Source organism: Streptomyces sp. NPDC021080 (assembly GCF_044333225.1).
Lineage (GTDB): Bacteria > Actinomycetota > Actinomycetes > Streptomycetales > Streptomycetaceae > Streptomyces.
This window is the reverse complement of sequence record NZ_JBIRQM010000001.1, coordinates 546,698-659,000: the sequence shown is the minus strand read 5'-3', so window position 1 is coordinate 659,000 and position 112,303 is coordinate 546,698. Positions and strand designations below refer to the sequence as shown.

The 112,303-nt window shown below is 71.8% G+C and carries 105 protein-coding genes (1 of these 105 only partly in view); 60 read left to right on the top strand and 45 right to left on the bottom strand.

The features are described from left to right. Positions 1-759 carry the 5' portion of a hypothetical protein gene (locus tag ACH4S8_RS02950; protein ID WP_398390287.1) on the bottom strand. It extends 15 nt beyond the left edge of the window, so the window shows 759 of its 774 coding nt (coding positions 1-759); it begins with the start codon at positions 757-759; its stop codon lies off the left edge, out of view. Further along, positions 756-1,376 (bottom strand): TetR/AcrR family transcriptional regulator, encoded by a 621-nt coding sequence (locus ACH4S8_RS02945; protein WP_398390285.1) that lies wholly within the window; start codon positions 1,374-1,376, stop codon positions 756-758. The genes ACH4S8_RS02950 and ACH4S8_RS02945 overlap by 4 nt, the downstream gene beginning before the upstream one ends. 253 nt (positions 1,377-1,629) lie before the next feature. On the opposite strand from ACH4S8_RS02945, the gene ACH4S8_RS02940 reads away from it, so the two are divergent. From ACH4S8_RS02940 to ACH4S8_RS02905, 8 genes are all read left to right on the top strand, one after another. Continuing rightward, positions 1,630-2,565 carry an ATP-binding cassette domain-containing protein gene (locus tag ACH4S8_RS02940; RefSeq protein ID WP_398390284.1) on the top strand — a complete coding sequence of 312 codons (936 nt, stop codon included), beginning with the start codon at positions 1,630-1,632 and terminating at the stop codon, positions 2,563-2,565. Continuing rightward, the gene (locus tag ACH4S8_RS02935) at positions 2,562-3,410 is read left to right on the top strand and encodes an ABC transporter permease (RefSeq protein WP_398390282.1); all 849 of its coding nucleotides are present in this window, start codon (positions 2,562-2,564) and stop codon (positions 3,408-3,410) included. Before ACH4S8_RS02940 ends, ACH4S8_RS02935 begins: the two co-directional genes overlap by 4 nt. 278 nt (positions 3,411-3,688) lie before the next feature. Continuing rightward, positions 3,689-5,047 carry a sensor histidine kinase gene (locus ACH4S8_RS02930; protein WP_398390280.1) on the top strand — a complete coding sequence of 453 codons (1,359 nt, stop codon included), beginning with the start codon at positions 3,689-3,691 and terminating at the stop codon, positions 5,045-5,047. After that, on the top strand, positions 5,044-5,721 hold the full coding sequence (locus ACH4S8_RS02925) for a response regulator (protein WP_398390277.1): 678 nt from the start codon (positions 5,044-5,046) through the stop codon (positions 5,719-5,721). Before ACH4S8_RS02930 ends, ACH4S8_RS02925 begins: the two co-directional genes overlap by 4 nt. Positions 5,722-5,842: 121 nt before the next feature. Continuing rightward, positions 5,843-6,271: an OsmC family protein gene (locus ACH4S8_RS02920; RefSeq protein ID WP_398390275.1), complete on the top strand. Its 429-nt coding sequence runs from the start codon at positions 5,843-5,845 to the stop codon at positions 6,269-6,271. Positions 6,272-6,384: 113 nt separating this feature from the next. Continuing rightward, positions 6,385-6,861: an ATP-binding protein gene (locus tag ACH4S8_RS02915; RefSeq protein ID WP_398390273.1), complete on the top strand. Its 477-nt coding sequence runs from the start codon at positions 6,385-6,387 to the stop codon at positions 6,859-6,861. A 189-nt stretch (positions 6,862-7,050) separates the two neighbouring features. Beyond that, positions 7,051-8,004, top strand: a complete 954-nt coding sequence (locus ACH4S8_RS02910; RefSeq protein ID WP_398390271.1) for a Ppx/GppA phosphatase family protein — start codon at positions 7,051-7,053, stop codon at positions 8,002-8,004. A gap of 362 nt (positions 8,005-8,366) precedes the next feature. Continuing rightward, complete coding sequence (locus ACH4S8_RS02905) at positions 8,367-8,642, top strand: hypothetical protein (protein ID WP_398390269.1); 276 nt, start codon at positions 8,367-8,369, stop codon at positions 8,640-8,642. 90 nt (positions 8,643-8,732) lie between these two features. Here ACH4S8_RS02905 and ACH4S8_RS02900 read toward each other — a convergent pair whose 3' ends face one another. The 4 genes from ACH4S8_RS02900 to ACH4S8_RS02885 form a co-directional block, all read right to left on the bottom strand. Further along, positions 8,733-11,276, bottom strand: coding sequence for a discoidin domain-containing protein (locus ACH4S8_RS02900; protein ID WP_398390267.1), 2,544 nt, complete (start codon positions 11,274-11,276; stop codon positions 8,733-8,735). Positions 11,277-11,681: 405 nt separating this feature from the next. Then, positions 11,682-14,027, bottom strand: a complete 2,346-nt coding sequence (locus ACH4S8_RS02895) for a M4 family metallopeptidase (protein ID WP_398390265.1) — start codon at positions 14,025-14,027, stop codon at positions 11,682-11,684. A 508-nt stretch (positions 14,028-14,535) separates the two neighbouring features. Continuing rightward, positions 14,536-16,047 carry an MFS transporter gene (locus ACH4S8_RS02890; protein WP_398390263.1) on the bottom strand — a complete coding sequence of 504 codons (1,512 nt, stop codon included), beginning with the start codon at positions 16,045-16,047 and terminating at the stop codon, positions 14,536-14,538. A gap of 328 nt (positions 16,048-16,375) precedes the next feature. Beyond that, a complete protein-coding gene (locus ACH4S8_RS02885) occupies positions 16,376-16,549 on the bottom strand; it encodes a CsbD family protein (RefSeq protein ID WP_376450574.1) in 174 nt (57 codons plus the stop codon). Positions 16,550-16,726: 177 nt separating this feature from the next. On the opposite strand from ACH4S8_RS02885, the gene ACH4S8_RS02880 reads away from it, so the two are divergent. The 3 genes from ACH4S8_RS02880 to ACH4S8_RS02870 all read left to right on the top strand — a co-directional run bounded on the left by ACH4S8_RS02880 (position 16,727) and on the right by ACH4S8_RS02870 (position 18,378). Continuing rightward, positions 16,727-17,320 carry a hypothetical protein gene (locus ACH4S8_RS02880; protein ID WP_398390260.1) on the top strand — a complete coding sequence of 198 codons (594 nt, stop codon included), beginning with the start codon at positions 16,727-16,729 and terminating at the stop codon, positions 17,318-17,320. Positions 17,321-17,830: 510 nt separating this feature from the next. After that, positions 17,831-18,007: a CsbD family protein gene (locus ACH4S8_RS02875; RefSeq protein ID WP_398390258.1), complete on the top strand. Its 177-nt coding sequence runs from the start codon at positions 17,831-17,833 to the stop codon at positions 18,005-18,007. Between the two features lie 2 nt (positions 18,008-18,009). Then, positions 18,010-18,378, top strand: a complete 369-nt coding sequence (locus ACH4S8_RS02870) for a low affinity iron permease family protein (protein ID WP_398390256.1) — start codon at positions 18,010-18,012, stop codon at positions 18,376-18,378. 21 nt (positions 18,379-18,399) lie between these two features. Here ACH4S8_RS02870 and ACH4S8_RS02865 read toward each other — a convergent pair whose 3' ends face one another. Together ACH4S8_RS02865 and ACH4S8_RS02860 are read right to left on the bottom strand one after the other, a co-directional pair. Further along, positions 18,400-19,443 (bottom strand): SRPBCC family protein, encoded by a 1,044-nt coding sequence (locus ACH4S8_RS02865; protein WP_398390254.1) that lies wholly within the window; start codon positions 19,441-19,443, stop codon positions 18,400-18,402. Positions 19,444-19,447: 4 nt separating this feature from the next. Beyond that, on the bottom strand, positions 19,448-20,449 hold the full coding sequence (locus tag ACH4S8_RS02860; protein WP_398390252.1) for a histone protein: 1,002 nt from the start codon (positions 20,447-20,449) through the stop codon (positions 19,448-19,450). A gap of 164 nt (positions 20,450-20,613) precedes the next feature. Here ACH4S8_RS02860 and ACH4S8_RS02855 point away from each other — a divergent pair, with 164 nt between their 5' ends. The 9 genes from ACH4S8_RS02855 to ACH4S8_RS02815 all read left to right on the top strand — a co-directional run bounded on the left by ACH4S8_RS02855 (position 20,614) and on the right by ACH4S8_RS02815 (position 26,292). Beyond that, positions 20,614-20,961, top strand: a complete 348-nt coding sequence (locus tag ACH4S8_RS02855) for a gas vesicle protein (protein WP_398390250.1) — start codon at positions 20,614-20,616, stop codon at positions 20,959-20,961. 29 nt (positions 20,962-20,990) lie between these two features. Beyond that, positions 20,991-21,479 carry a gas vesicle protein GvpJ gene (gvpJ, locus tag ACH4S8_RS02850; RefSeq protein WP_398390248.1) on the top strand — a complete coding sequence of 163 codons (489 nt, stop codon included), beginning with the start codon at positions 20,991-20,993 and terminating at the stop codon, positions 21,477-21,479. 3 nt (positions 21,480-21,482) lie between these two features. Next, positions 21,483-22,196, top strand: coding sequence for a GvpL/GvpF family gas vesicle protein (locus ACH4S8_RS02845; protein ID WP_398390246.1), 714 nt, complete (start codon positions 21,483-21,485; stop codon positions 22,194-22,196). A gap of 10 nt (positions 22,197-22,206) precedes the next feature. After that, the gene (locus ACH4S8_RS02840; RefSeq protein ID WP_398390245.1) at positions 22,207-22,458 is read left to right on the top strand and encodes a gas vesicle protein GvpG; all 252 of its coding nucleotides are present in this window, start codon (positions 22,207-22,209) and stop codon (positions 22,456-22,458) included. After that, complete coding sequence (locus ACH4S8_RS02835; protein WP_398390243.1) at positions 22,455-22,868, top strand: gas vesicle protein; 414 nt, start codon at positions 22,455-22,457, stop codon at positions 22,866-22,868. Before ACH4S8_RS02840 ends, ACH4S8_RS02835 begins: the two co-directional genes overlap by 4 nt. Beyond that, positions 22,849-23,730 carry a GvpL/GvpF family gas vesicle protein gene (locus tag ACH4S8_RS02830; RefSeq protein WP_398390241.1) on the top strand — a complete coding sequence of 294 codons (882 nt, stop codon included), beginning with the start codon at positions 22,849-22,851 and terminating at the stop codon, positions 23,728-23,730. Before ACH4S8_RS02835 ends, ACH4S8_RS02830 begins: the two co-directional genes overlap by 20 nt. After that, on the top strand, positions 23,727-23,966 hold the full coding sequence (gvpJ, locus tag ACH4S8_RS02825) for a gas vesicle protein GvpJ (protein WP_398390239.1): 240 nt from the start codon (positions 23,727-23,729) through the stop codon (positions 23,964-23,966). Before ACH4S8_RS02830 ends, gvpJ (ACH4S8_RS02825) begins: the two co-directional genes overlap by 4 nt. After that, a complete protein-coding gene (locus tag ACH4S8_RS02820) occupies positions 23,956-24,381 on the top strand; it encodes a gas vesicle protein K (RefSeq protein ID WP_398390237.1) in 426 nt (141 codons plus the stop codon). The genes gvpJ (ACH4S8_RS02825) and ACH4S8_RS02820 overlap by 11 nt, the downstream gene beginning before the upstream one ends. Positions 24,382-24,642: 261 nt before the next feature. Next, the gene (locus tag ACH4S8_RS02815; RefSeq protein WP_398390235.1) at positions 24,643-26,292 is read left to right on the top strand and encodes an alkaline phosphatase family protein; all 1,650 of its coding nucleotides are present in this window, start codon (positions 24,643-24,645) and stop codon (positions 26,290-26,292) included. 45 nt (positions 26,293-26,337) lie between these two features. On the opposite strand, the gene ACH4S8_RS02810 is transcribed toward ACH4S8_RS02815, so the two are convergent. From ACH4S8_RS02810 to ACH4S8_RS02785, 6 genes are all read right to left on the bottom strand, one after another. Then, positions 26,338-28,392, bottom strand: coding sequence for a beta-galactosidase (locus ACH4S8_RS02810; protein ID WP_398390233.1), 2,055 nt, complete (start codon positions 28,390-28,392; stop codon positions 26,338-26,340). After that, positions 28,389-29,714, bottom strand: coding sequence for a glycoside hydrolase family 36 protein (locus ACH4S8_RS02805; RefSeq protein ID WP_398390231.1), 1,326 nt, complete (start codon positions 29,712-29,714; stop codon positions 28,389-28,391). The genes ACH4S8_RS02810 and ACH4S8_RS02805 overlap by 4 nt, the downstream gene beginning before the upstream one ends. A 49-nt stretch (positions 29,715-29,763) precedes the next feature. Then, on the bottom strand, positions 29,764-30,660 hold the full coding sequence (locus tag ACH4S8_RS02800) for a carbohydrate ABC transporter permease (protein WP_398390229.1): 897 nt from the start codon (positions 30,658-30,660) through the stop codon (positions 29,764-29,766). Further along, entirely contained in the window at positions 30,657-31,637 is a 981-nt protein-coding gene (locus tag ACH4S8_RS02795; protein WP_398390707.1) for a carbohydrate ABC transporter permease, read from the bottom strand. The genes ACH4S8_RS02800 and ACH4S8_RS02795 overlap by 4 nt, the downstream gene beginning before the upstream one ends. An 8-nt stretch (positions 31,638-31,645) precedes the next feature. Next, the gene (locus ACH4S8_RS02790) at positions 31,646-32,956 is read right to left on the bottom strand and encodes an ABC transporter substrate-binding protein (RefSeq protein ID WP_398390227.1); all 1,311 of its coding nucleotides are present in this window, start codon (positions 32,954-32,956) and stop codon (positions 31,646-31,648) included. Positions 32,957-33,551: 595 nt separating this feature from the next. Then, positions 33,552-34,544 (bottom strand): LacI family DNA-binding transcriptional regulator, encoded by a 993-nt coding sequence (locus ACH4S8_RS02785; RefSeq protein WP_398390225.1) that lies wholly within the window; start codon positions 34,542-34,544, stop codon positions 33,552-33,554. A 359-nt stretch (positions 34,545-34,903) separates the two neighbouring features. Here ACH4S8_RS02785 and ACH4S8_RS02780 point away from each other — a divergent pair, with 359 nt between their 5' ends. Then, entirely contained in the window at positions 34,904-36,061 is a 1,158-nt protein-coding gene (locus tag ACH4S8_RS02780; protein ID WP_398390223.1) for a hypothetical protein, read from the top strand. A 59-nt stretch (positions 36,062-36,120) separates the two neighbouring features. Here ACH4S8_RS02780 and ACH4S8_RS02775 read toward each other — a convergent pair whose 3' ends face one another. The 6 genes from ACH4S8_RS02775 to ACH4S8_RS02750 all read right to left on the bottom strand — a co-directional run bounded on the left by ACH4S8_RS02775 (position 36,121) and on the right by ACH4S8_RS02750 (position 38,983). Then, positions 36,121-36,726, bottom strand: a complete 606-nt coding sequence (locus ACH4S8_RS02775) for a GPP34 family phosphoprotein (protein ID WP_398390221.1) — start codon at positions 36,724-36,726, stop codon at positions 36,121-36,123. A gap of 149 nt (positions 36,727-36,875) precedes the next feature. Further along, the gene (locus ACH4S8_RS02770; RefSeq protein WP_398390219.1) at positions 36,876-37,001 is read right to left on the bottom strand and encodes a hypothetical protein; all 126 of its coding nucleotides are present in this window, start codon (positions 36,999-37,001) and stop codon (positions 36,876-36,878) included. A 218-nt stretch (positions 37,002-37,219) separates the two neighbouring features. Then, positions 37,220-37,342, bottom strand: coding sequence for a type B 50S ribosomal protein L36 (gene ykgO / locus ACH4S8_RS02765; RefSeq protein ID WP_362156145.1), 123 nt, complete (start codon positions 37,340-37,342; stop codon positions 37,220-37,222). Positions 37,343-37,383: 41 nt separating this feature from the next. Continuing rightward, positions 37,384-37,644: a type B 50S ribosomal protein L31 gene (locus ACH4S8_RS02760; RefSeq protein WP_398390217.1), complete on the bottom strand. Its 261-nt coding sequence runs from the start codon at positions 37,642-37,644 to the stop codon at positions 37,384-37,386. Between the two features lie 94 nt (positions 37,645-37,738). Continuing rightward, positions 37,739-37,903, bottom strand: a complete 165-nt coding sequence (gene rpmG, locus ACH4S8_RS02755) for a 50S ribosomal protein L33 (protein WP_151467191.1) — start codon at positions 37,901-37,903, stop codon at positions 37,739-37,741. A 189-nt stretch (positions 37,904-38,092) separates the two neighbouring features. Further along, entirely contained in the window at positions 38,093-38,983 is an 891-nt protein-coding gene (locus ACH4S8_RS02750; protein WP_398390215.1) for a hypothetical protein, read from the bottom strand. Positions 38,984-39,093: 110 nt separating this feature from the next. On the opposite strand from ACH4S8_RS02750, the gene ACH4S8_RS02745 reads away from it, so the two are divergent. Continuing rightward, positions 39,094-39,786, top strand: a complete 693-nt coding sequence (locus ACH4S8_RS02745) for a GntR family transcriptional regulator (RefSeq protein ID WP_398390214.1) — start codon at positions 39,094-39,096, stop codon at positions 39,784-39,786. A 309-nt stretch (positions 39,787-40,095) separates the two neighbouring features. On the opposite strand, the gene ACH4S8_RS02740 is transcribed toward ACH4S8_RS02745, so the two are convergent. Together ACH4S8_RS02740 and ACH4S8_RS02735 are read right to left on the bottom strand one after the other, a co-directional pair. Beyond that, a complete protein-coding gene (locus tag ACH4S8_RS02740) occupies positions 40,096-40,833 on the bottom strand; it encodes a DUF4232 domain-containing protein (RefSeq protein ID WP_398390212.1) in 738 nt (245 codons plus the stop codon). Positions 40,834-41,056: 223 nt separating this feature from the next. Further along, complete coding sequence (locus ACH4S8_RS02735) at positions 41,057-41,944, bottom strand: hypothetical protein (protein WP_398390210.1); 888 nt, start codon at positions 41,942-41,944, stop codon at positions 41,057-41,059. 242 nt (positions 41,945-42,186) lie between these two features. Between ACH4S8_RS02735 and ACH4S8_RS02730 the strand changes: the two genes are divergently transcribed. From ACH4S8_RS02730 to ACH4S8_RS02710, 5 genes are all read left to right on the top strand, one after another. Then, positions 42,187-42,891 (top strand): response regulator transcription factor, encoded by a 705-nt coding sequence (locus tag ACH4S8_RS02730; RefSeq protein WP_398390208.1) that lies wholly within the window; start codon positions 42,187-42,189, stop codon positions 42,889-42,891. Beyond that, positions 42,888-44,378, top strand: coding sequence for a sensor histidine kinase (locus ACH4S8_RS02725; RefSeq protein WP_398390206.1), 1,491 nt, complete (start codon positions 42,888-42,890; stop codon positions 44,376-44,378). The genes ACH4S8_RS02730 and ACH4S8_RS02725 overlap by 4 nt, the downstream gene beginning before the upstream one ends. 47 nt (positions 44,379-44,425) lie before the next feature. Next, entirely contained in the window at positions 44,426-44,860 is a 435-nt protein-coding gene (locus ACH4S8_RS02720; protein WP_398390204.1) for a hypothetical protein, read from the top strand. Continuing rightward, a complete protein-coding gene (locus ACH4S8_RS02715) occupies positions 44,860-45,054 on the top strand; it encodes a hypothetical protein (RefSeq protein WP_398390202.1) in 195 nt (64 codons plus the stop codon). The genes ACH4S8_RS02720 and ACH4S8_RS02715 overlap by 1 nt, the downstream gene beginning before the upstream one ends. A 228-nt stretch (positions 45,055-45,282) precedes the next feature. Further along, positions 45,283-47,631, top strand: coding sequence for a SpoIIE family protein phosphatase (locus tag ACH4S8_RS02710; RefSeq protein ID WP_398390200.1), 2,349 nt, complete (start codon positions 45,283-45,285; stop codon positions 47,629-47,631). A gap of 72 nt (positions 47,632-47,703) precedes the next feature. Here the strand turns inward: ACH4S8_RS02710 and ACH4S8_RS02705 are convergent, their stop codons facing one another. Both ACH4S8_RS02705 and ACH4S8_RS02700 read right to left on the bottom strand, forming a co-directional pair. Continuing rightward, on the bottom strand, positions 47,704-48,945 hold the full coding sequence (locus ACH4S8_RS02705) for an NAD(P)/FAD-dependent oxidoreductase (RefSeq protein WP_398390199.1): 1,242 nt from the start codon (positions 48,943-48,945) through the stop codon (positions 47,704-47,706). A 407-nt stretch (positions 48,946-49,352) separates the two neighbouring features. Next, complete coding sequence (locus tag ACH4S8_RS02700) at positions 49,353-49,700, bottom strand: PRC-barrel domain containing protein (RefSeq protein WP_398390198.1); 348 nt, start codon at positions 49,698-49,700, stop codon at positions 49,353-49,355. 614 nt (positions 49,701-50,314) lie between these two features. Here ACH4S8_RS02700 and ACH4S8_RS02695 point away from each other — a divergent pair. From ACH4S8_RS02695 to ACH4S8_RS02655, 9 genes are all read left to right on the top strand, one after another. Further along, the gene (locus ACH4S8_RS02695) at positions 50,315-50,437 is read left to right on the top strand and encodes a hypothetical protein (RefSeq protein ID WP_398390197.1); all 123 of its coding nucleotides are present in this window, start codon (positions 50,315-50,317) and stop codon (positions 50,435-50,437) included. 85 nt (positions 50,438-50,522) lie between these two features. Then, a complete protein-coding gene (gene pelF / locus ACH4S8_RS02690) occupies positions 50,523-52,061 on the top strand; it encodes a GT4 family glycosyltransferase PelF (protein WP_398390196.1) in 1,539 nt (512 codons plus the stop codon). Further along, positions 52,058-53,434 carry a hypothetical protein gene (locus ACH4S8_RS02685; RefSeq protein ID WP_398390194.1) on the top strand — a complete coding sequence of 459 codons (1,377 nt, stop codon included), beginning with the start codon at positions 52,058-52,060 and terminating at the stop codon, positions 53,432-53,434. The genes pelF and ACH4S8_RS02685 overlap by 4 nt, the downstream gene beginning before the upstream one ends. Before the next feature lie 106 nt (positions 53,435-53,540). Further along, a complete protein-coding gene (locus ACH4S8_RS02680; RefSeq protein ID WP_398390192.1) occupies positions 53,541-54,542 on the top strand; it encodes an SDR family NAD(P)-dependent oxidoreductase in 1,002 nt (333 codons plus the stop codon). 33 nt (positions 54,543-54,575) lie between these two features. Beyond that, positions 54,576-55,289, top strand: a complete 714-nt coding sequence (locus tag ACH4S8_RS02675; protein ID WP_398390190.1) for a sugar phosphate nucleotidyltransferase — start codon at positions 54,576-54,578, stop codon at positions 55,287-55,289. Between the two features lie 7 nt (positions 55,290-55,296). Beyond that, positions 55,297-56,223, top strand: coding sequence for an NAD-dependent epimerase/dehydratase family protein (locus ACH4S8_RS02670; RefSeq protein WP_398390188.1), 927 nt, complete (start codon positions 55,297-55,299; stop codon positions 56,221-56,223). Beyond that, positions 56,220-56,882, top strand: a complete 663-nt coding sequence (locus ACH4S8_RS02665) for a spherulation-specific family 4 protein (RefSeq protein WP_398390186.1) — start codon at positions 56,220-56,222, stop codon at positions 56,880-56,882. Before ACH4S8_RS02670 ends, ACH4S8_RS02665 begins: the two co-directional genes overlap by 4 nt. A gap of 241 nt (positions 56,883-57,123) precedes the next feature. Then, positions 57,124-58,986 carry a M1 family aminopeptidase gene (locus ACH4S8_RS02660; protein WP_398390184.1) on the top strand — a complete coding sequence of 621 codons (1,863 nt, stop codon included), beginning with the start codon at positions 57,124-57,126 and terminating at the stop codon, positions 58,984-58,986. 176 nt (positions 58,987-59,162) lie between these two features. Then, positions 59,163-60,134 (top strand): alpha/beta hydrolase, encoded by a 972-nt coding sequence (locus tag ACH4S8_RS02655; protein ID WP_398390182.1) that lies wholly within the window; start codon positions 59,163-59,165, stop codon positions 60,132-60,134. A gap of 92 nt (positions 60,135-60,226) precedes the next feature. Here the strand turns inward: ACH4S8_RS02655 and ACH4S8_RS02650 are convergent, their stop codons facing one another. The 4 genes from ACH4S8_RS02650 to sthA form a co-directional block, all read right to left on the bottom strand. Then, positions 60,227-61,558 (bottom strand): VWA domain-containing protein, encoded by a 1,332-nt coding sequence (locus tag ACH4S8_RS02650; protein WP_398390180.1) that lies wholly within the window; start codon positions 61,556-61,558, stop codon positions 60,227-60,229. 71 nt (positions 61,559-61,629) lie between these two features. Continuing rightward, positions 61,630-62,487, bottom strand: a complete 858-nt coding sequence (locus ACH4S8_RS02645) for an AAA family ATPase (protein WP_398390705.1) — start codon at positions 62,485-62,487, stop codon at positions 61,630-61,632. A 209-nt stretch (positions 62,488-62,696) separates the two neighbouring features. Then, positions 62,697-63,638 (bottom strand): NADP-dependent oxidoreductase, encoded by a 942-nt coding sequence (locus ACH4S8_RS02640; protein ID WP_398390178.1) that lies wholly within the window; start codon positions 63,636-63,638, stop codon positions 62,697-62,699. A 285-nt stretch (positions 63,639-63,923) separates the two neighbouring features. Beyond that, complete coding sequence (gene sthA / locus ACH4S8_RS02635; RefSeq protein WP_398390176.1) at positions 63,924-65,327, bottom strand: Si-specific NAD(P)(+) transhydrogenase; 1,404 nt, start codon at positions 65,325-65,327, stop codon at positions 63,924-63,926. 310 nt (positions 65,328-65,637) lie between these two features. Between sthA and ACH4S8_RS02630 the strand changes: the two genes are divergently transcribed. Further along, on the top strand, positions 65,638-67,539 hold the full coding sequence (locus ACH4S8_RS02630; RefSeq protein WP_398390174.1) for an AMP-dependent synthetase/ligase: 1,902 nt from the start codon (positions 65,638-65,640) through the stop codon (positions 67,537-67,539). Positions 67,540-67,774: 235 nt separating this feature from the next. On the opposite strand, the gene ACH4S8_RS02625 is transcribed toward ACH4S8_RS02630, so the two are convergent. The 4 genes from ACH4S8_RS02625 to ACH4S8_RS02610 all read right to left on the bottom strand — a co-directional run bounded on the left by ACH4S8_RS02625 (position 67,775) and on the right by ACH4S8_RS02610 (position 72,150). Beyond that, positions 67,775-69,631, bottom strand: coding sequence for a sensor histidine kinase (locus ACH4S8_RS02625; RefSeq protein ID WP_398390172.1), 1,857 nt, complete (start codon positions 69,629-69,631; stop codon positions 67,775-67,777). Then, positions 69,628-70,326 (bottom strand): response regulator transcription factor, encoded by a 699-nt coding sequence (locus ACH4S8_RS02620; protein ID WP_398390170.1) that lies wholly within the window; start codon positions 70,324-70,326, stop codon positions 69,628-69,630. Before ACH4S8_RS02620 ends, ACH4S8_RS02625 begins: the two co-directional genes overlap by 4 nt. Before the next feature lie 167 nt (positions 70,327-70,493). Further along, positions 70,494-71,255 (bottom strand): L,D-transpeptidase family protein, encoded by a 762-nt coding sequence (locus tag ACH4S8_RS02615; RefSeq protein WP_398390168.1) that lies wholly within the window; start codon positions 71,253-71,255, stop codon positions 70,494-70,496. A 253-nt stretch (positions 71,256-71,508) separates the two neighbouring features. Beyond that, positions 71,509-72,150, bottom strand: a complete 642-nt coding sequence (locus tag ACH4S8_RS02610; protein ID WP_398390167.1) for a DUF6629 family protein — start codon at positions 72,148-72,150, stop codon at positions 71,509-71,511. A 237-nt stretch (positions 72,151-72,387) separates the two neighbouring features. Here ACH4S8_RS02610 and ACH4S8_RS02605 point away from each other — a divergent pair, with 237 nt between their 5' ends. The 9 genes from ACH4S8_RS02605 to ACH4S8_RS02565 all read left to right on the top strand — a co-directional run bounded on the left by ACH4S8_RS02605 (position 72,388) and on the right by ACH4S8_RS02565 (position 81,251). Continuing rightward, positions 72,388-72,639, top strand: coding sequence for a DUF4177 domain-containing protein (locus ACH4S8_RS02605; RefSeq protein WP_398390165.1), 252 nt, complete (start codon positions 72,388-72,390; stop codon positions 72,637-72,639). Positions 72,640-72,833: 194 nt separating this feature from the next. Then, positions 72,834-73,637 carry a VOC family protein gene (locus tag ACH4S8_RS02600; RefSeq protein ID WP_398390163.1) on the top strand — a complete coding sequence of 268 codons (804 nt, stop codon included), beginning with the start codon at positions 72,834-72,836 and terminating at the stop codon, positions 73,635-73,637. 161 nt (positions 73,638-73,798) lie between these two features. Continuing rightward, positions 73,799-74,251 carry a cyclic nucleotide-binding domain-containing protein gene (locus ACH4S8_RS02595; RefSeq protein ID WP_398390161.1) on the top strand — a complete coding sequence of 151 codons (453 nt, stop codon included), beginning with the start codon at positions 73,799-73,801 and terminating at the stop codon, positions 74,249-74,251. Positions 74,252-74,383: 132 nt separating this feature from the next. Continuing rightward, complete coding sequence (locus ACH4S8_RS02590) at positions 74,384-75,229, top strand: N-formylglutamate amidohydrolase (RefSeq protein WP_398390159.1); 846 nt, start codon at positions 74,384-74,386, stop codon at positions 75,227-75,229. A 277-nt stretch (positions 75,230-75,506) separates the two neighbouring features. After that, positions 75,507-76,331: an amidohydrolase family protein gene (locus tag ACH4S8_RS02585; RefSeq protein ID WP_398390157.1), complete on the top strand. Its 825-nt coding sequence runs from the start codon at positions 75,507-75,509 to the stop codon at positions 76,329-76,331. 48 nt (positions 76,332-76,379) lie between these two features. Next, complete coding sequence (locus tag ACH4S8_RS02580; protein ID WP_398390155.1) at positions 76,380-77,693, top strand: DUF4032 domain-containing protein; 1,314 nt, start codon at positions 76,380-76,382, stop codon at positions 77,691-77,693. Positions 77,694-77,788: 95 nt separating this feature from the next. Then, on the top strand, positions 77,789-79,465 hold the full coding sequence (locus ACH4S8_RS02575; RefSeq protein WP_398390153.1) for an FAD-dependent oxidoreductase: 1,677 nt from the start codon (positions 77,789-77,791) through the stop codon (positions 79,463-79,465). Beyond that, positions 79,462-80,904 carry an ATP-binding protein gene (locus tag ACH4S8_RS02570; RefSeq protein WP_398390151.1) on the top strand — a complete coding sequence of 481 codons (1,443 nt, stop codon included), beginning with the start codon at positions 79,462-79,464 and terminating at the stop codon, positions 80,902-80,904. The genes ACH4S8_RS02575 and ACH4S8_RS02570 overlap by 4 nt, the downstream gene beginning before the upstream one ends. Further along, a complete protein-coding gene (locus ACH4S8_RS02565) occupies positions 80,901-81,251 on the top strand; it encodes a UBP-type zinc finger domain-containing protein (protein WP_398390149.1) in 351 nt (116 codons plus the stop codon). The genes ACH4S8_RS02570 and ACH4S8_RS02565 overlap by 4 nt, the downstream gene beginning before the upstream one ends. Positions 81,252-81,291: 40 nt before the next feature. On the opposite strand, the gene ACH4S8_RS02560 is transcribed toward ACH4S8_RS02565, so the two are convergent. Continuing rightward, on the bottom strand, positions 81,292-81,783 hold the full coding sequence (locus ACH4S8_RS02560) for a VOC family protein (protein WP_398390147.1): 492 nt from the start codon (positions 81,781-81,783) through the stop codon (positions 81,292-81,294). A 137-nt stretch (positions 81,784-81,920) separates the two neighbouring features. Between ACH4S8_RS02560 and ACH4S8_RS02555 the strand changes: the two genes are divergently transcribed. Next, a complete protein-coding gene (locus ACH4S8_RS02555; protein ID WP_037617573.1) occupies positions 81,921-82,136 on the top strand; it encodes a hypothetical protein in 216 nt (71 codons plus the stop codon). Positions 82,137-82,149: 13 nt separating this feature from the next. On the opposite strand, the gene ACH4S8_RS02550 is transcribed toward ACH4S8_RS02555, so the two are convergent. Next, positions 82,150-82,617, bottom strand: a complete 468-nt coding sequence (locus ACH4S8_RS02550) for a hypothetical protein (protein WP_398390145.1) — start codon at positions 82,615-82,617, stop codon at positions 82,150-82,152. 109 nt (positions 82,618-82,726) lie between these two features. Next, on the bottom strand, positions 82,727-84,220 hold the full coding sequence (locus ACH4S8_RS02545) for a serine hydrolase domain-containing protein (protein WP_398390143.1): 1,494 nt from the start codon (positions 84,218-84,220) through the stop codon (positions 82,727-82,729). Between the two features lie 399 nt (positions 84,221-84,619). Between ACH4S8_RS02545 and ACH4S8_RS02540 the strand changes: the two genes are divergently transcribed. Continuing rightward, positions 84,620-86,254: a serine/threonine protein kinase gene (locus tag ACH4S8_RS02540; RefSeq protein ID WP_398390141.1), complete on the top strand. Its 1,635-nt coding sequence runs from the start codon at positions 84,620-84,622 to the stop codon at positions 86,252-86,254. 23 nt (positions 86,255-86,277) lie between these two features. Here the strand turns inward: ACH4S8_RS02540 and tgmB are convergent, their stop codons facing one another. Both tgmB and tgmA read right to left on the bottom strand, forming a co-directional pair. After that, complete coding sequence (gene tgmB / locus ACH4S8_RS02535; protein ID WP_398390139.1) at positions 86,278-87,231, bottom strand: ATP-grasp ribosomal peptide maturase; 954 nt, start codon at positions 87,229-87,231, stop codon at positions 86,278-86,280. A gap of 14 nt (positions 87,232-87,245) precedes the next feature. Beyond that, positions 87,246-87,437 (bottom strand): putative ATP-grasp-modified RiPP, encoded by a 192-nt coding sequence (gene tgmA, locus ACH4S8_RS02530; RefSeq protein WP_398390137.1) that lies wholly within the window; start codon positions 87,435-87,437, stop codon positions 87,246-87,248. A gap of 251 nt (positions 87,438-87,688) precedes the next feature. Here tgmA and ACH4S8_RS02525 point away from each other — a divergent pair, with 251 nt between their 5' ends. Continuing rightward, positions 87,689-88,717, top strand: a complete 1,029-nt coding sequence (locus ACH4S8_RS02525) for a hypothetical protein (protein ID WP_398390135.1) — start codon at positions 87,689-87,691, stop codon at positions 88,715-88,717. Positions 88,718-88,852: 135 nt separating this feature from the next. Next, positions 88,853-89,536, top strand: a complete 684-nt coding sequence (locus ACH4S8_RS02520) for a DUF2238 domain-containing protein (protein ID WP_398390133.1) — start codon at positions 88,853-88,855, stop codon at positions 89,534-89,536. Positions 89,537-89,601: 65 nt separating this feature from the next. Here the strand turns inward: ACH4S8_RS02520 and ACH4S8_RS02515 are convergent, their stop codons facing one another. Both ACH4S8_RS02515 and ACH4S8_RS02510 read right to left on the bottom strand, forming a co-directional pair. Further along, the gene (locus ACH4S8_RS02515) at positions 89,602-90,585 is read right to left on the bottom strand and encodes an aldo/keto reductase (protein WP_398390131.1); all 984 of its coding nucleotides are present in this window, start codon (positions 90,583-90,585) and stop codon (positions 89,602-89,604) included. A gap of 75 nt (positions 90,586-90,660) precedes the next feature. Beyond that, positions 90,661-91,614, bottom strand: a complete 954-nt coding sequence (locus ACH4S8_RS02510) for a DUF389 domain-containing protein (RefSeq protein ID WP_398390129.1) — start codon at positions 91,612-91,614, stop codon at positions 90,661-90,663. A gap of 236 nt (positions 91,615-91,850) precedes the next feature. On the opposite strand from ACH4S8_RS02510, the gene ACH4S8_RS02505 reads away from it, so the two are divergent. Continuing rightward, positions 91,851-93,674 (top strand): glycoside hydrolase family 15 protein, encoded by a 1,824-nt coding sequence (locus ACH4S8_RS02505; protein ID WP_398390704.1) that lies wholly within the window; start codon positions 91,851-91,853, stop codon positions 93,672-93,674. A gap of 48 nt (positions 93,675-93,722) precedes the next feature. Here ACH4S8_RS02505 and ACH4S8_RS02500 read toward each other — a convergent pair whose 3' ends face one another. After that, on the bottom strand, positions 93,723-94,157 hold the full coding sequence (locus tag ACH4S8_RS02500; protein ID WP_398390127.1) for a hypothetical protein: 435 nt from the start codon (positions 94,155-94,157) through the stop codon (positions 93,723-93,725). 125 nt (positions 94,158-94,282) lie between these two features. Then, positions 94,283-96,061: a cation:proton antiporter gene (locus ACH4S8_RS02495; protein ID WP_398390125.1), complete on the bottom strand. Its 1,779-nt coding sequence runs from the start codon at positions 96,059-96,061 to the stop codon at positions 94,283-94,285. A gap of 1,043 nt (positions 96,062-97,104) precedes the next feature. On the opposite strand from ACH4S8_RS02495, the gene ACH4S8_RS02490 reads away from it, so the two are divergent. After that, entirely contained in the window at positions 97,105-99,351 is a 2,247-nt protein-coding gene (locus tag ACH4S8_RS02490; RefSeq protein ID WP_398390123.1) for an RICIN domain-containing protein, read from the top strand. A gap of 32 nt (positions 99,352-99,383) precedes the next feature. Further along, positions 99,384-100,676 (top strand): ThuA domain-containing protein, encoded by a 1,293-nt coding sequence (locus tag ACH4S8_RS02485; RefSeq protein ID WP_398390121.1) that lies wholly within the window; start codon positions 99,384-99,386, stop codon positions 100,674-100,676. Positions 100,677-100,754: 78 nt separating this feature from the next. Here the strand turns inward: ACH4S8_RS02485 and ACH4S8_RS02480 are convergent, their stop codons facing one another. After that, positions 100,755-101,591 (bottom strand): DUF1206 domain-containing protein, encoded by an 837-nt coding sequence (locus ACH4S8_RS02480; protein WP_398390120.1) that lies wholly within the window; start codon positions 101,589-101,591, stop codon positions 100,755-100,757. Further along, entirely contained in the window at positions 101,588-101,986 is a 399-nt protein-coding gene (locus tag ACH4S8_RS02475) for a hypothetical protein (protein ID WP_398390118.1), read from the bottom strand. The genes ACH4S8_RS02480 and ACH4S8_RS02475 overlap by 4 nt, the downstream gene beginning before the upstream one ends. Before the next feature lie 195 nt (positions 101,987-102,181). Between ACH4S8_RS02475 and ACH4S8_RS02470 the strand changes: the two genes are divergently transcribed. The 6 genes from ACH4S8_RS02470 to ACH4S8_RS02445 all read left to right on the top strand — a co-directional run bounded on the left by ACH4S8_RS02470 (position 102,182) and on the right by ACH4S8_RS02445 (position 108,239). Continuing rightward, on the top strand, positions 102,182-103,105 hold the full coding sequence (locus tag ACH4S8_RS02470) for a MurR/RpiR family transcriptional regulator (RefSeq protein ID WP_398390116.1): 924 nt from the start codon (positions 102,182-102,184) through the stop codon (positions 103,103-103,105). Positions 103,106-103,479: 374 nt separating this feature from the next. Further along, positions 103,480-103,863, top strand: a complete 384-nt coding sequence (locus ACH4S8_RS02465) for a hypothetical protein (protein WP_398390115.1) — start codon at positions 103,480-103,482, stop codon at positions 103,861-103,863. Between the two features lie 50 nt (positions 103,864-103,913). Then, positions 103,914-104,810, top strand: coding sequence for an MBL fold metallo-hydrolase (locus ACH4S8_RS02460; protein ID WP_398390113.1), 897 nt, complete (start codon positions 103,914-103,916; stop codon positions 104,808-104,810). A gap of 99 nt (positions 104,811-104,909) precedes the next feature. Continuing rightward, the gene (locus ACH4S8_RS02455) at positions 104,910-105,254 is read left to right on the top strand and encodes a DUF1232 domain-containing protein (RefSeq protein ID WP_398390111.1); all 345 of its coding nucleotides are present in this window, start codon (positions 104,910-104,912) and stop codon (positions 105,252-105,254) included. 91 nt (positions 105,255-105,345) lie between these two features. Continuing rightward, a complete protein-coding gene (locus ACH4S8_RS02450) occupies positions 105,346-106,779 on the top strand; it encodes a CAP domain-containing protein (RefSeq protein ID WP_398390110.1) in 1,434 nt (477 codons plus the stop codon). Between the two features lie 209 nt (positions 106,780-106,988). Further along, on the top strand, positions 106,989-108,239 hold the full coding sequence (locus ACH4S8_RS02445; protein ID WP_398390109.1) for a serine hydrolase domain-containing protein: 1,251 nt from the start codon (positions 106,989-106,991) through the stop codon (positions 108,237-108,239). 24 nt (positions 108,240-108,263) lie between these two features. On the opposite strand, the gene ACH4S8_RS02440 is transcribed toward ACH4S8_RS02445, so the two are convergent. Further along, on the bottom strand, positions 108,264-110,609 hold the full coding sequence (locus tag ACH4S8_RS02440; protein WP_398390108.1) for a glycoside hydrolase family 65 protein: 2,346 nt from the start codon (positions 110,607-110,609) through the stop codon (positions 108,264-108,266). Further along, positions 110,606-111,343 carry an HAD family hydrolase gene (locus tag ACH4S8_RS02435; protein ID WP_398390106.1) on the bottom strand — a complete coding sequence of 246 codons (738 nt, stop codon included), beginning with the start codon at positions 111,341-111,343 and terminating at the stop codon, positions 110,606-110,608. The genes ACH4S8_RS02440 and ACH4S8_RS02435 overlap by 4 nt, the downstream gene beginning before the upstream one ends. A gap of 215 nt (positions 111,344-111,558) precedes the next feature. Between ACH4S8_RS02435 and ACH4S8_RS02430 the strand changes: the two genes are divergently transcribed. Further along, a complete protein-coding gene (locus tag ACH4S8_RS02430) occupies positions 111,559-112,254 on the top strand; it encodes a nucleoside/nucleotide kinase family protein (RefSeq protein WP_398390104.1) in 696 nt (231 codons plus the stop codon). Positions 112,255-112,303 lie beyond the last annotated feature (49 nt).

Genomic DNA, 112,303 nt, shown 5'->3' with positions numbered 1-112,303 from the left:
CCCCCGTCCGGAGACGCACGAGGACACCGCGCTCGCCGTCCGCGCCGCCTGCCGTGCACCGGTGGCCGCCACCTTGAAGTCCAGGACGAGACCGGCGGGTTCGGCGTGGGCGCCGACGAGCGCGGCACCTCGGGGAAGCTTCTGGATGTCGATGGTGCGCGGCTCCAGCTTGGCGGCGAGCCCTCCGGCGCCCGGCAGCGCGGAGAGCGCCGACACCGGCACCTCTCGGCCGAGGACCCGGACGCTCGCGGGGGTGATGGTGAGGCTGTGGGACGTGGTGGACAGCCTGGTGACCACGGTGACGGGCAGGCCGGATGCGCCCGCGGCGCCCGTGAGGGTGAGACGCGTGCCGTCCGTACCCGTCTTCAGCTCGCCCGCGCCCGCCCCGGCGCCGCCCCGCACACCGGCGCTCCGGTCCAGGGCGTCGTAGGCGATGGTGGCCGTGGCGGTTCCGCCCGAGGTGGCACCGCCGGTCGACACGTCCCGCAGGTGGACGTCGACGTCCATGTCGGTGCCCTGGCGGCGCACCCCCTCGGCGCTGACGTGGACGGCGCCGACCGTGCCGGTGAGTGCCTTGAGTCCGGCCAGGGTGTCGTCGAGGTCGACCCGGACCCCCTTGGTCGCGCCGAGACGGCACTCGGCGTTCTCCGCGACCCGGCCCCGCACCTTGTGCTCCACGACGAGGTCGGTGGTCACGGCTGCCGCGACCACGGCGGTCAGGCCTATGGCGGTGACGGCGTAACGACGGCGACGATTCACGAGGGAGTGGCTCCGATCATGGTCAGGAAGGTGAACGCCCGCGGGAGCAGACGGTCGGGTTCCACGGGGACTCCGGCCGTACGGCGGTCGCGGAGGGTGCGCAGGACGGCGCGCGCGGCCGACAGCGCGCAGTTGGCGATCACGGCGGCCTGCAGGTCTGCGTCCGGCGCGTCCGCCGGGAGGCGTTCCAGGACGAGTGCGGTCAGACGTGCCTCGAACTGCTGGAACTGCCGGGACAGGCCCTCGCGCGCCTGTTCGCGGATCTCGCCGAGCGGATGGGCGAGCGCGGTCAGGCTGCTGGAGGCGAAGTAGGAGACCGCGTCGGTGATGGCGCCGCAGGCCGCTTCCAGCGGGGTGTCGCCGTCCGGCCGGGCCAGGAACGCCTCCTCTATGCGCGCGAAGAGCTCGATCCCGTCCGGGAGGAGCAGGGCTTCCTTGCTGTCGAAGTAGCGGAAGAACGTCCGCTCCGACACGTTCGCCTCCGCGGCGATGTCGGCCACCGTCGTCTGCGCGAACCCGTGCTCCGCGAAGAGCCGTCCGGCGGCCTCGCGCAGCCCGCGCCGGGTCTCTTCCTTCTTCCGCTCGCGCAGGCCGGGCCCCTCGGTTCTCTCTGGCATGGTGCCACCCTCACCACGGGCGCCGGGTCTGTCAATTGTCAGCCCTGCCATTTCGCCGGAGGGTGCAGCCCCCGGCCCTCGGGTCCACCGGCCCCGGCCCCGTCATCCGAGCGCCGTAGCCGAGTGATACCGCGGTACTACGAGCCGCCCGGCAACCCGGCTCTCAGGTGCCACGGATCCCGGGCGATGGTCTCCTAGCGTTGAGGGTGAGCAGTCAGGTGGGGGGCCTGCCCCCGAAAGCAAGGGAACTTCGATGATCGAGGCACAACAGCTGACGAAGCGGTACGGGGAGAAGACGGCGGTGGACCAGCTGGACTTCGTCGTGAAGCCCGGCACCGTCACCGGCTTCCTGGGCCCGAACGGCGCAGGCAAGTCCACGACCATGCGCATGATCGTCGGACTGGACGCGCCGTCCGGCGGCAGCGTCACGGTCAACGGCAAGCACTACGCCCAGCACTCCGCCCCGCTCCAGGAGGTCGGCGCGCTGCTGGAGGCCAAGTCGATCCACCCGGGCCGCTCCGCCTTCGACCACCTCATGGCCCAGGCCTACACCCACGGCATTCCGCGCCGCCGGGTGGAGGAGGTCATCGAACTGACCGGCCTCCAGTCCGTGGCCAAGAAGCGCGCCGGCGCCTTCTCCCTCGGAATGGGCCAGCGTCTGGGCATCGCCGCGGCCCTCCTCGGCGACCCGGCCACCATCATGCTCGACGAACCGGTCAACGGACTGGACCCCGAGGGCGTGCTGTGGATCCGCAACCTGCTGACCGGGCTCGCGGCGGACGGCCGTACGGTCTTCGTCTCCTCGCACCTGATGAGCGAGATGGCGCTCGTCGCCGACCACCTGATCGTGGTCGGACGAGGGCGTCTGCTGGCGGACACCACCGTCCGGGAGCTGGTCCAGCAGGCCGGCGGTGACACCGTCACCGTGGCGACCGACCGGGCGGCGCGGCTGCGCGAGGTGCTGGCCGGCCCCGGCGTCGAGATCACCGGCGCGGCGGGTTCCGAGGAACTCCAGGTGACCGGCCTGTCCGCACGGGCGATCGGTCTCAAGGCGGCCGAGCACGGCATCCCGCTGTTCGAACTCAGCTCCCGGACCGTCTCGCTCGAGGAAGCGTTCATGGATCTCACCCGTGACGCCGTCGAGTACCACGCCACCGCCACCCTCGAGGCCCCCGGGAGGGCGGCATGAGTACCGTCACCGTCACCGACAGCCCCACGCCCGCGCCCGCACGAGCGGCACGTCCGGCGTACAAGGTCACCGGCCGCCGTGTGCTGCGCTCCGAGTGGGCGAAGCTGTGGTCCCTGCGCTCCACCTGGATCACTCTCGGCCTCGGACTGCTGTTCCTCGTCGCCTTCGGCGTGATCGCCGCCGCGCACTACAAGTCCGAGCTGAACTCCGGACGTCCCCTGCGCCGGGACGACGTCGCGGCCACCGCGCTCAGCCTCTCGGTGTTCGGTACGAACTTCGCGCAGCTGGCGCTCGGCGTGCTGGGCGTGCTGATCACCGCGGGCGAGTACTCGACCGGCATGATCCGCTCCACGCTGGCCGCCGTGCCGCGCCGGCTGCCGGTGCTGTGGTCCAAGGCCTCGGTGTTCGGGCTGGTCGCGCTGGTCGTCGCCACCGTCGGCGTCTTCGTCGCGTTCACGATCGACAGCGGGATCGTCTCGGGCACGCCCGCGGCCCTGACCATGTCCCACTCCGGCGTGGTCCGCAGCCTGCTGGGCGCGGGCCTCTACCTCGGTCTGGTCGGCGTGATCGGCACCGCCCTCGGCGCGCTGCTCCGCTCGGTCGCCGGCGGCATCTCGGTCCTGGTCGCCTCGCTGATGCTGGTGCCCGGCCTGATCTCGCTGCTGCCCAGCTCGTGGCAGGACAACATCAGTCCGTACCTGCCGAGCAACGCGGGCGAGTCGATGTTCGCCCTGACCCACGACTCGACCTCGCTGTCCCCCACCGCCGGGCTGGTCGTCTTCCTCGGCTGGACGGTGCTCGCGCTGGCGGGCGCCGCCTACCGCCTCGTCCGCACGGACGCCTGACCGCCGGACACCGGCTCCCGCTCCCCCCTCCGGATGCGTCCCGAGCGACGAGCCCCGACCGGCACGGCACGCCGCGGCACCCGACCGGATCACCCGGCCGGGTGCCGCGGCGTCCGGGCCCACGCACCCCGGTACGGACGCCGTGAAGGAGCCGGAGTGACACCCCGTGACGGAAAAGGGTGACGTCCGTACGAGGAGACGGAGAGGCGCGTACGAGGACGCGGCCGAACCCACAATGGACAGACAGGTGAGACCCATGAACGCGGACCGGTGACTCCATGAACATCGACGACACCACCCCGCGCGAGCCGGCGCAGGACCCGCCCTTCGGGGAGGCGGAACTGCCGTGGAACCACCCGCTGGCCCGTGCGCTGTCCCGTCTCGGCCGCCGGCTCAAGCAGGGCGACCGCAGGCGTCCGTGGATCCTCGACACGGCGGTGACGGCTGTCGTCGCGCTGATGTTCTGCATGCCGGACCTGGTGCACGACGGGGACGGCAGGCACCATCCGTTCGACACCGAGTTCACCCAGCTGTCCCTGCCGGTGACGCTCGCGCTGCAGGCCGGGCTGGTGCTGCCGCTGCTGTGGCGGCGCCGACGGCCCTTCCTCGCCTTCGGAGTGATCACCGCGGTGTTCATCGTCCAGCTGGCGCTGGGCGCCTGGCTGCGCGCCGACGTCGCCGTCCTGATCGCCCTGTACAGCCTGATCCTGCACGGAGAACTGCGTCGGCTGCCGCTGGCCTGCGCGGTCACGGCCGGGGCGATGGGACTGGTCGCCGTGCGCCTGCCGACCGGCGTGCACGTGCTCGACGCGCTGTTCTTCCTCTTCAGCACCATAACCGCGGCCGTCGCGCTCGGACTGGCGGTCCGGATCCGGCGCGGCCAGCTCGCCGTCCTGCGGGACCGCGCGATCCGGCTGGAGGTCGAACGCGACCAGCGCAGCAAACTGGCCGCCGCCGCCGAACGCACCCGTGTGGCCCGCGAGATGCACGACATCGTGGGGCACAACCTCTCCGTCATCATCACCCTCGCCGACGGCGGCGCGTACGCGAACGACCTCGCGCCGGAACGCGGAAAGCAGGCCCTGCTGCTCATCGGTGACACCGGACGGCAGGCGCTCGGCGAACTGCGCCGCATGCTCGGTGTCCTGCGCGAGCAGCCCCTGACTCCCAGCGCGCCCGAGCTCAGTCCCCAGCCGGGGATCGGGGACATCGACGCCCTGTGCGAGCGCATCCGGGCCGCCGGGCCGCGGGTCGTCCACCGCGGCGGCGGCGAACTGGGCACCCTGGACCGTGGTGTCCAACTGGCCGTGTACCGCATCGTCCAGGAGGCGCTCACCAACGCCCTCAAGCACGGGGGCCCCGAGACCCGCGTCGATCTCACGGTGGGCGTCGAGGGGACGCTGCTGCACATCGACGTCCACGACACCGGCCCGGGCACCGGCACGGTCCGCTCCCGGCCGCACGACGACGAAGGGCACGGGATCCCCGGTATGAGAGAACGCGCGGCCCTCTACGACGGGACGGTCGTCGCGGGGCCCGACCCCGACGGCGGATGGACTCTGCGGGCCACCCTCGACCTCACCCCTCCGGCCGGGACCGACCTCGCTCCGCCGGCCGTCACGGGCGGTGCGGCATGACCAGCGTGCTCATCGTCGACGACCAGCCGCTGCAGCGCCTCGGCTTCCGGATGCTCCTGGAGAGCACACCGGACACCGATGTCGTCGGCGAGGCGTCCCACGGCGCCGACGCCGTCCGCAGGGCCGCCGAACTCCGCCCGGACGTGATCCTCATGGACGTACGGATGCCCGGCATGGACGGCATCGAGGCCACCCGCCGGGTCGTGGCCTCCGGCGGCCGCTCCCGGGTGCTGATCCTGACCACGTTCGACCTGGACGAGTACGCCTACGCCGCACTGCGCGCGGGAGCCAGCGGATTCCTCCTCAAGGACGCCCATCCGGAGGAACTGCTCGCCGGAATCCGGGCGGTCGCGGCCGGCGACGCGGTGATCGCCCCCGCCCTGACCCGGCGTCTCCTGGACGCCTACGCCCGGCACCTCCCGCACGATCCGGCGGGCGGCAGGCCCCTGGACGACCCCCGTGTCAAGGCCCTCACCGAGCGCGAGTACGAGATCTTCGTCGCCATCGGCGAGGGCTGGAGCAACAGCGAGATCGCCGAGCGCCTGGTCGTGGCGGAGTCGACGGTCAAGACCCATGTCGGCCGCGTGCTGTCGAAGGTGGGCGTCCGCGACCGCGTCCAGGCGGTCATCCTCGCCTACGACCTCGGTGTCGTCCGCCCGAACCCGCCGGCCTGACCCGCGCTCCCCGGACCGCACGACCACCGCGTCGCCGTCGCGGCCCCGCGGCGCCCACGGGGTGTCCGCCGCGAGCGCGCACCCGAGGCGGGCGGCGCGGCGCGCCCTTAGGGTCGGCGGTATGACTGACGACAACCTGCGCCGCGTCACCGTCGAGCGGACCGGCACCGGGCACTTCACCGCGACGAACGCACGCGGCGGGACGATCGCCTTCGGGACGACCGGGGAGGACGAGTTCACCCCGGTCGAACTGCTGCTCGCCGCCATCGGGGGCTGCACCGCGGCCGATGTCGACGTCGCGACCGGCCGCCACGCGGAGCCCACGCGGTTCACGCTGACGGTGACCGGCGACAAGATCAGCGACGAGCAGGGGAACCGGATGACCGATCTCGCGGTCACCTTCTCCGTGGCGTTCCCGGACGGCGAAGGCGGCGACCGGGCCCGTGCCATCCTCCCCCGCGCCGTCAAGACCTCGCACGACCGGCTCTGCACGGTCAGCCGCACGATCGAGGCGGGTACCCCCGTCACCGTGACGGTCGCCGACGCCTGACCCCGCCGGGAGCCGGCGCCGGGCCCCGCGGACACGTGCGCGGCCGGGTGGAGTGAAGCCGGATTTCCGGGGCAGACGGCGAACGTCGAAGAGGTGGACGCGGGACGGATCGTATGGGCAAGACGGTGAGCGAAGCGGAACAGCAGGGACAGCGGGGTGCGCTGATCGAGGCATCGGTCGCGTACGACGGTGACTCCGCGTGCATCGCGCAGGCGCGGGCGTTCACCCGCGATTTCCTGACGCGGGTGCAGGCGGTCGCCGGACTGCCCGTCTCCGCGCGGGTGATGGGCACGGTCCCGCTGGTCGTCAGCGAACTGGTGACCAACGCGGTCAAGTACGCGGGCGGCCCCTGCCTGTTGTCGCTGGAGGTCGAGCAGGGCGCCGTCCGGGCGACCGTGTGGGATTCCGATCCGACCCTTCCGGTGGCGCGCGCCGCCGACGCGGGCCGCGTCGGCCAGCACGGGCTGGAGATCGTCATGGCCGTGTGCCACGCCTTCGAGGCGCGCCGGGAACCGGTCGGCAAACGGATCACCGCCGTGGTGACGCTGGCCGACACGCAGGACATCGGCATGAGCCACTCCGTCACCTGACGCCGCCCCCTCTCACCGCTGTGACAGCGGACACCCGGCAACATGCTCGAAGTCCCCTCCAGCCGCCGCCCGGCGCCGTCGTGACGCCCCGAAGGGTGCCTGACGAGCCGAAACGAAATCGTGTCGCGTCACCGGGGCCGCCGTGCGGGACAATGGTGAGTTCGCGGATTCCCTTCGACAGGAAAACGGGTGGTTAACACAGTGCGGCAGGCAGGTGTACTAGACGTCGGGTGTCACAGCGCTCTGCTCACCGTGGCGCGGCGCCGCGCCGGGGTAGCCATGGAGGAGGTGCTGTCCCGAAAGGTACGGCTCCAGTTGCACGAGACGCTGGACGCCACGGGACGGCTGGACAAGTCGGGCGTCCGCAGTGTGCAGCGGGCCGTGGCCGAAACACTCGCCGAGAACCACGGCGCCCTGCCGGAGGTGTACGCGTTCGCCACGTCGGTGATTCGCGACGCGCCCAACCGCGACGAGGTTCTCGCCCAGGTGGCCAGTGCCACCGGCACCCGGCTGCGGGTGCTGTCCGGTGAGGAGGAGGCCCGGCTGGCCTATGTGGCCGCACGCCACTGGGCGGGCGAGCGGGCCGGTTCGCTGCTGGTGCTCGACATCGGCGGCGGCACCGTGGAGGTCGCGTCCGGGACGTCCGGGCGGCCCCGGACGACGCACTCCCTGCCGCTGGGCGCGCGGACGGTCACCCGCGCCTGGAAGCTCGACGAGGCCGTGTCCTCGAAGCGGCGGCTCGCCGAGGTGCGCGACCATCTGAGCGGCCGTCTCGCCGAGGTGGACGGCCTGCCGCGCGCCGAGCCGGACGGGCGCGTGCTCGCCTGTTCCAAGACCTTCACCCAGCTGGCCCGCTACACCACCGCGGGCCGTGACCGCTCCCGGGCCCCGCAGCGGCTGACCCTCGACGAGGTACGGGCCGCGGTGGGCGTTCTGGCCGAGAACGGGCCCGCGGGCCGCGGCCGGCTCCCGGGCATCTCACGTCACCGGGCCGGACAGTCCCTGGCCGGGGCACTGGTCGCGGAAGCCCTGATGGAGGCCTGCCGGGCCACGAGTGTGGAGATCTCCCCCTGGTCCACCAGGGAGGGTCTGCTCCTGGAGCGCCTCGGCTCTTTGCGCGGCAAGCGTTCCACCGACCGCTGACGCGGACCGGTCACCAGCCCGTCGCGGGGCCGGGCCGTCCCCGTTCGCGCACCGCACGGGCATCCGTCAACGAGGTGGACAGCGAACCGTGTTCGAGGAGTACGGGGCCGGAGCACGGCTCCCGGCGACCGGTCGCGAGCGGCCCGGCACGCGGAGGCCGGGAACAAACCCGTACCTCTCGGCGCTGACGTGAACAGTCCGGCGGATGCCGGAGCGCGGGGTTCCACCCGGTGCGGTGGACCCACCGGCGGTTCTGCTCGTGGAAAGGCGTGAGAGAGATGACGGCGTCCGGACAGCGGCGGCCACGAGCGGCCGGGGCGGGCGAGTTGCCCCTGGTGACATCCTGTGGCCGCAGGATCTTCGTGAAGGAACTGACGCTGCCCACGCCGGGCCGGCCGATCGGCCGCGTGACGCTGGACGTGGGTCCCGACCAGGGCGACGAGCACGGGGTGTGGGCCTCTCTCACACCCGCCGAAGCACGTGAACTGGCCCGTCGCCTCCTCGCCCACGCCGCCGGGGTGGAACCGGCGGGACCGCCCGACCGGGAGACGCCCCGGGCTCACGACATGCCGCTCGACCCGCCTCCCGGAGAGGTGCGGGCCGCCACGGGCTCCCGCTCGGAACACCCCTCCGTCTGAACGCGCGGCCCGTGACGTGCGCGGGTGCCGGCGCTCCCCCGGACCAGGGTGGAGCACCGGCACCCGCGTGTCAGTCGGCGCCGTTCAGGATCACGGGAACTGAGTGACCTTGGACGGGACGGTGTCCGTGCCCGAGGTGGGCGCGCCGGTGTTGTTGACGACGTGGGCGTACTGTCCCTTGCCGCCCAGGGAGATCACCAGGATGTCGTGCAGCTTGACCCCGGTCTTCACCGGGACCTGGAAGCCGTGCGCCTGGACGATCGAGGAGTCCGTGGTGAAGTTGCAGTAGCTTCCCAGGCCCCATGCCTCGTGCGTGGAGACGGAGTCGGCGACCTTGTAGGCCGCGTATCCGACGATGCCGTCGTGGGTGACGGCGGCGGCGTTGGGCACGTCGTACGCCTTCTCGTTCTGGAAGAAGATCGTGCGCCCGTTCTCGCCGTTCCACAGCACGTCGTACTTGTTGAAGTGCTCGACGAACAGGCCGGTCGCCAGGACGTCGTCACCGTTGACCACGAGGCCGTAGTCGGCGCGGTTGGTGTCCCAGCCGACCCCGTCCCCGTGGTCGGCGCGCCACAGCCAGGTGTGGTCGATCACGACGTCGTCGCTGTTGACCACGACCGAGTTGGTGGCGAGACCGGGGCCCGCGCCGCCGATCCGCACGAACACGTCCTGCATGGTGGTGGGGTTGGCGGAGTGGTCGGCCGAGGAGCCCGACGGGCCGATCTGGAGCAGGGTGCCGGAGTTGGAGCGGCCCGCGTCGATCAGGAACCCGGCGAGCCTGACCCCGTCGACGTCGGCGACGTGCATGGCGTCGACGCCGTTGTCCGGGACGATCGTCGCGAGGCCGAGACCCAGGACGACGGTGTTGGCCCGGGTCACGTCGATCGTCCGGTCGAGGTGGTAGACACCCGGGGTGAACAGCAGGTTGAGGCCCTGGGCGAGCGCCGCGTTGATGGTCTCGGCGGTCGCGCCGGCCTTGACGACGTAGAACTGGTCGAGCGGGATGGACGTACCGGCCGTGTTGGGCCAGGAGACGCCGCGGGCGTTGGTGCGCTTGGAGGGCACGAACACCTTGTAGGTGCTGCCGTCCAGGTAGAGGTAGGGCTTCTCGCGGGAGACCGGGGTGGTGTCCAGGGTGGTGTACGGGCCGGAGTCGAAGTTCGTCGCCGGTGCTCCCTGGACGCCCGAGAAGGTCATGTTCCAGACGCCGTTGGTCCAGCCTCCGACCGAGCTGTCACGGGTGTACCACTGCTGCTGCGAGTACGGGCCGACCGTACCGTCGATCTTGGAGTCGGCGATGTAACCGCCGGAGGCCCAGCCGTAGCCGTTCGGGGCGAGGTTGAGGCCGCCCTGGACGTGGATGCGGCGGAAGGGCGCGGCCTGTGCCACGGCCCAGCGGTCGGTGCCGTTGGAGGGGGTGATCGACAGGTTCTCCGCCGAACGCCAGAAGTTCTGGGTGGCGTTGCCGTTGAACCAGCCCGCGTCCACGGTGATGTCACCGTTGATGTGGACGTCGTCGGGGTTCTGGCCGAGGCCCGAAACCGAGGTGTAGAAGCCGACCTGGGCGTTGATGTTGTTGTAGGTGCCGGGCTTCATCAGGAACTGGTAGCGGGCCGAGCCGAACTGGTTCGACTCCTGCTGGGCGAAGACCTGGTCGAACTTGCCCTGCAGATCGGGCGTCGAGGGGTCCACGACGATGACGTTGGGCCCGAGATCGCCGCCGCCCTGCACGGGCGGGACGCTGCTCCCCGTACCGGTGTGGACGGCGACCTCCCACAGTGAGTACCCGTACGCGGTGCCCCGGGTCGTCCCGTAGATCCGTACGTAGCGGCCCTTGCCGGAGACGTCGTAGGAGGCGGTGCCCCCGGTGCCGTCGGTGACGGACTTCAGGACGGTCCAGTTCTGGCCGTCCGTGGAGGACTGGATCTGGAAGGCCTTGCCGTACGCCGCCTCCCAGTTGAGGTCGACCCGGCACAGGTCGGTGGAGGCGCCCAGGTCGACCTGGACCCACTGCGGGTCGGAGAACGCGCTGGACCAGCGGGTTCCCGTGTTGCCGTCGAAGGCGGCCGAAGCGGCACTCGCCGCGTTCTCGGCGGAGGAGGCGGTGGCCGCCTTGCCCTGCGCCGCGTTGGCGGTGTCACAGGTCGTCGGCGTACCGGTGCCGCCGGTGCCGAAGACCTGGAACTCCCAGAGGGAGTAGCCGTACTGGGTGGCGCGGTGGACACCGTACATCCGGACGTAGCGGCCCTGGCCGGAGACGTCGAGGGTGTCGGTGCCGCCGTCGCCGCCGGTCACGGTCTTGATGTCGGTCCAGGTGCTGCCGTCCGGTGACGTCTGGACGCGGTAGTCGCTGCCGTACGCGGCCTCCCAGTTGAGGACGACCTTGGTGATCGTGGCCGAGGCTCCGAGGTCGACCTGGAGCCACTGGGTGTCCGTGGCGGCCGAGGACCATCGGGTGCCGGTGTCGCCGTCGACGGCGTAGGCGGCGGGGGTGCCGCCGTTCTCGTCCGAGGAGGACGTGGCCGTCTTGCCCTGGGACAGCGGGAGGTCGGCCGCGGCGGCCGGTCTCTGCAAGGGCAGGGTGATGAGCGCGGCCATTGCGGCCAGCGCGACACCCAGGGTTCTGAGTTTCATGCCGTGACTCCATGCGGGTGGGGTGACGAGCGGAGCGGACACACTTGTTGAGCAGCTGTGGACACAGCTGCTTACGGGGAGATGTCGGTGAACTGACTGCGCGGCTCGCTTAGTTCACGCTTTGATTTAAGTAATGAACCATCGAGGTGGCAAGCCCTGCGACGCGAGTTTCTTCAACTCGTGTGCGCTCGGCGCACGTTGACCGGCCGCTCCAAGGGGTGTGACCTGGACGGGAGTTGTCACGGACGGACGGAAGACCGTTCGGATCCGTCAAGGCTTGAACGCACGGCGGGGAACGGAGGGCATCGGAGCGCCCACGGCCCGTCACGAAGCGCGCAGACAGAAGCGCCCGTCCGGACCGTGACGGCGGTCCGGACGGGCGCGGGTCGTTCCTGGATCACCGGATCAGGGCGTGATCCTCCACTGCCGGATGTAACCGACGTCGATCGAGGCCAGGTCGCGGACGCGCAACTTCCAGGTGCCGTCGACCGGTTGTGCGGAGGCGTCGACGACGAAGGTCTGGTCCACGTTGTCGGCCGAGCCCCCGCTGCGGTTCAGCAGCGAGTACACCGTGCCGTCAGGGCCGACCAGATCCACCGTCAGATCACCGCGGTAGGTGTGGACGATGTCGACGTAGACCTCGGTGGTCGCCGAGGCGTTGCCGGGCCGGCCCGTGACGGTGATCGGCGACTCGACCGCCGGTCCCAGGTCGGGGATGTCCACCCGGGTGGTGTTGGCGTACACGTAGGCGATCCGCCAGTGGAAGGCCACCGACACGGTGGCGCCGGTGCTGTCGGTCACCGTGACCGTCGTGTCGCTGGTCCCGGTCGTGGTCGGGGTCCCGGAGATCAGCCCGGTGTCACCGATGGCCAGTCCGTCCGGCAGACCGGTGGCCGCATAGGTCAGGCTCGCGCCGGTGTTGGTGGTGTACGCGTCCAGTTGGAGGGAGACCTCCTGGCCGACCCCCGAGGTCTGGTCGGCGACCGGGGCGACGTTGACCCCCAGGGCGATGCGATCGCCCACGTTGATGCCCGCCCAGGCGTCGGCGACGGCGAGATAGGTGGGGCTGTACGCCCCGAAGAGATCGCCCGCGGCCCGCAGGGTCGCCGTCCGGGCGGCGTGGTAGTCGGTCGTCGAGGTCATGTACGTCGTCAGCGCGCGGTACCAGATCCGGGCGGCGTTCTCGATGCCGATGCCGGTCACCGGCAGGCCGTCATGGGTCGGACTGTCGTACGACACCCCGTTGACGGTCTTCGGACCGCTCCCCTCGGAGAGCAGGTAGAAGAAGTGGTTCGCCGGCCCCGAGGAGTAGTGGACGTCGAGGCCGCCCAGTGAGGAGTCCCAGTAGTCGCGGGATGACCCGTCCTTGGACGGCTTGTCCATGTAGCGCAGCGGTGTGCCGTTGCCGCGGATGTCGATCTTCTCGCCGACCAGGTAGTCGGGAACGTCGGCCGCGAGGTTCTCGTGGAACTCCACCGCCGCGGCGAAGATGTCCGAGGTCGCCTCGTTGAGACCGCCCGACTCTCCCGAGTAGGTGAGGCCCGCGGTGGCCGCGGTCACGCCGTGGCTCATCTCGTGGGCGGCGACGTCCAGGGCGGTCAGGGGGTGCGTGTTGCCCGCGCCGTCGCCGTAGGTCATGCAGAAGCAGCTGTCGGACCAGAAGGCGTTGACGTAGTTGTTGCCGTAGTGGGCCCGGCTGTAGGCGGCCACGCCGTCGTTGCGGATGCCGTTGCGGCCGAAGACGTCCTTGTAGTAGTCCCAGGTGGCCGCCGCTCCGTAGGCGACGTCGACACCGGCGGTCTGCCGGTCGCTCTGGGTGCCGTTGCCCCAGACATCGTTGTCGTCCGTATAGAGGGTCCCGGTGCCGGAGGTTCCCTGGTTGAGGTCGTAGGTGCGATGGCCCGCGCGGTCGCCGTCGACCAGTTGGTACGTCGATCCGGACGGCGTGGTGGAGAGCGGCACCGTGCCCACGTACTGGCCCGTACCGGTGCCCGTGTCGATCCCCTCGTACCGGGAGGCGGTCTTGCCGGAGGACGCGTCGGTGACGACGTGCAGCTCGCTCGGCGTGCCGTCGGGCCGGACCCCCTCGATCACCGATTCCCAGGCCAGGACCGGGCGGGTGCCCGCCGCCCACACGACGAGCCGCGGCGCCTTGCCGATCCCCGCCCGTCCGACGGCCGCCGCTCGTCCCACGGCGAGGGCCTTGGCCCCGGCGTCACCGGCGGAGATCCCCGGCTTGACGCTCGGCACGGTGACGGCGGCCCCGCTCGCCCCGGACACGGTGCTCCGGCCGCCGCTCAGGTGCACGACCAGATCACCGCCGAGGACCGGCAGTCCCGCGTAGGTGCGCTCGTAGCGCGTATGGGTCGTACCGTCCTCGTCCTCGGCGACGTCCTTGACGACGAGTCTCTCCCGGGCGCCGAGGCCGATCCGCCTCGCGGTGGCACCCGCCGCCGCTCCGGCACTCTTGACCAGGGCGGCGTGCCGGGCGGGCGTCAGCGGGACCGGGAGCGCACCGGGCCGGGGCTCGGCGGCGATCCGGGCACCGGCGGGAACCGCGTTGCCCGAGGCGGCGGCCTCCGTGACCGGCCTGGCGGTAACGAGGTCCACGGGGGCGGCGGAGGCGGAGCCCGGCCGGACGGCGAGGGCCAGTAACGAGCTCGCGGCGGTGAGGGCGAGGAGGGCGGCGCGTCGGCGGCGGGCGGAGGGGTGTTGTCGGCGGGCGGAGGGGTGTTGCCGGTTCAATGCCATCTCCTTCTGCGGGGGGTGACCCGGGTGGAGCCCCGGGCGTCCGGGACCGGCGGGGTGCGGCCGGGTCCCGGGGGTCGGAGGGGCGGCGGGCGGGAGCAGCGCGAAATGCCGCACGAAGGCGCTCGTGGAGCCGGTGGCGCGGGGATCGCGAGGGTGCGCGGCACGGGCGGGGCAGGGAGGGGTGCGCGAAGGACCGGAGGTGCGGCGCAGAGGCGGTGGTCCGGGGGGCCGGGAGGTTAGGGGGTGGTGCGGAGGCGAGGCCGGAGGGTGTGGCGGGTGGCGTGGAGGGGATGTGAACGAAACGTGAGCGTTCGACAGCAGAGTGACATCACCCTGATGGTCTTGTCATGAAGACGACAAGACATCGGCTTGAACTGACCACGGCCTGCTGCGGGTTCGCCCCTCCCCCGAATCCTTTTCGGCCGCTGTGGGTCTGCTGTGAAAGCGGCCGGACGGCCCGTGCGCCCCCTGCGCTCCTACAGCGTTCGGTCTTCGCGCGTCCGGCGGCTCAGGGCCGACGCGCGTGCGTGTGGTCGCGCGCCCGACCGGACGGGCGGCGTGGCGGACGGGTCTCGTGGTCGTGCAGCCAGTCGTGGACGGCGAGGGCGAGGGCGCAGAGGACGGCCACGATGCCGGAGCCGACGGCGATCGCCATGGCCGGGCGGAAGCCGTGCCGGTCCGTGCCGAGCACCACGTAGAACAGTCCGGGCAGCGCCGCGGTACCCACGGCGCCGCCCAGCCGCTGGGCCGTCTGCAGGGCACCGCCGGCCGCGCCCGCCATCCGCACCGGCACGTCCCGGAGCGTCATGGTGACGTTCGGCGAGATGACACAGCCGCTGCCCAGCCCGCCGGCGAACAGGGCGGGAGCCGCGTACCACAGGGCCCGGTCCCCCGGTGCGAGGCACAGGACCAGCACGGCACCGCCCAGCCCCAGGGCGACGGCGGCGAGACCGCAGACGGTCAGCAGCCGGCCCAGCCGCTCGACGAGCCGTCCGGCCACCACGGCCGCCGCGGCCGAACCGATGGCGAAGGACGTCACCGCGAGCCCCGAGCGCAGCGGGGAGTAACCCTCACCGTTCTGGAAGTACAGCGCGAACACCAGCCACACTCCGCCGAACCCCACGAAGTACAGGGCGCCGATGGCCGCTCCGGCGGCGTAGCCCCGCGTGCTCGTCACCAGGAGCGGATCCAGGAGCGGCCGGCCTCCGGCCGCGGTCAGCCGCCGCTCCCACCGGACGAACGCCACGAGGAGGCCGAGCCCCGCCGGGAAGAGCCACCACAGCCTGCGCACACCGCCCGACTCGGCCAGGATCAGGGGAAGCATCAGCGCCAGGACACCGCAGCCGAGCAGTGCGACGCCCCGCAGATCGAGCGGTTCCCGGCGCCGCGGAGCGGCCTTGGGCAGCAGGCGCAGGCCCAGCAGGAAGGCGACGGCTCCGACCGGCACGTTCACATAGAAGATCCAGCGCCAGCCCTGGGGGCCGTCGGCGAGCATCAGGATCAGGCCGCCGATGAGGGGGCCCACCGCGCTGGAGATGCCGACGGTCGCGCCGAAGAGCCCGAACGCCCGCCCCCGCTCGGCTCCCCGGAACATCTGCTGGATGAGGGCGGAGTTCTGCGGAGCCAGGCATCCCGCGGCCGTTCCCTGGGCGAGCCTGGCCACGACGAGGAGCGTGATGGTCGGCGCCGCGCCGGCCGCCGCGCTGCACAGGACGAAGGCGGCGAGGGCGAGCAGGAAGATCCGGCGTCGGCCGAGCGCGTCGCCCAGCCGTCCCGCTGTCACGAGAACCAGGGCGAAGGTGAGGGCGTAGCCGGAGACGACCCATTGGATCGACGGGGCGGAGGCGTGCAGGGCCCGCTGCATGGAGGGCAGCGCGACGGCGACGATGGTGACGTCGAGCAGGCTCATGAACCCGGCCGTCAGGGTGACCCACAGGGCGTGCCACCGCCGCGGATCGGCCCCCTCGGCCGGCCCCTGCGCAAGGTCCCCTCGTCCGTCTGCCTGCGCGTCCGCTTCCACGCCGGGGACTCCTCTCCGCCACCCCCATCATCGTCGGCCCGTGGGAGCGAGGGGCAAGTCGAGGTCCTGGGCGGCGGCACGAGCGTCGGAGCCGCCGCTCGACACGGGCTCCGGAGCCGCGCCGTACGTCTGCCCCGGCCACCGCACGGATCCCGGGGCAGGCGGAGGGGTTCCCGGGCTCCTGGTGGGCGCATGACCGTGGGGCCCGTTCCCCGGAACGGGCCCCACGTGGTCGGGCTCGGCGGCCGCGCCGACTCCCTGGAGCCGAACTGTCCGCCCTCTCGGCCATCAACCCTTCAGGCGTTCGCACATTCGTACGTTCAGACGTTCAGCCTTTGAAGACGTCCTTCGTCTTCTCCTTGGCCTGTCGTGCGTCACCCTTGGCCTTTTCGGCCCGGCCCTCGGCGGTCATCCGCTCGTTGCCGACGGCGCGCCCGGCCGCTTCCTTGGTCTTGCCCTTCGCCTGCTCCATCTTGGCCTTGGCCTTCTGCTCGCCACTCACGATGTCTCACGTCCCATCACGATCGGCTTCGAGTGTCGAGTGATCGAGTGACCGGTACGACCGGCTTCAAACGTGGAGATCGAGAACCGCCGCCCCGCCTTCGGTCACCCTCCGTGGTCGCGCGCGGTTCCGGCATGCCGGAACCGTTGGGCTGGGTGAGCCTGGAGACATGGGCCGATGACACTCGGATCCGTCCGGAGCGTCGTGCCCGTCTTGGGCAGCCAGAGCGAGGACGACGCCATGGGTGATGAGGTCTACCAGCCGGGAGGTCCCGACATCCGCGAGGACGAAGGCATCCTCGATCCGGAGGACACCCTCGAGTACCAGGGTTCGGACCCCTTCGACGAAGGGTGGTCGCCGCCCGAGCGCCCGCTCGCGGTGAACCATCGGGGCACCACCGCGCGTGAGCAGCGCGAGGGGGAGAGCCTGGACGAGAAGCTGGCCGAGGAACGGACGGATCCGGCCCTGCAGGAGTCCGACGAGGACGACGGCGAGGGCGGCCCGACGGAGGACGGAGCCGGACTTCCGGACGACGACGTGGGCGCCGAGGACCCCGAGGAACGCATCCTGGCCCTCGACGTGGGCGCCCATGAGGACGCCGAGCACGACATGATCGCCGAGCATGTCGGCGCCGACGACGGACCCGACCCCACGGACGAGGCGACCGGTCACCTGATCCCCGAGGACGACATGCCCGAACGGCTGGACGAAGGCCTGCGGCGCCCGCCGGAGGACGAGGTCCGCCGGCTGCGCTCGGAGACGGACACCTAGCTCTGGGGCTCACCCGGAGCGGTGACCGCGGGAACTCGGCGTGTTGCCGAACGCGTGCCCCACCGGCTCACGTTGACGGCCGGTCAGTCCTCACCGCGGACGATGTTCCACTCGGGGCCGCTGCGGTCCTGGCGGGCCGTTTCCCCGGCCCTCGCCGGAAGACAGGTCTGCGGGCCGGTCCGCCTCCCGCGGCGTGCCTTCGCCCATCCCGTCTCCGGTCGCGCAGTGCTCCTGGTGCCGATGTCCGTGGTCATGACTTCTTCTCGTCCCTTCGCCGGCCGGACCTGACTCCTCGTGTGGGGGGGCCGGTCCGGTCCGGCCTTCTCGTGGTTCCGGGCTGCCAGGATCGGGTCCCCCGCCGAGGCGGAGGGAAACCGGCCACACTCCGTGGAGTGGTTCGCGCGCCGGGACGGGCCGGTTTGCGGTGTCCTCCGCAAGGCCACACGGTGAGAAGGAAGTACCGCCGCGTCACGGCACGCCACGGCGCACACTCGAAGGACGGCGACGACCATGTTCCAGGACAACGCGAAGGCCAAGCAGATCAAAGGAAAGGTGAAGGAGACCGTCGGAAAGGCGCTGGGCAACACGTCGGTCCAAAGGGCGGGCCGTCGTGAACAGCTGCGCGGCAAGGCCCAGGAGATGACGGAGAAGGCCTCGGAACGCGTGCACAAGTGGACCAAACACTGACCATGGCTCTCCAGCATCCCGCCGACCGGGGTGGCGACGAACGCGGCAGGCTCGAGAGGCTCGCCGAGTCCGGGTCGAGGTTCACCAGCTCGCCCCTCTTCTTCGTACTGTGTGTCGCGCTGGTCTCGCTGACGGTCGCCGTTCACGTCGCCGGCCTGGCCGACAAGTGGCTCCTTCTCGCCGGCGACGCGATGACCGCGGTGACGCTGCTTCTCCTGGCACTGCTGAAGAACTCCGAGCTACGGTCGGAGCGAGCGATCCAGCGCAAGCTGGACGCCATCGCCTCGGCGCTGCTGGAAGCGCAGGAAGGCGCCCCCGGCAAGGCACACAAGGATCTGCGGAATGTGATCCGCATGGAGGACGAGACCTGACGGTCTTCGCAGGCTCGGCCCTCACTCCTCCTCGTCGTCGTAGTCCTCGTCCTCCTCCTCGTACTCCTCCGCCGCTTCGTCGTCCTCTTCCGGGGGCTCTTCCTCGTCTTCCGGGGGCTCTTCCTCGTCTTCCGGGGGCTCTTCCTCGTCTTCCGGGGGCTCCTCGTCGTCCTCTTCCAGAGGCTCCTCGTCCTCGTAGTCCTCCGCGCCTTCCTCCTCCTCGTCGGCGGAAGCGGCTTCCTCCTCTTCGAGTGCCTCGTCGTGGGTACGGACCACATCGCCACCGCGTATCTCGCCGCGCCAGCCCTCGGCCTCCTCGTCGGTGAGCGTGACGTAACGCTGGAAGTTCTTGAAGTCCAGCCGCAGGCGGCGGCCCTGGGCGCGCCAGAGATTGCCGGTCTTCTCGAAGAAGCCGGAGGGGTAGTACTCGACGACGAGCACGATGCGGGTCAGGTCCGGCGTGAGCTCGTGGAAACTGACACAGCCGCGTGTGCTTCCCTTGGCGCCTTCCGAGGTCCATTCGATGCGCTCGTCCGGGATCTGCTCCCGAACGGTCGCCTTCCAGCCCCGGGTGGACGGGCCGACCTTCACCTTCCAGTCGCTGCCGCCCTCGCCGTCCTGGGAGGCGCTGCGCACCCCCTTGGTGAAACTGCTGAACTTCTCGAACTGGCACCAGTGGTCGTAGGCCTTGCGGATCGGCACGCCGACGTCCAGCACTTCGATGATGTTCATGGTCTTGGTGCTGCCGGACTTGGCCTTGCCTCTCCCTCCTCCGCCGAAGGCTCCCTTCACCTTGTCCACGACGCTGTCCTTGGCGCTCTTGGCCTTTTCGGACACGATCGCCTTCAGCGGGGACTCCCCCTGCAGAATGCGGGATCCGGCTCCCAGCAGGGGGCCGCCGTTCTCGGCGGCGTCGAAGAGGTGGTCGGTCACATCGGCGACCTTGTCCCCGGCCTTGTCCACCAGGTGTTCCAGCTGGGCGCCGAGGAAATCGGTGAGCTCGTCGCGCAGTGCGTCCAGGCCCGAGAGCTCTGTGCTGTCCTTGTCACGCTGCTTGGTGGCCATGGCACTACCTCCGGCGTCCGGAAGCGGTCTTGGCCGTCCTGGACGAAGGCCTCTTCGTCGCGGTCTTCTTCGCGGGCGCCCTCTTGGCCGCGGTCTTCTTGGCCGGAGCGGTCTTCTTCGCGGCCGTCTTCTTCGCGGGTGCCCTCTTCGCTGGTGTCTTCTTCGCGGGCGCCCTCTTGGCTGCGGTCTTCTTGGCCGGAGCGGTCTTCTTCGCGGCCGTCTTCTTCGCCGGAGCGGTCTTCTTGGCCTGCCGATCCGCCGCCGGCCTTCCCGCCCCGGTCTTCCTGTCCGCCGTCCGCTTTGCCGGGGCCCGCTTCGCCGCAGGCCTCGTGCGCGCGTCACCCGCGTCCGAGGACGTGGACGTGCTCTTCCCGGCCCTCTTCGTGGCGGTCCTCCTCTCGGTCCCCTTTCGGTCGGTCCCCTTGCGGGACTCGGGTTCGGCCGCATGCTTTCCCGAGGCGCTTCCGGCGTTCCGGCGCTTCCTGCGCGGACGCTCGGTCTCCGGCGGCTCGTCCTCGTCCTCGTCCGGCTCCTCTTCTTCGGCTTCGTCCTCGGGTTCCTCGTCCTCCGGCTCGTCCTCCTCGTACTCTTCCTGGCCGGCGTCCCGCTCCGGCTCCTCGTCCTCGCCCCCGTCCTCCTCGTCGTACGCGTCCGGCCCGGAGTCGTCCTCGTCCTCCTCTCCCTCCTCGTCCGTCTCGCCGACGCGCAGCGTCCGTTCGTGGAGGGTGTCGGCCAGTTCGCCGAGGCGGCGGTCGGCCGCCGCCTTGAGAGCCTGCCGACCGGCGTCCATGAGTTCGCCCCGCACCTGGTCCTGGAGCTCGGCCACGCCCGGGACCGCGGAGAGCTTCTTCAGACCCTCGGTGGCCAACTGCTGCGGGTCGAGTGCGAATCTGCGGCCGGCGATATAGGTCGCCACGGTGAACGCCAGGCGGCCCTTCTTCGTACGGCCGAGCAGATAGCCTCCGGCCACGGCTGCGGCCAGAGCGAGTTTGGTCGTGTCATTCATGAACCTTTTCCCTTCGGACAGGCAGCCTCGCCGCCCCGAGGCCACCTGCTCGACGAGGCGGCCTCGGGGGAGGCCATCCGTATCTGACGCCTCAAGTACCCCTATATGATGAAAATGCACCCATCTATTGGAGTACGGCGCCAGTCCCGACGACCGGAGACACCATGGCCGCAGCAGAACCCGCCAAACGGCGACCGAGCGCCGGCCGCAGTACGGCGCGGCGGGCCGCCGGCGACGGCGCGGCCCCGTCCCGCTCCGGAGGTGCGGCACGGGCCATCCGCTCGGCGGTGGAACAACTCGGCTCACTGCTCGGCCGGGCCCCCGAGTCCGTTTCCGCGATCAAACCCACGGACGACGGTTGGGATGCGGATGTGGAGGTACTCGAGCTGGAGCGCGTCCCCGAGACCACCAGTGTCATGGCCACCTACCGAGTGACCCTGGACAAGGAGGGCGACCTGGTGGCCTACGAGAGGAAGCGCCGATACACGCGCGGACAAATCGACCGGCGCTGAGACATCACGGCCGGTGAAGGGAGGCACCCATGACTGTGGTGCCGCAGAGCAGCGGCGGTCTCGCCCGGGGCGGCGGCGGAAGCAGCAGCCTCTACGACGTTCTGGAACTCATTCTCGACCGCGGTCTCGTGATCGACGTCTTCATCCGGGTGTCCCTCGTGGGCATCGAGATCCTGAAGATCGATATACGCATCGTCGTGGCCAGCGTCGACACTTATCTGCGCTTCGCCGAGGCGTGCAACCGTCTCGACCTGGAATCCGGCAGGAAGGCACCGGCTCAGCTGACCGACATCGTCGGCGACACCGTGGAATCCGGTGCGCGGGGCAAGTCCAAGGGAGCCCTGAGCGGCGCCGCCGAGGCGGTCACCGACACGATCCGGGAGGTGACGGGCAAGCACGGCGACGACGAGGAGGACGAGGCGGAGGGAGAAGAGGAGGCGGAGACGGTGGAGCGAAAGCGGCGGCCGGCCCGGCGCTCCTCCCGGCGGGAGCGAAGCTCGTCCCGCGACGAGGAGTGAGCCATGGCGATATACATCTACTCGATCACCTTCAAGGACCATCCGCTGCGCCTCGACGGCCTGAAGGGAGTCGGCGCCTCCTCACCCCCGCTGCGCACGGTGACGGCTGGACCGCTCTGCGCGGTCGTGAGCGACGCGCCGGACGAACTGCGCCCCAAGCGCCGCGACATCGGCCGGCATCAGGAGGCCCAGCAGCGTCTTCTGACGGACGGCACCGTGCTGCCCCTCAGGTTCGGCTACACCGCGCCGGACGAGGACGCGGTCAGGGACGCGCTGGAGTCGCGCGCCGACGACTATGCCGATCGGCTGCGCCGGCTGGAGGGCTGCACCGAGTACAACCTGAAGGCCGCGCAGGACGAGGAGACGCTGCTACGGGAGATACTCACCGACTCGGAGACGGCCCGGCAGCTCAACGACGAGATCCGCGCCGGCACCGCGGCCCCCGACGCGCCGCTGCGGCTCGGCGAGCTGGTAGCCAACGAGACACGGGCCCGCCAGGAGGCACTGGCTTCGGGCGTGATCGAGGCGCTCCGCCCGTTCGCCCGGGAGATCGACTCCTCTCCGCCCGCCGGAACGGACTTCCTCAGCGTCTCGTTCCTGGTGAGCGCCGACCAGGACGAGCTCTTCCTCGCCACCGAGCTGAGTCTCGCGCACCAGATGGGCGAGGCGTTCACGTTCCGGCTCAACGGTCCGCTCCCTCCGTACAGCTTCAGCTGATGGAGACGTCATGGGACTGTTCACACAACTCGTCACGCTTCCCCTGGCGCCCGTGCGCGGAGTCGCCTGGGTGATGGACAGGGTCCTGGAGGCCGCGGAGGACGAGTACTACGACCCCGCGCCCATCCGGCTCCAACTCGCTGAACTGGAAAGGCAGTTGGAAGCCGGTGAGATCGACGAGGAGACGTTCGACGGGCTGGAGGACCAACTCCTGGACCGGCTGGATGAGATCAGGGTTCATGAACAGGGCGGCCTGTCGTGAGCGAACCTCTCTCCAACCGGCTGGGGGACTATCCGTCCCGCGCCGCGCCGGCGTACGCGCAGGGATCGTCCGCCAACCTGGCCGACATCCTGGAACGCGTCCTCGACAAGGGCATCGTCATCGCGGGTGACATCCGGATCAACCTCCTAGACATCGAACTGCTCACGGTCAAGATCCGGTTGCTGGTCGCCTCGGTCGACAAGGCCAGGGAGATGGGCATCGACTGGTGGGAACACGACCCCTCGTTGTCCTCACGGGCCCGGGACGACCGATCGCTGGCCGAGCAGAACCGCCGGCTGCGGGCCGAGTTGAACGCCCTGCGCCGGGACAGGGGCATCCCCGAGGTGGAGGCGGAACCGCGCGACACCACCCGCCGAAGAGCTGATCGCGATGACGACGAGTACGAGTGAACAGGTCACCTACGCGTACGCCGTGGCACGCGCGCACCCGGACCTGGCGCGGTCCTTGACCGAACTCGCGGGAGTGGCCGGTGCCCTGGTCCACCTGATCGCCGCGGACGGGAAGGAGGACGGCGGTGGGGACATCGTTCTTGTGGTGAGCCAGGTACCGGCCGCGGACTTCCGTGAGGAGGGACTCAGACGCCATCTGGAGGACCTGGACTGGCTGGAGGCGGTCGCGCGGGCGCACCACGCGGTCGTCGAGGCGGTCGCGGCCCGCACCCCGGCGCTGCCGCTGCGGCTGGCCACCGTCTACGTCGACGACGGCAGCGCCCGCGACATGCTGCGCTCCGCGGTGCGGCTGTTCGCCGAGCGTCTGGATCTCCTCGCCGACCAGGTCGAATGGGGAGTCAAGATCTACGTCGAGGCGACCGCGCCCGCCGACCAGGCCACGCGGGAATCCGCCCAGGCCGACCCAGAATCGGCCCCGGATTCCGCGCCGGCGGCGGACATCACGCCGGGACGTGCCTACCTCAACGCCCGAAGGCGGCAGCGCGGCGACCGGGACGCCGTCTACCGGGCGGCCGGGCGGGCGGCGGAGCGGGTCGGGGAGGTGGCACGCGCTTATGCGACCGACCGGGCGGCCCACCGGCCCCAGCAGGGCGTCCTGGCCGGTGACGCGGGAGAGAACGTGTTCAACGACGCCTTCCTGGTGCCCCGTGGACGCAGCGAGGCCTTCCGTGCCGAGGCCGCCCGTGCGGGTCACGGCCTGGCAGGGGTCCGCGTGGAGGTCACGGGCCCGTGGGTGCCGTACTCGTTCGCGATGCCCGAGGACGGCACGGACGACCGCGCCGTACGAGGTGGCGCGCCATGACCCGGTCCGGCGGTTCCGCCGCCGTGGAACCGCTGCCCGACCGTCAGGTCGCGCTCGTCGACCTGCTGGACCGGCTTCTCGCCGGAGGGGTGGTCCTGGTGGGTGACGTGGTGCTGTCCGTCGCCGACATCGATCTCGTACGGGTGTCGCTGCGCGCGCTGATCGTGTCCGTCAGCTCGGAGAACCCGTCGCCCTGGGACCGGCCCGATCCCCTGCGGGGCGGCCATGACAGCTGACGGCGACGGCACCTTGGGGCCCGCGGATCCCCTCGAAGAGGCGGCGGAGGCCGCGGCGCGGGCCTTCCGGCTGCTGCCGGCCGAGCCCGCGGACGGACCACGGCCGGGTGTGCGTGGCCGCTCCGTTGCCGGGCGGATCAACGCCGACCCCGACTCGGTCGAGCGCGACCTCCTGCGCCTGGTCCTGACGCTGGTCGAACTGCTGCGCCAGGTGATGGAACGGCAGGCGCTGCGCCGGGTCGACCAGGGCGATCTCAGCGAGGAGGACGAGGAACGGCTGGGAACGACGCTCATGGTCCTGCACGACCGGATGAGGGACCTGTGCGCGAGTCACGGGCTCACCCTCGAGGACCTCAACATCGACCTGGGACCGCTGGGTCCGCTGCTGCCACCGCCCGACCCACGGGTTCGGTGAGGGTTTCCGGGGCGGCAGGGCCACGAAGTGCCGTTCGGCGTACCGCCCTTGAGAGTCGCACGGCACCACCGGGAACACCGGCCGGATGGCTGCCCGCGTACGTGGCGACCGGTTCCGCGCTCCCGTCGACGGCCGATCGGACCCGCTTGGTGAAGTACCGACCGGTCATTCCGCATGCGTTCACACATGTGCCGTTTGCGGTACACGGGGCGCGACTCTGATGGCTCCGGCAATCGCACCCCGAACACCTGGGAGAACTCGATGTCCAGACGCCATGTCAGGTCCGCGGCCCTGCTCACCGCCGCCGGGGTGCTGACCGGGGCCACCCTCGCGCAGCCCGACGCCTTCGCCGCCTCCCACCGCCGGGACGACACCCGTCACGTGCTCCTCATCTCCGTCGACGGACTGCACCAGGCGGACCTGGAGCGGTACGTCTCCCTGCACCCGAAATCCGCGCTGGCGCGGCTCGTGGGCGGCGGTGTGGAGTACACCCACGCCAGGACCACCACCCCGTCCGACTCCTTCCCCGGCATGGTCGCCCAGGTGACCGGCGGCAGCCCGGGCACCACCGGCGTCTACTACGACGACACCTACGACTCCGCGCTGCTCCCGGCCGGAACCACGGCCTGCGCGGGCGTGAGGCCCGGCGCCGAGGTGGACCTCACGGAGGACCTGGACCGCAGGCCGGCCTCCCTGGACGCCGGCCAGGGCCTGACCGGTCTGCCGGACGGCATCCTGTCGATGACGGGCGACCCGGCGAGTCTGCTCGACACCTCGAAGCTGCCGGTCGACCCGCGGACCTGCCGGCCGCTCCCGCCGCACGCGTACCTCAGGGTGAACACCGTCTTCGAGGTGGCCCGCGCGGCGGGGCTGCGCACCGCGTGGTCGGACAAGCACCCGGCGTACGAGATCCTCGGCGGTCCCTCGGGCAGCGGGATCCAGGACCTGTTCACACCGGAGATCAACAGCGACGCCCTCGGCTACCCGGCCGGGAACGACTGGACGAAGGACAACCGGGCCACCGAGCAGTACGACGGCTACAAGGTGAAGGCCGTCCTCAACGAGATCGACGGCTACGACCACAGCGGCACCCACCGGGTCGGCACCCCGGCGGTCTTCGGGCTCAACTTCCAGTCCGTCTCCACCGCGCAGAAGCTGCCCGCCTCCGACGGTCTCAAGGGCGGCTACACCGCCGAGAACGTGCCCGGGCCGCTGCTGGAGAAGAACCTGGACTTCGTCGACGCCCGGGTCGGCGAACTGACGTCGGAGCTCGCCCGGCGCCATCTGGCCGGCAGCACCACGGTCGTCCTGTCCGCCAAGCACGGCCAGTCGCCGACCGACCCCGCCGCGCTCACCCGGATCGACGACGGTCCGCTGCTGGCCGGCCTCGACGCCGCGTGGAAGAAACTCCACCCCGCGGCCGGCAACCTGGTCGCGCACGCCGTGGACGACGACGCGATGCTGCTCTGGCTGACCGACCGCTCCCGGGCCGCCGCCGAGTTCGCCAAGGACTACCTGCTCACCCGGAGCGGCACCGGCACCGACATCGACGCGGCGCCCAAGTCCTTCACCCACGGCGGGCTCGCCAAGGTCTACGCCGGAAGTGCCGCGGCCCGCTACTTCCACGCCGCGGCCGGCGACACCCGCGTTCCCGACGTGTTCGGTCTCACGCAGTACGGGGTCGTCTACACCGGTGGGACCAAGAAGATCGCCGAGCACGGCGGCGCCCACGCCGACGACCTCGACGTGCCCCTGGTCGTGTCCGGCGCCTCGGTTCCGGGGGGTGTCCGCGACACGGCGGGGGTGCGGACCACGCAGATCGCGCCCACGATCCTGAGCCTGCTCGGCCTCGACCCCCGCTCCCTGGACGCCGTGCGCGAGGAGCACACCGCCGTACTGCCGCTCCACTGATCCGTTCGGCGGGGCGGGCGAAGACACGCCCCGCCGAACGGCGGTTCACCGGTTCGTCGCGTGCGGCTCCCGCACCACCGCGATCTCGCCGGGGTCGATCCTCACCGAGCCCGACAGGGGCTTTCCGGTGAGGAGTTCGGTGGCGTTCGGCGGGACGGGGATCTCCGCGCCCCGGCCCGCGTGGTCGATGAGGAACACGTAGTCGGCGTCCCGGCCCCGGCGGCGGACGCTCTCCACTCCCGGTGGGACGTCACCGGCGTCGGCGACCCCCGCCTCGGTGCGGATGCGGTCGAGCAGCGCGGAGAGGGTGTCCGGGTCGGGGAGGGTCGCCACGTACCAGGCCGTGCCCTGCCCCCGGGAGTTCCGTGTCACCGCCGGGACGCCGGCCAGGGGTCCGTCCGTGTACGCGGCGACCGCCTCGGCGCCGTTCAGCCGGACCCGTTCCGACCACAGGGTGGCCGTGGCGCCCGGGGGCACCCGGCCGGTCAGGCCGGCCGACTCGCCGGGCAGGAGCGGGAAGAGTTCGTCGCTGCGGATGCCGAGGGTGTCGCGGAACGCTCCCGGGTAACCGCCCAGCCGGATATGGCAGTTCTCGTCGACGGCGCCGCTGTGGAAGCCGATCGCGAGGGTGCCGCCGCGCTCGACGTGGCCGGCCAGGTTCGCCGCGCCCGTCTCGTCGACGAGGTAGAGGCTCGGGGCGAGGACCAGGCGGTAGGCCGTCAGGTCAGCGTCGGGGCGTACGAAGTCGACGGCCACGCCGGACCGCCACAGCGGCTCGTACCAGGCACGGACCAGGTCCTTGTACCGGAGGTCGGCACTCGGCTGGGAGGGCAGTTCCAGTGCCCAACGGGCGTTCCAGTCCCAGACGATGGCGACCTCGGCGGTGCCGGTGCTGCCGCGTACCTCGGCCAGGGCTTCGAGGTCGGCGCCGAGGCGGACCACGTCCTGCCAGATGCGGCTGTCCGTTCCCGCGTGCGGGAGCATCGCCGAGTGCCACTGTTCGGCGCCCGTCTTCGCGGCCCGCCACTGGAAGTAGGCGATGCCGTCGGCGCCGTGGGCCACGTGGGCGAGGGCGTTGCGGCGCATCTCGCCGGGGGCCTTGGCACGGTTGACGGGCTGCCAGTTCACGGCGCCGGTGGAGTGCTCCATGAGCAGCCAGGGACCGCCGGCCAGTGACCGTGTCAGGTCGCCACAGAGCGCGACGTCGATCTCGGAGGCCGGGTCGGCGGACATCAGGTAGTGGTCGTTGGAGACGATGTCGAGTTCCGGGGCCCACCGCCAGTAGTCGAGCGCGTCGAAGACGTCCATCACCATGAAGTTGGTGGTGGCCGGTGTCGACGGGGCGGCCGCGCGCAGGACGTCCCGTTCCGCCGTGTACAGCGACAGCAGTTCGTCGGAGCAGAAGCGGCGCCAGTCCAGCTGGTGCGTGGGGTTCGGGACGGCCCCGGTGGCGCGGGGCGGCAGGACCTCCTCCCAGTCGTAGTACCACTGGCTCCAGAACGTGGTGCCCCAGGCGTGGTTGAGGGCCGCGAGATCGTCGTCGTAGCGTTCGCGCAGCCAGCGGCGGAAGGACCGGGCGCTGGTGTCGCAGTAACAGGCGGCGTTGTGGCAGCCGTACTCGTTGTGGACGTGCCACATCACCACGGCCGGGTGGGCGGCGTAGCGTTCGGCGAGGGCCCCCGTGACGCGCAGGGCGGCCTCGCGGTAGACGGGGCTGCTCGGGCAGAAGGTCTGCCGGCTGCCGTAGGTCAGCGTCCGGCCGTCCCGGTCGACCGGGAGCGCTTCGGGGTGCGCGCGGAAGAACCAGGCGGGCGGTGCGGCGGTCGGGGTGGCGAGGTCGGCTGCGATGCCGTTCTCGTGGAGGAGGTCGAGGATCCGGTCCATGCGGGTGAAGTCGTAGGTGCCCTCGGCGGGCTCCATGAGGGCCCAGGAGAAGATGCCGACGCTCACCATGGTGACGCCGGCCTCGCGCATCAGGCGCATGTCCTCGGCCCAGGTCTCCTCGGGCCACTGTTCGGGGTTGTAGTCGCCGCCGTAGACGATGCCGGGGACGGACAGGGTGCGTTCGGCGGTTCGTCCGGGTGTCGTTCCGGAAGTCATGCGGCCCCTCCCGAGGACAGCAGGCGGCGGGTGGTGGCCACGCCCCACTCGTCGAGGGACAGCAGCCGGTCGCTGGAGGCCATCAGGCCGCCTGTGGCCTCGACATGGGCCGCCCAGCGCTCGCGGGTCTCCACGGCGGGGCGGGCCATCAGGCAGTCGGGATCGTTGATCCACAGGCGTCCGTGCTGCCATTGGCGGCCCTCGCCGGTGAACTCGGCCGCGTCCTGGCCGGGTTGGCTGTAGTCGCCGGCCTCGGGGCGCCGGTGCGGTGCCGTGTCGGGGCTGACCCGCATCGCGTCGAACAGGCCGATGGACGGGAGCACCGGCGCTCCGCAGCCGAGGAGGTAGGCGTCGGGGCCGATGGCCTCACGGATCAGGGCGATGCCGTCGCGGTAGGCGGTCGGCGCGTCGGCTCCGGAGTGCCGTACGCCCTCCAGCGCGCCCGCGTAGAGGAAGTCGGTCTTGAAGTAGTCGTATCCCTCGGCGCGCAGGGTGGTGAAGACGTCGGACAGATACGCCCGGGCCTCGGGGTGGGTGATGTCGAGGGTGAACAGGTCGTGGTCCCAGTTGTGGCCGGCGTGCAGGGGCGCGCCCTGCTCGTCGTGGACCAGCCAGTCCGGGTGCTGTGCGGCGAGTTCGCTGTGCGGCGCGACGAGGAACGGGGCGGTCCAGATGCCCGCGCGCCGGCCGCGCCCGCGGATGGCGTCGGCGAGGGCCGTGCGGGAGCGGAAGCGGCCGGAGAGGGTGAGCCAGTCGCCGAGCGCGCTCTGGTAGCCGTCGTCGATCTGGACGACGTCGACGGGGAGGTCGAGGGTGTCCATCGCGCGGAGGTTCTCGTGGATGTCGTCCTCGGTGACGGCGGTGAAGTACTCGTACCAGGAGCACCACACCGTGGGCGCGGGCCGCGGGGCGGGGAGCGCGAGGGCGTCGGCCCAGGCGGCGAGCGCGCCCTGGATGCCGTCGGGTCCCGCGTGGGAGGACTCCGTGACCGGGCCGTCGGCGCTGATCCCGGCACGGCCGTCCTGGACGGTCAGCCGGATCGAGGGGACCGGGCCGGCCGGGTCCGGTGCCGCCCACAGGCGGACCGGTGAGCCGTCGCCCGGGTCCAGCGCGAGCAGTCCCTCGCCCTGGAAGGCCGCGGGCGGCGCGGTGCGGCCGGGCCGGTAGCAGACGGTCGCCCAGTTGGCGTTCGTCGGGCGGTACGGGGTGGCGTCGAGGGCGTAGGAGCCGCTCGGGCTCCAGGACTGCCAGCCCTCCTCGTGGACCCGTGCGGTGCGCGGGTCCACGGGTACGGAGGCTACGGGGGTGAAGGCTTGGGGCACGTCGTTCTCTTTCACGTGGAGCCGCCTGAGAGTTTCGGGTGGTGTCGTCTCAGCTCTTGTTGGCGCCGAGGGTCAGCCCGCTGACGAACTGCCGCTGGAGCGCGAAGTACACGACGAGTGTGGGGATCGCGGTGAGCAGGGCGCCTGAGGCGACGAGGTTGGGGTCCGTGAAGTACTCGCCGGAGAGGTTGTTCAGGGCCGAGGTGATGGGCATGTTCTCGCCGGTCGAGATCAGGACGAGGGCCCAGAAGAAGTCGTTGTAGATCCAGATCGACAGCAGGGTCGCCAGGGCGGCCATCGCGGGCTTGCACAGCGGCAGGGTGATCTGCCAGTACAGCCGCCACACCGACGCCCCGTCCACGAGCGCGGCCTCGGTCAGCTCGTGCGGCAGCGAGCGCATGTAGTTGCTCAGCACGAACGCGCAGAACCCGGACTGGAACGCCACGTGGATCAGCACCAGGCCGAGCGCGGAGTCGTACAGCTTGCCGCTCGCCGTGATGCCCGGCAGGTCGGTGAGCAGGTACATCCGGTACAGCGGGGTGATGATGACCTGCTGCGGGAGCAGGTTGCCGGCCGTGAAGACCAGGAGCAGGGCGAGATTGAGGCGGAAGTCGAAGCGGCTGACGTAGAAGGCGACCATCGACGACAGGAACAGCGTGAGCAGCACGGCCGGCACCGCGATCAGCAGTGTGTTGACGAAGTAGTGCGTCATGTCCGACTGCTCGAACGCGTTCTTGAAGTTGTCGAAGTTCAGCGTGTCGGGCCAGGAGACATAGCCCTTGGCACTGGTCTCGCTGTACGGGCGCAGGGCCGAGAACATCGCCCACAGCAGCGGGGCGAGCCAGGCCAGGGCGGTACAGGCGAGGAACACGTGCAGCAGCACGCGGGCGGGGCGGACGGGTGCGCGCCGCCCCCGCCCGCCGGCCGCGAGGGTGGGGGCGCTCACGATCGCCGCTCCTTCCGGAAGGTGGCCACCAGATACGGGATGATCACGACGAGCGAGATGACCAGCAGGACCACCGCGATCGCGGAGCCGTAACCGATGCGGCTGGATTCGCCGATGATGTTGTTGGTCACCAGGATCGAGAGCAACTCGGTTCCCTGGGCGCCCTTGTTGAAGACGAAGACCAGGTCGAAGGCGCGCAGGGCCTCGATGATGGTGACGACCAGGACGACCGTGTTGGTGGGGCGCAGGGTCGGGAAGACGACGTGCTTGAACGTCTGCCACTCGCCCGCGCCGTCCAGTGAGGACGCCTCTCTGAGGGAGGGGTCGATTCCCTTGAGGCCGGCCAGGTAGAGGATCATCATGTAGCCGGTGTGGCGCCAGGAGGCCGCGACGAGGACGGCCCACAGGTTGAGCTTGGGGTCGCCGATCCAGTCGATGTAGTGACCCGGCTCGTTGGCGCCGATGAGGCTGTTGATGAGGCCCGTGTCCGGGTTGTAGACGAGCTGCCAGACGAAGCCGATGCAGGCCATCGAGATGACGACCGGCAGGAAGAACGCCGTCTGGTAGACGCGGCTGAAGCGGATGTTCTTGTCCAGCTGCACGGCGAGGAAGAGACCGAGCGGCGTCGGGATCAGGATGAGGACGACGAACCAGATGACGTTGTGCTGGACGGCGGGCCAGAACTGCGGGTTGTCGGCGAAGAGCTGACGGAAGTTCTGGAGGCCCACCCACTTGATCGAGTCGAACCCGATGCCGTCCCAGGTGGTGAAGGCGAGGGCGATGGAGGCGAAGGCGGTGACCCAGACCAGGGCCACGTGCAGGACCGTGGGCACGCCCGCCATGAGGGCGAGCGTGAACCGGTCACGGCGGGTCAGCAGGCGGCGGTGGCCCCGTGCGGCCCGCTTCGGCGCGGAGGCAGCGCCCGGAGACGGCACACCGGCCGCCTCCGGGGACTGCGTCGTGGTGTCGGTGGTCATGGTGTCGTTCACGCGGTCGCGAAGATCTGCTTCTTCTGGCGCTCGATCGAGGACAGCAGGCCGTCCACGCCCTTGGGGTTCTGGAGGAACTTCTGGAGTCCGGGCTGCATCACGGTCGCGGTGAAGTCCGGCCGGGAGTCGCGGTCCATGAACTGGGTCAGGGTCTTGGCGTTTCCGATCATGTCGAACGCCTTCTTCTGGAGCGGCGAGTACGCGGAGGTGTCGGCCTTGCTGGAGGCGGCCACCACGCTCGGGTCGCCCTTGAGGTAGAGCTCCTCGGCGGCCGGGCTGCCCATGTACTCGAGGAGCTTGAGGACGCCGGCGTGGTTCTTGGGGGCCTTGCTGACCATGAGGCCGTCGGTGGGGGCCTCCACGGTGTCCTGGCCGTACGCGGAGTTGATCTCCGGGAAGGGGAAGAAGTCGAGGTCGTCCAGGTCGTCCTTGTCGGTGAACTGCTGGGCCACGAAGGTGCCGAGGAGGTACATGCCGGCCTTCTTGGCCACCAGCGTCTGCGCGGCGTCCTGCCAGGTGCGGCCCATGAAGCCGTCCTGGTGGTACGGGAGGAGTTCGGCCCAGTGGTCGAAGACGGCCTTGACCTTGGCGTCGGTCCAGGAGGCCTTGCCCGCCATCAGCTGGACGTGGAAGTCGTAGCCGTTGAGACGGAAGTTGATCTGGTCGAACGTGCCCATCGCGGGCCAGGCGTCCTTGTCGCCGAAGGCGATCGGGACGAGCTTGTCCTTCTTCATCTGCTTGCACAGGGCGATGAGTTCGTCCCAGGTGGTGGGGACCTTGTAGCCGTGCTGCTGGAACACGCTCTTGCGGTAGAAGACCGCCCACGGGTACGTGGTCATCGGGACGAAGTAGTACTTGCCGTCCTCGCCCTTGCTGAGCTTCTTCATCGCCTCGGGGAAGTTGTCCCCGATCTTCGCCCACACGTCGTCGATCGGCGTCGCGAGCTTCTTGGCCGCGAAGAACTGCATGCGGTACCCGGCGAACCAGTTGAACACGTCGTCCGGCGTGCCCTGCAGATAGGAGTTGATCTGCCCCTGGAAGGTGTTGTGGTCCTTCGTGTTGACGTCGACCGTGATGCCGGACTGCTTCCTGAAGGCCGCGTAGACGTCGGCGAAGGCCTTCTTCGGCACGGCGTCGGACGCGTTGGAGCCGACCGTGACCGTCTTGGGGTCCGACGCCGCGCCGCTGCCGCCGCAGGCGCTCAGCAGGGGTATGCCCGCGCCGAGGGCGGCCGCGCCGCCTATTCCGCGGAGCAGGGTGCGACGGCTGGGCGTCGGGACGGACAGACCCGAGAGAGGAAGGTGCATGACGGCTCCTGAGGGCTGGGGTTCGGTCGGGTCGGACGGCGGGGAGGCCGGAAATCGATCAGAAACCAACTCGACCGAACAACGTGGGCGTAATGACAGCCTCATGTCGCCACCGCGTCAAGACCTCGCACCCGCCGTGCCCGAAACGTGACCGACACGTCACGGACCACCGGCGCCAGGAGTTCACGACCTCAACTGGCAACCGGGAAACGGGCGGACGCGATCGACACGAGCCACCCGACCCACCCTCCCGCCCGGCTCACGAACCGGCACAGGACGGGCCGTCCGGCCTTATTGACGCTGTTGGCTTTTGCGACGCGAATGACCAAAAGCAAACAGGCGCATGTTGATTTTGTTTGAAGGCAGCACAAATCAACTTGGGTGCCATTCCCTGTCGAATGCGACAGATCGATGGCGTTCCCGGGCAGCCCCGTCCCCGGTCGGGTCTGCGTCCGCCGCCCAGTCTCGCGCAGCGTAATCGATTACGCCACAGTCCCCCGACATCGATCCGGCAAAGCCGTGGAACGGAAACAGGCGTGGCGGGAGGGACGATCGCCGGCCCGGACTCCGGCTCAGGACCGGCGTCGAGGCGGTGTCAGACCGACGCGCGCGCCACGAAGACCGCGCCGACCCGCACGGTCCTGCGCCGCGTCCGGCCGTCGATCTGCTCCAGGAGGAGCCCGGCCGCGACACGGCCCACCTCGCGCGCCGGATAGCGGATGGTCGTCAGCCGCGGCCGGACGAGCGAGGCGAACTCGATGTCGTCGTGCCCCACCAGGGACACGTCACCGGGAATGTCGAGTCCGAGGCGCTCGGCCGTGTCCATCGCGCCGACGGCCGTGATGTCGTTGCCGCACAGCACGGCTTCGGGCCGGAGCTTCGCGCGCATCAGCCGTTCGAAGCCCTCCGCTCCCGCCTCCCGCGTGTGCTCGCCGTGGACGATGTGCTCCTCGGCGATACGCAGCCCCGCCTCGGCCGCGTGCCTCCGGACGCGTTCCAGGCGCGGATCGCCGCCCGCGGCGTCCAGCGGCCCGGCGATGACGCCGACGCGCCGCCGGCCGGTGGCCGCCACATGCGCCAGGGCCTCGCGGACCGCGCCGTCGGCGTCGGGAGTCACCAGATCGACGTCACCGAAGGGGACGTCCGCGCTGACCACGGCCGGGACCCCGGCGGTGCGCAGTACCTCGAAGGCGTCGGCGGCGAGCCGGAACGGCGTCATCACGACACCGGCGAACCTCTGGTGCACCGCCTCGTGCAGCAGCGCCTCCTCCTCGTCCCGCCGTGCTCCCGTACTGCTCACCAGCACGTGGTAGCCCCGGCCGCGCAGCTCGTCCTGGATCGAGCGGGCGAGCAGCGCGTAGAAGGGGTTGGCGATGTCCGGTACGACGAGGGCGACCATGGTGGACTTGCCCGTACGAAGGCTCCGGGCGACGGGGTTGAGGCTGAACCCGAGCTGCTCGATGGCCGATTCGACCGCCTTACGGGTCTCCTCCGTGACCGGACGCTTTCCGCTCAGCACGTACGAGACGGTGGCGGACGAGACTCCCGCGGCCCGCGCCACGTCGCTCATGGTCACCCGCTGCCGCATCCCGGTCCGCCCCTTCTCCGACCGCAACCCTACCGGCGCCCGCCCTCCGGCGAGGTTCCGGCCGGCCGCACCCCCTCCCGTGTCAGCGCAGGTCCGCGCCCCCGGGGCGCACGACACCCGTCGCCGCCGCCCCCGATGCGCGCGGGACCCCGTCCACGGAGGACGCCCGGACGAGCCGCCCCGCCGGTCGCGGCCCGCTCGAATCACCCGTTATGCCCCCAATACGGTCGACCGTCAACGAAACGTCCATAGTCACCCGATGGCGGAGGTCCGTGATTCCAGGGGGCCTCGCCTCCCGGCTCCCGGCCAAAGATGACCATACTGGGAGGGCACACCACACCCCACCAGCAAAGTGACTCATGCCGAAGTCCTCCACAGAGCGTCCCACCGCCCCGGAAACAGTCTGGCTGGCCGCCGGGCGCCACACGGGCCCCGCCCCGCAGAGCGCTCTCCGGGAGCACCTGCGGGAACTGAAGAACAGTGAAAGGATCCAGGACTTCCTGGAGAAGGAGAACGCCGCGACGCCGGACGGTCACGTCTTCGAGGCGCGCTGGTTCGTCGACGGCGACGTCACCGTGCGGGCGCGGCTCACCACCGACGCACGTGCGCACGTGGACGGCGAGCGGCGCTGGGAGCTGGCGGCCGAGGCGGAGCGGCCGTGGGATCCCGGGTGGACCTCTCCCGCCGCGCTGCTCTGGCCCGAGCGGAGCGACATCTCCTGGGACCGTGACGCCGCGGCCGGGCTGCTGCTCCAGGACATCAACCCGCTGCCGAAGGACGACGCGGCGCTGCGCCGGCTGCTCAAGGACATCGCCCGGCACAGCTGGAGCATCAACGTCGTCGTGCACGAGGCCATGACCCCCGACGCCGAGGGCCGCCTCCCGCTGACCCGGCTGCTGCCGCCCGCGCTGCGGCACCGCGTGGTGGAACACCGGGCCACGCCCGAGCAGTTCCACGCCGTCAACTGGGCGCTCGGCGACCTGGGGACGTCCGTGCCGCGGGGCGGGGCGGTGATCCTGTCCGGCAACCCCGCCCGGATCGGATTCGACGAGCAGGCGTTCAGGGTGCGCAGTGTCTTCCTCGACGGTTCCGAACCGAAGGAACTCCTCGACAAGATCGTGCAGTTCGCGGCGCTGCCGTGGCCGCTGCCGGACGACGCGGCGGCGGCTCTCACGGCGCTGCGCGAGGACTGGCAGTTGCTCACCATGGAGGAGGAACTCGCCCACGCGCGCGCCTTGGTGGCCTCGTACTCCGAAGCCCTCGACGCCATGACAAAGTCGCGCGATCTGTACCGCGAGGCGACCGAACTCGCCCACACGGCGCTCGCCGAGATGGCCGAGTACCGCGACGCGTCGTCCGCCGTGCGGAACTCGGCGCAGGGGCAGGACAAGCACCCTCTGGCGAAGACGCTCCAGCGCGTCACGGACTCGCTGCTGCCCCGGCGGGCGCAACGCGTCGACGCCCACCTCCAGGAAGCGCGTGAGAGCGAGCGGCGGGCGCGCGAGGCTTCCGAGTGACCTCGGGCGCGGGGGAGCGGCGTACGCGCCGCTCCCCCGCGCCGTCGGCACGGGTACCGTCAGGCACCGCGCCAGATGTTGGCGAACGCCGCGTTCTCGATGGCCCGGCGCTGGCGGACGGCTTCCAGTTCCATCACCGCGTCGTGCACGGCGACCAGCACGGTGGTCACCGCCTCGTCCTCGACCGAGGGGGTGTCCTCGGTCTGCTCGGCGGGGATCCCGACGACCTCGGCGAGCGCGGCGAGGACGGGCTCGTCGGCCGCCCAGCGATGCATCGCGCGGCTGCGGGCCGGTGAATCGACCAACTCCATGCGTTCGCCGCCGAACGGCAATCGGCTCCGTCGCTGCCGGGTGAGCTGGCCCGCCTGTTCGAGGTCGGTCTGATAGGCCGCCGCCAGATCGCGGCCTCTGCGCCAGAGCCAGTCCTCGACCCGCTCGTACGGGACCTGCCGCACGAGCGAGGACGCCGCCTCGCCCAGCAGACGGTCGTCCGTCGCCGGCTGTCTCGCCGGCGTCATCCTGTCACCGTCCAGGGTGATGACCTCGCCGGCGAGGAGATCGATCACCTCGGCTCCGGCGAGGGCGAGCGACAGGTCGCCCTGCCCCACAGAACGTTCCGGCTCCTTGTCCATCGTGATGATGAACAAGTCCCTGGCCGTGGTCACGAACGGCTCCCCTCGGAGTACCTCCCCCGGCGCGAACGTCCCGCACCGGATCCAGCGCATCCACCGCACCGCCCTCCGCGGGCGATCCGGTCGCCCGCGACGGAAGGGCACGTCACGGTCGTGATCGTAACTCCCGGTGGACCCGTGCGTCAGTGAGCCGCGGGCTCCGCGGGCCGGTCGAAGGCGTGCCGTGGCGTGATGATCTTCGTGATCGCGTCCCCGGACAGGGCGCTGGGCTCCGTCCCTTCGTGGTCGATGCCGGTGTTCAGCGGCACGACGGGGGTCGCCCGGTCCGGCGCGAGGCAGGCGGTCGGCGACTCGTACCCCGGTGGCGAGCCGTCGTGTCCGGCCCCGCCCTGGACGTCGAAGCGCCGAGGCCGTGGCCGGCGGCGGAGGGACGGCCCGAGGGCCGTGCACGCGGCCGGTCCGGCCGACGCGTGGTGCGCCCGCCGGACCGGATGTCCCGCGTCCGATGCGCCCGTCCGATGTGCCGTCAGCCCTGGCGGGCCTTCAGTCGCGGGTTCTTCTTGTTCACGACGAAGACCACGCCGTGCCTGCGGACCACCTGGGCCCCCGGCTTGGACTTCAGCGAGCGCAGTGACTTCCGTACTTTCATGACTCTGTCCTCCTCCTGCCGAACTCGGCGCGCTCCGGCGGTCAGTGCCGGTCCGACGCCGTGCGGCCGTAGCGGCGCTCGAAGCGCTCCACCCGGCCGGCGGTGTCCAGGACCCGTGAGGTCCCGGTGTGGAACGGATGGCTCGCCGACGAGATCTCCACGTCGACGACGGGATGGACGGCGCCGTCCTCCCACTCGATCGTCTTCGTGGAGTGCGCGGTGGATCGCGTCAGGAACGCGACGCCGGCGGCGCGGTCCCGGAAGACGACCGGACGGGATACGGGATGGATGTCGGGCCTCATGCGGTTCCTTCCTCGGTCACGGCAAGTACGTGCGCGGATACGACGGGTACGACGGGTACGACGGGCATCTGCGCCCGGTACGCCCGGCGTACGGTCAGCGCTCCTCCCGGAACGCGACGTGCCGGCCGGCCAGCGGGTCGTACTTGCGCAGGACGAGCCGGTCGGGGTCGTTCCCGCGGTTCTTGCGCGTCACATACGTGGCGCCGGTCCCGGCCGTCGACTTCAGCGTGACGACGGGACGCGCGGTGCTGCGTGCCATGAGCCCTCCTTCACCCACCATGCACGAGCCTTGACTCGCGCATGCCAATCAGTTACATGGTCTGCAACAGCGCACCGGGCGTTCGCATTCCCGAAGCGAGAACGGGTTCCGAGAACGGGTTCCAAGAACGGAACCGGGAGCGGCGGGCTCCGGCGGCCCGCGATCGATCTTGCTCACGCAAAGGACCGCTCATGCGGGATCGGACCGTCCGCGAACGGCCTGGAACGTCCCCGCCGCGGTGAACGCGTCGGCGATCGGCGCGACGAGCGAGGCGAGGCGGCGGGCACCCGCGTCGCCGATCGGCGCCCACAGCGCCGCGCAGTGCGCGTCCGTCTCCCCTTCGATGCGCTCGCGTGCCGCCCTGCCGGCGTCGGTGAGCACGGCGCGGGAGTCGAGCCAGCCGCGCGCGACGAGACGTGCCGTCGCCGCGCTCCACTCCTCGTCGTTCCACCGACGGGTCGCCCGCGCGAGAGCTGTCGGGAGGCGGCCGGTCGCGGTGTGCAGGACGAGGCAGTCGCACGGCCCGAGGCCGTTGTCGGCGAGTACGACGAGATGGGCGTCGCCGCGCCACTCGCGCGCCACCGTGATCTGCTGCCAGAGCGCGACGAGAGGATCGGGGGGAAGCGGGACCGAGGCGTTCGCGGCGGCCAGCACCTTGCCGGCGTAGTCGGCACCGGCGACGACCGGGTCGATCAGCGAGCGCGCCTCGGCGAGGTGGCCGTCCGTGAGATGTACGCCGACGCGCCGCATCGCCCGTCCGACGGCCAGGAAGCGGGCGGCCTGCCACCGCTCGGGCGGCGCGGCGTCCCACACGCCCGCCATGGCCCGCACCGCCCGCGGACTGAAGTTGTAGAAGGCCGCGAGCGTGACCTGCCACGGAACCGCGCCCATCGCGGCCGACCGGAAGGCCAGATACGCCTGCCCGCGGTCGGTCACGCCGAGCCCGGCCGCCTCCTCGGCGCCCTCGGGGGCGAGATAGACGAACAGGTGGGCGGCGCTGACGGCACGACTGACGTCAGCGACGGCGTTCAGGTCCATCGGGCCGTCGCCGGGGCGGATTAAGCGGTCATTGACGGACATAGCGGTTGTTCCCTTCCGGACGAGGACGTCCCCATCGGCTACTGAATCGACGATAACATCAATAATCGATTATCCAGAGGATCGTCTATCCGGTCGTCTACGATGGGCCCGTGACTCAGACGGCGCACCCCTCGACCCCGCCGGGGAAGCAGATGCTCTCCGAGCAGGTCTACGCACACCTGCGGGACGCGATCATGCGCGGGGACCACCCGCCCGGTACCCCCCTCAAGCCGCAGGATCTCGCCAAGGAGCAGGGCGTGAGCCTGGCCGTGGTGCGCGAGGCGCTCGTGCGGGTGGTCGGTGAGGGGCTCGCCGACCGGCTGCCCAACCGCGGTTTCGCCGTCCCGTCCTTCTCCGACCAGCGCTGGCAGGAGATCGCGGAAGCCCGCCGGACCGTCGAACCGGTCGTACTGCGCATGTCCATCGAGCGCGGCGACGTCGACTGGGAGGCCCGTGTGCGGGCCGCGCACCATCGTCTGGTTCGCACTCCGGCGTACGCGCCGGAGGAAGGCGAGTACTACACCGACGCCTGGGCCGAGGCGCACAGGGCCTTCCACCGCACGTTGCTGGAGGGGTGCGGAAACCGTGCGCTGCTCGAGACCTTCGACCGGTTGTGGACCGCGAGTGAGCTGGCCCGCCGTTGGTCGGCGCACCGCAACCCCGGCCGGGACGGCGCCGAGGAACACCGCAGGCTGGAGGAGGCGGCGCTGGCCCGCGACGCCGACACCGCAGCCGCGGTCCTGGTCCGGCACCTCACCTTGACCGCGGCCGCTCTGACCGACGATGCGGGCCAGGCCGGCTAGGCCCGCGCCGCAGCACGCCGCCTCCGGCCGCTCCAGGGGGCCGGGGCCGGGGCCGGAGCCGAGCTGGTCCCTGGGTCCCGTCCGGAGCCGGTCCCTAGGTCTGGGCCGGGAGGCGGTCCGGGTCATGGCCCGGGGAGCCGGGATCGAGCGCGGCCCGGTCCGCGCAGCCTGGGGACGGCTCCGCCGGGACACCCCCTTCCGCCGCCCTCGCCGCGCAGCGGTTCCGGGCCGTCGGCCGAGTCCCGCTCCCGGTGCGCCGGCGCCACCACCGGGCGGCCGTGGCCGACGGCGACGGCGCACCGGCGAGGGTCAGGACGGCTTCGTCGCGGTGACGGCGGTGACCGTCACCTTGTTGTCGCACTCGGCCAGCACACCGTCCTCGAGGGCGAGTTGGTTCGCTCCGCTGCCCGGCAGGCCCACCACCAGGGTCGGGTAGGAGACCGGAGTGGACCCGGACACGCAGTAGCCGTCGGCCTCGCCCTGGACCTGGACGAACGTCAGCTTGACCCAGGCCTTCGCGGCGGGCGCGAGTACCACCTTGGACGTGGGGCCCGCCTTGGTCACGGTCAGCGGGCGGTTCTTCTCGGGCGTGCCGTTGGCCGCCCCCGCCACGGTCGGATACCCCTGCAGGACACAGGCCGCACCGGACATGTTGGTGAACTCGACGATCGCGGCGCCGGTCCCGGTGCCCGGGGGCCGTACGGCGGCCTGGTACATGAAGGCCTTCAGGGACTCCGCGGCACAGGTCTTCGTCGTCGCGACGGGTGTCGCGGTGACGCCGCCCGAGCCCGAAGCCGGAGCCTTGGACGTGGGAGCACCCGTGGGCGCGGCCGAGGTTCCCGTCCCGCCGGAGGGCGTGGCGGGCTTCGAGGAGGCGGCGGACGACGCCGTCGGCTTCGTCGCCGTACCGCCCGACGGCGCGGCGGTGGAACCCGCGGTGTCCGAGCCCGGCTGGCACGCGGTCACGAGAAGTGCGGCCGCCGACATGCTCGCCATGGCCAGAGCGGCTCCGCGGGCACGCGACCCGAAGTGCATCCCGTACTGCATGAAGTCCCCCGATAGAGATGTTCAGGCGCCGGTCGTTCACCGGCACTCGTCGCTACAGATCGACGGACGGCGTGCCTGGTTCACCTGCGGACACGGCTGTGACATGACGGTGACGGGCCGGGGACCGATCACCGCGGGCCGCCGGTTCGCACGGCGGCCTCCATCCGTGTCCCCGGGCCCGCGACGGGTCGTGGTCCGCCGCGGGAAGGGGGCCGGAACGGTGTCACGAGGCGGTGCCGTCGAACGTGAACGTGAACGCGACCACGCCGTCGGTGGTGCTGCCCTCGGCGGTGAGCGACGCGCCGGAGCCGTCGAGGCGGCCCGTGAACGTCGTGCCGGCGGCCAGCGCGTGCGGGAAACCGCCGGGCATCTGGCCGAGGTCGGAGCGGCAGGCGACGAGGGGGCCGGGCCAGTTGAGCAGGTTCAGGACGACGGCTTCGCGGGCGTGCGGGTCGGTGAGCCTGGCGTTCAGCCGGCCGTCGGACCAGCCGATGTCCCAGTAGGTCAACAGGAGGTTCGGATCCCGGTAGTTGCCCGCCAGGTCCCGGCTGGAGACCGTGCTGACCGACGAGGACCAGAAGGAGACCGCGCCGGCCTGGGCGGGGTTGCCCGCCGCGAACAGCATCGAGAACGGGTTGCTCTCGCTCTGGTCGCCGCCGGTACGGGGCCTGTCCAGATGGAGCGTGGCGTTCATGGAGTAGGTCTGACTGCCCGCCTGACGCCGGGAGCCGTCGGTGGTGCAGTAGTCGTAGACGTGGACGGAGATGCGCGCGGTGCCGCTGTACGCCTTCCCCCACAGGGCCGACGCGCCCGAACCGCCGGCCTGCGCCGCTTCCCCGGAGGCGGCCGGTGTGGCCTCGACCGTGGCCGGTGTCGGCGTCGGCGTCGGCGTCGGTACATCGCTGACCGAGGGCGTCGGCGCGGACGCGGGCGGCGCGGATGTCGGCGCCGCGGACGCCAAGGTGCTCGCGGAGGCCGTGGCGGCGGCCGTCGGCGCGCCGCCGTTCCCGCACCCGGCCAGCGACGTGCACAAGAGGCCCGTGCAGACCCCCGCGACGAGCCGGCTCCGGACGATCGCGGGCACGCGTCGGCCCGCTGTCATGGTGGCCATGACACTCCCCTCCCCTGCACCGGGTCACCCCCCCCCCCCCCACGAGCACCCGGGCAAGGCGGGACACTACGCCGCAGACACACTTTCTTCACATGTCGCGAAGCGGTTCGTTACCGTACCGTGCCTGGCCAGAGCCTTACGAGGGTGGACCGCGGGCGTCCGCCGCGAGGCCGCTGGTGCACCATGGGCGACGAAACGGCCGGCCCGACCGGACCGTTCCTGCGAGTTGGTGGGGTGTGGTGATGGGCGCAGACCGGAGCCGGGTCCTCGTCGTCGACGACGACGCGGCGATACGACGGTCACTCGAACGCGGTCTGCGGCTCGGCGGTTTCACCGTGGACCTGGCCGACGGCGGCCGGCCCGCGCTGGACGTGGCCCGGCGGACACCGCCCGACGCGATCGTGCTGGACATCTCCATGCCCGGTCTCAGCGGCATCGACGTGTGCCGGGCGCTGCGCGAGGAGGACAACGACGTACCGGTCCTGATGCTCTCGGCGCTCGACGAGACCGCCGACCGGATCGCGGGACTGCAGGCCGGTGGTGACGACTACCTCGTCAAGCCGTTCGCCCTGCAGGAGTTGGTGCTCCGGCTCCAGGCGCTGCTGCGGCGCCGCCCGCCGAAGGACACCGACACCGTGCGGGTGGGCGGGCTGTCACTGGACCCCGCGGCGCGCACGGTCAGCCTGGACGGACGGCAACTGGAGCTGACCCGGCGGGAGTTCGAGCTGCTGCACGTCCTGGCACGCAACGCGGGCATCGTGCTCAGCCGTGATCGGCTCCTCGACCGGGTCTGGGGGTACGACTTCGATGTGCGCACCGACGCGGTGGACACGTTCGTGAGCTATCTGCGGCGCAAGCTGGAGGCCCCGGGCCGGGCCCGGATCATCCACACCGTGCGGGGCGTCGGATTCGTGCTGCGCGACGACGGACCGGAGGCCGGGCGATGAGGCTGTCCACCCGCATCGCCCTCGCCGTGGGGGCGAGCGTGCCGGTCCTGGTGCTGGCCACCGGCTGGCTGCTGCTGCGGCTGGTGGCGGCGGATCTGCACGACCAGCAGGACGCCCACCTGCGGCAGAGCGCGACGGCCGTGGCGAAGGACGCCCGCGGGCTGCTCCGGGCGAGTGCCGCGGACCGGTCGGCGGCGGTCGAACGAACCCGTGAGAGGCGGCTGTTCACCTCCGCTCTGGACGTCGGCATCCGGCTGGTGGGCCCGTCGGAGACGTTCACCGGCGGCCCGCAGCCGGGGCAGGGCGTGGCGCTCCCCGCGAGCGCGCCGGTGCCGGTCACGCTGCGGGCCGGCGGGGACTCCTGGCGGGTCCTGTCGACGCGGGTCTCCGGTACCCGTCCCGGAGTACGCGGCACCCTCTGGCTCTTCGCGCCCGACACCGCCGCGGACACCCAACTGCGCCTGGTGCGACGGCGCGTGGTGACGGTGGCGCTGCTGGCCGCACCGCTGTCGGGGCTGCTGGCCGCCGCGGTGGCCGGGCGCGCGAGCCGCCCGCTGCGACGGCTGCGGGACAGCGCGAGCGGCCTCGATCCGCGGACCAGCGCCGCCCGCCTCGACCACGCTCCGGCCCGGATCGCCGAGGTCGACGATCTGGCGCACGCCCTCCAGACGGTCCTCGGCCGCTACGACGAACAGGCCGCGCGGACGGAGGAGGCACTCGCCACCGCCCGTTCGTTCGCCTCGGCCGCCGCGCACGAACTGCGCACTCCGCTGATGAGCATGCAGACCAATCTGGAGATCCTCACCGAGCATCCGGCCCTTCCCGCTCCCGACCGCGACGAGGTGCTCGACGACCTGCGCCGTGAACACGCCCGGCTGCTCGGGCTGTTGGTCATGCTGCGCGAGCTCGGCCGCGGTGACCTGGTCGAGGCGGACGCCTTCGGCCCGGTGGACCTGGCGGACGTGGTGGAGGCGAGCGCCCGGGAGCAGCGGCGGCGCCATCCGCTCGCGCACATCGTGGCCGACTGTCCGCCGGGGCTGCGGGTCCACGGCTGGGAACCCGGACTGCGCACGGTCCTCGACAATCTGCTGACCAACGCGCTGGTGCACGGCGGATGCGCCGACGGACGCCCCGCGCACATCGATGTCACGGTGCGTGCGAGCGGCGACCACGCCGTCCTGTTCGTCGACGACCAGGGACCCGGTATCGCGCCCGAACGTCGTGCCGCGGTCTTCGAACGCTTCGAGCGGCGCCCGGACAGTCCGGGGTCGGGCCTCGGGCTCACCCTGGTCGCCCAGCAGATCGACCTGCACCGGGGCCGTGTCCGGGTCCTCGAACCGCCGTCCGGGGAGGGGACCCGGATCGAGGTCGTACTCCCCCTGACGGGCGGCGCGGACGACGTCGGGGCGACGCTCCCCCTGCAGCGCAACTGGGTGATCACGACCGCCGGTGCCCGGCCACAAGAATTCCACAAAGAGCACTCCTAGCGTGCCGGACGTGCGGGCAACCGCCCCGGAACGAAGAGGAGTTCAGCATGTCGAGCACATCGAGCACATCGAGGAAACCGGCGGCGTCAAAGACCCGGACGACCGTCGTCTCGCTGCTGGCGGTCGGCGCGCTGCTCGGCGCCGCGGGCGCCGCGTCGGCCGACGGCACCGGAACGCGGCCGTCGGGCGCGCCGACGGGCGACGGCGCGAAGGCGCTCTGCAAGCGCGCGCCGAAGATCGACCAGCGGATCGACCGCATCCTCGACCGGCTGAACGGGGACGTCTCGCAGCGCGGTTCGATCGCCCGGCTGGAACAGCGGGTCGCCAACGCCAAGTCCGCCGGGCACACGCAGATCGAGACGTATCTCAACAGCCGCCTCACCTTCAGGCGTTCGCTCGTCCCGACCCTGGAGGGCCGCCGGAAGGATCTGGCGGACGTCGAGAAGTGGTGCACGAGCCACGCCGACGGAGCCGGCTCCTGATGCGCGCGGGACGACCGGCGCTCGCCCTCGCCGTGACCGCGCTGCTCCTGACCGCCTGCGGCGGCCACGGTGACGCCGGGAACGCCCCCGCCTCCCCCGGCCCCGCCTCCACGGATGTCGCCCGTCTGCAGAAGCTGGTCGACGGCGCGGAGTCCGCGGCGAGTTCGGCCGAATCGGACATGGCCCACGACTGACGCCGTGGCGGGCGGCGACCGAGCGAGGCGCCCGGCGCGGCCGGGCCGCATCGCCTTGCGGCCCGGCCGCGCCGTAGAATGATGGTTTTGTGGACCATACGGAAGAAAGAAGAAAAGAGACACAAAGAAGACATGGCTCCCGACAGGGCCTCCTCCGGTGATTCAGCCGTCGAAGTCGTCCCACGACACGGGGGTGCCCAGCCGGACGCACAGCAGAGGTGATCGCCGGTGACTGCCGCCACTCCGCTGATGGTCGTCGACGGCGCGGGGGTCGTCGTCCGATGGAGCCGCAGAGCACGCGAGATCTGGCTGCGCTCGGACTCCGAGGCGGTGGGACGAACGGCCCTCGCCCTGGTCGCGCCCGACGTCGAGGGCCCTGGCGGCGCCTTCGGCCACGACGCGGAGCCCGGAGACGGGCCGCTGGTCATCCATGACGCCGGGGGAATGCCGGTCGACCTCAGGGTCCAGGTGGTGCCGCTGTCCGACGGCACCCTCGCCTGGGGCGTCTTCGAGGCGGGGGACGGCACCACCCCCGACGGGACCCGGACCACGGTGTTCGACATCCTGCGGGCCAACACGCACGAGGCGTTCTTCGTCCTCGACGCGGCGCTGCGCGTCCTCAGCGTCAACGAGGCCGCCGCCGCGCTGTCCGGCGTCACGGCGGAGCAGGCCCTGGACCGGCCGGTCGGCGAGGTGTGCCGTCCCTCCCGTCCGCGGGAGTTCGAGGACGTCCTGCGGACGGTCCTCACGGACGGCGTCTCCGTCACCGATCACGCCGTACGGCTCGACCCGGTGGACGCGTCGTCGCGCCAGCGGTTCGTGAACCTCTCGGCGTTCCCGCTCAGGAACGCGCGCGGCGTGGTCGTCTCCATGGACGAGGTCACGGAGTCCCTGCGGAGCGAGCGGCGGCTGAAGGCGCTCGGTTCGGTGCGCGAACGGGTGGGCCGGAGCCTGGACGTCGTGACGACCTGTCAGGAACTGGTGGACGTGCTGGTGCCCGGCTTCGCCGACATCGCGGTGGTCGAAGTGGTCGACGCCGTGGTGCGGGGCGAGGACCCGCCCCTCAGCCCCCTCGGACGCGGCATCCCGCTGCGCCGCGCGGCCTTCCGCATCGACGGACCCGCCGACAGGGCGCAGGCCCATCCCGTCGGTGACGTGCGGGCCGTCCCCACGCCGACGCCGTATTCACAGGTGCTCAGCGATCTCAAGCCACGAGCCGTCGTCCTGGACGGCAACACCCCCTGGCTGAAAGCGGATCCGGAGCGGGCCCGTGCCATCCGGGCCTCCGGCGCCCGCGTGCTGCTCACCACCCCGCTGACGCTGCGGGGCGCCGTACTCGGACTGCTGAGCCTCTATCGCGTACGACCGCACGACGCCTTCGACGAGAACGACCTCACCGTCGCCGAGGAACTGGCCGCGCACACCGCGCTGAGCCTCGACAACGCCCGCCGCTACACCCGTGAGCACACGATCGCGGCGGCGCTGCAACGCCATCTGCTGCCGCCGGAGCCCGCGTCGCGGACGGCCATGGAATTCGCGCCCCTGCACGTCCCGGCCGACGCGGGAGCGGGCACCTGGTACGACGCCTTCGGCCTGCCCGGGGCCCGTACCGCCCTGGCGATCGGGGAGGTCGGCGGAAGCGGCATCGACGCCGCGACAACCATGGGCCGGCTCCGGACGGTGATCCATTCGCTCGCGGCGCTCGACCTGGATCCCGACGAACTGCTCGCCCGCCTCAACGACGCGGTCGTACGGCTCGCCCACGAGCGGGCGGCCCTGCCGGACGGTGATCCACTGCGCCGGCATCCCCTGCGGGCCAGCTGTGTCTACGCGGTCCACGACCCGCTGCAGGAGACCTGCGTCATGGCCTCCGCGGGCCATCCCGCGCCCGTCGTGGCCCACCCGGGCGGTGTGGTGCACGTGCCGCAGATCCCGACGGGCCCCCTGCTGGGCAGCCGGGACGGGCCTCCCTTCGCCACCGCCTCCGTCCCCGTGCGGGACGGCAGCGTCCTCGCGCTGCGCACCACGGCGTTCCCGGTGCGCGAGGGTCCGGACGGCGACTCGACGGACCCGTTGCGTGTGGCGCTCACCCGGCTGGACCGTCCCCTCGGCGCCGTACGGGACGACGTCCTCTACCGGCTCCGCGACACGGCGGGCCGCCGCGACGTCCTCCTGCTGCTCGCCCGCACCCGGGCCTTTCCACCGGACCGGGTCGCCACCTGGTCCCTGGACTTCCTGCCCACGGCCGCCGCGACGGCACGGCACCACGCCCAGGACCGGCTCCGCGGGTGGCGGGTGGATGAAGAGACCGCCTTCGCCACCGAGTTGATCGTCAGCGAACTGGTGACCAACGCCCTGCGGTACGGAGCGGCGCCGATCCGGTTGCGGCTCATCAAGGACGCCACGCTCACCTGCGAGGTCAGCGACGCCGGCGGGGCGGCGCCGCGGCTGCGCCACGCCCGCACGGCCGACGAAGGCGGACGCGGCCTGTTCATCTGCGCGCAGCTCAGCCACAACTGGGGCATCCGCTACTCCGCGCAGGGCAAGACGATCTGGACGGAACAGACGCTTGTCTGAAGGGGGTACGGACCGCGGCCACCGTACGGACGGCGGCCACCCTACGGACCGCGGCCACCGTACGAACCGCGGCTACCGTGCCAGGTCGGCCGCGACCTCGCGTGCCGCGCGGGCGCCCGACGCCAGCGCACCCTGCACCGAGCCCGTGGCCCGGTGGTCCCCGCACGCATAGCGGCCCGGGGCGACGCGGGCGGTCCGGCTGAGCGGCTGCGGGGGCGGCATCGCGGGCAGGGCGTCGGGAACGGTACGGACCGTCAGCAGGTCCCAGTCCGTCGTACCGGTGCCGTACACCTCGGCGAGCGCGTCGCGCAGCCATGTCTCCCGGCCCTCCTGGTCGTGCCCGAGGACCGAGGTGGCGATCAGCGACATCCCGGGCGGGGCGTACCCGCGGACCACTTCGCTCAGGACGCAGGTGTTGAGGAATCGCCTTCTCGTGTCCGTCACCAGGACGGGTTCGGCCAGCGGCGACCGGGACGCGGCGTGGTAGTACGTCGTCACGACGCGGTAGGCCGGAAGGCCCAGCCCGGGCAGCAGCCGGGCGGCCGGGCCCGGTCCCGTGGCCACGACCACGGCCCGCGCGGCAAGTTCGCCTCCCCCGTCCGTCTCGACCCCGTCGTCCGTGAGCCGCGTGACCGGGCTGCCGAGACGCACGGCGTCCGGGGGCAGCGCCTCGGCCAGCAGGCGCGGCACCGCCCCGATGCCGGCGCCGGGCAGGCACAGGGTGCCGCGCAGCATGCTGCGCCAGATCAGATGGAACACCCGGCCGGAGGTCTCCAGCTGGTCCTCCAGGAAGACCCCGGACAGGAAGGGCCGGAAGAACCGCTCGACGAACTCCTCGGAGAACCCGGCCGCGGCCAGCGCGGTGCGTGTCGTACGGTCCTCGCCGCGCTTCAGCCATCCTGCGGGAGCGAGCATGTCCCGGCCGGACAGGGCGGCCAGCGCGAGGAGATCACGGGTTCCCGCGAGCCGCCCCGGGCGCAGGTCGCCCGGTCGCCTTCGGCCGCGGGTCGGATCCTCGAAGCGCAGCGGCCCGTCCTCGGTGTGGACGAGGACGCCGGGCGTGAAGGGCCGCAGCCGCAGATCGCGCAGGGCGAGCCGGTGCCGGACCTGCGGATAGGACGTGTTGAAGACCTGGAAGCCGCGGTCGACGACGAACCCCTCGTGCGCGTCGGAACGCATCCGGCCGCCGACCCCGTCCGAGGCCTCCAGGAGCCGGACCTCGAAGCCGTACCCGGCGAGATCGCGGGCACACGCCAGACCGGCGAGCCCGCCGCCGACGATCAGGACATCGGACGCACCGCGCTTCGCGGTCATGGGCACCATCCTCACAGCGGCCGGACCGTCCGCGCGCCGGCGGGCGCGCGGGGGCGGATCCGGGCACGGGCCGACGGCCCGGCGCCGTGACACGCGCCCTCCTGAACGGATCTTCCCGCCGGACCCGCCGGGCGGATGCGGGGCCACGCCGGTGGACCGGCCCGGACGTCCCGAACGCCGCGCCGCACGACGCGAGCCCCAGAGCCCGCAGAGCCCACAGAGGCTCCGGGACCCCGGGACCCCGGGACTCCGGGACTCCGGGTAGGAATAAGCCGGTACGTCCCGCTGTTCCCCTTGTTGTGACGCGGAGCGGCCTCCGCACACCAGGTAAGCGGCCCCGGCCGGTCTCCCCCGTCCGGCCGGGGTCCCCTGACGAACGGCGCCGATTTCCCCGGCGCCGTTCTCCGTCAGTGGCCCGAGCCGTAATGGCCGCCGAGCTGGTCGCGGTAGTGCGGGTCTCCGAGGTGCTTCTCCTCGTCGAATTCCGGCGCCGCCTTGATCTCGTCCTTGGTCCGGGCGACATGGACCGTCCTGTCCTCGTGGCTGATCGACGTGATCGTCCCGGCGGGCAGCAGGACCTCCTTGCCGAAGATCCACACGCCGGTGTCGACGACGATGTACTGGGAACCGACCTCGTCGGAGTGCTTGTCGACCTTCCCGATGTGCCCGTCGGCCGCCTCCACCCGGTAGCCGGAGAGATCGGCGTCGGGCGTGTGCCCGCTGGTCGGGCCGTAACCCCAGAGGTTCTCGTTCACGAAGAAGTCCTCCCACTCGTCCACGGATGCGCGCCGCGGTCCCGAAACGGACTCCCGGCGCGCCCTTCGGCGACCGGATGACGGTCGCCCTTTCCCCGGCGCGTCGTCCGCCGGAGATCGACGGGTGTCCCTTTCCCGGCCGTCGACACCCGCTCAGCGGAAATTCCTCACGCCCCCGCTCCCTGCGCGACCGTCCGGAACGAGCCGCCCACACAGGTTCTTCACGGATTCGGTTCGCGAGTGACTTGAAACCGACGATCCGGCCCGAAATTCGTTGCGGTCTGGACCAATGACATCCGAGCGCAGCGGATCATCACCCTCCGGATCCGGACCGCCCCGTGCGGGACAACCAGAGGAACGTTTCTCTCGGTAACGAATCAACCGCACACAGTGACAGGCGGACCTTCGTCGGGCCACCCGATGCTCACTCATTCGATGGACGCGCTTTTTCGTCATGTTGCACAGGAGGCGCACGAAAGCTCCACAGAGACACCACTATGTGACGTGACGAACGCGTGACGACCACGTCTGAGGGGGGCTGTGGCGTCGCGTCAGGGGGTGGCCGGCTCCATGGGAGCGGTACTCACCCCTGCCCGGGGAGGGGACTTCACCGCATGAAGCGGACCACGCACACGGCCGCGCCCGTACGAGGCGCGCCCATCGACCCGTCCGGCCCGAAGGGCACCCGTGGACCGGCGGGCATCACCGAGCGGGTCCTCCACAGCCCGGACGACTGAGCCGTACACCGACCGAAGGTCCCGGCCGCGCCCCGCGCGGCCGGGACGGGCCCGACCACCCCGACCTCGGCCGTGGAGCACATCCATGCACCCTCCCCGCGGCGCGCGCAGCCTCGGCTCGACGCGCGTCACCCTGCTCACCGAAGGCACCTACCCGCACAGTCACGGCGGCGTCAGTGTCTGGTGCGACCAACTCGTCGACGGCATGCCCGACGTCGACTTCGGCGTCATCGCCGTGACCGGCACCGGACGTGAACCGATCGTGTGGGACATCCCCGCACAGGTCGTGGACGTCGTCGCGGTCCCCATGTGGGGGCCCGCACCCGAAGGGCGGCCTCCGATCGGCCGCCGCCGCAGGCAACTCACCACCGCCTACGAGCAGTTCCTGACCGCTCTGCTCGACCCGTGCGCCGAGGACCTGTTCGCCGGCGCCCTGTACGCGATGGCGGGGGCCGCGGTGGACGGGACGCTGAGTCCCTTCCTGCGCGGCGACCGCGCGATCGGCGTCCTGGCCGGGGTGTGGAACCGGCCGGGGCTGGCCGTCCGCGAGGCCCGGCCCACCCTGCACGACGCCGTCACCGCGACCGCCCTGCTGGAGCACGCGCTGCGCCCGCTGACCGCACCGCTGCCCGAGCACGGGGTGGCGCACGCGGTCAGCGGCGGCGTCGCCGTACTGCCGGGCCTGGCCGCGCTCGAACGGCACGGCGTTCCCCTGCTGTTGACCGAGCACGGCGTCTATCTGCGCGAGCGCTATCTCGGCTACCGCACCGCCCCCTACCGCTGGCCGGTCAAGGCGCTCGTGCTGGGCTTCTTCCGGCTGCTCGCGGAGGAGACGTACCGGTGCGCGGCCCTGATCACCCCGGGCAACCGCTACAACCGGCTGTGGGAGGAACAGGGCGGTGCCGCACCCGAGTCGATCCGCACCGTCTACAACGGAGTGGACCCGGCCGTGTTCCCGCCGGCCGGTCCGGAGCCGCAACGGCCGACGCTGAGCTGGGCCGGACGCGTCGACCCGATCAAGGACCTGGAGACCCTGATCCGGGCGTTCGCTCTCGTGCGGGCACGACTCCCGGACGCGCGGCTCCGGTTGTTCGGCGGCACACCGCGCGGCGGCGAGGCCTACCGCGAACGCTGCGAGGCCCTGGCCGCCGAGCTGGGCCAGGCGGACGCGGTCACCTTCGAAGGACGCGTGGACGACATCAAGGACGCCTACGCGGCGGGCAACGTCGTGATGCTCTCCAGCATCAGCGAGGGCTTCCCGTTCACCCTGATCGAGGCCATGTCGTGCGGGCGGGCGACCGTGTCCACGGACGTGGGCGGGGTGCGCGAGGCCGTCGGCGACAGCGGTCTCGTCGTCCCGCCACGCGATCCGGGCGCCATGGCCGCCGCCGCGCTGGAACTGCTCGGCGACGCCGGGCGGCGCGCCTCGATGGGCCGGGCCGCCCGGCTGCGGGTCATCGAGGAGTTCACCCTGCGGCAGACCGTCGACACCTTCCGGACCATCTACCTGGAGCTGTCGGCGCTCGGCCGGATCGTCCCGGGCGTTCCCGCCGGGGCCGACGCCCCGCCCGCGGCACCGGGTGGCCGGACGGCAGCGTCCAGGCCGAGGAGCCTGGCCGGATGAGCGGACCCATGGCGCTGGACCCCGGCGGCACGGGGGACGACACCCTGTCCCTGCGGCTCGCCGACGGCCGTGGGCCCATCCGGTCCGCGCCCGGCCACGGCACGCTCCGGGACGCGGTCGACCGGCTCGCCGCCGAGCTCGCGGAATCCATCGGCCCGGCGGTCCACCCGTACGAGGTGGCGGCCCTGCTGGAGTCGGAGGGGCTGACCGCCGAGATCATCCAGGAGCGGTACGGACACCCGAGTCTCTTCTCGCTCGCCTCCGCGTTGTACGAGCGGGTGCCACGCACCTTCCCGGAGCCGCCGCGACCGGCCGACCCGTGGCGTCCGGACCATGTCCGCTGCGGGCTGCGCGGGGCGCTGTTCGCCCTTCCGGGCCTCGCCTATCTGCTGACCGGCCCGCTGTGGCACGCGGGCCGGGACCTCGATGTCCTGGTGGTGGCCGGCCTCGTCTCCTGGGCGTGGGGCCAGGCGCTCGGGCACCGTGCCCACCTGCGCATGGCCACGGGCCGCCGCGAGGCGGGCCGGACGCTGCTCAAGGGGGCACCGCTCGGCGCGCTCGCCGCGACGGCGTCGGGGGCGCTGACCGCCGGGTCCGGCACCGCGACCGGCGTCGCCGCAGCGCAGTCGGTGTATCTCGCGGCCGCCGGGGTGCTGCTCGTGCTGGGCGGGGAGCGGCTGCTGCTGGCCGCGCTCGCCCCGCTGGTCCTCGGCGCGGCGGCGCTGCCCTGGTGGGACCCCGGGACCGTGCCGCGCGTCGCCCTGCCGCTGCTGTCCGTGCTCGGCGCGGCCGCCGCGGCCGGCCGGTCGCTGCTGTCCGCGCTCGCCGCTCCCCCGGCCCCGGGCGGAGCCCGTCCGTCCCCGCTGCGGTCGCTGCCGTACGGCGTGTTCGGACTGTCCGCCGGGGTGCTGGTCCTGCTGGAGGGCCGGCAGCATCCGTACGCCGTGATCGTGCTGACGGTGAGCATGGGACCGGCGGAGTGGCTGCTGTACCGGTATCGCGGGATGTCGGTGGCGGCACTGCGGGTGACGGCGACCCCGGCGGCCTTCCTGCTGCGTTCGACCGGTGTCCTCGGGCTGTGCCTGCTCCTCTACGTGCTCCCGCTGCTGCCCGCGGCCCTGCTCACCGGCGCGGAGCCGGTCCCGCTGCTGCTGCTCGCGGCCACGCTGTGGACCGCGTTGCTGCTCCAGGCCTTCGGAGCCGCCTGGCAGCCGGCCGTCCTCTGTCTGGCGGCGGCCGGCGGTGCCGCCGCGACCATAGCCCTCGGGGCCCTGCCGGGCGCCGTCGCGTTGGCCCTGTTCTGCGGCGCGGCCTGCCTGTGTCTCACCGCCTGCGCCGTACGGCTGCTGGGGCGGCCGGCGCCGCACGCCTGAACCACCTCCCCCACCCCGCACAGCCCGTCCGGACGCGTCCGGAGCGTCGCCGTGCCTTCGTCCGCATCACCCATCACCTGAGCAACCAACCGGAAGGACCAACGAGTTGACCACCCAACCGCTCGCCGCCGTCACCGGGGCCGAGGGTTTCATCGGCTCCCACCTCACCGAGGCGCTGGTCGCCTCCGGACACCGGGTGAGGGCCATGGCGCAGTACAACTCCTTCTCCTCGTACGGCTGGCTGGAGACCCTGCGCCCCGATGTCCTGGACCAGGTGGACATCGTCCTGGGCGACGTCCGGGACCCGGGTTCGGTCCGCGCTCTGGCCGAAGGCGCCGACTGCGTCTACCACTTGGCCGCGCTCATCGCGATCCCGTACTCCTACCGGGCACCGCACAGCTACGTGGACACCAACGTCACCGGGACCCTCAACGTGCTGGAGGCGGTGCGGGCGCTCGGCACGCCCCGGCTCGTGCACACCTCCACCAGTGAGACGTACGGCACCGCGCGGACCGTGCCGATCACCGAGGACCACCCCATCAACACCCAGTCCCCGTACGCGGCTTCGAAGGCGGGCGCCGACCGGCTGGCCGACAGCTACCACGCGAGTTTCGGCACACCGGTGGTGACCCTGCGGCCGTTCAACACCTACGGTCCGCGCCAGTCGATGCGCGCGGTCGTCCCCACCGTCATCGGCCAGGTGGCCGCGGGCGAACGCACCATCACCCTCGGCGATCTGCGGCCCACCCGCGACTTCACCTTCGTCGAGGACACCGCGCAGGCCTTCCTCGCCGTGGGCACGGCGCCCGCGGACCGGGTCGTGGGCCAGACCTTCAACGCCGGTACGGGCGGCGAGATCTCGGTCGGCGACCTGGTGGCACTGATCGGCAAGGTGATGGACACCGCTCTCGACGTCCGCGAGGACACGGGGCGCGTCCGGCCGGCCGGCTCCGAGGTGATGCGGCTGGTCGCCGACGCGACCCGGCTGGCCGGGGCGACCGGCTGGAGCCCCGGCCACGACCTGGAGCAAGGGCTCGCCCGGACCGTCGAGTTCTTCCGCGAACCGGCGAACCTGGCCCGCTACAAGACCGGCATCTACAACATCTGACCCGTCCTGCACGTCCCACGAAGGAAGAACCTCATGCACGCAGTGATTCTCGCGGGAGGCAAGGGCGTTCGGCTGCGGCCCTACACCACCGCGCTGCCCAAGCCCCTCGTTCCCATCGGCGACCAGCACGCGATCCTGGAGATCGTGCTCCGCCAGCTCGCCTCGTGCGGCTTCACCAGCTGCACCATCGCCATCGGCCACCTGGGCGAGATCATCCGCGCCTACGTCGGTGACGGCTCCCGATGGGGCCTGGCCGTCGACTACTCCACCGAGGAGAGCCCGCTCGGCACCATGGGGCCGCTGCTGACGATGCTCGACCGGCTGCCCGAGTCGTTCCTCGTGATGAACGGCGACGTGCTCACCGATCTCGACTTCGGCGACGTCCTGCACCAACACCGGCGTGCGGGCGCTCCGTTGACCATCGCGACGTACGCGCGCAAGGTGCGCATCGACTTCGGCGTACTGACCACCGACGACCGCAGGGTGGTCGCGTTCACCGAGAAGCCGAGCATGGACTACCGCGTCTCCATGGGCGTCTACGGCCTGTCGCGCTCCACGCTCGGGAACTATACGCCGGGGCTGCCGCTGGGCTTCGACGAGCTGGTCCTCGACCTGCTGCGCAGCGGTGACGAGCCGCACGCCTACGCGTTCGACGGGTACTGGCTCGACATCGGCCGCCCGGACGACTACGACCGGGCCAACGCCGAGTTCACCACCCGCAAGTCCCTGCTGCTCAAGGGAGCCTGACCACCGCATGCGCATTCTCGTCCTGGGCTTCACCGGCTATCTGGGCGGCCATGTCGCCGAGCACCTGCGCACCCTCGCGGGCGTGCGGGTGCTCGGCGGCGGGCGCTCGCCCGCCGCCGAGTTCGGCATCGACCTGGCCACCGCCCGCCGTGAGCGACTGGCCGCGACCCTGGCGGCGGCCGCGCCCGACGCCGTCATCAACTGCGCCGGCGCGACCGGCGGCGACGCGGTGACCCTCTCCGAGGTCAACTCCCGTGGCCCCGCGGTCCTTTGCGCGGCGCTGCGGGAGGCGGCGCCGGCCGCCCGGCTGATCCATCTGGGCTCGGCCGCCGAATACGGCCCCGGTGTCCCGGACACCACCATGACCGAGTCCGCGCCCACCCGTCCGCTGACCCCGTACGGGGCCACCAAACTCGCGGGCACGGTCACCGTCGCCTCCTCCGGTCTCGACGCGGTCGTCCTGCGCGTGGGCAACCCCGTGGGTCCGAAAGCGCCGCCCACCGGGCTGCCGGGCCGGATCGCCGGACTGCTCCGCGAGGCGGGCCCGGACCCGGACGCGGTCATCCGGCTCGGCGACCTCTCGGCGTACCGCGACTTCGTGGACGTACGCGATGTGGCACGGGCGGCGGTCGCGGCGGCGACCGTCCCCGGGCAGCTGCCGCGGGTTCTCAACATCGGGGGCGGCGAGGCCGTCCCGGTGCGTGACCTGGTGGGCGGCCTGGCGCGCGTCGCCGGGTTCCGGGGGCGCATCGAGGAGAACGGCGGCGGCTCCGCCCGCTCGGGCGAGGTGTCGTGGCAGTGCTCCGACATCACCGCCGCCCGGAAGGCCCTCGACTGGCGGCCCGAGCTGACCCTCGACGACTCGCTGGCCGCGCTCTGGGCGGCGGCCGGGACCGGTCCCGGCCCACGGGCCGGAAGCGGCCCGACGCCATGAGCCTGCTGATTCCGCTGTACGTCCACCCGGCCGAGGACCCCGGCGCCTGGCACCGGCTGATCGGGGCGGCCGACCGGACGTACGGGGTCGTCATCAACCCGGCCGACGGGCCGGGCCCGGGCCCGGATCCCGCGTTCACCGCGGCGGCGCACGCGCTGCGCTCGGCGGGTGCCCGGCTGCTCGGCTATGTCGACACCGACTACGGCGCGCGCGACCCCGATCTCATCGCCGACGAGGTCGCGCGGCACCGGGACTGGTACGGGACGCAGGGGTGTTTCCTCGACCGGGTGGCGCCGACCCCGGCGGCGCTGCCCGGCTGCAGGCGGCTGGTGCAGGGCCTGCGCCGGCTCGGGGCGGCTCCCGTCGTGCTGAACATGGGCGTCCACCCGGCGCCGGGATACACCCGCTTCGCCGATCTGCTCGTCACGTTCGAGGGCCACTGGTCCACCTATGTGTCGGCGTTCAGCAGACCGATGTGGACCGCGCGCCACCCGCCCGAGCTGTTCTGTCACCTGGTCTACGGCGTCCCGGAGGCGCTCGTCCCGCTGGCCGTCCGCACCGCGCGGGACCGCGGTGCGGCGGTGGCCGGTCCGGTGACCGGTGAACTCCCCAATCCCTGGGCGCGGTTGACGCCCGCTTTGAGCGTGCGGGAGTCCTGAGGGCGGCATCCTGCGGCCGGCCCCGTCAGTCCGGTTCTTCTTGCACGGATTGATGGCATGTCTAGGTCAAATCTGCGAGGCTTTCCGATGCCGTCGCCCTGACCCCAGGGTGACGGCACGGAAATCTCACCAGGCGACCGCGCGCACCCGCACGCGGCCGCGGCCGGCCAGCGGCGCACCCCAGTCGTCCCGGGCGGCCACCGAGCAGGCCGGAATCCCGGCCGCCTCAAAGGAGTTTCGTGTGAGACCGACCCCCCTCAAGGCCCTGGCGGCACGCGTCCTCACCGTCGCCGCCCTGGCCGCAGTCTCGCTCCCCGGCACCCCCGCGGCAGCCTCGCCGGGCACGGCACCGGCCGCCGCGGCCGCCTGCACACCTGCCCAGGTGGTGACCAACGGCGGCTTCGAGAGCGGTACTTCACCCTGGACCCAGTCCTCGACCAGCGTGATCACCAGCCGCACCGGCCAGAGTGCCCACGGCGGCACCAGCTTCGCCTGGCTGGACGGCACCGGCGGCACCCACACCGACACGCTCTCGCAGAGTGTCACGATCCCGTCCGGGTGCAGCAGCGCCAGCCTGACGTTCTGGCTGCACATCGACACGGCGGAGACGACCTCGTCGACGGCCTACGACAAGCTGACGGCGAAGATCGGCAGCACGACCCTGGCGACGTACTCGAACCTCAACAAGGCGTCCGGGTACGTCCAGAAGACGTTCGACGTCTCGTCGTTCGCCGGCCAGACCGTCACGGTCGCCTTCACCGGCACGGAGGACTCCAGCCTCCAGACGAGCTTCGTCCTCGACGACATCGCCCTGAACACCTCCGGTGGCACGACCCCGCCGGCCGACTCCACCCGTACCCCCGCCGCCCCCGGTTACACGGTCAGCCTGACCAGCAACACGAGCGGGACCAGCTGGAGCGGTCACGAGAGCGTGACCTTCACCAACGCCTCCTCCACCTCGCTCAGCGAGGTGTACCTGAGGCTGTGGGACAACTACCACGGCACCTGCTCCGCGATGCCCATCACCGTCAGCAACGTCAGCGGCGGCACCGCCGGCTCGCTCTCGGTGGCCTGCACCGCTCTCCAGATCAGCCTGTCGTCCCCGCTGGCACAGGGCCAGAGCGCGACGATCGGCTTCGACCTGGGCATCACCGTGCCCAGTGGCGCCGACCGGTTCGGCTACGACGGCGCCTTCGTCAACATCGGCAACGCCCTGCCCGTGCTCGCGGTCAAGGACGGCGCCGGCTGGCACCTGGACCCGTACACCAACAACGGTGAGTCCTTCTACTCCCTGGCCGCCGACTTCAAGGTGACCCTGGACCACCCGACGAGCCTCCTCGTCCCGGCCACCGGCACCTCGGTCGACACCGCCGGTTCGAGCGGCCGCACCGTCACCACGGCCACGGCCTCCAAGGTCCGTGACTTCGCCTGGGCCGCCGGGCCGTTCACCAAGATCTCCGGCACCTCCACCGCCGGCACCGCGATCAACATCTACTCCGTGTCGGGCATCAGCTCCTCCGACGCCCAGTCGATGCTCTCCACCGCCAAGTCCGCGGTGGACGCCCACGCGGCGCGCTTCGGCGCGTACCCGTACGGCGAGCTGGACGCGGTGATCGACAACAACTACTGGTTCGGCGGCATGGAGTACCCCGGATTCGTCCTCGACCTGGTCAGCACCACGGCGCTGACCCACGAGATCGGTCACCAGTGGTTCTACGGGATCGTCGGTGACGACGAGTACAACAGCCCGTGGCTCGACGAGGCGTTCACCGACTACGCCACCGACCTGGCGCAGGGCAAGACCGGGACCAGCTGCTGGAGCAGCGTCTCCTGGGCCTCGTCCGCGGAGAACATCACCAACTCGATGGCCTACTGGGACGCTCACTCGTCCCGCTACTCCACCGTCGTCTACGGCTACGGCAAGTGCGCCCTGCACGACCTGCGACGCGTGCTCGGTGACACCGTCATGGCCAACCTGCTGAAGAGCTACGCCGGTTCGCACTGGTACGGCGTCTCGACCACGGCCGAGTTCAAGGCGGCGGCCCAGGCCGCCACGACCACGGACCTGACGTCGTTCTGGACGACCCACCGCATCGTGGGCTGACCGGCCTCCCGGTCCGCCCGTCCTCTGTCCGTCGCGGTGGCGCCTCCGGGCGTCACCGCGACGCGCATGTCCGGCCGGGTCGGGGGCAGGTTCCGCCGTACGGCGGCTCCCGGTGCGGGAGCGCGGCACCCGATCATGGGATCAGGGAGCCGCCGGACCCGGCGCAAGGAGACGTCATGCTGTTGGTACCGCCCCCGTTCGACCCCGAGTTGGCCGCCGCCCTCGCGGCGGTCGGACCGTCCGTGCCGTCCGGGCCGACCCTGGCGGACATCGCCGCCCTGCGCGCCGTACAGCAAGTCGCCGTACCCGCGTACGACCTCACCGACGGCGGAGCCTTCACCACCACGGACCTGACGGTGCCGGGGCCCGAGGGCGCCCCCGGTATCTCGCTGTTCGTCATCAGGCCCCTCGCGCCCCCGCAGGACGGGCCGCGCCCGGTGATCTACCACGTCCACGGCGGCGGCATGGTCCTCGGCACCAAACGGGCCGGCGTGGAACTCGTCCTGGAATGGGCGCGGGAGCTCGACGCGGTCGTGGTGTCCGTGGAGTACCGGCTCGCCCCCGAACACCCGTACCCGGCCGGGGTGGAGGACGTCTACGCCGGTCTGCTGTGGACGGCGGGGTACGCCGGGGAGCTCGGCGGCGACCCGGAGCGGATCGTCGTCGCGGGCGCCAGCGCGGGCGGCGGTCTCACCGCGGCGCTCGCCCTGCTCGCCCGGGACCGTGAGGGGCCTCGGCCGCTCGGGCAGGTCCTGATGTATCCGATGCTCGACGACCGCAACGACACTCCGTCCGCGCACCAGATGGCGGGCGTCGGCGCCTGGGACCGTACGGCCAACGAGACCGCCTGGACCGCCGTGCTGGGCGATGCCCGCGGCGGCCCGGACGTGCCCGCCTACGCCGCCCCGGCACGGGCGACGGATCTGTCCGGACTGCCCCCGGCCTTCCTCGACGTCGGCTCCGCGGAGACCTTCCGGGACGAGGTCGTCGACTACGCCTCGCGGATCTGGCAGGCGGGCGGGGTCGCCGAACTGCACGTGTGGCCCGGCGGCTTCCACGGCTTCGACGCCTTCGCCCCGCACACCGCGCTGGCCCGGGCCGCCCGCGCCGCCCGGCTCGCCTGGCTCCGCAGGCTCCTGGCGCGGTGACGGCGGGCGCGGTGAGGACCGGGTACGGCGACGCCGCGCACGGTGAGGACCGCGTGCGGTGACGACCGGGAGCCCGTCGGGTCCGCCGTCGTTCAGACGGGCAGCAGACGGCCGATCAGCGCGCTGAGCTGCTGGGCGTTGCGGCACTCGTGCATCTCCACGAGTTCGGCGTAGGCGAGGGCGGCCGAGTCGCCCGTGCCCCACTGCGAGCGCCCCTCGGGGTTCAGCCAGTAGGCGCGGCGGGCCTGCCGGGTGAGCTGCCGGACGGCGGGCAGGTTGGGATCGCTCATGTTCGTACGGGCGTCGCCGAGGACGAAGACGGTCGTCCGGGGGCCGACCGCGCCGGAGTACCGCTCGGCGAACTCGCCGAACGCGACTCCGTAGTCGCTGCTGCCGTGCCAGCCGGTGATCGCCGCCTCGGCGCGGATCCTGGCGCTCAGCCCCTCGGGGTCGGCGGCACCGGGCCCGATCAGCCCGGTCACCTCGTCGACCCGGTTGACGAAGGCGAACACCCGCACCTTGCTGAACTGGTCGTGCAGCGCCTGCACCAGCAGCATCGTGAAGTCCGAGAAACCCGACACCGACCCCGACACATCGCACAGCAGCACCAGTTCGGGCCGCACGGGACGGCGCCTGCGGAGCACCGGGCGCATCGGCACCCCGCCGGTGGACAGCGATCCGCGCAGGGTGCGCCGCAGGTCGACGGTGCCACGCCGGGCCCGGCGGCGGCGCGCGGCGAGGCGGGTGGCCAGTTTGCGCGCGAGCGGCTGTACGGCCTTGCGCAGTTCGGCGAGCCGGTCGCGGCCGGCGAACAGGAAGTCGACGCGGTCGGCGGTCGGGGCCACCGCGCGCCGGGCGATCTCGTCGCGGTCGCGCCGCTCGGCGACCCGGCGCCTGGCCTCCGTCGCGACCTGCCCCCGGAACACCTCGATGCGCCGCCGGATCTCGTCCTCCAGCAGGCGGTCGGTGAAGCCGGCCGCACCGCCCCGTGCCCGGACGGTGTCCCGCACCCGGCTCATCAGCGTCTGCGGCCGCAGCCGGTCGAGTGTCTGGTACGACGACCAGCCGTCCGTCGCCGTCGTGCCCCCGTAGCCGCCGAAACCGTCGACGGCCTCGATCGCCAACCGCCCCATGAGCGCTTGGTCGTCGGCGGCCAGGGCTGCCGCGAGCCGGTCCCGCAGATCCTCCCGGTCCGCGGGCGCCCCGCCGTCCGGCGCCCCGACGCCGCGCGGGAAGTACACGTCGAAGACGGGGTCGAACACCCGGCGCTGTCCCGGGTTGTGGAGGAGGGTGGCGGCCAGCCCCTCGCGCAGCCGGTCGCGGTCGGCGAAGCCCAGCGCCGCCACCGCGTGCGCGGCGTCCACGGTCTCACCGGTGCCGATCCGCACGCCGTGCGCGCGCAGTGCGCCGACGAGTGCGGTCAACCGGTCCGCGGCACCGTCCGCCGGTTCCCTCGGCCCCGTCGACCCCGTCGGGTCCGTCGGCGCGGCGGCGTTCACACGGCGCCCAGGTCGAGCTTGGCCGCCGCCTTCAGTACGTCGTCCTGATGCTTGAGGATCACGCCGAGGCTGTCCCGTACGACGTTCTCGTCGAGGGTGCCGGCGCCCAGCGCGAGCAGGGTGCGGGCCCAGTCGATGGTCTCCGCCACGGAGGGGACCTTCCGCAGGTCCATCTCCCGCAGCGCCCCGACGACCCGCACCACGGACTCGGTGAGCGCCTCGTCGAGTCCGGGCACCTTCAGCCTGACGATCCGGCGCTCCAGCTCCTCCTCGGGGAAGCCGATGTGGAGGAAGAGGCAGCGGCGGCGCAGGGCCTCGGACAGCTCGCGGCTCGCGTTCGAGGTGAGCACCACGAACGGGCGGCTGGTCGCGGTGATCGTGCCCAGCTCGGGGACGGTGATCTGGAAGTCGCTGAGCACTTCGAGGAGCAGGCCCTCGACCTCGATGTCGGCCTTGTCGGTCTCGTCGATCAGCAGGACCTTGGGGTCGTCGCCGCGGATGGCGGTCAGCAGCGGGCGCGGCAGCAGGAACTCCTCGGAGAAGATGTCCGTGCGCGTCTCGTCCCACGTCTCGTCCCGGCCGGCGGTGATGCGCAGCAGCTGCTTGGCGTGGTTCCACTCGTACAACGCCCGTGCCTCGTCGACGCCTTCGTAGCACTGGAGGCGGACGAGCCGGGCTCCGGCGACCTGGGCGACGGCCTTGGCGAGTTCCGTCTTGCCCACACCGGCGGGGCCCTCCACCAGGAGCGGTTTGCCGAGCCGGTCGGCCAGGAAGACCGTGGTGGCGACCGCGGGCGAGGCCAGATAGCCCGCGTCGGCGAGGCGTGCGGAGACGTCGTCGACGGATGTGAACAGCAACGGGGCCCCCAGCACGCGCGCGGACAAGGTCGGACTCACTATCTAAGCGCTTGTTCACCCTCGCTGTCACGTGTGACGGCCCCCACGGCACAGCGGTGCCCGGAACGGGATCGCGCCCACGGCGGGCGATGCCCGGTACGGATCGCGCACCCCGCGGGCGGTACCCGGCACGCGTCGCAGCCCGGGTCGGTACCTGGAAGGGGGCCCTAGGAGACCCGCAGCACGATCTTGCCGCGCCGGTGCTCGCGTTCGAGGGCCGCGTAGGCCCCCGGAGCGCTCTCCAGGGGAACGATCCGGTCGACCTGCGGGATCAGCCGGCCCGCCTCGACGAGTGCCGTCAGCTCCTCCAGACCGGCGCGGTCCGGCTCGACCACGAAGAACACCGCGCGGGCGTCGGCCCCCTCCGGCGGCGTCACGGGCTCGACGACGCTGACCAGGACCCCACCCGGGCGCAGCACCCGCCAGGAACGGTCCAGGGTGTCCCCTCCGACGGTGTCGAAGACGACGTCCGCGTCCTTCACCTCGTCCTCGAAGCGCTGCCCGGCGTAGTCGATCACGGTCTCCGCGCCCAGGCCCCGTACGAAGTCCGCGTCCCCGGCCGCCGCCGTGGCCGTCACCTCGGCCCCGAGCGCGGCCGCGACCTGGACGGCGAACGAGCCCACGCCGCCCGCGCCACCGTGCACCAGCACGCGCTGTCCGGGCGTGACACCGGCGTGAGTGACGAGGCCCTGCCATGCCGTCAGGCCCGCGAGCGGCAGCGCGGCCGTCCGCTCGTGGTCGAGCGACCCCGGCTTGGCGGCGAGCCCCGCCGCGGGAACGGTCACGTACTCGGCCGCGGCCCCGTCCCGGGTGAAGGGGATCAGGCCGTAGACCGCCTCGCCGGGCCTGAACTCCGTGACGCCGTGGCCGAGCTCGGCCACCACCCCGGAGACCTCCTTGGACGGCACGACCGGCAGCCGCGGGCTGCCGCCGTCGAAGCTGTCGGTCCAGGTCGCGTCCCAGTCGAGCTCCCCCGGGGTGACCGACGCCGCCCGCACCTCGACCAGCACGTCACCGTGACCGGGGACCGGCTTCGGCGCGACCTCGTAGATCAGTTCCTCCGGCCCGCCCCTGCGATGACCGCGTATCGCGTGCATGGTGCCGTTCATCCGGTACCTCCTCGTCGGGACGGCACAGGGCCGCCGTCGAGTCGGTCCCCATCGGGTCCTCGGGCTCCGGCACGGACCGGCCGTTCTTCACGATAGTTCCGGGACCGGCGGCTTTCCTGCCGGGCTCGCATCCGGCGCCCCGCGAGCGGTCCTCGGCGGACGGCGGGCGGGGCCGCACAGAGGTCTGACCCGTCACCACGGGGGGAGCGACGGGCCAGACCCTGTGTCCACGGTGCCACGCGGGGACCCGGTCGCGCAGTACCTTCGCGAAGTCCCCCGGGGCGGTCAGTCCTTGAGACGGTCGATCTGCCGGATCTTGTTGGTCGCGTCCAGGGCCGCGACCTTGTAGGACTCGGCGAGTGTCGGGTAGTTGAAGACGGCGTCGACCAGATAGTCGACCGTTCCTCCGCAGCCCATGACGGACTGGCCGATGTGGATGAGCTCGGTCGCGCCGGTGCCGAAGCAGTGGACTCCGAGGAGTTTGCGGTCCTCGGGCGAGACCAGCAGCTTCAGCATGCCGTGCGAGTCGCCGATGATCTGTCCCCGGGCCAGTTCCCGGTAGCGGGAGATGCCCACCTCGAACGGCACGCAGTCCTCGGTGAGCTGGTCCTCGGTCCGGCCGATGAAGCTGATCTCCGGGATGGTGTAGATGCCGATCGGCTGCTGGTCGAGCATCCGGTTCACCGGCTCGCCGCAGGCGTGGTACGCCGCCGTGCGGCCCTGTTCCATCGAGGTGGCCGCGAGCGCCGGGAAGCCGATGACGTCACCGACGGCGTAGATGTGCGGCACCTCGGTGCGGTAGTGCTCGTCGACGGTGATCCGGCCGCGCGGGTCGGCGGACAACCCCGCCTTGCCGAGGTCGAGTTCATCGGTCAGGCCCTGTCGCCCCGCCGAGTACATGACCGCGTCGGCGGGTATCTTCTTGCCGCTCTCCAGGACCGTGAGCGTGCCCCGGGCATGGCGCTCCACGGCGGCGACGGTCTCGCCGAACCGGAAGGTGACGGCGAGGTCCCGCAGGTGGTACTTCAGCGACTCGATCACCTCGACGTCGCAGAAGTCGAGCATCCCGGACCGCTTCTCGACCACCGTGATCTTGGAGCCGAGGGCGGCGAACATGGAGGCGTACTCCATGCCGATCACACCGGCGCCGACGATGACCATGGAGCGCGGCACCTGCTCCAGGTTCAGGACGTTGTCCGAGTCCATGACCGTCCGCCCGTCGAACGCGACGGTGTCGGGCCGCGCCGGACGCGTGCCCGTGGCGATGACGATGTGGTCGGCGCTCAGCCGCTTCTCGTTGCCGTTCGCCTCGACCAGGGCGACCGTGTGGTCGTCCACGAACCGGCCGACGCCGGCGAACAGGGACACGTGGTTGCGGGAGAGCTGGCTGCGGATGACGTCCACCTCGCGGTTGACCACGTGCTCGGTGCGAGCGGTCAGATCGGCGACGGTGATGTCCTCCTTCAGCCGGTAGCTCTGGCCGTACAGATCCCGCTGGCTGAGGCCGCTGAGATACAGCACCGCCTCGCGCAGCGTCTTGGAGGGGATGGTTCCGGTGTGGATGGAGACCCCGCCGACCATGTCGGGGCGGTCGATGACGGCAACCCGACGGCCGAGCTTGGCCGCTGCGATCGCGGCTTTCTGTCCACCCGGGCCGGATCCGATGACGAGCATGTCGAAGTCGCGCACCAGCGGAGTCTGTCAGCACGGCACCGCTTCCCGGAAGGGTGAACGAGTGATCAGTCGCCCGAGTGACGGATGAAGCGTTCGCCTCGCGGTGCCGAGGCCGCCGGGGCGGCGGCCGGCGAGCGGACGGGCGGACGGGCGACTGACGGTGTTTCGGCGGAACGAACCGGACTGCCGGGAACGCGGACCCGGCGGCGGGCGACCGCATGCCGGAACAGGCCACGGAACGCTCCCCAGTGGGCTACATTCAGTAATCCTTGGCATAGGCGCCTCCGGGGGTGAGGCCACGTCGGGGAGAACTCCGGAGCGGCGAATGCATCAGTCCCACCTTTCTGCACCGCCGGCCGCGCCCACCCAGGGGGGACTCGCCGACAGCCTCCGCGAAACGGCCCTCAACACCCCCGATCTGCCGCAGCTCGCGCGGCGTGCCGAGGGCCGCTCGGGTGACTGGGTCCAGGTGACGGCGGCCGAGCTGTGGGACGAAGTCGTCGACGTGGCAAGGGGGTTCGTCCGCTCCGGGATCCGGCCGGGCGACCGCGTGGCCATCATGGCGCGCACCCGCTACGAGTGGACGGTGCTCAGCTATGCCCTGTGGTCGGTGGGCGCCGAGATCGTGCCGGTCTACCCGACGTCGTCGCACGAACAGGTCGCGTGGATCCTGCAGGACGCGCGCTGCGTGGGCGTGGTCGTCGAGGACGAGCAGGGCATCATGACGGTCGGCTCGGCCTGCGCCACGCTCCCGTTCCTGCGCCATGTCTGGCAGTTGGACGCGGGGGCGATGGCCCAGCTGGTGGAGCGCGGCCGGACGATACCCGCGACCGCGGTCGACTCGCTGCGCCGGATCGTGCTGGCCGACTCCACCGCGATCGTCGCGTACACCTCCGGCACGACGGGACAGCCCAAGGGCTGCGCCCTGTCCCACCGCAGCCTGGCGAGCCCCTGCGACACGCTGCTCGAAGGCTGGCGGCAGACGGCCGCCCCGCCCGGCACCCAGCCGGCCGTGCTCGCCTTCCTGCCCTTCTCCCACGCATACGGGCTGATGATCCAGGGAATCTGTCTGCGCGGCGGCATCCTGATGGGCCACGAGCCGGATCTGCGGGAGGAGACCCTCTCCGAGGCCATGCTCTCGTTCCGGCCGACCTATCTGTACGCCGTCCCGTCCGTCTTCGAGAGGATCTACAAGAACTTCGTGCGGGCGTCCCAACGAGCCGGCCGCGGCGTGCTGTTCGAGCGTGCCGTGCGCACCGCGCAGGACTTCGCCCTGGCCGAGGAACAGCAGCGCCTCGGCACGGGACCGGGCCCGGGTTTCGATCTGCGCCTCCAGCATTCCCTCTACGAGAAGACGGTGTACAAGAGGCTGCGCGCCGCGCTGGGCGGCCGGGTGTGCGGCGCGGTCTCGGGCGGCTCCCCGCTGAACCGTGAACTCGCCCTGTTCTTCGCGGGGATCGGCATCTTCATCCACGACGGATACGGGCTCACCGAGACCAGCGGGGGCATCACCGCCCAGCCGATCGGCCGGGAGAAGTTCGGCACCGTCGGACAGCCGCTGCCCGGCACGGAGATCCACGTGTCCGACGACGGGGAGATCCTCGTGTGGGGGCCCTCCGTGTTCCAGGGCTACATCAACGACGCGGCGGCGACCGCGGCCTCGTTCCGCGACGGCTGGCTGGCGACCGGGGACATCGGGCAGGTCGACTCCGACGGGTACCTGACGATCACCGGACGCAAGAAGGACATCATCATCACCAGCGGCGGCAAGAGCGTGGCCCCCGCGGCGCTGGAGGAGCGGCTGCGGGTCCATCCGCTCATCCATCAGGCGGCCGTCGTGGGCGACAACAGGCCTTGTGTGGGTGCCCTGATCACCCTGGACCCCGAGTTCGTGACGCACTGGCGCGCCGCCCGGGCCAAGGGGGAGACACCCGCCCGGGACGCGCGGGAGGAGAACGAACTGCGCGAGGAGGTCAGGCGCGCGGTCGCGGCGGCCAACAGCACGGTGTCCCGCTCCGAGTCCATCCGTGTCTTCCGTGTCCTCCCGGAACCCTTCGACCTGTCCAACGGGCTGCTGACGCCTTCGCTGAAACTGCGCCGGGACGCGATCGCCCAGCGGTACGCGGCCGAGATCGAGGCGATGTACCAGACCTCGTCGCGGCTTCCCCGGGAGGCCGCGATCGGCGACCCGTCGATCCTGGACGACTCCGACAACGTGTTCCGGTGACGCCGAGGGGCGGTTCGCGGGGCTCCCGGGAAATCCGTCGTAGAAGTGCGCCGCGAACGGCAGTTGGGGGGACTGTCTCGGCCGCACCCCCGAGTCGCCGCGCTGGACCTTCTCGGACCTGACCGAGTCGAACCGCGCCGGATGCGCGACGAGCCGCCCGGGTCGGCGCTGTTCGGTGAGCCGTTCCCGCGGACGGCCCGCTTCCGCCGGGACGACAAGGCCGGCTGGCGGCCCCTCACGGCCCCGCCGCCCCGGAACGGGTGGCGGGTGCGGCGGGCGTCCGCTTGCCGGGCAGTCGCAGGGTGAAGACCGAGCCGGTGCCGAGCTCGCTGGTGACGGAGACGGTTCCGCCGTGCGCGGCGGCCAGCTGCCGGACGATGGCGAGGCCCAGCCCGCTGCCGCCGGTACGCCGGCTGCGGGACTTCTCCGCCCGCCAGAACCGTTCGAAGACGCAGGGCAGATCCCCGGGAGCGATGCCGGCGCCGGTGTCGGCCACCGCGAACACGACCTCGTCCTGCTCGCGGTGCGCGAAGAGCGTGACCGTGCCGCCGGCCGGTGTGTGGCGGATCGCGTTGGACACCAGATTGCCGAGCGCCTGCCGCATCCGTACGGGGTCCGCCTCCAGCCAGGGCGTGCCCGCCGCCTCGGTGACCAGCCGGAGACCGGCGGCGAAGGCTCCGACCCGGTGGGCCGCGGCGACCTGTTCGAGGAGCTCGTCGGCGCGCACCTCCTCGCGGTGCAGTCGCAGCGTGCCCGCGTCGGCCGCGGCGAGGTCCTGGAGGTCGTCGATGACACGCTGCAGGACCACGGCCTCCTCGTGCAGGGAGGACAGCAGGGCCGGGTCGGGGTCCACGAGGCCGTCGCGGGCCACCTCCAGCCAGCCGCGGATATTGGTGAGCGGTGTGCGCAGCTCGTGCGCGATGTCGCTGACCATCGCCTTGCGCTGCGCCTCCAACCGCTCGCGGCGCTCGGCGAGTTCGTTGAAGGCGAGCGCCAGGATGCCGGTCTCGTCCTGGGTGGTGACGGGCACGCGCACATGCCGCTCCGGCGGCTGCTGCGCGGCCAGGGTCAGCGCCCGCAGGGGGCGCACGAGCCGGGTGGCGACCAGCGCGGTCACGGCCACCGTGAGGGCGAGGACTAGTCCGGTGACACCGAACACCTTGGCCTTGTTGGCGGCCGACATGTCGAAGCGGGGGACGGGCCTGTCCCCGGTACCGAGGAAGAGTTCGGCGACCGGGGCGACGTAGGGATCGAGCTGACGGCGCCGGGCCTCGGCGACGCAGTCGTTCACCGTCCGGGCCGATGGGCCGTCCCGGCCGCCCAGCCGTTTCCCCATGGCGTAGGGGGCGGGGGTGGCTCCGCTCGCGGCCTCCAACGGCAGTGTCAGGGGGAAGCCGAGGTGCACCTCGTGCCGGTCGAGACACGTCCGGCTGAGCGACGACAGGACGTCCAGGGCCTTCTGCTCGGTCGGGGTGGGGGTGTTGAGCCTGCCGTCGGCGCACTCGGTCGGCACGTAGCCGGGATCGAGCGTCCCGTCGACCCCTTCCAACTCGGTCCGCCCGCTCGGCATGTGCTCGGTCCGGGTCCGAACACCGTTGCGCGCGAAGCAGAGTTGACGGACGGTGGCCAGCTTGGCCACCTTCAGGCGTTCGTTCGCGGTCAGCCGGTACGGGCCCACGGCACGCGGGTCGACGCCGGTGAGCTGCGCTCCGCGTTCCGTGTAGGTGTCGGTCCGCAGCGGGTCGACGGTGGCGGCGGCCCGGGGCGGGAGGGAGGTGCCGCGGGCGGCGGAGTCGGCGAAGGGAGTGCGATCGCCCGAGGTCAGGGCGATACGCCGTCCGGTCCGGTGCGCGATCGTGCGCAGGGTCCCGGCGACACCGGACCAATCGGGGTGGGTGGCCGCGTACCCGCTGAGCTGCCGGAGGATGTCCATGTCCTCGGCGAGCACCTGGCCCTGCTCCTCCTGGATGGCCCGGGTGGTGGTCTGCACCGCGAGCCAGGCGGTCGCGGCCACGGAGCACAGGGCGATGAGCACGGAAGTGATCAGCAGCCGCACCAGCAGGCTCTTGCGCAGGGGCAGGGCGCGGCTCACGCCCGGTCGCCCCTGAGCTTGTACCCCACGCCGAACACGGTCACCAGACGCGTCGGCCGGCGCGGGTCCGCCTCGATCTTCTTGCGCAGGTTCATGATGTGCACGTCGATGGCCCGCTCGGTCGACGCCCGGTCGATGCCCCGGGTGTGATGCAGCAACTGCCTCCGGGAGAAGACCCGTTCGGGCTCGGCGGCCATCGCGAGCAGGATCTCGTACTCGCCCGGGGTGCAGTCCACCGGCGAGCCGTCGCACAGGACCGTGTGCCGCCGCGGGTCCACCGTGATCCCCCCTGCCCTGACGACCGGCTCGCCGCTCGGTCCGCCCACCGACCGTCCGCCGCGTCTGAGCACCGTACGGACACGGGCCATCAGCTCGCGCGGGCTGTACGGCTTGGTCATGTAGTCGTCGGCGCCGAGCTCCAGGCCGAGCAGGACATCGTCCTCGGTGGAGCGGGCGGTCAGCATGAGGACGGGGATGTCGTCGTCCTCCCGCAGCGCCCGGCAGACTCCGAAGCCGTCGACCACCGGGAGCATCAGGTCCAGGACGACGAGGTCGGGCCGGTGCCGCCGGACCTCGTCGAGCGCGGCCGCGCCGTCGTGGACCACGGCCGCCGTATGCCCCTCGCTCAGCAGCGAACGGCGTATCAGCTCCGCCTGCTTCTCGTCGTCCTCCGCGACCAGCACATATGCGCACACGCGGCCGATGTTAGGCGCTGCCGGCCACGGATCGGCCGGCGCGAGGGACTTCCCACACCCTGACACCTTCCTGACATCCTCCGGGGACACTGCGGGGTCCGAGGGTGGGGTCCGAAGATGAGGTCCGGCGAGCGGATCGCGGAGCGGGCCCCGGATCCCGGAAGACGTCAGCGTGCCAGCGAGGCCGCGTCCCCCATGACCACCACGGGATGGAGGGCCGGGTCCAGAGCGCGCATCAGCTCCACCAGGTCGCGCTCGCGCAGACCGACGCAGCCGTGGGTGGGGCCTCCGTGGTCCACGTGCAGCCAGATGCCCCCGCCGCGGGAGGCGCCCAGCGGCCGGGTCCAGTCCAGGGGTGTGGTGCCGGGCCTGCGGTTGTAGTCGACAGCGACCACGTAGTCGAAGGAGCCGGCCAGCGATTCGCCCTCGAAGCCCGTGCCCGGCGAGGTGAAGGCGCCCGAGCGGTCGTACGGCAGCCGGGTGCCGGGGTCGGGCCGCAGCCCACCCGCGTCCGTCAGGGTGAAGACACCTATGGGGGACCGCAGGTCACCGGCGCGATGGTGGTCGGTCCAGCCCTTGAGGGCGTTGTGCGCGGGACGGCTCGGGCCCGCTCGCCAGCCCGCCTCCGTGCGCTCGTACAGCACGACATGGGACGACGAGGAGTCCTTGCCCCTGCCGGTCACCACGACGGCCTGACGGGTCCGCGACGGGATCGCGGCCAGGGTCCTGGGGCCGAGTCCCGGCAGCCGCCTCGGCTCCGCGGCGCGCGACGCGGTCGGCGCGGGCGCCGGTGTCGCCCCGCCGTGACCCGGCGGTGAACCGCCGGCCCCGGCACCGAGCCGCTCGGCCGTACCGCCGCCGCAGCCGGCGAGCAGGAGGAAGGAGGCGGCGACGATCGCCGCCCGGACACGGTGTGCGCGGTTGATCATGCGTCGACCCTGGCCGACGCATGTGAGGAACTCGTCAGGTCATCCACGGTTCGCCGCGTACCCGGAACGCGGCGGATCACCGGTGCTCCACCGGAACGTCCGGATCGGCCCGGCCATCCGCTCACTTGGTCATCCGGCCAATCGGATCAGCCGGAACGGCCGGATCAACCGGTCAGCCGGAACGTCCGGATCGGCCGGTCACCCGGATCCCGCGCGTCCCGTCACATCGCCCGGATCCGCGGTCCCCGTCCCGTCACTTGTGGTGCAGCCGCTCCGGCGGGGCGACGGCCGCACGCGCGTTCACCCAGCCCAGCAGGGTCACCGAGACGACCGCCGCGCCCGCGCACCACGTCGAGACGAACTCCGTCTCCCACAGCACCCAGCAGATCGCCGCGCACGCCCCGGTCAGGACACCGAGCAGCACCAGGCCGCGGTCACCGGAGATCAGCAGCGCGCCGACGGTGGCGAAGAGGTAGCCCACGACGACCAGTTCGGGCCGGGGCAGGCCGACGACATAGCCCATGGTGTGGCCGCGGATCTCGGCCCGGACGGGGCGGACGGCCAGGGCGTGCGCGAGCACCGCCGAGGTCGCGGCACCGGCCGCGAGCGGGAACAGGAGCCTGCGCCGGGCGTGGGCCGGCGCCGCGCAGAGCACACCCGCCGGCACCCACACGGCCAGCAGCGGAAGGGCGATCACGGCCCAGGCCACGGTGGCGGGCCCGGTACCGCCACCGATGTCCCAGACCCGGGCCTCGACGATCTGGTGGGCGCCGAGCAGCAACGGCAGCGCGGCCAGCGGGAGATCGGCCCTGCGCCGGGCCCGGACCACACAGGCCGCCCCGATCACGGCGACCCCGGCACCGGCCACCAGATCCGCCGTCGCACTCCAGCACATCGCGCTCCCTGGATCCGCCCTCGCACTTCCCGTCGACCGTCGACCCGCGTCCACGCTACGACTTCCCGGCCGTGCTCCCCTTTCCGGCCGGGAAGCAGAGCGTCCGGAAAGCCGGTCTGCGGAACGTCCGGAAAGGGAAGCCCGGCCAGGCACTTCACGAGGTTTCGACAAAGGCACCCGTACCGTCCGGTTCGTCCCTGTGCCGCAGCCGCGAAGAGTGATTGGGTGGGCCCGGCCATGCCAACCGACACGCAGGAGAGCTCCACCACCATGAGCACCCCGTACACCTTCGAATACAAGGTCGTCACGTTCCGTGAATCGCTGATCGGCGACGCGCTGGACAGCGACAAGCTGGAAAAGGTCCTGAACAAGCATGCCGAGGACGGGTGGGCGCTCAAGGCGATCACGGCCGCCGATGTCAAGGGCCGCATAGGCCCCGGCGCCGTCGAGGGACTGCTGCTCACCCTGGAGCGACCGCGCGCCCAGTAGTCGCGTGGTGCGCCGGGAGCCGAAGCGGGTGATGCTGGTGGTGATGGGACAGCGGATCCGCAGGTGTTGCTGACGCAGTCGGAGGCCTTCCGGCACGGAAGGCCTCCCAGGGCTGGACGCACGTCCGGGAACCCCGACGAGGGCCCGGTACCCCGCGGGACCGCTGCCGGCCGATCGGGTCAGGACGGGTGGCGATGAAGAGCGACGGAACACTCCACACCGATGTCGTCACCAGCAAGTCGGTGTTCGGCGCGCCGTGCTGGGTCAGTCTCACCACCCGCGACCTGCGGACCGCCCAGGACTTCTACAGCGCGGTACTGGGCTGGAGGTGGACCCCTGGCACCAGGATGGGCCCGCAGTACCGCATCGCCAGCGTCGGCGGGGTCCCGGTCGCCGGGGTCGCCGAGGTCGACTTCGTGGCGAAGACGGCGGTCGCCTGGACCGCGTTCTTCGCCGTGGTCTCCGCCGACGAGACCGTCTCCCGCAGCCAGGAACGCGGCGGCACGACCGCGGTGGGCCCGATCTCGCTGGCCCCCGGCCGGGCCGCGCTGCTGGCCGACCGGGACGGCGCGGTCTTCGGGATCTGGGAGGGCGACCTCGTCTCCGGATGGGAACGCTGGCGCAACGCGGCCCCCTCTTTCATCCGTCTGCACACCCGCGACGCCTTCGACGCCGCCATCTTCTACGGCGAGGTGCTGGGCTGGGCCTCCTCCGTCCCCGGCTGCTGCGAGGTCGACTACGAGGAGAACGAGGTCGTCCTGCGCAGTTTCGGCGACGTGGTGGCCCGGATCCACTCCGGCGCCATCGGCGCGGCCCCCGACCCGAGCCTGCGGCCGCACTGGCAGATCCACTTCGCGGTCGACGACGTGGAGGCCTGCGTCCGGGCGGCGCGCGCCCACGGCGGCGCCGCGCACCAGCAGGGCATCGGCTCGGTGGAGGCCGTCATCATCGACCCCGACGGGGCCCGCTTCTCGGTGACCTCCCGGGCCGCCGGATGACGCGGCGGAAACAGCGCCCACGACCGTCCTGCGGCGAAGTCGTCCCGCCCACGACGCGACGGATTACTCCATCGGGGCTCCAATGGAGGATGACGGGATACCACCGGTACGACCGGCGCCGCGCCCCTCGTGGCCGCGCGGCGCCCCGATGGAGGTCAGCGATGCCCCCTGCTCTCCGGCTCCTGCACGCGCTCTCCCCCGAACACCGCGACAAGCTGATGAGCGTGGCCCGGGAGGTGTCCTTCCCCGCCGACGGGCCGATCTTCGAGGCGGGTGGCACCGCCGACCGCTTCTGGGTGGTCCGCTCCGGAACGGTCTCGCTGTACCAGCGGGTGATCGCCGACAGACGGATCACCGTCGCCCAGCTCGGGCCGGGCGACCTGCTCGGCTGGTCATGGCTGTTCCGCCCGCACACCTGGGACTTCGGCGCCGAGGCGTTCAGCCCGGTGCGCGCCTACGAGTTCGACGCCGGCGAGGTGCGGATCCTGTGCGACCAGGATCCGGGGCTGGAACTGGCCCTGACCCGGACGATCGGCGCCATCCTGGCCCACCGCCTCGAGACGACCCGGGCGGCGCTCATCGAGCACTACGCGCGCCACGGCGGCAGCCGCTGAGGGCGCACGGCGAGGCCGGGCCTCGGTCCGGCCCCCGGTGCCGGTACCGTCCGCTGCCGGACCTGCCTGCTGCCGACCCCACTCGCTGCCGGTCCCGTCCACTGTCGGACCCTGCTGCGACAGTGATCTCTTATGAACGACAACCTCGGTTCGCCGGACTCCCCCGACTCCTTCGCGCTGCTGCCCGGAGCGGTCCACTCGCCCGTGATCCTGCACGTGCCGCACTCCTCCCGGGAGATCCCGGCGCCGGTCCGTGACGGCATCCTCCTCGACGACACGGCGCTGGAGAGCGAGTTGGACCACATCACCGACGCGCACACCGCCGAACTGGCCTCGGCCGCGGCCGAGGCGGCCGGGCTGAGACCGTGGCGGTTCGTCAACCGGCTGTCCCGGCTGGTCGTCGACCCCGAGCGCTTCCCGGACGAGCGGGAGGAGATGCTCGCGGTCGGGATGGGCGCGGTCTACACGCGGACGACCCACCGGGCACCGCTGCGGCCCGCGGACGTCGACCCGCAGCCTCTCGTCGACCGCTACTTCCACCCCTACGCGCGGGCGATGACGGAGGCGGTGACCGACCGGCTGGCCGCCACCGGGCGGGCCGTGATCATCGACGTCCACTCGTATCCGACGGCCCGGCTGCCCTACGAGCTGCACGGTGACGGGCCCCGGCCGCCGGTGTGCCTGGGGACCGACTCCTTCCACACGCCGCCGGAACTGATCGCGCTCGCGGAGAAGGCGTTCGCCGGGCTCGGCGGCGTGGGGATCGACAGCCCGTTCTCGGGCGCGTACGTCCCCTTGCGCTACTACGAGCGGGAACCGCAGGTCACCGCGCTGATGGTGGAGATCCGGCGGGACACGTACATGAAGGAGCCGGGAGGCACGGCGGGACCCGGATTCCCTCGTCTCGTCACGGCCCTGACCACACTCGTGGACGCGGTGGACGAGTGGACCCGGAGTGTCTACACCGCGCACGGGTGAGCGGACCGGGAGCGCCGACACCGAGGGCGCCGACCGGACCGGGAGCGCCGACGCCGAGAGCGGGTGACCGGACCGGAAAACCGGCACCTGTGCATGGACACGCGGAACCCGGAGCGCCGACGCCTCTGGGCCGCCGGCCACGGAACACCGACGCCCATGCGTGGACACGCGGGCCCGGGGCGCCGGCATCCGTGGGCGGGTGGTCACGGAACGCCGGGCATCCTAAGGTCGGCGGTAAGCAAGCGCTCAGCCATCGACTCAGGGAAGGCACGGGACCATGCCGGTCGTCGACGCGTGGATGCAGCACCCCACTCTCCGCCACTCCAACCACGAGATGTTCGAGTCCCTGCGCCGCTGGACCGGCATGAAGAGGCTGGAGGAGGAGCTGCCGGTCGAGGTCACCCTGGCCGCGCTCGCGGCGGCCGGCGTGGACACCGGCCTGTCCTCGGCCTGGTACGGACCCGAGGGCGCCCTGATCACCAACGACGAGGTCGCCGCCTTCGTGGCGCGGTCGGACGGCCGGCTGCGCGGCGTCGCGGGCGCCGACCTCACCCGGCCCGTCGCCGCGGTGCGTGAACTGCGGCGGGCCGTCGAGGAGTTGGGCTTCGTGGCCCTTCGGATCATTCCGTGGCTGTGGCAACTGCCGCCCACCGACCGGCTCTACTACCCGCTGTACACCGCCTGCGCCGAACTCGGCGTCCCCTTCTGCACCCAGGTCGGGCACACCGGACCGCTGCGCCCGTCCGAGACCGGCCGCCCCATCCCGTACATCGACCAGGTGGCCCTCGACTTCCCCGAACTGACCATCGTCTGCGGGCACATCGGCTACCCGTGGACCACGGAGATGATCGCGGTCGCCGACAAGCACGCGAACGTGTACATCGACACCAGCGCCTACACCACCCGCCGCTATCCCCCGGAGCTGGTCGCGTATCTGCGCGGCCGGGGACGGCGGAAGGTCCTGTTCGGCTCCAACTACCCGATGATCGAGCCGAGTCGGGCCCTGGAGCACCTCGACGAGCTGGGCCTGGACGAGGAGACCACGGCGCTGTTCCTGTCGGGCAACGCCCGGCGCGTCTTCCGTCTCGGCGATCATTCGTAGATGCTGGAGCCCTGACCAGCGTCGACCTTGAGGTGGGGCAGCCCGGCCATGGCTCTGCAGATCAGCGCGACCAACCCGGAGCATCCCGCGCTCCTGCTCGAACTGCCGTGGCAGCTGCCCCTGGAGGAGTGGCCCGAGCACCATCTGGTGCCGCTTCCGCGCGGCATCTCCCGGCACGTGGTGCGCTACGCGCGCGCCGGGGACGAGGTGGTCGCCGTCAAGGAACTCGCCGAACGGCCCGCGGTGCGCGAGTACGAGCTGCTGCGCGGCCTGGACCGGCTCGGGATACCCGCGGTCGACCCGCTCGCCGTGGTCACCGGCCGTACCGACGCGGCCGGTGAGCCCCTGGAGCCGGTGCTGATCACCCGGCACCTGGGCGGCTCCCTGCCGTACCGGTCGATGTTCGAGACGACCATGCGGCCGGCCACCATGCACCGGCTGATGGACGCGCTGGCCGTGCTGCTGGTGCGGCTGCACCTGGCCGGGTTCGCGTGGGGCGACTGCTCGCTGTCCAACACGCTGTTCCGGCGCGACGCGGGGGCCTACGCCGCGTATCTGGTGGACGCCGAGACCGGCGATCTGCACCCGCGGCTCAGCAACGGCCAGCGGGAGTACGACCTCGATCTCGCCCGGGTGAACATCAGCGGCGAACTGCTCGACCTGGAGGCGGCCGGCGCCCTGCACCCGTCGGTCGACCCGATCGAGTTCGGCCGGGAGATCTGCGCCCGCTACCGGGGCCTGTGGGAGGAACTGACCCGCACCTCCGTCTACCCGGCGGGCAAGTACCACTACATCGACCGCCGCATACGCCGGCTCAACGACCTCGGCTTCGACGTCGCCGAGATGCAGATCGCGAGCTCGTCGAACGGCGACACCGTCACCTTCGTGCCCAAGGTCGTCGACGCGGGCCACCACCAGCGTCAGCTGCTGCGGCTGACCGGACTCGACACCGAGGAGAACCAGGCCCGGCGGCTCCTGAACGACCTGGAGAGCTGGATGGCCACCCAGGACGACTACGCGCCGAGCTCCGCCACGCCCGGTACCCGGTCCGGCCGCGGCGGAACGCATCCGCACGCCGCCCGGCCGGAGGTGCTCGCCCACCGCTGGGTGCGGGACGTGTTCCGGCCCGCGGTCCGGGCCGTCCCGCAGGACCTGCGCGGCTCCATGGAACCGGCCGAGCTGTACCACGAGCTGCTCGAACACCGCTGGTTCCTGTCCGAGCGCGCCCAGCACGACATCGGCCTGGACGCGGCCGTGAAGGACTACGTCACGACCATCCTCCCCAAGGTCCGCGCCCCGCTGCCGGCCCCCGCGGACACGCCGGAGGCATCCGGCGGGTACCCCGTTCCCGAGCAAAGGTGACCGATCGTACATACGATTGGCTCTGTACCGGCCCCGGCACGCCCTCGGCGTCCGCCGGGCCGGAACGCAACTGACCTGCTCGGGGTGGGAGAGGTATGACCCAGGCCGCCAGTCCGGCGCGGACCGTCATTCTGACCGTCGACGACGACCCCGGGGTCTCGCGGGCCGTCGCCCGGGACCTCAGGCGCCGCTACGGCGAGGGGTACCGGATCGTGCGCGCGGAGTCCGGGGAGGCCGCGCTGGAGGCCCTGCGCGAGCTGAAGCTGCGCGGCGACCAGGTGGCGGTGGTCCTCGCCGACTACCGGATGCCGCAGATGAACGGCATCGAGTTCCTGGAACAGGCCCTGGACGTGTATCCGGGCGCACGCCGGGTGCTGCTGACCGCGTACGCGGACACCAACGCGGCGATCGACGCGATCAACGTGATCGACCTCGACCACTACCTGCTCAAGCCCTGGGATCCGCCGGAGGAGAAGCTCTACCCGGTCGTCGACGACCTCCTGGACGCCTGGCGGGCCAGCGACTACCGGCCCGTGGGCGCCTGCAAGGTGGTCGGACACCGGTGGTCGGCCCGCTCCTCGGGCGTCCGCGAGTTCCTGGCCCGCAACCAGGTGCCCTACCGGTGGTACTCGTCCGACACGCCCGAGGGACAGCGGCTGCTGAGCGCCGCCGGGCAGGACGGCGAACGGCTGCCGCTGGTGGTCACCCCGGACGGCACACCGCTCGTCGAGCCCCGGGACCCGGAGATCGCGGCGCACGTGGGACTCGCCACGACCCCGACCTCGGAGTTCTACGACCTCGTCGTCATCGGCGGCGGCCCGGCCGGGCTCGGGGCCGCCGTGTACGGCGCGTCCGAGGGGCTGCGCACCGTGCTCGTGGAGCGGTCCGCGACCGGCGGACAGGCGGGCCAGAGTTCACGGATCGAGAACTACCTCGGCTTCCCCGACGGGGTCTCCGGGGGACAGCTCACCGACCGGGCGCGGCGGCAGGCCGCGAAGTTCGGCGCCGAGATCCTCACCGCGCGCGAGGTGACCGGGCTGGAGGTCACCGGGGCCTCGCGCACCATCCGCTTCTCCGACGGCTCCGCGATCTCCGCGCACGCCGTGATCCTCGCGACCGGTGTGTCGTACCGGCAGCTGGAGGCGCCCGGCCTGGCCGAACTGACCGGCTGCGGCGTCTTCTACGGCTCGGCGCTGACCGAGGCGGCCGCCTGCCAGGGCCACGACGTGTACATCGTGGGCGGCGCGAACTCGGCCGGCCAGGCGGCGATGTATCTGGCCCGGGGTGCCAAGTCCGTCACCATCCTGGTGCGCGGCTCCTCGCTCTCCGCCTCGATGTCGCACTATCTGATCGAGCAGATCGCCGACGCGCCGAACATCTCGGTGCGCACCGGCACGGTCGTGGACTCCGCGCACGGCGACGGCCATCTGGAACAGCTGACCCTGCGCGATGTGGCGAGCGGCCACACCGAACTCGTCGACGCGCAGTGGATGTTCGTGTTCATCGGCGCGGCCCCGCTCACCGACTGGCTGGACGGCACGGTCCTGCGGGACGGCCGCGGATTCATCCTGGCGGGCCCGGACATGACACCCGACGGGCAGCCTCCCCGCGGCTGGGAGCTGGACCGGCCTCCGTACCACCTGGAAACCAATGTGCCCGGCGTGTTCGTGGCCGGGGACGCGCGCGCCGAGTCGGCGAAGCGGGTCGCGTCCGCGGTCGGAGAGGGAGCCATGGCCGTCATGCTCGTCCACCGTTATCTGGAGCAGTCGTGAGCGGGCGGCCGGTGCCGTGCGACGCGGCGGAGCTGAGCACGCTGTTCCTGTTCGAGAAGCTCGACGGCGACCAGCTGGACCGGTTGTGCCGGGAGGGCCGGACGGAGCAGTTCGACCCCGGGCCGGTGTACACCGAGGGCGATCCGGCGACCTGCTTCTACGTGCTCCTCGAGGGCACGGTCGTGATGTCGCGCCGGGTCGGCGCGGACGACGTGGAGATCAGCCGTACCTCCAAGCGCGGGGTGTACGCGGGCGCGATGCAGGCGTATCTCAGCGACCCGGGGGACGCGCAGTACAAGGGCTCGATGCGGGTCACCGAGCCGTCGCGGTTCTTCGTGCTGCCCGCGGCGACGTTCGCCGCCATCCTGCGGGACTGGTTCCCGATGGCCGTCCATCTGCTGGAGGGCATGTTCTTCGGCAGCCAGAACGCCCAGCGCACCGTCGGGCAGCGCGAGCGGCTGCTGGCGCTCGGCTCGCTGTCGGCCGGGCTCACGCACGAGCTCAACAACCCGGCCGCAGCGGCCGTGCGGGCCACCTCCGCACTGCGTGACCGGGTGGCCCACATGCGACAGAAGCTGGGGATGATCGCCTCGGGTCCGTACGCGCGCGACGCCCTGGAGACACTGGTCGAGATCCAGGAGCGGACGGCCGAGCAGGTCGCCAAGGCCACGCCGCTGAGCCCGCTGGAGGCCTCCGACCGGGAGGACGCGCTCGCCGACTGGCTCGACGACCACGACATCGCGGGCGGCTGGCAGCTGGCCCCGACGTTCGTGCAGGCGGGTCTCGACACGGACTGGCTGGACCAGGTCGCGGCGGCCGTGGACGGACCGACCCTCGAAGGCGCGGTCCGGTGGCTGAACTACACGGTCGAGACCGAGCTGCTGATGAACGAGATCGAGGACTCCACCACCCGCATCTCGCACCTCGTGGACGCGGCCAAGCAGTACTCGCAGATGGACCGCGCGCCCTACCAGGTCTCCGACGTGCACGAACTGCTCGACAGCACCCTGATGATGCTCGCCGGCAAGATGGGTTCGGGGATCAAGGTCGTCAAGGAGTACGACCGGACGCTGCCCCGCATCCCCGCCTACCCGGGTGAGCTGAACCAGGTGTGGACGAACCTCATCGACAACGCCGTCTCGGCGATGGCCGGCGAGGGGACGCTGACGGTGCGCACCGCTCCCGACGGCGACCATCTGCTCGTCGAGTTCCGCGACACGGGTCCCGGGGTGCCCGAGGAGATCCGCGACCGGATCTTCGACCCGTTCTTCACCACCAAGCCGGTGGGCGAGGGCACCGGTCTGGGCCTGGACATCTCCTGGCGGATCATCGTCAACAAGCACCACGGCAGTCTGCTGGTGCAGTCCGAGCCCGGCGACACCCGCTTCCAGGCGCGCCTCCCGCTGACCGCCGCGGAATCCTCCGAGGAGCCGTCATGACCACACCGAACGGAATCGACCCGTCCGTACCGCCGAGCGGTACCGGCTGCGCCGAGTGCGACACCGCCGGCGGCTGGTGGGTCCATCTGCGGCGCTGCGCCCAGTGCGGGCACATCGGGTGCTGCGACGACTCCCCGGCCAAACACGCGACGGCGCACGCGCGGAGCACGGGGCATCCGCTCATCCAGAGCTTCGAACCGGGCGAGGACTGGTTCTGGGACTACGACACCTCGGAGCTCTACGAGGCCGGTCCCGACCTCGCTCCCCCGGTGAGCCATCCGCTCGACCAGCCCGTACCCGGCCCCGCCGGGCGTGTTCCGGCGAACTGGGCCGAGACGCTGCGCTGACCTCGGGCGGGCCCGGCCGCGGTCGGCCCCGGCCGCGGGCTCAGAGGACCTTGTTGCCGTACATCTCGCCGAGCGGGTCGGCGAGCAGCTCGATCCGGGCGCCGTCGGGGTCGCGGAAGTAGATCGAGGTACCGCTCTCCTCCATGTACTCGACCCCGGCGGCGTCGAGCCGCCCGCGCAGTTCGCTCCAGGTGCCGGGGTCGACCGAGATGGCGAGGTGGTGCAGTCCGCCGAGGACTTCCGCGTACGGGCCGAGGTCGAGGCCGGGGAAGTCGAAGAAGGCGATCAGGTTGCCGTTGCCGAGATCGAAGAAGAAGTGGGTCGAGCCCTTGTAGTCCCGGTTCTCGATCATCTCGGTGAGGGGGAAGCCCAGGACGTCCTGATAGAACCGTACGGTCCGCTCCACGTCCGAGGAGAGCAGCGCGACATGGTGCACGCCGCGGGCCGTGCTCGCCGCCCGCTGCGGCTTCAGATGGGTGTCCCTGATCCGTCGGCGCTCCGCTTCGATCGCCGAAAGGTCCATCGCGTTCATCGAAAGCTCCTCACCCAGAGAACCGGCAACGCGTTCAGTACTGAAATACAACCACTCTCACGCGGTACGACGGCCCGTGTGCCTCCACGTCCGCCCGCCGGGATGCGCGGCGCGGCGCGAGGGACGATCCTGGAGACATGTCCGGACGGGCTCCTTTGGTTGTGCATCCGGCCCTGGATACCAGCGGCCGCGAGGTGACCGCGCGGGGTGAGAACCTCGGCGTGGCGTTCTCTGACGAGGATCTGCTGGAGTTCCTCGGCCGGGCAGGACTGCCGGACGCGGAGGATCTGCTGGACGATCCGGCCTGGGTGAAGTGGCGCGGGGGCCAGGCGCACTTCTACGGGACCGGGTGACGGGAGAGGCCGGCTACTCGCCGGCCGGCGGGGCCAGGACCGCGAGTGTGCCGTTGGCCTGGCGCAACGCCAGTTCCAGGGGAAGTGCCGGGTGCAGCGCGCCCGTCCCGTCCGGTGGCACGATCCACTCCAGCGGTCCCGCCGAACGGTACGGCGGCGGTACGGCGATCCAGGACCCCCTGCCGAGATGACGGAGCCCCGACCCCTCCCACCGGGTCGCGGGGTCGGGCGGCAGGAAGAAGCCCACCCGCTGGGCCGCGCAGTCGACCAGCGTGGGCCCCGGCACCTGGAGCGGGCTGGACCACAGGATGTCGAGGGCGAGCAGACCGAGCTGCTCGGGGACGCTCAGCACGTCCCAGTAGCGCCCGGCCTCCAGGAGAACACCTCCGCTTCCCTGGTCCCACTGGCGTTTGCACGCCCTCGGATTCGTGGCGGCGGCGGCCAGCCATTCCACGCTCCGCGTCCACATCAGGTTCGTCATGCATCACCCCGGAGTCGGTTCCTCCGCTCGGCAGGCACGCGGGAGGCGCGGGTCGAAAGACCCGCTGCCGCCCGTCAGGACCTCGGCATATGCATGGTGGTGGATATCTCTACGTGGCGGAAGGGGTGGCGAGGCATGGCGTTTCCCGGGGACCTGTTGACGGCGGTTGCCACGGCGCCCGGAGGGATTCCAGGGAGCGGGCGTGGAGCGGGGTCGTGTGCCAGCGGGCCGTGAAGGTCCGGCCGGGCAGCTCGCACTCCACGGTCAGCCGGTGCGGGGTCTCCAGGAAGAGCACGTCGACGCGCAGGGTGCCCGGGCCGGTCCAGCCGCCGCTCACCGCCACGGGCGTGGGGCCGGGGTCGACGGTCCAGCCGGTGGCGGCGAGCCGCAGTTCAAGGCGCCGGTCGCCCTCGGCCAGCGTGACACCGGTGCCCTTGTCGCCCTCGGCGACGATCACGCCCGTCAGCGTCCGCTGAGCCGCGCAGACGCCTCCGGCGGGCGCGAACTCCGCGTGCGACCAGGCACCCCCGGGCTCCGGGGGCTCGGCCGCGGCCTCGACCGGCGGCAGCTCCAGCCGGGCGAGCCGGCGGCGCAGCCGCTCGTCGCGCTCGCCCGCCGCCGACAGGGGTGCCGCCCCGAACGCGGGCAGCAGATGCCGCCACATCAGGTCCAGCAGTTCCTGCATCCGGTCGGTGGCCGCGGTCGTCGCGATCACGGCGTCGTGTTCGGGCAGCACGACGCAGAACTGTCCGAACGCCCCGTCGCCGCGGTATCCGTGCCGTCCCCGCCAGAACTGGAGTCCGTAGCCCTGCTGCCAGTCCGAACGAGCGCCCCCGGGGGTGCCGTCGGCGTTCGCGACATGGGCGCGGGTCGCCTCCGCGATCCAGGAGGCCGGCAGGAGCCGCTGTCCTTCCCAGACGCCTCCGTCCAGATACAGCTGGCCGAGCCGGGCGACGGCGTCGGTCGCGGCGTGCAGCCCGCTGAAGCCGATCTCCCGGCCGGCCCGGTTGCGTGTCCAGGCGGTCTCCCCGATGCCCAGCGGGTCGAACAGCCGGGGCCGCAGGTAGGCGGTCAGCGACAGTCCGGTCACGCGCTGGAGGATCGTGGCGAGCGTGTAGGTGGCGGACTGGTTGTAGGCGAAGACGGTGCCGGGGTCGCGGTCCGGCGGGATCAGCAGGAAGCCGCGTACCGCCTCCGCCCGGTCGAGCCGTACCGCGTCGGCCCAGGTCTCGGTGAGATGGCCGCTGGCCATGGCCGCGACGTTCCGTACGAGCATCGCGCGGCTGCGCGGATCGGTGATGTCGGCCTCGAACTCGGGGAAGTACGAGATCACCGGACGGTCGAGGTCCAGCAGGCCCTCGGCCACGGCGAACCCGGCGGCCGTGGAGGTGAAGCTCTTGCTGAGCGAGTACAGCAGCTGGACGCGGTCGGGCGTGTACGGCGCCCACCAGCCGGAGGCGACGAGGTGCCCGTGGCGCAGGATCATCAGGCTGTGGGGTTCGATGTCCGGGTCGGCCTCGACGGCGTCGAGGAACGCGGTGATGCCGGAGGCGTCGACGCCCTGCTCGGCGGGCGGGCTCTGGGGCAGCGGTCGGACACGCATACGGACGGCCTCCGGGTGGCTCGGGCGGTGGGCGGCGGACAGCGGGCGGCGGACTGGGCACGCGGGCGGACAGCATTGCGTGCATCTGGCATCTTTCCCCGACGGCTCCCCGGTGTCCATGACCTGGCGGCCCGGGTGCCCCCTGCTCCAGACCGTGCGGCAACTACCTTTACTGAAAGGTGAGTTGACGCTCACGGCGGACTCCGGGTCGCTACCGCGGCAAGGAGGCCGGGCGGTGAACCGACCGGGAACACGGTCCTGAACCGTTCGCACAGACGCGCGACGACGACGCGGCCGGGTAAAAACACTCATCCTTACCCACCTCCCGTTGAACACTCTTCGTCACCTCCTGCGTACTTCTGGGAAAGGCGGATGTCCGGTACACGACGAGGGATGACGATGGTCAAGGCGCAAGACTCCGCGGGCGAGTTGATCGCCGGGAGATACCGGCTGCTCGACGCCTTCCTGCGCGAGGAGGGCCGGGCCCTGTGGCACGGCGAGGACACCGCCTTCGGACGGCCTGTCGTCCTGACCCGCTCACGCACCGCCGGGCCTCCGCCCGAGGGGACACCGGAGCCCGCCGCCGACCGGATCCTGCGTACGGCCGAGATCCTCGGCCCGGCCTGTCACGGAGGAGTGGCCGCGGTTCTCGACGTGGTCGAGGAACCCGGCTTCGTCTGGACGGTCACGGAGCGGCCCCCGGGCGCCCCGCTGGCCGAACTCCTCCCGAGCGGTCCCGGCGATCACGTGTGGGCGGCCGCCGTCGGGCTCGGCGTCCTCGACGTCCTCACCGCCGCGCACGGTGAAGGAGTCGTGCACGGCGAACTCGGTCCGAGCCAGGTGTGGGCGGACGACCAGGGCACGGTCACCGTGACCGGATTCGGCCTGCCGGCGTCCGCCGCCGCGCCCCGCGTCACCGCTCCCTCGTACGCCTCCCCCGAACAGGCCCGCGGCGAGGGCGCCACGCCCGCGGCGGACCTCTGGACGCTGGGCGCGATGATGTACGCGCTGGTCGAGGGGCGGCCGCTCATGGAGGACCGGGGCAGCGCCGAGGCCACGTTCCGGGCCGTGGACCGGCTGCCGGTCAGGGAGCCGCAGAAGGCGGGCCCGCTCGCGCCCGCCATTTCGGGCCTGCTGCGCTGGGACCCGGTGGAGCGCGTGCCCGAGGCCGTCGTACGCGAGTCGCTGACCCGCATCCTCCGGCAGAACTTCGAAGAGGTCACACCGCCGGAGCCGCTGCCCGATCTCCTCGATCCCGCCGGGGAGCACCGTGACGGCGGTGCGGAGAACGGAAGCGCCGGGCACACCCGAAAAGGCCTGCCCTTCGGCCGGCCGGTTCTGCTGGGCTCGGCCCTCGCCGTCACAGTCGTCGCCGTCGGCGTGTTCGCCGCGATGGGCGGGCTGCCCGGCGGGGCCGACACCTCCGCGTCCGGCGCGGCACCGTCACGGGCCGCCGCCCGCACACCGTCCGCGGCTCCCACCGCCGCCGGCACGCCCGCCGGCGGCCGGACGCCCACGGCGTCCCCGAAGCCCTCTCCCTCCCCCTCGCCCACGGCCGGCTCCACGGTGCCATCCGGCTTCTCCCTCTACCGGGCGCCCCAGGGCTTCTCCGTCGCCCTGCCGCTGGGCTGGAAGCCCGTGGAGACACAGTCCTCCGACGACCTCGCCTACCGGGTGACCTTCGGGGCGAGCGGCGACCCGCGCACCCTGGCCGTCACCTACAGCACCCAGCTGGGACCGGACCCCGTCGCCGTCTGGAGCGCCAAGGAGCCGAACCTGCAGGCCGTGTCCACCGGCTACGAACGCGTGGGCGCCATCCGGCCGGTGACCTATCACGGCATGAAGGGCGCCGACATGGAGTGGTACTCCGTGGTCGGGGGCGTGCGGGTGCGCACCCTTGGCCGCGGTTTCCTCATCGGCGGCCATCGGGGCTTCTCGCTGCGCTGGACGACTCCGGCGGACGACTGGAACAGCGCCGCCGACCGGCAGGCGCTGAAGGTCGTCCTCGACTCCTTCCGGACGGGCGTGAAGTGACCGTCCGTCACTGAATGTTCACGTCAGTGTCCTTCCGGGATACGCAGGCCCGGCCTTCGCTGCGCCAGCCACACGGCGACCTCGTCGGCGATGGGCTGCCCGGTCTCCAGCTCGATGAAGCCGAACTGGCCTCCCTGGTTGCACTCCAGGAACCACCAGATGCCGTCCGCGTCCTCGGCGAAGTCGAAGGCCGCGTAGGAGAGTCCGGTGAAGGCGAGGTAGTCGTGGACCGAGCGGGCGATGCGGTGGGGCACCGGTGTGGGCTCCCAGCCGTTCTCCGCCTCGCCGAACCGGCCGTCGACCTGACCGGGTTCGGCGGCCTTGCGGGCGGCGAACAGCCGGGTGCCGATCCCGGTGAGCCGGATGTCGGCGCGCCTCGGAATGTAGCGCTGGAGCAGGGCGGGACCGGCCGCCACACCGGAGAAGTCCGTACCGGGTCCGACCAGCGTGGTGGGCAGGGCCGCCGGAGGCTGGCCGGGCGGCGGCCCCGAGGCCGATTTCACGACCACGTCCCCGTGCTCCTGGACGAACTGCTCGGCCACCCGGGGAGCGGTCGTGATGACGGTGGGCGGCACGGCGAATCCGCTGCTGTGGGCCACCCGCAGCTGCCAGGGCTTGTGCCGGGCCTGTTCGGCGCGGCGCGGGTGGTTCATCCAGCGGGTCGAGGCGGAGTAGAGCATGCCGAACAGGGCCTGCCTGGTCTCGGCGGTGAGCCATGCGGAGGGTTCGGCGGCATGGGCCGCCGGCTCACCCGGTCTGCGCACCCACACGGAGCGCAGCCCTCCCATGCTGAGCACATGGCCGTTGACCGACAGATAGCCGTCGAAGTCACCGTGGGCGTAGTCGGCTGAGATCACCGCCTTGCCGGGCACGTCGGCGGGATCGAGGCGCACCATGGGCACGCCCCGCTCGTGCAGTCGGGCCACCACCATGTCGGCGGTGACGTCCTGCTCGGCCGTGAGTATGAGAACCGTCATGCGCGCGGCATCCGTCAGTCGTCGAAGTGCGTCTGGGAACCGGCCGTCGACGTCGTGGTGCCGGTGGCCATCAGCAGCGCGCGGTCGCTGACGGCCGGTCTGCCGTCGGGCAGCACGTTCAGTTGCAGGGACACGTCGAAGTGGTACGGGGTTACTGCGGCCGACTGCCCTGAGGGCCGGGCGTAGTTGAGAGTGAACGGTCGCACGAAAGATCCTCCCGCGGTCGCGCGATGGCCAATACACACCCGTACGTGAGGCGTCCGTAAGGAATTCATCACTTTCTGCCACATCGGGGTGAAGGTCATCACATCGCGTCGTTTCTGGCTTGCACATTTCGGATTTACTGGGGTGACCGCCTGGTCGCGGTCTACGCGTGTTTCCTTGATTCCACGCAGACCTTAGGCCATAGCTTCATCCTCTGTGACATCAACGCCCCACCATCCCAGGAGAGTTCCCGGTGACCGCAGCCATCACCTCGTCCGAAGACGCCGCCACGCAGCCCGGCGTTCCGCACCTCATCGAGCGCGACGCGCACGACTTCGGCGCCTACGCACGCAACGGTGGCTGGGCCTTCGCGCTGAAGGTGGCGCGCAGTGTCCGTCCCGGCGGCCAGTCCGCCGACGACACGCAGAAGGTGTCCGCGAAGGAGTTCGCGGAACTGGCCGGATGCTCGCCGGAGCGGGTGATGCGCTACTACAAGGCCTGGGACAGGGCCGCGGACGACGGACTGGTTCCCCATTTCGAGACCCTGATGCCCGGCGCGGACGTCGAACTGCCGGACGGGGAGGCCTGGTCGGCCTACTACGCCTCCCGCTCCAGTGCCGCCTCCGAGCGCGGCGCCGCCATCACGGAGGCCGCCGAGGCCGAGGGCATCCGCCCCACCAAGGCCCTGGAGGTGGCCGAGAACCCGACCGCGCTGCGGGCCGCGATCCTCGCCGACCCCTCCACGGCGAAGGCGGCGCGGGCCGCCCTGCTGGACCGCGTGAAGGAAGACCCGGCGCTCCAGACCGAGTTGGCCCGTGACATCGCCCGCACGGACGAGCTGAAGAAGGCGGTCGCCACCGAGAACAGGGCGGCCGACCGCATCGGCTACGTGCGCCAGATCGCGGAGAAGGGCCAGATCAGGACCCCGGCCGGACAGACCCTGGACGCCCCGCTGCAGCTGCGCTCCGAGGCCGAACGGCACCTGTCCCTCCTCGACGAGCTCGACGAGGGCGAGGACACGGGCGAGTGGGCCACGGAGGCGTACGACACGATGAGGAACCTCGTCGTCGAGACGGTGGAGGCCGACCCCGAACTGCGCGTCCAGGAACGCCGGACGAAGTTCTACAGCAGCCTGCAGAAAGCCACGAAGGTGTTCGAGGAGCTGACCTTCGACGACGCCGACGACATCTACGAGGACGACATGATGCAGCGCCTGGAGGAGCTCCAGCAGGCGATCGGCACCGCCATCGCGGCGCTGCGCGGGGCGGCCGGCCGGGAGTGAGCCGGCCGGGCGGATGTGCGCGGCCGGCTCACTCCCGGCCGGGCGGACGCGCGCGGGCCCGGGTGAGTACCCGTACTCATGCCATCGCCCCCGGCGCTGCACCACGATGGGGCCACCTGGACCAAGGAGGCCGCCATGCCCGGATCAGCCCTCGCCCCGCCCGGACGACTCCCGGCGCTCTCGAAGCGCGCCCCGCGCAAGGCCCTCCCGGCCGCGCTCCTCGCGGTGGTCGTCGTGGGCATGGCACTCTCCGCGTGGCACGCCAAGGACGGAACGACCTGGCTGCTGGAGACCGTGTGGGTGCTCGTCGGGCTGCCGCTCGTGGTGCTCGGCAGGCGGCGGTTCCCGCTGACGAGCCTGCTGTACTGCCTGCTCGCGGCGCACGCGCTGGTGCTCGCGGTGGGCGGCCACTACACGTACGCGCAGGTGCCGCTGGGCGACTGGGTGCGTGACGCGTTCGGGCTCGACCGCAATCCGTACGACCGGTTCGGGCACCTCATGCAGGGCTTCGTGCCGGCCGTCCTGGTGCGGGAGGTGCTCAGCCGGACGTCACCGCTGCGCGGCAGCAGGTGGCTGGCGCCCCTGACGGTGTGCGCGTGCCTCGCCTTCAGCGCCCTCTTCGAGATGTTCGAGTGGGCGGCCGCGGTGATCGGCGGCCACGGGGCGGACGCCTTCCTGGCGACCCAGGGCGATGTCTGGGACACCCAGTGGGACATGTTCTGCGCCCTGATCGGCGCGACCGTCTCGGTGCTGGTGCTCGGCCGCGTGCACGACCGGCAGCTCGACGCGCTCGCGGCGCCGCGGCCCTCCGGGAGCTGAGGGCGGTCGGCGCCGCGGGACGGCGATGGCCCGGCGAGGCCGGACGAGGCGGGTCGGGCCCGCGGTCACCAGCGGCTCTCGACCTGCTCCTTGATCCGGCGCTCGTAGAGTTCGCCGACGGCGTCCAGCGTCGCGCGGGACAGCTGCGGCAGCTTCGCCGCCTCCGCGTTGGCGCGGGCCTGCTCGGGCGACCGGGCTCCCGGGATGACCGTGGTCACGCCCGGCTGCTCGACGATCCACCGCAGCGCGAGCTGGGCCGGCGTGTACCCCTCGGGAGCGAGGGCGGAGAACTCGGCCGCCGCTTCCACGCCCGTCGCGAAGTCGACCCCGGAGAAGGTCTCGCCCTGGTCGAAGGCTTCGCCGTGGCGGTTGTACGTCCGGTGGTCGTCGGCGGCGAAGACCGTGTCCTTCGTGTACTTGCCCGAGAGCAGCCCGGAGGCCAGCGGGACGCGCGCGATGATGCCGACGCCCGCCTCCCGGGCCGCCGGCAGGACCTCGCGCAGGGGCTTCATGCGGAAGGGGTTCAGGATGATCTGGACGCTCGCCACGTTCGGGCGGGCGATGGCGGCCAGTGCCTCGTCACACGTCTCGACGCTCACGCCGTACGCCGCGATCCGCTCCTCCTCGACCAGCGTGTCGAGGGCGTCGTACACCGCGTCCGAGGAGTACACGGGTGTCGGCGGACAGTGCAGCTGCACCAGGTCGAGCCGGTCAACACCGAGGTTGCGGCGTGAACGGTCGTTCCAGGAGCGGAAGTTGTCGAGTACGTAGTTCTCCGGGATCTGGTCGACGCGACGGCCCATCTTGGTGGCGACCATGACGTGCAGGTCCGGGCGGCCGCGCAGGAAGCCGGCGATGGTCTCCTCGCTCCGCCCGTCCCCGTACACGTCGGCGGTGTCGAAGAAGGTCACTCCCGACTCGGCCGCCGTCTCCAGCACGGCCAGGGCGTCCTTGTCACTCACCTCGCCCCAGTCGGCACCCAGTTGCCAGGTGCCGAGACCGATGACGGAGGCATGCTGGCCCGACCTGTCGAATGCGCGCTCGTCCATGGCGTCAGTCTGCCACCTCCACCGGACCGAACCGGACGTCCCCGCTCCGCGCGCCCTCGCGGGCCGGTGCGGCGCTCACCCGTCGGCCGGGCGGGCCTCGCGCCGGCCGACCATGCGCCAGACGGCCCGCTGACCCCGCAGCGCGAGCGTGCCCACCACGATCAACACGGTGACGTTGAGGAGGAGTTGGATGAACGCCCCGCGCGCCTCGGTCCAGCTCCCGAAGGCCGCGGAGACGCTGAAGTCGGCTGCGGCGGGGATGGTGGTGACGGAGATGAAGACACCCAACAGGGCGCTCGTCCTGGCCTCGCTCAAGGAGACGACGCCCACGATCCCGGCCAGCGTGGCGACCACGACCGAGAAGAAGTCGGGTGTGGAGATCAGATGGGAGACGGGGCGTACGTTCAGGTCGAACGCCCGGGACTGCAGGCCGAAGCCACGGATCAGCAGACCGAAGAGGAACGTGACGACGACGGCGAGCGCGAACCCGGCCGTCAGAGCGGTCAACCCCTCGCGCACACGCCGCCCCGAGCGCCGGTCGATGCCCAGCGCGACACTGACGATGGCGCCGTACTCGGGCCCGACGACCATGGCCGCGACGATGAGGATCTGGGAGTTGGTGACGATGCCGACCGCGCCGATGAGGCCGGCGACCACCAGGTAGAGGTAGAAGCTCGGCGCGTAGGTGCCCTGGGCACGGATGCGGGCCTCCACCTCCTCCCAGACCGGCGCCCGGGACAGCGGCCCGAGCCGGTCGGCACCCGCCCGCACGGCACGTCCGGCGAAGGCCATGTCGACGGGTTCGACGACGATGGAGCCCACCTCGTCCAGACGCAGCTCCCGCAGGCCGCGCAGCACGTCGTTCGCCCCTCCGGTCAGGATGTCGCAGGCGAGGGCGTCGCCGTCCGGTTTCCGCGCGAGGCCGGGTTGCACGACGAGATTGACGACGTGGGGGTCGGCCGCGAGCAGGGCGGCCACGGCGCCGGTCAGCCGGGCGGGACTCACCATGCGCACATGGATCAGGTCCATGCGGGTACCTCCCGGGACACCGGAGCGCGCCTCCTCGACGTGGAACGGTCCCCTCCAGTAACCCCGGCCGCCCGTCGTTCGGCAATCCAGCCGCGCGGGGCACCCCCCGGCCCTCCCCCGTGATCCGGCCGCGCCCGAAGGCGGGGTTCACCCCCGTGACCCGGCGCCCGCCGGGGCGAACAAGCACACACACCCGGCATGTCGGATAGTGAAGAGGCCTGGATCCTCGAGATTGGATCAGCATGGACCGCTATCCGCCCATAGCCGACCACGGCCTGGTGGGGGATCTCCAGTGCTCCGCCCTGGTCTCCGCCAAGGGCGTCGTGGACTGGTTCGCCGCCCCGCGCTTCGACTCCCCCAGCATCTTCGCCGCGCTGCTCGACCACGACCGCGGCGGCTGGTTCCGGCTCGCTCCCTCCCGCCCGGAAGGCACCTGGAAGCAGCTCTACTACCCGGACACGGCCGTCCTGGTGACACGGTTCATGTCACCGGACGGGGTGGGCGAGGTCCTGGACTGGATGCCGCCCGACCGCTCCGGGACCGCTTCCGCCCGGCACCGCCTCGTCCGGGCCGTGCGGACGGTGCGGGGAACCATGGAGTTCGCCCTGGAGTGCCGCCCGCGCTTCGACTACGGGCGGGCCGGTCACGAACTCGCTCTCGGAGCCGACGGCGCCGTGTTCCGGTGCCCGGGGACCACCGCGTTCCTGCAGAGCACCTTTCCCCTGGAGCGGGACGGCCAGGACGTGTGCGGCACCGTCGCCCTGAAGGCCGGCGAGACGGCCGTGGCCGTGTTCACCGTGGACGGTCCGGACGCCACGGCACCACCGCCGCCCACCGTGCCGGAGATCGAGGAGAACCTGGCGCAGACCCTCGACTTCTGGCAGGACTGGGTGCGCAACTCCCGGTACCGGGGCCGCTGGCCCGACATGGTGCACCGCTCCGCCATCACCCTCAAGCTCCTGACCTACGCGCCCACCGGCGCCCCGGTCGCGGCGGCCACCATGGGACTGCCGGAACAGATCGGCGGTGAACGCAACTGGGACTACCGCTACACCTGGGTGCGGGACGGAGCCCTGTCGCTGCGCGCCCTGCTCGACCTCGGCTTCACCGAGGAGGCGACGGCGTTCACCCACTGGCTGCGTGAACGGCTGATGGAACGCCTGGACCAGGAGGGCGAAGCGCTGCAGATCATGTACCGGGTGGACGGCACGCCCCTGGCGGGCGAGGAGATCCTGGACCACTTCGAGGGCTACCGCGGCTCCTTCCCCGTACGGGTGGGCAACGCCGCCGCCGACCAGCTCCAGCTCGACATCTACGGCGAGGCCCTCTACGGCCTCTCGGAGGGCCGCGAGATCGGCATCCAGGCGGACTACGCGGGCTGGAAGGCCGTCTCCCGCACCCTGGACTGGCTCGCCGGCACCTGGGACCGCCCCGACGAGGGCATCTGGGAGACCCGGGGCGGACGCAAGGACTTCACGTACAGCCGGGTGATGTGCTGGGTCGCGTTCAACCGCGGTCTGCGGCTGGCCCGCGACTGGAGCCGGCCGGCGGACACCGAGCTCTGGACCCGGGCCCGGGACACCATCCTGGAGCAGGTGATGGAGCGCGCCTGGAGCGAGAAGGAGAAGGCGTACGTCCAGTACTACGGGGGCGACGTCCTGGACGCCTCGCTCCTGCTCATCCCCCGGGTCGGCTTTCTGGGCGCCAAGGACCCGACCTGGCTGTCGACACTCGACGCGATGGGCCGGACGCTGGTCTCGGACAGCCTCGTCTACCGCTACGACCCCGCCGCCTCCCCGGACGGCCTGCGCGGCTCGGAGGGCACGTTCAGTCTGTGCACCTTCCTGTACGTGGACGCGCTGGCGCGCTCCGGCAGGCTGGCCGAGGCGCGCTACACGTTCGAGAAGATGCACACGTACGCGAACCACGTCGGGCTCTTCGCCGAGGAGGTGGGCCCCAGCGGCGAGCAACTGGGCAACTTCCCCCAGGCGTTCACCCACCTGTCGCTGATCATGGCCGCCACCACGCTCGACGAGGCACTCGACCGGCAACGCGACTGACCGGTACGACACCGACCGGACGACCGGATGCCGGGGGCACCGGACCGGCTACACCCGCGCCCCGTGCACGTGCTTCGGCTCCACCAGCAGGCCGTAGATGACCAGCAGGGACACGAGCATCGTGAACAACGACCACCACGGATAGACCGGCAGGAAGATCATCTGTGCGACCAGGGCGAACACGGCCAGGCAGATGCCCGCCAGCCGCGCCCCTCTGGAGCCCACGAGCACACCGAGGCTCAGCACGGCCATGACGATGCCGACGGCGACGAAGATCCAGCCCCAGGCCGTGTAGTTGAGGATCAGCAACCGGTTGCCCCCGGAATACACCTTCGAGTAGTAGCCGTGGTTGAAGACCGCCACGAAGCCGGTGAGGAGGTTGAACAGGGCGCTGACCATCAGCAGGATTCCGGCGAAGGCCACCCAGTGCGAGCGCTCCATCGGCGGTACGAGGTCGTCTGGCTCGGAAGCTTGTCGCTGCATGACACCCATGAGATCCAGCCGGAGGACGGACCGCAATCCGCACTGGACCGTTGGAGTCGGACGCGGCCGGACGGACCGGGCGGGAGCCGGGCGGGGCGGCGGACACCGGTCCGTGGCGCTCGTCGTCAGCCCGCCGGTACCGGGCCCGGGGTCCGGGCCGGGCCGAGCAGGATCGCGGTGTCCCGAGCCCCCGGCCGCGGAGCGCGGGTGTCGGTGACCGGATCCAGCCGCCCGTCGGGGCGCACGAGGAACAGCAGCGCGTGTCCGTCCGGGATGCCGTCCTCGACGGGACGGAAGACGATCCGGGCGCCGTCCTCGTAGCGGCGGGCCAGTTCCGGTCTGCTCAACTCCGCCCCGAACAGAGTGTCGCCCCTCGTGTAGGGGGCGACCACGCCATGGCTCAGTCCGGGCGGCCCCAGCCGGTGGACGAACCCGTCGACCGTGCCGCGCAGGGTCTCCGACGCCAGTGCGTTGAAGTCGTCCTCCTCGGTGAGCAGCAGGACCCCGGTGATCCCTTCGAGCTCCGCTCCCTCGCCGGTGGCCGCGGCGAGCAGTTCACCCGGCGCCAGGTGGAGTCCGGCGGCCCGGATCAGGTCGCGCTGCTCCTCCCGTCCGGCCCACATCAGCACGTCCAGGCCGGCGGAGCGCAGCGCGCGGCCCAGGTCGATCGCCCAGGGGTCGCCGCCGACGAGGAGCGGACGGGCCCGTGCCGGGCGCAGCGCGCCGAGGCGCCGGGCGACGGGGTGCGCGCTCAGCCCGTACAGCGTCACCGTGGCGACGATCACCAGGAAGGTGGCGGGCAGGATCTTCTCGGCGCCGCCGACGTGGTCGGCCACGAGTGCGGCGGAGAAGGTCGAGGCGGTGGACGCGGCGACGATTCCGCGGGGTGCCATCCAGCCGATGAACGCCCTCTCGCCGCGGAGCAGGTCCGTTCGCGCGGTCGACAGGAGCGCGACCAGCGGCCTGACCACCAGGACCAGCGCGGCGACGAGGGCGAGCGTGGGCAGGACGGTGTGCCGCAGGGACGCGGGGGTGACCGTGGCCGAGATCGAGATGAACAGCAGCCCGATGATCAGCGAGACCAGGGTTTCCAGGAACGGGCGGCGCGCCGGGAGGGAGACGCCCGGCAGATTGGCGAGGGCCATCCCCATCACGACCGCGGCGATGAGCCCGGTGTCGTCCCGGATCGCGTCGCAGAGGGCCGCCACGCCCACCGCGGCGGCGAGCTGCGCCGTCGTGCCCAGCACCTCGCCGAGGTGCAGCCGGCCGAGCAGGAACCAGAGGACGGCGGCACCGACCGCGCCCCCGATCAGTCCGACGGCCGAACTCGCCGCGAACTGACCGATCTTGCCGCGCAGGTCGTTGTTGCCGCTGGCGACGACGGCATGGAAGACGAGCGCGCCGAGGATGCCCCCGACGGCGTCGATCAGGGACCCTTCCCAGATCAGGATGCGCTGCAGCCGCTCGGTCGGACGGACGAAGTGCAGGAGCGGACCGACGACGGTGGGCCCGGAGACGACGAGGATCACGCCGAGCATGACCGCCGAACTCTTCGACATGCCGAGCAGCGGTACCGCCAGAGCGGCGGCGGCCGCCCAGGTGATCAGGACGCCGATCCAGATCAGCCGTGCCACGACCCGGGGCATGTGTCCGTGCAGCCCGCTCAGGTCCAGGCCGAGCCCGGCTTCGTAGAGGATCACCGCCACCGCGAGCGACACCATCGGGGAGAAGGCGTCCCCGAGCAGTTTGTCGGGGTTGACGATGTCGGTCAGCGCGCCCGCGGTGAAGCCGACCGGCAGCAGGACGATCAGGGCGGGGATCCGCAGCAGGCTCGCCACGAGCTGGGAGCCGACGGCCAGGACGACGATCAGCCCGAGTCCCTGGAGGATCTGATGATCCGTCATGGCTGCCTTACTGCCGGTCGTTCCGGCCGGCGGTGGGTTCGTCACGATGGGCTCGTCACGGCGGGTTCGTCACGGTCCGTTCGTCCGGGCAGTGCGGACGAACGGACCGTGCCGGGGCGGCCCGCGCCGCCGGCGGGTCCCGTCCGCCGCGGCCGGGACGGCTTCGGGTTCGACGGCCCCGCACCCGAGGCAATCACTCCCGCCGGAGGTCGGCGACGGCCGGCTCCCCTCGCTCGGCCGTTGGAATGATCCGGGTCCCTCCGGCGGAGCAACGGCCCGGCGCGCCGGCCCTGCCGCCGGGACGCCGGGACGCCGGGGGCGACGACGGGCGCCGGATCGATCGGGATGGGGCCGCGGCGGACCTCGGGGAAATCGGGGAGATCGGGTACGCGAGCTCGGGAACCTCGGGGACGCTCGCGGCCGGCTCCCGCTCCGTCCGGGCCCGGCGCGCACGGCGCCCCGGGAGTACTCCGGGGCGCTGTTCCACGGCTGCCGCTTCCCTTGCCGCGGGACACGAACCGGCGATGCCGGTCGGCGCGGTGGCCGGATGGTTTCCGTGTCTCTCCAGGACAGGAGTCACCGACCCGGGACAAGAGTGCCCTGAGATGCGGGTGTGGCGGGTGGGGTTCGCCGTCATGTCATCACCCTGTAAGAAACCCCACACAGGGAACGCCGTCGGGGAGGGGCGCCCGATGCCACGGCGGCGCGGGCCGACGGCACCGGCCGACCTCGCACGCGACCCGATGGCCTGCGCCGACACCCTTCGGACCAACAGCATGTGACGAACTTTCAAGAAGTGAATGGCGACGCGCCGCGGTGACGCGTCGACTCACACAGGTGAACACGACGGAAACCGAGCCGAGTTCAACACCCTCACCCCAGAATCCTTCAACTTCTCTCATCTACTGGTGACTTGAGAAGGTTCTCTGCTTCACATCTTGACGTCTTTGGTGCAGACCTTTAGGTTCACCGATCACCACGGCTCCATGAATGCATTCGTTGTTCATGGACGTGAACCCCCCACCAGTCCAGGAGTGACCCGCATGTCCAGATTCCCCCTGCCCGGATCCCGGAGAGCGTCCGGGCGCCACCGAACGGCCAGGCTGCTGACGGTGACCGCGCTCGTGGCGACGACCGTGTCGGGCCTGACGGCCACCTCGCAGAGCGCCACCGCGCAGAGCGGCGCGGCGGCACAGGCGGCCGCCCTACCGGCCGGCTGGGCCACCGTCGTGAACGCGGGCAGCGGCAAGTGCGTCGACGCCCGCGCCGCCGGAACGGCCGACGGCACGGCGGTCCAGCAGTACGCCTGCAACGGCAGCCAGGCCCAGCAGTGGCAGTTCGCCGCCACGTCGAACGGGTACTCCCAGGTCGACGACCGGGCCGACGGCACCAAGGCCTGGGACGTCACCGGCGTCTCGGCCGCCGACAGCACGCCGATACAGCTGTGGACGTACGGAGGCGGAACCAACCAGCAGTGGCAGGCCGTGGCGGAGGCCGGCGGCGCCTACCACTTCGTGAACCGGAACAGCGGCAAGTGCCTCGACGTGCCGAGCGCCTCCACCTCCGACAGCGCCCAGCTCCAGCAGTACACCTGCAACGGCACGGCGGCCCAGTCCTTCTACGTCAACGCGGTCGACACCCAACAGCCGCCCGGGACACCGGACCTGGGCCCGAACGTCACCGTCTTCGACCCGTCGACCCCGGCCGCGACGATCCAGAGCGGTCTCGACGCGGCGTTCGCCCAGCAGGAGACCAACCAGTTCGGCACCGCCCGCAAGGCCTTCCTCTTCAAGCCCGGCACCTACAGCGCCGACGCGAACGTCGGCTTCTACACCCAGGTCGCGGGTCTCGGCCTGTCCCCCGACGACGTCGACATCCGGGGCGCGGTACACGCCGAGGCCGACTGGTTCCAGGGCAACGCGACCCAGAACTTCTGGCGTTCGGCGGAAAACCTGTCGGTGACCCCCACGTCCGGGTCGGACCGCTGGGCGGTGTCGCAGGCGGCTCCCTACCGGCGCATGCATCTGCGCGGCAACCTGGCGCTGGACGACGGCGGCTGGTCCAGCGGCGGCTACATGGCCGACACGAAGATCGACGGCCAGGTGAACTCCGGTTCGCAGCAGCAGTGGCTGTCCCGCAACACCGAATGGTCGAACTGGACCGGATCCAACTGGAACATGGTGTTCGTCGGCGCGAGGAACGCCCCCGCGAACAGCTTCCCGAACCCTCCGTACACGACGGTGAACCAGACACCGGTCTCCCGCGAGAAGCCGTTCCTGTACGTCGATGCGGCGGGTGCCTGGAAGGTGTTCGTGCCGTCCGTACGCACCGACTCCACCGGTACGAGCTGGGGTTCGGGCACTCCGGCGGGCACCTCCCTGCCGCTGTCCGACTTCTTCGTGGTGAAGCCGGGCGCGACGGCGGCGCAGATGAACGACGCGCTGGCCCAGGGCAAGAACCTGCTGGTGACGCCGGGCGTCTACCACCTGGACCGGACGCTCAAGGTCACCAGGGCCGACACCGTGGTCCTGGGCCTCGGTCTCGCCACTCTCGTCCCCGACAACGGCGTGACCGCCATGACGGTCGCCGACGTGAACGGCGTCCAGCTCGCCGGACTGCTGATCGACGCGGGCACCACCAACTCCGCGCAACTGCTGGAGATGGGACCGAGCGGCTCCTCCGCGGACCACGGCGCCGACCCGAGCTCCCTGCACGACGTGTTCTTCCGCATCGGCGGCGCGGGCGTCGGCAAGGCCACCACCAGCCTGACGATCAACAGCGACGACGTCATCGGCGACCACCTGTGGCTGTGGCGCGCGGACCACGGCGGCGGGGTCGGCTGGACCAGCAACACGGCCGACACCGGGCTGGTCGTGAACGGCGACGACGTGACCATGTACGGCCTGTTCGTCGAGCACTACCAGAAGTACCAGACCGTCTGGAACGGCAACGGCGGCCGCACGTACTTCTACCAGAACGAGATGCCCTACGACCCGCCCAACCAGGCCGCCTGGATGAGCGGTTCGACGCAGGGATACGCCGCCTACAAGGTCGCGCCCTCCGTGACGAGCCACCAGGTGTACGGCTTCGGCAGCTACTGCTACTTCAACGTCAACCCCGCCGTCGCCGCGGAGCACGCCATCGAGGCGCCCGTCGCCGCGAACGTGCGCTTCAAGGACATGGTGACCGTCTCCCTGGGCGGCACGGGCACCATCCGGCACGTCGTCAACGACCGGGGCGGCCCGTCCAACTCCTCCACCAACGTGGCCGACCTCGTCAGCTACCCGTGACCACCCCTGACACGTACGGGAAGGAGAACCGGATGCGCTCCAGCCGATCCCTGCCGGCGCGCGGGGTCCTGCGGGTCCTCGTCCTGCTGGCGACCCTGCTCGGCCTCGCCGCGCCGCCCGCCGCGCACGCGAGCACCACGGCGGCCCCGTTCAAGGTGCTCGCCCTCTACAACGGCACCTGGGACGCGGCCCACATCAGCTTCGTCCACGAGGCGAACGACTGGTTCCCGAAGCAGGCCGCGGCGAACGGCTTCACCTACACGGCCAGCAACGACTGGGACCTGCTCGGCAACGGAGGGGTGAACGCGTACCAGGTCGTCCTGTTCCTCGACGACCTGCCGCAGACCGCGGCCCAACGCGCGGGTTTCGAGCGGTACATGCGAGCAGGCGGCGGCTGGATGGGCTTCCACGTCTCCGCCTTCACCACCGACGCGCAGAGCTGGTCCTGGTACCACGACCAGTTCCTGGGCAGCGGGAACTTCAAGTCCAACACCTGGGGGCCGACCACGGCCGTTCTGAAGGTCGAGGACCGGACACATCCCTCGACCGCGAACCTGCCCGCGACGTTCACCTCGTCGGTCAGCGAGTGGTACAGCTGGTCCGACGACCTGCGGCAGAACCCGGACATCCGGATCCTCGCCTCGATCGACCCGAGCAGTTTCCCGCTGGGAACGGACCCGAACCAGACCTGGTACAGCGGCTATTACCCGGTTCTGTGGACCAACACGAAGTACCGGATGCTGTACGCGAACTTCGGCCACAACGCGATGGACTACGCCACGAACACCACGCTGTCGTCGACGTTCGCGAGCGCGGCCCAGAACCGATTCCTGCTGGACGGGATCAAGTGGCTCGGCGGGGCGGACACGTCGGTGCCGCCGGCGGACCCGATCCCCGAGACCACCTGGTACTCGCTGGCCGCCTCCGGCAACGGCACCTGCGTGGACGCCCGTTCGGCCGGAACGGCGAACGGGACCGCGATCCAGCAGTACGCCTGCAACGGCACCCGGGCGCAGCAGTTCCAGTTCCGTTCGACGGACAGCGGTTACACGCGCATCACGCTGCGCCTGGATCCACAGCAGGTCGTCGATGTCACCGACCGCTCGACGGCCGACAACGCCCCGCTGCAGCTGTGGAGTTGGTCGAGCGGACAGAACCAGCAGTGGCAGCCGGTGAAGGAGAGCACGGGGCGGTACCACTTCGTCGCCCGGCACAGCGGCAAGTGCCTGAGCGCGGCGGGCTCCGCAGCGAACGGTGTCCAGCTCACCCAGCGCGGCTGTGACGGTTCGGCCGCCCAGAGCTTCGCCCTCACCGCGCAGCCCTGACAGGTTCGCGCCCGTCCGGACACCGGGTGCCTCCGCCCCACGCGGAGGCACCCCCGCGGGGCGTCGCCGCGACGCGGCTCACACCCTCCGCCACCGTGCCATCGCGAACGAGAACAGCCCGAACAGGACGAGACCGGCGGCGACGCAGGCCAGCAGCCACGGACCCATCGGTGCTCGGGCGAAGGACCGCAGCGTGCCGTCCATGCCCCTGGCCTGGTCGGGCCGGTATTCCACCGCGGCACGGACCGCGAAGGCTCCCGCCGCCGCGAACACCGCCCCCCGCGCAGCCCCGCCGCCCATGCCCGCCGTGTCGACCGCCCTGCGGACCCGTCGCGACATCTCACCGAGCTCGAGGTGCTTGTGGTACTTGCGCAGCACGGCCCGGGCGGCGATCCAGACGCCCGCGACGACCAGCCCCACCCCGGCGGCACCGACGATCCACTGGCCACCGGGCATCCCCAGTGCCCTGGCCGTGACGTCCCGGGACTGCCGGTCGCCCGAACCGCTGCCGCGCGCGCCGGCCGCGAAGGCCAGCACGGAGTAGGCGACGAACCCGTAGAACACGCATCGCCCGGCCGACGCCAGGCGCTTGCCGGCCTTGCCGCCGCCCTGTCCGGCGGCGCCGAACAGCGCCTCGGACAGCCGCCACAGCGCCATCCCCACGAGTCCGGCGCCCAGCGCCCACAGCAGGACCGCCCCGAACGGCTTCGTGGCGATCTCCTGCAGGGCACCGCCCCGGTCCGCCTGCCGTCCTCCACCGTCACCGAAGGCGATGCGCAGGGCCAGCAGGCCGACCAGGGCGTAGATCACCCCCCGGGCGGCCAGCCCCGCGCGAGCCGCGCCGGCCCGCGCCGAGCCGGTCGCCGCGCGGCGGGCGCCGATCCCCCCGTCGTGGACCGCCGCCCGGGCGTTCACACGGACCGCGTCTCGTGCGCCGTACGCGTTTCCAGCCTCAGCTTCATCTGAACCTCCTGATCACCGGCTTCCGTGCCCAGCTCGTGCACGGTGAAGGCGGCATCGAGGGCCTCCCGCAGACGCTGTGTCGCCAGGGGGCCACCCTGTGCCTCCACGGTCGGCTGCCCCGAAAGTTCCAGGACAGGCCCGACGCCGCGGCCGGGTTCACCGGCAGTGTCGAACAGCACGGTCCACACCGTGGGCCTCCCGCTCACGGACTCGTGGGGCTCGTCGGCCCCCTCCCGGTCCGCGGTGAAGCGGCCGCACAGGACACCGAGCACACTCTTGGCGTCGGCCGCGGAACAGTCACCGAGCATCACGTGAACCGTTGACGCGGGCAGTTGTTGCACGCTCATGAAAACCCTCTCCCTCGCGTCGGCGAAACAGACGGGCGCGCCCGCGGACGAGCACGTCCCGACGGTGGTGCGAGTACCCGCCGACCACGCCTGAAACGAGGAACGCACTCCTTGCTTGCGCCAGGACCGGCCCAGGTCAGAAAGCCGGGTGAGCTATGTTGAGTTCTCGTGGGACATGAAGGAGGACGCGCACCGGTGCCATCGCCTCAGCAGGCACGCGCACAGGCATCCGCGATCACCTCGGGAAAGACCGCACCCGAGGCGGGCGTGGCACCCACGTCCCAGCTCAGGGAGCTGTTCGACGGTCCCCGGCTCTCCCCCGGCCAGCGGCGCATCGCCCAGTACCTGATCGAGCACATCACCGAAGCCGCTTTCCTGTCGATCACCGATCTCGCGGAGCGGGTGGGCGTGAGCCAGCCCTCCGTGACCCGCTTCGCGGCGGCGGTGGGCTTCAGCGGTTACCCCGCGCTGCGCGAGAGCCTCCAGGCCATCGCGCTCAGCACCCTCGGCAGCGCGCCGGGAACCCCGGCCGAGGTCACGAGCAACGAGCTCCAGGCCGCGGTGGACGCCGAGATCGAGAACCTGGAGAACCTGCGCCGGGACTTCACCGACCCGGACCAGATCATCCGCGTCGGCCGGGCCCTGTCGGAGTCGGCACCGCTCACGGTCCTCGGGCTGCGGATCTCGGTCTCGCTGGCCGAGTACTTCGCGTACGCCGCCCGGCGCATCCACCCGGACGTCCGGGTGGTGACGCGCGGTGGCTCGGTCGCCTACGACGCGCTGCTCCAGTCGCGGGAGGCGGGCGGGACCTGGGTCCTGGCCTTCGGGATGCCCCGGCACGCCCACGAGACGCTCACGGCCATGCGGGTGGCCCGCAGCGCCGGCCTCCAGGTGGCCCTGATCACCGACCTCGGGCTCGGCCCGCTGGCCGACGAGGCCGACGTCACCTTCGCCACCGGCACCGGTTCCCGCCTCGTCTTCGACTCCTACGCGGCGCCCGTGGTGCTGTCGGCGGCGCTGCTCCAGGCGATGACCGACGCCGACCCGGAGCGCACCCAGGCGCGCCTGGAGGAGTACGAGCAGATCGCCGAGCAGCACCAGTTCTTCCTGAGGGACTGACTCCGGCCAGGGACCGACCCGGCCTCCCGGTCCCGTTTCCCGGCCCCGCTGACGCCGCGGTCCGTCCCGGCATCTTGCGGGACGCGTTTCTCCCGTACCCGTTCCCACCCCGGCATCAAGGGATCATTCACATCAAAGCACGCATGAATGTTTTCATGCCCTTGCGCTTCCGGCGGCATATATAAATACTTCTTTCGGATCGTGCCCCGGAGGCTTCCAGGTCACGACCCATGAGCACCCGGGGCCGTCCGCTCCTACCCGCATCGGGTCCCTGGTGTTCGAGCGGGTCTCGTCTGCGAGGCCCGCTGGTGGCGGCCCCGGTACCCCTATGCCGGGGCCGCCCCCAGAGTCCCCGCCGACGTACCCCGGAAGCGATGAACATGGCCCTGACGTACTCACCGATCACCTCGGACTGGCCGTGCCAGGTGAAAACCCCCGGCAGCTTCGACTGGGAGCGATCGGCGGTGAAATGGCTGCGCGAGCTGGTGCCGAGCCGCTACGCGAGCTACCCCGTCCTGCACAAGCACCCCGTCCTGCTCGCCCGCCACGCACACCTCCAGGTGCAGCAGGAGATCAGGGTCGCGCGCACGGCCCTGCAGACCGCCCGTTCCGAGCTGCCCGGCCTCGGCCTGCAGGAGGGTGTCATCGAGCACACCATCAAGATGTACGCCGCCGAGCTGATGCAGCTCCAGCACATCGCCCGGAGCATCCGTACGGTGTCCCAGGCGCTCGTGGACCACGCGCACCCGCGACACTGAGGTCCCGGGCCCTGCCGTGGCCCGGCAGGACCGAGTCCGAGGGAGACAGCGTGGACAGTGCCGGGCAGCAGAAGGACGGTGCCCGTGGAGGCGACGACCGCGCGGCGGCCGCGCCGCTCGACGTGCGGTGGATCCACGGCTCGCCCTCGGCCAAGCACAACACGGACCCCGACATCCAGGTCCACGCCTACGACGAGAACACGGTGATCCTTCGCCAGAACATGGCGATCGACTACGAGGCGCCCTTCATGTTCCTGCTGTTCGGGACCGAGCGGGCGGTCCTGATCGACACGGGCGCCACGGCCTCGGCCGACTTCTTCCCGCTGCGCCGGGTCGTCGACGAGGTCATCGAGTCCTGGCTGGCCGGGCACCCCCGTGACGACTACGGGCTGCTGGTGCTGCACACCCATCCGCACGGCGACCACATCGCCGGGGACGGCCAGTTCGCCGGCCGTCCCGGCACCGAGGTCGTGGACGCGGCCCTCGACAGCGCCTGGGAGTTCTTCGGGTTCCATGACGACCCCGACGCCGTGGCCCGGGTCGACCTCGGCGGCCGGGTGCTGGAATGCCTGGCCACACCGGGGCACCACGAGGCCGCGGTGACGTTCTACGACCCCTGGACCGGGATCCTGCTCACCGGAGACACGGTCTATCCCGGACGCCTGTACGTCGACGACGGGCCGGCCTTCACCCGTACCGTCGACCGGCTGATCGACTTCTGCGGGCGCCGCCCGGTCACCCACGTCCTCGGCTGTCACATCGAGATGACCCGGGAACCGGGGCGGGACTACCCGGTGCGCACCACCTATCAGCCCGACGAGCCGCCGCTCCAGATGACCACGGGGCAGCTCCTGGACATCCGCCGGGCCGTCGGGTCCGTCGGCTCACGGCCCGGCCGGCACGTCTTCGACGACTTCGTCATCTGCCTCCGCGACAGCCGCCGGTGAGTCGACGAACGCCCGGACGGTCCCGCCCGGGGGCGATAACCGGGGCGCGAGCGGGCACACGGAAAACAAGCGCACCCGACGACCTCTCTGGACGGACGCATGGACTCGACCTCGTGGACCCTGGTCCTCGTCATCGTCGCGGTACTCGCGGCCGCCGTGCTCGCGGCGGCGCTGGTGCTCCTGCGCCGGCTCGTCCGCACCCGCCGTGACCTGCGGCGGGCCGGACTGCCGACCGGACCCCGCTGGGTGTTCTGGGGCGCCGTCGCCTATCTCCTGCTGCCCACCGACCTGCTGCCCGACCCCGTCTACCTGGACGACATCGGCGTCCTGCTGCTCGCCCTGCGCTCGCTGCGCGCGGCGGCACCCGCCGTGCCGGTCCGGCCGCCCGCCGCCTCCGCCCTACGCGGCCCGGGCCCCATCACGCGCCGGTCGCGGGAACCGTAGGACGCGGGTGGTCCGTTGAGCGGTCGACGGCCCGTGCTCCGCGCCCCCGGGCGCGGGGGGCACGCGGACCACGACATCGACGGGCGGCGGCATGAGCGAGCTGGTTCCCGGGGGCAACACGCCCCTGCCGGGCGGGGTCCTGACCTTCAGGGTCCCGGGCCCCTTCGACGTGTCCGCGATCGTCACCGACGACTCCGGCACGGTGCACGGCGACGGCGACTTCGTGTTCTACAACCAGCCGGCCGCGCCCGGCGTCCGTCTGCACGGCGACCGTCTCACCGTCGATCCGCCGCGGCTGCGGCCCGGAGCGTCCCGCGTCACCCTCGTCGTCAGCCCCGCCGACCTCACGACTCCGCTCGGGCGGCTGCCCGCCCCCACGGTCCAGGTCACCGCGCCGGACGGCCGCACCCTCGCCCGGTTCACCCCGCCCCGGCCGCAGCGGGAGACCGTGCTGCTCCTCGCCGAGCTGTACCGGCGGGGTACGGCCTGGAAACTCCGGGCCCTCGGGCAGGGCTACGCGGACGGACTGGCGGGCGTCGCGCGGGACTTCGGGGTCGAGGTCACCGAGGACACCGCCCCGCCGGGCGGCCCGGCGGCGGACACCGGGGGCGCGCGGTCCCTGAGGTCACCGAGCACGCCGGGTGAGGGCCGGGCCTTCGCACGGGGCTCCGCGCCGGCCCTCGCACCGGGCGCCGGACCGGTCGCGGTCGGCCGGGGCGGATCGCCGGGGACCCCGGGGAGCGGCCCCGACCCCGACGGATTCCTGGGGCCGGTGAACGCCGCGCGTGCCTCCGCCGGTTCCCCGCCCGTCCGTCTCGACGCCCGGCTGACCGCCGCGGCACAGGATCACGCCGGCGTCATGGCGGCCCATGGCGTGCTCGCCTCGCAGAGCCCGGACGGCGTCTCCGTCTACCAGCGCGTCCTCAGGGCCGGCTATGCGTACCTGACCATCGGCGAGCACCTGGTCTCCGGGCCGCGCACCCCGCACGAGTTCGTCGAGTACTGCCTCTCCACCGCGCCGTCACGGCGTACGCTGTGCGACCCGGCCTTCGGCCAGGCGGGACTGGCCCGCGTCCCCGACCCCCGCACCGGCGACCTGTACTGGACGGCGCTGTGGGCGACGCCGTTCAGCCCTGCGGGCCTGGACCGCACCGCACGCGAGGTCATCGCGCTCACCAACACCGAGCGGGCCTCGGCCGGACTGGCCCCCCTCACCGCCGACGCGACACTCACCGCCGCCGCCCAGGCCCACAGCGCCGACATGGTGGCCCGCGACTTCTACGCGCACACCTCCCCCGAGGGAACCCAGCCGTGGGACCGTGCCGCCGCGGCGGGCTGCACCCGCCGCTCCATCGGCGAGAACATCGCCTGCGGACAGCGCTCCCCCGCGGAGGTCGTCCAGGGCTGGATGGACAGTCCCGGCCATCGCGCCAACATCCTCAAGCGCGACTTCACCCACATAGGCATCGGCCTGGCCGGCGGCAGCAGGGCGGGCACGTACTGGACCCAGCTCTTCGGCGGCTGAGCGGGCGTCAGCCCCCGCCGCGTGCCGACCGGGCCGGCCGGTGCGCGGCTTTCCGCCAATTCACCGATTCCGCCACGCCGTTTCCGCTTCGTCCCCGCGCCGTGCAACCCGCGCGCCCCGTCAGCGCGTACAGATGGTGCCGTCGCCCGCGTCCGCGGCGCGGTCCGGGCCGGTACGTCGAACCGGCAGATGGCACTCGGGAGAAGCAGATGGTCTCAGCAACGGCGGTCACGGGGACGGCGCTGGGCGCGGTCGTGGTGTCCCTGCTCACGGGCCCGGCGCAGGCCGTGCCGCCGACGGGCACGGAGCACCCCGGCTCCGCACGGGTCGCGCCGGCCGCCGCCGCGGCGCCCGACGACGCGGGCCTGCGGGCGATCCTGCGCACGGCACGCAGCCAGGGGGCACCCGGGGCGATGGCGAGAATCGACGACAACGGCACGGTGCACCGGCTGGTCGAGGGAGTCGACGACCGGGCCACCGGACGCACCATCAGCACGAACGACCGGTTCCGGGTCGGCAGCGTCACCAAGACCTTCTCCGCCGTGGTGCTGCTCCAGCTGGCCGACGAGGGCAGGCTGAGGCTCGACGAGCCGGTCGACACCTATCTGCCGGGCCTGCTGCCCGACGACAGGATCACCGTGCGGCACGTACTGAGCCATCGCAGCGGTCTGTACGACTACACCAACGACATGTTCGCCCGGTCCGTCTCCGGCTTCGAGGCGGTCCGCAACAAGGTGTTCGGCTACCGCGACCTGGTGAGACTGTCACTGCAGAAGCCGCGCACCAACGCGCCGGGGGCCGCCTACTCGTACTCGAACACCAACTTCGTGGTCGCCGGGATGCTGATCGAGAAGCTGACCGGGCACACCGTCGCCACCGAGTACCAGAAGCGCATCTTCACCCCGCTGAACCTGGCCGACACCTTCTACGTCCACCCCTCCACCGCGATCCCGGGCCGGCACGCCCAGGGCTACCTCACGTCGGACACGGCAGGGGCGGCCCTGGTGAACTCCACCAAGCAGACGGCCTCCTGGGCCCAGAGCGCGGGCGCCATCATCTCCACGCCGCACGACCTGGACACCTTCTTCTCCGCACTGCTGCGCGGCAAGCTCGTGTCCGCCGACCGGCTCACCCAGATGACGAAGTGGACGCGGGTCAACAGCACCACGTCCTACGGCCTCGGGCTGCGCCGCCGCGAGCTGTCGTGCGGGATCTCGGTGTACGGGCACACCGGCACCGTGCAGGGCTACTACACGTACGCCTTCACCACGAAGGACGGCAAGCGCAGTCTCACCGCCCTGGCCAACACCTCGAACAACACCGCCGTGCTCAACACGATGTACCGCACCCTGGAGCCGGCCTTCTGCGGCAAGCCCCCGGCCACCGCGCGGACCGGCGCGCCCGCCGCGGCGCCCCGGGAGACGCACGAGGACATCGCGCCCTCGGTCACCCGCGACTGACCTGCCGAAGGCCCGTGCCGCGTCTCACCCCCGGGAGTTCGGCCGCCGGTGCGGCGGCTGGTCGGGGGCGGGGCGCAGCCTGGGTGCCGGGATGGGCAGGCTCCGGGGCTTGTCGGCGTCGACGGTGTGGGGTTCGCGGTGGTGGCGGATCTCCAGCGGGTCTCCGGACGCGAGCGTGTAGGTGGCGACGTCCCGCTCGATCTCCACGCGCAGCCGACGGCCGAGGATCTCCAGGGAGAAGGCGAGGCGGCTGAACCGTTCCGGCAGCCGGGGCGCGAACTCGAGGATGTCCCCGTGGTGGCGCAGCCCGCCGAAGCCGGCGACCAGGGCCGTCCAGGTCCCGGCGAGCGAGGCGATGTGCAGGCCGTCGCGGGTGTTGTGCTCCAGGTCCTGCAGATCCATCAGCGCGGCCTCGACCAGATAGTCGTAGGCGAGTGCGGGATGGCCGGTCTCGGCGGCGATCACGGCCTGGCAGCAGGCCGACAGGGAGGAGTCCCGGACGGTGAGGGGCTCGTAGTAGGCGAAGTCGCGGGCCTTGTGCTCGTCGTCGAAGAACGGGCTGCACTTGTAGAGGGCGAGCACCAGGTCGGCCTGTTTGACGACCTGCTTGCGGTAGATGTCGAAGTAGGGGAAGTGCAGCATCAGCGGGTACTGGTCGGGGCGGGTGGCGGTGAAGTCCCAACGCTGGTAGCGGGTGAATCCGGCGTGCTGCTCGTGGACGCCCAGTTCGTGGTTGTAGGGGATGTGCATGGCGTCGGCGGCGTCGCGCCAGGCCGCGCTCTCCTCCTCGTCGACGCCGAGTTCCGCGGCCCGCCCGGGGTGCCGCTCGACGGCTTCGGCGGCGGCCAGGAGGTTCGCGCGGGCCATGAGGTTGGTGTACGTGTTGTCGTCGGCGACGGCGCTGTACTCGTCGGGCCCCGTCACCCCGTCGATGTGGAACCTGCCCTGGTGGTCGTGGTGTCCCAGGGAGCGCCACAGCCGGGCCGTCTCGGTCAGCAGCTCGACGCCGGTGTCGCGTTCGAACCGCGTGTCGCCGGTGGCGGCGGTGTAGCGGACGACGGCGTCGGCGATGTCGGCGTTCACGTGGAACGCGGCGGTGCCCGCCGGCCAGTACGCCGAACCCTCCGAGCCCGCTATGGTCCGCCACGGGAACGCGGCTCCGCGCAGGCCGAGCTGGGCGGCCCTCTCGCGGGCGGCCGGGAGGGTGTTCCGGCGCCAGCGCAGTGCCTCGGCGACCGCGCCGGGCGAGGTGTAGGTGAGCAGCGGCAGGACGAAGGTCTCGGTGTCCCAGAAGGCGTGGCCGTCGTAGCCGGAGCCGGTCAGTCCCTTGGCGGGGATGGCGCGCTGTTCGGCGCGGGCGCCGGCCTGGAGCACGTGGAAGAGGGCGAAGCGGACGGCCTGCTGGATCTCCTCGTCGCCGTCCACCTCGACGTCGGCGCGGGCCCAGAAGTCGTCGAGGTAGGCGCGCTGTTCGTCGACGAGTTCCCGCCAGCCGCTGTGCCGGGCGGCGGCGAGGGCCGCGTCGGCCTGGTCGCGCAGGGCCGGCAGCGAACGGGTGCCGGACCAGCCGTAGGAGACGAGTTTCTCCAGGCGCAGTGCGCTGCCCGGCTCCAGCACGGAGGTGACCGTGAGGCGGGCGACGTCGTCGCTGCTCTCGCTGCTCAGGGTGGTCCGTTCGGGTCCCGTGAGCGTGTGGTCCGCCGCTGCCGCGACCCGCAGGCCGCTGTGCCGGGTGCGGTGCACGAGCCGCAGCCGGGCCCCGGCCGCGAAGTGTTCCTCCGCCTCCAGCGGCGACTGCAGGGCGATCGCCGCGCGCGGGTCGCCGCCCCGGCCGGGCAGTTGCTCGTTGGCGACCAGTTCCGACTGGACGACCACCCTGATCCGGCTGTCGACGGCCTCGACCTCGTAGGCGACGGCCGCGATCGCCCGCTGGGTGAAGGAGACGAGCCGGGTGGAGCGCACCCGGACCGTGGAGCCGGCCGGTGAGGTCCACTCGCAGGTGCGGGTGAGCAGCCCGGTGCGCAGGTCGAGGACGCGCTCGTGGGAGCGCAGTCGTCCGTAGCGCAGGTCGAAGGGTTCGTCGTCGACGAGCAGCCGGACGATCTTGCCGTTGGTGACGTTGATGACGGTCTGTCCGGACTCCGGATAGCCGTAGCCCGCCTCGGCGTAGGGCAGCGGGTGTGTCTCGTACACACCCCCGAGGTAGGAGCCGGGCAGGCCGTGGGGCTCGCCCTCGTCGAGGTTGCCGCGCCAGCCGATGTGGCCGTTGGCGAGGGCGAACACGGACTCGCTCTGCGGCAGCAGTCCGAGGTGCAGCTCGCTCTCGCGCAGGGCCCAGGGCTCGACTCCGTACGACGTGTGCGTGATCACGCGCGCTCCCCCAGTTCGTCCAGGTCCCGTACGACGATGTCGGCGCCGTGGGCGCGCAGGGCGTCGCCCTGGCCGACGCGGTCGACTCCGACGACGTACCCGAAGTGGCCCGAGCGGCCCGCGTCCATGCCGGCGAGCGCGTCCTCGAAGACGGCCGCCTCGGACGGTTCGACGCCGAGGTCCTCCGCGGCGGCCAGGAAGGTGTCGGGGCGCGGCTTGCCCGGCAGGTGCCGTTCGGCGGCGACGACACCGTCGACGCGTACGTCGAAGAGGGATTCGGCCCCCACCGAGCGCAGGACGTCCTGGCAGTTGGCGCTGGAGGAGACGACCCCGGTCCGCAGGCCGTGCGCCCGGACCGCCTCGACGTAGCGCAGCGTGCCGTCGTAGGCCTCGACGCCGTCGGTGCGGATCATGTTGAGGAGCAGCCGGTTCTTGCGGTCGCCCAGGCCGTGGACGGTGGCCCTGTCCGGCGGGTCGCCGGGGGTCCCCTCGGGGAGTTCGACGCCGCGCGAGGCGAGGAAGGACCGTACGCCGTCGGCGCGGGGCATGCCGTCCACGTAGGCGGCGTAGTCGGCGTCGTCGAAGGGGCGGAATCCGTCGCCGTCGCGTTCCCGCAGGAAGTCGTCGAACGTCCTTTTCCAGGCGGCCGCGTGGACGACGGCGGTCTTCGTGATGACCCCGTCGAGGTCGAAGAGGCAGGCCAGGATCTGTTTCGGCAGGCCGAGATCGGTCATACGGGGAGTCTGCCCCCGTCGGCCGCCTCCACCGGGTGGCGAGCGCCACATCACCGCCCTGGCGCAGGGCCGTCCGCGACCGTCCTGTGCTGTCCTCGGCCCGTCACCGGCCGGTCGTGGACGGCCCTGTCCGGCGCGGGACTTCCCCCGTGGCGCGCGTCGTCGATACTGGACGGCATGGAGATCGCAGTCCTCGCGCCCTCGTCCGGGCTCGTATGACCGGGGCGTGTCCGTCGTTCGACGACCTGGTGGAGCGGGCCGCCGCGCTCGTACGTCCTGGCCGGCGCGCCCTTCTCGGGATCGCCGGCAGTCCCGGGGCGGGCAAGACGACGCTCGCCGAGCGGCTGGTCCGGCGGCTCGACGGGGACGGGCCCTTCCGTGTCGCCCATGTCCCGATGGACGGGTTCCATCTCGCGGACGCCGAACTGGACCGGCTCGGGCGCCGGGACCGGAAGGGCGCTCCGGACACGTTCGACGCGGCGGGGTACGCGGCGCTGCTGCGCCGGCTGCGCGAGGACGAGGAGGATCTCGTCTACGCGCCCGGTTTCGAGCGGGTCCTCGAACAGCCCCTGGCGGGGGCCATCGCGGTTCCCCGGGCGGCCCGGCTGATCGTCACCGAGGGGAACTACCTGCTGCTGCGCGAGGACGCGTGGGCGCGGGCCCGGGCGCAGCTCGACGAGGTGTGGTTCTGCGAACCCGACGAGGCCGAGCGCGTCCGGCGGCTGATCGCGCGGCACGAGGAGTTCGGGAAGGACCACGACGGGGCGGTGGCGTGGGTGCTGGGCACGGATCAGCGCAACGCCGATCTGGTCGCCGCGACCAGGGACCGCGCCGACCTCGTCGTCGGACCGGCGGTCGTCGGCGCGCCGGTCCGTGAAACGCCTGTGGGCGGGACGCCGGCCGAGGGGTGAGCGGTCCGAGGGGACCGGGGCGGCGGGTCGGGCAGGACCGCCCCTCGCG

What these genes read in the sequence shown, in the direction of transcription:
- ACH4S8_RS02945 (WP_398390285.1), bottom strand. Translation starts at nt 1,376, where the DNA reads ATGCCAGAGAGAACCGAGGGGCCCGGCCTGCGCGAGCGGAAGAAGGAA.
- ACH4S8_RS02940 (WP_398390284.1), top strand. Translation starts at nt 1,630, where the DNA reads ATGATCGAGGCACAACAGCTGACGAAGCGGTACGGGGAGAAGACGGCG.
- ACH4S8_RS02935 (WP_398390282.1), top strand. Translation starts at nt 2,562, where the DNA reads ATGAGTACCGTCACCGTCACCGACAGCCCCACGCCCGCGCCCGCACGA.
- ACH4S8_RS02930 (WP_398390280.1), top strand. Translation starts at nt 3,689, where the DNA reads ATGAACATCGACGACACCACCCCGCGCGAGCCGGCGCAGGACCCGCCC.
- ACH4S8_RS02925 (WP_398390277.1), top strand. Translation starts at nt 5,044, where the DNA reads ATGACCAGCGTGCTCATCGTCGACGACCAGCCGCTGCAGCGCCTCGGC.
- ACH4S8_RS02920 (WP_398390275.1), top strand. Translation starts at nt 5,843, where the DNA reads ATGACTGACGACAACCTGCGCCGCGTCACCGTCGAGCGGACCGGCACC.
- ACH4S8_RS02915 (WP_398390273.1), top strand. Translation starts at nt 6,385, where the DNA reads ATGGGCAAGACGGTGAGCGAAGCGGAACAGCAGGGACAGCGGGGTGCG.
- ACH4S8_RS02900 (WP_398390267.1), bottom strand. Translation starts at nt 11,276, where the DNA reads ATGAAACTCAGAACCCTGGGTGTCGCGCTGGCCGCAATGGCCGCGCTC.
- ACH4S8_RS02895 (WP_398390265.1), bottom strand. Translation starts at nt 14,027, where the DNA reads ATGGCATTGAACCGGCAACACCCCTCCGCCCGCCGACAACACCCCTCC.
- ACH4S8_RS02880 (WP_398390260.1), top strand. Translation starts at nt 16,727, where the DNA reads ATGACACTCGGATCCGTCCGGAGCGTCGTGCCCGTCTTGGGCAGCCAG.
- ACH4S8_RS02875 (WP_398390258.1), top strand. Translation starts at nt 17,831, where the DNA reads ATGTTCCAGGACAACGCGAAGGCCAAGCAGATCAAAGGAAAGGTGAAG.
- ACH4S8_RS02870 (WP_398390256.1), top strand. Translation starts at nt 18,010, where the DNA reads ATGGCTCTCCAGCATCCCGCCGACCGGGGTGGCGACGAACGCGGCAGG.
- ACH4S8_RS02865 (WP_398390254.1), bottom strand. Translation starts at nt 19,443, where the DNA reads ATGGCCACCAAGCAGCGTGACAAGGACAGCACAGAGCTCTCGGGCCTG.
- ACH4S8_RS02860 (WP_398390252.1), bottom strand. Translation starts at nt 20,449, where the DNA reads ATGAATGACACGACCAAACTCGCTCTGGCCGCAGCCGTGGCCGGAGGC.
- ACH4S8_RS02855 (WP_398390250.1), top strand. Translation starts at nt 20,614, where the DNA reads ATGGCCGCAGCAGAACCCGCCAAACGGCGACCGAGCGCCGGCCGCAGT.
- gvpJ (WP_398390248.1), top strand. Translation starts at nt 20,991, where the DNA reads ATGACTGTGGTGCCGCAGAGCAGCGGCGGTCTCGCCCGGGGCGGCGGC.
- ACH4S8_RS02845 (WP_398390246.1), top strand. Translation starts at nt 21,483, where the DNA reads ATGGCGATATACATCTACTCGATCACCTTCAAGGACCATCCGCTGCGC.
- ACH4S8_RS02840 (WP_398390245.1), top strand. Translation starts at nt 22,207, where the DNA reads ATGGGACTGTTCACACAACTCGTCACGCTTCCCCTGGCGCCCGTGCGC.
- ACH4S8_RS02830 (WP_398390241.1), top strand. Translation starts at nt 22,849, where the DNA reads ATGACGACGAGTACGAGTGAACAGGTCACCTACGCGTACGCCGTGGCA.
- gvpJ (WP_398390239.1), top strand. Translation starts at nt 23,727, where the DNA reads ATGACCCGGTCCGGCGGTTCCGCCGCCGTGGAACCGCTGCCCGACCGT.
- ACH4S8_RS02820 (WP_398390237.1), top strand. Translation starts at nt 23,956, where the DNA reads ATGACAGCTGACGGCGACGGCACCTTGGGGCCCGCGGATCCCCTCGAA.
- ACH4S8_RS02815 (WP_398390235.1), top strand. Translation starts at nt 24,643, where the DNA reads ATGTCCAGACGCCATGTCAGGTCCGCGGCCCTGCTCACCGCCGCCGGG.
- ACH4S8_RS02810 (WP_398390233.1), bottom strand. Translation starts at nt 28,392, where the DNA reads ATGACTTCCGGAACGACACCCGGACGAACCGCCGAACGCACCCTGTCC.
- ACH4S8_RS02795 (WP_398390707.1), bottom strand. Translation starts at nt 31,637, where the DNA reads ATGACCACCGACACCACGACGCAGTCCCCGGAGGCGGCCGGTGTGCCG.
- ACH4S8_RS02790 (WP_398390227.1), bottom strand. Translation starts at nt 32,956, where the DNA reads ATGCACCTTCCTCTCTCGGGTCTGTCCGTCCCGACGCCCAGCCGTCGC.
- ACH4S8_RS02785 (WP_398390225.1), bottom strand. Translation starts at nt 34,544, where the DNA reads ATGCGGCAGCGGGTGACCATGAGCGACGTGGCGCGGGCCGCGGGAGTC.
- ACH4S8_RS02780 (WP_398390223.1), top strand. Translation starts at nt 34,904, where the DNA reads ATGCCGAAGTCCTCCACAGAGCGTCCCACCGCCCCGGAAACAGTCTGG.
- ykgO (WP_362156145.1), bottom strand. Translation starts at nt 37,342, where the DNA reads ATGAAAGTACGGAAGTCACTGCGCTCGCTGAAGTCCAAGCCGGGGGCC.
- ACH4S8_RS02760 (WP_398390217.1), bottom strand. Translation starts at nt 37,644, where the DNA reads ATGAGGCCCGACATCCATCCCGTATCCCGTCCGGTCGTCTTCCGGGAC.
- rpmG (WP_151467191.1), bottom strand. Translation starts at nt 37,903, where the DNA reads ATGGCACGCAGCACCGCGCGTCCCGTCGTCACGCTGAAGTCGACGGCC.
- ACH4S8_RS02750 (WP_398390215.1), bottom strand. Translation starts at nt 38,983, where the DNA reads ATGTCCGTCAATGACCGCTTAATCCGCCCCGGCGACGGCCCGATGGAC.
- ACH4S8_RS02740 (WP_398390212.1), bottom strand. Translation starts at nt 40,833, where the DNA reads ATGCAGTACGGGATGCACTTCGGGTCGCGTGCCCGCGGAGCCGCTCTG.
- ACH4S8_RS02735 (WP_398390210.1), bottom strand. Translation starts at nt 41,944, where the DNA reads ATGGCCACCATGACAGCGGGCCGACGCGTGCCCGCGATCGTCCGGAGC.
- ACH4S8_RS02730 (WP_398390208.1), top strand. Translation starts at nt 42,187, where the DNA reads ATGGGCGCAGACCGGAGCCGGGTCCTCGTCGTCGACGACGACGCGGCG.
- ACH4S8_RS02725 (WP_398390206.1), top strand. Translation starts at nt 42,888, where the DNA reads ATGAGGCTGTCCACCCGCATCGCCCTCGCCGTGGGGGCGAGCGTGCCG.
- ACH4S8_RS02720 (WP_398390204.1), top strand. Translation starts at nt 44,426, where the DNA reads ATGTCGAGCACATCGAGCACATCGAGGAAACCGGCGGCGTCAAAGACC.
- ACH4S8_RS02715 (WP_398390202.1), top strand. Translation starts at nt 44,860, where the DNA reads ATGCGCGCGGGACGACCGGCGCTCGCCCTCGCCGTGACCGCGCTGCTC.
- ACH4S8_RS02705 (WP_398390199.1), bottom strand. Translation starts at nt 48,945, where the DNA reads ATGACCGCGAAGCGCGGTGCGTCCGATGTCCTGATCGTCGGCGGCGGG.
- ACH4S8_RS02695 (WP_398390197.1), top strand. Translation starts at nt 50,315, where the DNA reads ATGAAGCGGACCACGCACACGGCCGCGCCCGTACGAGGCGCGCCCATC.
- pelF (WP_398390196.1), top strand. Translation starts at nt 50,523, where the DNA reads ATGCACCCTCCCCGCGGCGCGCGCAGCCTCGGCTCGACGCGCGTCACC.
- ACH4S8_RS02685 (WP_398390194.1), top strand. Translation starts at nt 52,058, where the DNA reads ATGAGCGGACCCATGGCGCTGGACCCCGGCGGCACGGGGGACGACACC.
- ACH4S8_RS02675 (WP_398390190.1), top strand. Translation starts at nt 54,576, where the DNA reads ATGCACGCAGTGATTCTCGCGGGAGGCAAGGGCGTTCGGCTGCGGCCC.
- ACH4S8_RS02670 (WP_398390188.1), top strand. Translation starts at nt 55,297, where the DNA reads ATGCGCATTCTCGTCCTGGGCTTCACCGGCTATCTGGGCGGCCATGTC.
- ACH4S8_RS02665 (WP_398390186.1), top strand. Translation starts at nt 56,220, where the DNA reads ATGAGCCTGCTGATTCCGCTGTACGTCCACCCGGCCGAGGACCCCGGC.
- ACH4S8_RS02655 (WP_398390182.1), top strand. Translation starts at nt 59,163, where the DNA reads ATGCTGTTGGTACCGCCCCCGTTCGACCCCGAGTTGGCCGCCGCCCTC.
- ACH4S8_RS02640 (WP_398390178.1), bottom strand. Translation starts at nt 63,638, where the DNA reads ATGAACGGCACCATGCACGCGATACGCGGTCATCGCAGGGGCGGGCCG.
- ACH4S8_RS02630 (WP_398390174.1), top strand. Translation starts at nt 65,638, where the DNA reads ATGCATCAGTCCCACCTTTCTGCACCGCCGGCCGCGCCCACCCAGGGG.
- ACH4S8_RS02615 (WP_398390168.1), bottom strand. Translation starts at nt 71,255, where the DNA reads ATGATCAACCGCGCACACCGTGTCCGGGCGGCGATCGTCGCCGCCTCC.
- ACH4S8_RS02610 (WP_398390167.1), bottom strand. Translation starts at nt 72,150, where the DNA reads ATGTGCTGGAGTGCGACGGCGGATCTGGTGGCCGGTGCCGGGGTCGCC.
- ACH4S8_RS02605 (WP_398390165.1), top strand. Translation starts at nt 72,388, where the DNA reads ATGCCAACCGACACGCAGGAGAGCTCCACCACCATGAGCACCCCGTAC.
- ACH4S8_RS02600 (WP_398390163.1), top strand. Translation starts at nt 72,834, where the DNA reads ATGAAGAGCGACGGAACACTCCACACCGATGTCGTCACCAGCAAGTCG.
- ACH4S8_RS02595 (WP_398390161.1), top strand. Translation starts at nt 73,799, where the DNA reads ATGCCCCCTGCTCTCCGGCTCCTGCACGCGCTCTCCCCCGAACACCGC.
- ACH4S8_RS02590 (WP_398390159.1), top strand. Translation starts at nt 74,384, where the DNA reads ATGAACGACAACCTCGGTTCGCCGGACTCCCCCGACTCCTTCGCGCTG.
- ACH4S8_RS02585 (WP_398390157.1), top strand. Translation starts at nt 75,507, where the DNA reads ATGCCGGTCGTCGACGCGTGGATGCAGCACCCCACTCTCCGCCACTCC.
- ACH4S8_RS02580 (WP_398390155.1), top strand. Translation starts at nt 76,380, where the DNA reads ATGGCTCTGCAGATCAGCGCGACCAACCCGGAGCATCCCGCGCTCCTG.
- ACH4S8_RS02575 (WP_398390153.1), top strand. Translation starts at nt 77,789, where the DNA reads ATGACCCAGGCCGCCAGTCCGGCGCGGACCGTCATTCTGACCGTCGAC.
- ACH4S8_RS02565 (WP_398390149.1), top strand. Translation starts at nt 80,901, where the DNA reads ATGACCACACCGAACGGAATCGACCCGTCCGTACCGCCGAGCGGTACC.
- ACH4S8_RS02560 (WP_398390147.1), bottom strand. Translation starts at nt 81,783, where the DNA reads ATGAACGCGATGGACCTTTCGGCGATCGAAGCGGAGCGCCGACGGATC.
- ACH4S8_RS02555 (WP_037617573.1), top strand. Translation starts at nt 81,921, where the DNA reads ATGTCCGGACGGGCTCCTTTGGTTGTGCATCCGGCCCTGGATACCAGC.
- ACH4S8_RS02550 (WP_398390145.1), bottom strand. Translation starts at nt 82,617, where the DNA reads ATGACGAACCTGATGTGGACGCGGAGCGTGGAATGGCTGGCCGCCGCC.
- ACH4S8_RS02545 (WP_398390143.1), bottom strand. Translation starts at nt 84,220, where the DNA reads ATGCGTGTCCGACCGCTGCCCCAGAGCCCGCCCGCCGAGCAGGGCGTC.
- ACH4S8_RS02540 (WP_398390141.1), top strand. Translation starts at nt 84,620, where the DNA reads ATGGTCAAGGCGCAAGACTCCGCGGGCGAGTTGATCGCCGGGAGATAC.
- tgmB (WP_398390139.1), bottom strand. Translation starts at nt 87,231, where the DNA reads ATGACGGTTCTCATACTCACGGCCGAGCAGGACGTCACCGCCGACATG.
- ACH4S8_RS02520 (WP_398390133.1), top strand. Translation starts at nt 88,853, where the DNA reads ATGCCCGGATCAGCCCTCGCCCCGCCCGGACGACTCCCGGCGCTCTCG.
- ACH4S8_RS02515 (WP_398390131.1), bottom strand. Translation starts at nt 90,585, where the DNA reads ATGGACGAGCGCGCATTCGACAGGTCGGGCCAGCATGCCTCCGTCATC.
- ACH4S8_RS02510 (WP_398390129.1), bottom strand. Translation starts at nt 91,614, where the DNA reads ATGGACCTGATCCATGTGCGCATGGTGAGTCCCGCCCGGCTGACCGGC.
- ACH4S8_RS02500 (WP_398390127.1), bottom strand. Translation starts at nt 94,157, where the DNA reads ATGCAGCGACAAGCTTCCGAGCCAGACGACCTCGTACCGCCGATGGAG.
- ACH4S8_RS02495 (WP_398390125.1), bottom strand. Translation starts at nt 96,061, where the DNA reads ATGACGGATCATCAGATCCTCCAGGGACTCGGGCTGATCGTCGTCCTG.
- ACH4S8_RS02490 (WP_398390123.1), top strand. Translation starts at nt 97,105, where the DNA reads ATGTCCAGATTCCCCCTGCCCGGATCCCGGAGAGCGTCCGGGCGCCAC.
- ACH4S8_RS02485 (WP_398390121.1), top strand. Translation starts at nt 99,384, where the DNA reads ATGCGCTCCAGCCGATCCCTGCCGGCGCGCGGGGTCCTGCGGGTCCTC.
- ACH4S8_RS02475 (WP_398390118.1), bottom strand. Translation starts at nt 101,986, where the DNA reads ATGAGCGTGCAACAACTGCCCGCGTCAACGGTTCACGTGATGCTCGGT.
- ACH4S8_RS02465 (WP_398390115.1), top strand. Translation starts at nt 103,480, where the DNA reads ATGAACATGGCCCTGACGTACTCACCGATCACCTCGGACTGGCCGTGC.
- ACH4S8_RS02455 (WP_398390111.1), top strand. Translation starts at nt 104,910, where the DNA reads ATGGACTCGACCTCGTGGACCCTGGTCCTCGTCATCGTCGCGGTACTC.
- ACH4S8_RS02450 (WP_398390110.1), top strand. Translation starts at nt 105,346, where the DNA reads ATGAGCGAGCTGGTTCCCGGGGGCAACACGCCCCTGCCGGGCGGGGTC.
- ACH4S8_RS02445 (WP_398390109.1), top strand. Translation starts at nt 106,989, where the DNA reads ATGGTCTCAGCAACGGCGGTCACGGGGACGGCGCTGGGCGCGGTCGTG.
- ACH4S8_RS02435 (WP_398390106.1), bottom strand. Translation starts at nt 111,343, where the DNA reads ATGACCGATCTCGGCCTGCCGAAACAGATCCTGGCCTGCCTCTTCGAC.
- ACH4S8_RS02430 (WP_398390104.1), top strand. Translation starts at nt 111,559, where the DNA reads ATGACCGGGGCGTGTCCGTCGTTCGACGACCTGGTGGAGCGGGCCGCC.